Genomic DNA, 115,343 nt, shown 5'->3' with positions numbered 1-115,343 from the left:
CACCGCACCAGCTCGCTGGGATTCAAATCGTGGATCGATATCCCATGCATCCCAGTACGTCGGTTTGTCGTGGAAAAACTGCCACTCATTCGCCCGATCACCAGGCTTCAGCCAGTCACGTCCTACCGTTTTGTCATACCATCGAGTGATCTCTCCCAAGTTATTAAACTCAAGCGTGTAAAATTCAGTTTCCCACGTGGAAGGGAAGGATTTTTCTTCCCTTACTGGAAGGATAACATCCGATGCTTCGCGCAGCCATATGGTTGTATACCCAAAAGCAGGAATCGACGGAACATGCACGAGCAACGTATACTTGTCTTCCTTTTGTTCAAGATCACAGGCCAGACGGTCTCCTTGACGATCAAATGCTGCCATCCTGGCGAGGTGGGCATCCCCTGTAATGGTGATATTTTCTCCACGTTCCCAGCCAAGGCTGTTGAATATAATGTAGGGAAGACCATCAACTTCATCTGTAGCAATGTTCTCCGCAAGGGTATCCAGCGTTTCCCGCAGTGCGGATGTACCCAGTGCAAATACCTTCGTGTACTCCTCGGTGGACGTTACGTAAACTTCTGGAATCGACGTTCCCGGAATAATGTCATGGAATTGGTTGAGCATAATCAACTTCCAGCCTTCATCCAGATCATTCTTCGTGTGCGCGCCGTAAGCCCCGGCAAATTGCCCCCAGATTTCCGCTTCCCGATATAATACCTCTGCCTTACGGTTGCTACGTTTGTTCCTCGCATGAGTTGTATACGTTCCGCGATGCAGTTCCAGATACAAGTCCCCGTGCCATTTCGGCAACGTCGGATTATTTAATGATATGTCTTCAAAAAAAGCCCCTGCTGTGCTGAATTTACTGATTGGCTGCCCCACCATCAAGTGGGATCGCTCCGCAAACTCCACCATCTCATTCGTCACGCCGCCACCACCATCGCCATGTCCGTAAAGCAACATTTGCTCAGGGTGAACATCCTTTTGTTTAAATGATTGCCAATGTTCATCCACATCTTTGGGACGCGTATGCTCATTCACCCCATGGTTCAGATACGCAAGCACCGAAGTACCATCAATGCCCACCCAGTCGAAGAGGTCATACGGAAACGCATTGGTATCATTCCAATTCAGCTTGGTGGTCATAAAATAAGGAATATCCGCAAGCTTCAGCATCTGCGGCAAAGAAGCACAGTAGCCGAAGGTATCCGGTAGCCACTCGATGTTGGAGCGCTTGCCAAATTCCGCCTGGTAGAAGTTCTGTCCATACAGAATCTGCCGAACCAACGATTCTCCACTCGGAATATTCAGATCCGGCTCCACCCACATGCCTCCAACCAATTCCCAGCGTCCTTCGGCAATGCGGGCTTTAACACGCTTGTACAGCTCCGGGTAATTATCCTTCACGAAGGCATACAACTGCGGCTGGCTCTGGGAATACACAAAATCCGGGTACGTGTCCATCAACGTACACATGGTCGAGAACGTGCGACTGGACTTGCGAACCGTCTCACGTACAGGCCACAGCCAGGCAATATCAATGTGGGATTGTCCAACCAGATGCATGAAGCCACTTCGATACTCCTCCGGATCTTCCTGCTGTACCGACTGTACTAATCCATGTTCGAAGTTCTGTATCCAGGCTGTATCACTCCAGCGATTCGGGTCATTGTACATGTCATCCATCACCTGATGAATGGCTTGAACAAGTGCCATCCGCTTGGGTTCCTTCTCGTTATATGCCCGGAGCGACTCGGTGAGTACCGTAACGCTGTACATCAGGCTCTGCAATGGCTGATTAACATAAACCAGTGCTGCCCGAATGCCCTGAATAGGCGGCTGAATAACGGCTTGTCGGTTGAGTGGATCCTGCGGCTCCGGAATCGGATCGTAGAGTTCAATCTCCAACTGCGGCGTATCCCCTACCCGACTTCTTGGCAAGGGTACGAACCCGTGATTCCGGTCCAGTCCGTGATACGGCATGCCATTCACCTTCAGCAGCCCTTCTCCTCCAGCCTCGAAGATCAGCCCAACAGCTTGATCTTGCCATTCCGCCGGAATCTCCACACGATTACTCAGAAAATACGTCGTGCCGTGTACGCTTTTCAGCGGATTCAAGCTTTGCATGGCCTTGTCTGCCTGCTCATCTTTATTTACTTCTGCCTGTTCGTACTCGTATTCCCCTGGCCGAATGTATCTGGCCCTCTGCATCTCCCACGCTGGAAGCTCGATCGTATCCAGCCATTGTCGCTGTTTTAGATCTTCGATGAATCGCTGAATTCGAATCATACCTGCACCTCCACCTTCTGGATGTGCAGACTGCAGGCGGTCCAATCCATAGAATTGCGGCCAACCATGAGCCTGAATTCACCCGGTTCTACGACAGACTGGAGACGAGAGTCGATCAGTGCGAGATGTTCTTTTTGCACAGGGAATGTAACGGTCTGAGTCTGTCCTGGCTCCAGATGGATTTTACGAAAACCCTTAAGTGACATTTCAGCCCGCGTAACCGAAGCCGACACATCCGTGATGTACAACTGCACAACCTCGCTTCCCGATACCGCTCCGGTATTCGTGACTTCAACCATCACCTGTGCTTCATCATCCGGGCCGATCACATCCGGTATAACTCTTACATTCTCGTATTTGAATTCGGTGTAGCTCAGTCCATATCCAAACGGATACTGCGGCGCCAGATCCATCTCCAGATACCGCTTGCCACGAGTGCGTTTGGCATGATAATAGACCGGAAGTTGCCCAACATGCTTGGGAATGGAGACGGTAAGACGACCCGATGGATTCACATCGCCAAACAGAATATCCGCAATCGCGTTACCACCTTCCTGTCCGGGGTACCACGCTTCCACAATGGCATGGACATGCTCATCAATCCAAGGTTCAGCAATGGGGCGGCCGTTAATATACATCACGATAACGGGTTTCCCGAGCTTATGTACTTCCTGCACCAGCTCCAATTGAACACCCATGAGATTCAGGGAAGCCCGGTCAATGCCCTCGCCACACTCCATGTCGTTCCATGGATCATCGGTCACCACTGAAGCACCTGTCCGCAAGTCTATGGTACCTTCACCAAAATCGCGGGCGCTGGACCCGCCCATCACCATCACGATGGCATCTGCCTGTTCCGCACAAGCCAGCGCTTGCGCAAAGCCCTCTCTGGAGTCGCCTTTAATCCGGCAGCCAGGCGCGTACAGCACCTGACCCGAATCCGCGCCAAGCTTGCGCGTAATGCCATCCAGTACGGTGACGATCTGCTCTCTCGGTTGTGGCGAGGTATAGTCCCCAAGTTGGTTATAGATATGGTTTGCGTTCGGACCAATGACGGCCAGCTTCGTGCCTGTTTTGGCAAGCGGAAGAGTATTTCCCTCATTTTTCAGTAAAACAATCCCCTCTTGTGCAACTTCCCTCGCCAGCTGTGTATGGTCTTCACATCCGATGACCTGTTCTGCAAAGTCAGGATCTACGAAAGGTTGTTCAAACAGACCAAGTCTGAATTTCATCTCTAGCACTCGCCACACAGCCAAGTCCAGATCCTTCTCTTCGATCATTCCCTGCTCAAGCGCCTGACCAAGATGTTTGCGGTACATGTACCCGGACATCTCCATGTCTACACCTGCCTGAAGGGACTGTGCCACGGCCTGCTCCCCGTTCTCGGCGGTGTTATGTCCATGAACCAGCATCTGAATGGCACCAAAATCAGTAATCACAAACCCATCAAAACCCCACTGCTCGCGCAGAAGGTCATTCAGCAGATACGTACTGGACGTGCAAGGTACGCCATCAATTTCGTTATATGCGGTCATCACGGAGCAAGCTCCGGCTTCCACTGCCTTTTTGAACGGCAACAGATCTATTTCATGTAATTCACGTAAGCCCATATGAACTGGAGCAGCATTGCGCCCACCCTCCGAGCTGCCATAAGCCGCAAAATGCTTGAGTGTCGCGACAATTGTCTGGTTGGAATCAAGGCGGTCACCCTGTAGTCCCTTCATGGCTTCTACTGCGAATTCACCGATTAGGTATGGATCTTCGGCAAAACATTCCTCCGTCCGTCCCCACCTCGGGTCACGTACGACATCCAGCACCGGGGAATACGTTGCCGCTCCACCCTGGCTCCGGGTCTCCACAGCGATGGCTTCACACATCTTGCGGTACAACTCCATATTCCACGTGCTGCCCACTGTTAACGGTACCGGAAAAACTGTTGCCCCGATCGCCATATGCCCGTGGGAACACTCTTCCCCAAACAAAATGGGTATGCCCAGCCGGGAATGCTCCATGGCATACTGCTGAATGACATTTGTGGCAACGGCCCCCTGCCGTGGGGTAAGCCCCGTTTCCAGCGTCACTTCGGTCCATGGATCGGCCCGAAGCACACCGTACAGAGAACCGACACCACCCTGTTCCATGTACGCTTTGAACTCTTCCGTCACCTGTACTGTACCATCAGCTGCTTTATCATACGTCTTCCATCCCATCGGCTGAATGAGTTGTCCAATCTTCTCTGCCGTTGTCATCCGTCCGATCAGATCCTGAACCCGCTCCTGAATGGGAAGCGAAGCATCTTTATAGTCCATATGCACATTCTCCTTATGCGTTCGGAATTAGTTAGGCGCGTGCACTCACATGGCTTTGCGGTAGTCACTTGGTGCCACACCCACCACGTTTTTGAAAGCCCGGTTGAAGGAATTATAGTTCGTGTAACCCACTTCCTCACTGATCTCCTGAATAGCCTTATCCGTCTCCTGCATGAGCAGCTTAGCTTTTTCGATGCGATGACTAATGAGCAGATCCACAAACTTCTCTCCAATCTCATCCTTGAAAAGCTTGCTCAGATACTTCGGATTAATATCGAATAGATCACTAAGGTAGTTCAGCGACAGATCAGGATTGTTGTAATGCTCTTCGATGTATTTGCGAATCTCCAGAATATGTGATCTGTGTTTTCGGGAACAATGCAGCGTCTGCATCTGCAACGCCAGTTCTCTGAACCCTTCCCAGCACAGCTCACGCAGATCGTCTAACGTCTCCCAGCCCTCAAGCCTTGGAAGAAGCGGGGTGAATATAGCAGCCCATGACTCCTGATACTCCCGTGGAAGTTCGGCGAATTCCCGATTGTAATGTTGAAATAACAATTGGATTGTATTCATAATTTCCTGACGGGACAGAACGGACTCACTGATTTGTTCAAACAGTCTCTCAAAATGCTTTTCCCAAACATCGTCCGACAAGCGCATCGCCTGTACCAGCAGGGAGATGGTCTTCAGGAACTCATACACATCATTGGTCGAATTCGGCACATCACTACACGGAATGATGCGATTTATGCCCAGTACAGCCTTGTACTCCAGCGCGTGCACGGCTTCTTTCAATGAAGCTCTCAACCCCCGAATATCAACAGCAACCCGACCAACACCAATGGTCACGGTGAAGTTCAGATACTGATCGATTCTGTCCAGATAACCAGCAAGCAATCGATGTTCAGTCTCCTCAGCTTGTTCCATTTCCGGAATCCAGAGGATGGCGTACAGACGCTGATCGGAGATCCATTCAGCCCATACTTCCGTCCCTTCATGGCGTGCACTCTCTTGCAGAATACTGGATAACACAAATTTCAGGAGGGATTGGTCCTGATGATGATACTCCGTCACAAATGTATCATACCGATCCATTTCAATTACCATGACGGCCCAACGATGCTCCAGCTCAGGCAGTTTGAACTTCTTCATCTCCGCTGTCAGCTCCGTGCTCGTAAAGTCTCGTGTGCCCTCCAGCAACTCCTGAAAGAACATTTTTTTCTGCAAAATCAGATTCTCTTCGTGCTCCTCCTGATATTGTCTCGTCTGATCAATCATGCGTTCCAGCGTTGTATGGATGAATCGAAACTCATTCTCCTTGCCATAGCCCAGCCCCGATTGCTTCTGCGAAGAGACGGTCTGAATTAACGTGACAATCTGCTGAATCGGCTTGTAATTTCTACGGGTCACGTAGATCACCCACACCACCCCGATCAACACAACCACTACCGCAAAGGCAAACCAGATATTATAAAATTGCAGCGTCCATTTGACGATTTTTCCATTGTTGAGACCTGTCTGCACCTTCCAACCGCTATAACTCGACGTGAATTCGGAGAAGACTTCTCCCGACGTGGTTTTAGTAGAAGCTGCACCCCCTCCTGGCATGCTGCTATCCCACAGATTGCCGCCCGAACGGTTGAAGATGTTCACAAACGTAAATTCCGGATCATACATCTGCATGATGGATTTTCTCAGGGTACTCAGGTCCACGTTTGTGACCACAAGTCCTTTGCCGTTTCCTACACTGCGCACAATCGTAATCACTTGCTCAGTCGCTTGCGATGGAAAAGCCCGGAACGCTCGTGCCCCTGCCCACTTCTGTTCATCCCTTGACCGGCTATCTGCAATAAAGTCTGCATCCGGGAACTCTTCAATCGGAACAGCCTTCCCGTTACTGAAGACCGTGCCATCCCCGTATCGAACGAGATAAATCGAATCAATCAGCGGATACTCTATTTTCAATTCATCAACCACCTGGACCGCCTGAATGCCGGCATACACATCATCGCTGCCAGATACCGAGAAATAATTCTTCAAGTTAGGGTTGGTCAAAATCTCACGCAGTACCTTGAAGTCGATGGAACGCAGGGAGTTGTCCAGATATTGCGTGACCTGAGAGGCCAGAAATTCATTGGCCTTAAGCGCTTCTCTACGGTTCTGTTCATTGAATACTTGAAAGAAAATAAAGAATAGAATGGTCGTCACAATAAAGAAAACAGGCAGATACGATAACAGCAAACGTCTAAACCAATTGTTGTTCATCTCCGAGATCCCCCCACCATTACTGTTCATGCTGAATGACGACAAACATCTGTGCTGATCGCTAATTTTCCATAAATATTCAGTACATTATATCGGATGACGTGGGGTTGTCATAGGAGAAGACCGTCCCGGTCACGGGTGACAGACGGGACAGCCTCTATATTGAATCCTTCAATTATTGATTCTTCTCAATGGCACGCTGGTAGATCTCAAGGTAATTACTCAGTCCGAGACCATCAAAGCCTTTGACATACGAATCCCATTCCTTATCAATGCTCTTGCTGCCAATAATGAACTGTGCCATATTCGTCTGTACATAATCCTTGATGGCCGTAGTCAGTTGTGCGGCTGATTCCGTATCCTCTGGACGAATAAATACGTTCGCAGGGTATACTTCTTTGGGTGCATAAGGTTCATACACATTGGTAGCTTGAGCCAGACGTGTACCATAACCCTCTGCTTCTAAAGGATTCTGTCCTTCCGCAAACAGATTACGGAACGTGTTGGACAAGTCATGTGCTCCGATCTGTGACCAACTCTCGTTCACAACAACGTTTGGATCACGCTCAGGCAGGTTGTAGTAGCTGTATTTGGCCGGCTCGCCATTGATGTTTTTCTCATCGGCATCTGCCTTCTTCCAGCCCTTGCCTTCAGTTGGTCCATACTCCGCGTACAGCGCACCTTCTTCACTGAACATGTAGTCTACGATCTTGATGGCGGCAATCTGCTGTGCTTCTGTCGCTTTGTTCGTGATGGCAAACTCAAACTCACCTACGCTCTGCGTGGCGCCTGTCGTCTGCACTCCATCTGGTCCTTTCAATGGAGGAACGATCTCCCAGTGCTGGTGACGGGTGATATCTTTGTCATAAGTATTCACGAGATAACTGACCAGCGCCGTTGTAATGGAACCGACCACTTCATCGCCTTCCTTGTTCCCCAGCTGTCCAATCGCCTGATCATTCTGTGTAAAGGAAGCCGGATCAATCAGGCCATCTGCATAGAGCTTGTTCATGTACTCCAGCCCTTTCTTCCAGCCTTCCTGATTGGCGGCAAAACTCACCTTGCCATCGTTCACGATCAGATATTTGTCGTTGTCATTGTATATAAAGCTATTCATCAGGTAGGCATCAATGTTGCCATTCCATACATACTTGTTCGGTGCGCCTGTAAGTGGAATCTCGTCCGCTTTCCCGTTACCGTTTGGATCTTGTGTCTTAAACGCCTTCAGAACGGTATACAGTTCATCAGTTGTGGTTGGCATTTTCAGAGCCAGATTATCGAGCCATTCCGTGTTGATCCAGTATTTCTGTGCATACGTACAGTGGTAACATTCATTGAAGATAGGCAGCGCATAGATGTTGCCGTCCGGTGCCGTAATGGCTTCTTTGAAGTATGGTTTCTCTTCCATAATCTTGGTCAGATTCGGACCATACTTCTGAATCAGATCTTGTAGCGGAAGGAACACGCCCTGTTTTCCATAGGTTTGAAGGTCTGAGGTGGTGAACTTGCCGTGAAGAAATACTTCCGGATAATCACCACTAGCCAGCAGCAATTGTCTGCGATCCTGCAAAGCGTCCGTTGGGGCCAGATCCCATTTTAGGGTAACGTCGAACTTGTCTTCGATAAATTGGGTAAATTCATTCTCTTCCATGGACGCTTTGCCTTGCGGAGCAAAGAGGGTCATGGTTACAGGACCGCCGCTCTCCCCGCTACCGTCGCTACTTCCACCCGATTCCTCGGATGAACTGCATGCGGACAACAAAGCCATCGAAGCAAAGACCAGAAACAACATCGAAATCCAAGATTTTCTCAATCTGACTCCTCCTTTTTGTTCATAACGGCAAATTATTGACTTGTACTGCACGTGTATAAAATCGACCCCGGAAGCCGGCGTGTTCCTTCCACCTCCTTTCAAGAGGCAACCGGGCTTAACTCACAAGGATTAACCTTTCAGGGAACCAACCATGACCCCTTTAACAAAATGTTTCTGTACAAATGGATACATGATCAGAATTGGAATGCTCGCGACAACAATCAGTGCATATTTCAACACCTGCTCGAACCCTTGGTCCCGCATCTGTTGGCTGGTATTGGCGAGCATCGCCGGATCAGCCGCGTTCAGGATAAGCAGATTGCGAAGCACGTATTGTAGAGGGAACAATTTCTCGGAACGCAGGTAGATCAATGCATCAAAGTACGCATTCCAGTGACCTACGGCATACATGAGTGTCATGACTGCCAGAATGGGCTTTGATAAGGGAAGAACTACGCTGATCAGATACCGGATATCCCGGCAACCATCCATTTCCGCGGCCTCCCCGAGTTCTTCCGGAATGGAAGATTGGAAGAAAGTTCTTGCCACGATTACCTGGAATACTGCGAGCGCCCCGGGCAGCCACATCGCCCAACGTGTATCGAGCAGGTGCAAATCCTTCATCAAGAGGTAGGTGGGAATCAGACCGCCATCAAAGAACATCGTGATCATCATGAAAATAATGATGGCCCCTCGTCCATAGAACGATTTTCGTGACAAAGGATACGCCAGCATGACGGTCAGCACCACGTTAATGAACGTGCCCACCACGGTGTAAATGATCGTGTTATAGAAACCGAGCATAAGCTGTTGGCTTTTGAAAATGGAGATGTACGCCTTGATGTTAAAGTCTACCGGGAACAGCCACACCTGACCGGATGTCACGGCTCGTGAAGAGCTGAACGAAGAACTGATGATATACAAAAGCGGATAAAACACTGTTAGCAGTATGGCGAACAGAAAGATATAGTTGAATGTCATGAAAATGCGGTCACCGAGCGGGTCCTTGATCCGGTTACGATTAATCAGGTTGAACATGGATAAACTCCTCCTTTACCACAAGCTGTTCTGGGATACTTTGCGCGATATGCCGTTGACGATAACCAGCAGGATCAGGTTGATAATGGAGTTGAAGAACCCAACTGCCGAGGAGAAGCTGAAATTCGCTCCGATCAGACCCACCTTGTACACATACGTGGAGATAACCTCCGAAGCGCTTGTGTTGAGTGGATTCTGCATCAGGTATATTTTCTCAAAGCCCACACCCATAATGCTGCCCAGACTCAGAATCAGCATGATAACGGTGACTGGAACGAGCGATGGGAGGTCGATGTGCCATATTTTCCGAAGCCTTGATGCGCCGTCCATCTTTGCTGCTTCATAGAGAGATGGATCAACACCAGCAAGAGCTGCGATATATATAATTGATGAATATCCCATGCCCTGCCACACACCTGACCAGACATATATCGATTTGAAGTATTCCGGAATGCCCATGAAGTTCGTCATCGGGAAGCCGAGCAGTGTGAACAGCTTGTCTACCACGCCCACATGCGGGGAGAGCATCAGAATGATAATGGATACCATAACAACCGTTGAGATAAAATGCGGAGCGTAAGTGACCATCTGCACGGTCTTCTTGAAGTAACCCGTTCGAATCTCATTCAGCGCCAGCGCCAGAAGGATCGGAATGGGGAAACCGGCAATTAAGGAATAAAAGCTGATGCCTATCGTGTTTTTGATTAACAGCCAGAAGTTTGGAGATTGGAAGAAGGCTTCAAAGTGTTTGAATCCGACCCACGGGCTTCCCCAGATTCCTTTGACCACACTGAAGTCCTTGAAGGCGATTTGGACACCTACCATAGGAATGTACTTGAAGATCAACAGATACAACACCGGGGGCAGCACGAGCAGGTAGAGCTCCCAGTGTTTCTTGAGGCTTTTGATGAATGGATGCTGCCGCTTGGGCTCTACATGTTTCCTCTGATGGAGTTCCATCTTGGCGGGTATGCTTTCCGTAGCTCGACTCATTTGCGTCACTCCTTCTACACCTCAAGTGTAATAATACATTACATTTACATCCCTTAAACATCCTTTTTTCTGTTCTTAGTTCCTTGTTCAACAAATATGATGTAAACATTCATATCAGGTAGCGCTTTCTTGATTTGATAGTACATCGCTCGATAAACTTTTATCAATTTGCAATTTTCTCCGACTTCTCTTTATTCCACAAACCCTTGTGTGACAAGCGATTGCGAGCCGTTTCTATTGGGCATCGTGTCCCTTATGTATGAATAAAAAAATCCCGGAGGTGGTTATATCTCCCCCGGAATTGACATGGCATTCTTACATGCAAGTTCAAAAAGTTAACGATTCAGCACCGAGAAGGCTGCGAGAACCTGAAAGAGGAGGAGCGGAGTGTAGGCAAACCTACATGAGCACCGGACTCCGAAGGTGAACGCAAGATTCGATGTCGAGTTCGCTTCGTGGTTTACTTCGTGATCAATTGGGGACTTTTTGAACAACCTCTATGCGCTTGTGACCAATCTGAACGTATGTGTGATGGGAGCTTCATTGGTTGTAGCGGATTGGGGCAGATCCACAAGAAGTCCGTCTTCTGTCTGCTGATACGAAAGTACGTCATCGCTACCGACGAGTTCGATCCGCTCTACCTTTTCCAGATAAGGAATGATTAACTGTGGTTGTACGGTCTCATTCTCGTTTCGGTATATACGGAAGGCATACACGGTGTTGATCTCTTCTTTCTGTGTGAAAGCCCAATCTTTCGTAAAATATGGCCCGCAGATCCGGGTTCCATAGACGCCTTCCCCATGAGTACCCAACCATTCACCGAGGCCCTTGATGCCTCGAATTGCCCCTTTTGGCAGACGCCCATCGGGTTGTGGACCTACATTCAGCGCCAGGTTACCGCCCTTGGACACAACTTCGAGTAGAATATGTGCCAGCTGTCTTCCCGTTTTATACTGATCATCGAATCCGAAGGCAAAGGAGTTCCCCACGGTAATACAGCTCTCCCATGGAATGTTCATCGGATGTTCCGGTATGGTCTGCTCGGGGGTAACGATATTCTCATACGCCCCACCCACGGTGCGATCTGCGGACAGGAGCCAAGGTTGTGTGGTCTTACGCGCCCGTTCCACGACTTCTCCAAGCCTGATATCCTGACCATGGCGACCTTCGCGCACCCATCCAGCATCCAGCCACAGACATTCGATTCGCCCGTAATTCGTCAGTAGCTCCATGATCTGCTCATGTGTGAACTCCACGAATTTCTCCCACAGCCACGGATACTTATGGGGATCATACGAGGGCCCGCGCCACATATGACGTCCACGCTCCATGCCCGGTGCCCAGTAATACGGGGTATGCCAGTCCGCTTTGGAGAAATACGCTGAGATGCCCAGTCCTTTGGCCCGAAATGCATCAAATAATGCTCGACAGATGTCCGCATACTTATGGGTATGAAAAGGCGTGTCCTTGCCCGTTATCCGGTAATCCGTCGTCTTGGTATCCCACATGCAGAAACCGTCATGGTGCTTGGTGGTGAACAGGAAATATTTGAACCCGTTATCTGCCGCCATTTGTGCCCATTCCTCAGGCTGGAAACGAATCGGATTGAAGGTTTTGTTCAGATCAAAATATTCCCGCTTGAAGTCTTCCATGTCATCCGTCCAGTCGATGTCATCGCGCGACCAATCGCCATCTTCGTCGCTCAGCGCCCAAGATTCCACGAGGCCAAGCTGGGAATACGGCCCCCAGTGCATCATCAACCCCAGCTTCTGATCCTTGAACCACTCCAACCGCTCATTCAGCAGCGGGTCCTCCGGTTTGATCCACTCGTCCTCTTTGCTAAAATTGTGCACGCCGGCTTCGACAAACTGCTCTTCCTGCTCCAGTACGGTTTCTTTGGCTTCGCTCATCCTGTTTCATCTCCTTTGGATTGGATAAAAGATAAACCATGCATGTTACGCCTGGTCACTCCGAGTGCAGTACCATCTTCCGATCGCTGTTATCCCCGGATTTCTTTTATTTCACTTTATAATTGTTGGAAATCCGGTGATAAAGGCGAGCGCTTCGCTTCTTCAGATTGGTTCTGCACTCTCCGTTTTGGCGTAAACGCTAGTTTAACTATTAAGGGGCGTAGTAACTTTGTTATTTCGAGTGCGGTGCCATCTTCAATCACTATGGAACCCCTTATTTCCCTTGTCTCTATAAGGGAAATCCAAGCTGCTGATCCTGGTGAATAAGTAGAATATTTCTTAAGGAACACAGGGCGTCTTATTTAACCTTATGATCCTCTTTTAAAATTGTAAGGAACATCAGACACGTTATTTCCCGAAATTAGCTGATAAAAACGCTGTAAACTGCTGCTTATTCTGATATTGGATGTGTCAGATTCCTTAGATTTCGACTAGCGCTCCGAATCCTTAAATAAGATGTCTGAGATTCGTTAGCATTCGCTCCCTACTCTGCTCCACCGGCGAGCGGGAAGGACGAATCCACACCCGCCCGGAGCGGAGCTTTTCATTGAAAAGGAGCGAAGTGCTCATAACTTTCAATGCACGGGAGTAGTAAAGTATCAACTTGAGCATCTCCGTATTGCAAGGCCCCAATTACAGCGTGATTTCGCGGCCCTGGCGTGCTGATTCGTAGATGGCACAGAGCATCTTCATTACCTCGACGCCGTCTTCGACGGGGCTAAGTGTTTCTTTGCGGCCCTGTGTACTATCGATAAAATGGTTGATTTCATTGCGGAACGATCCCATAAAGTCGAATGATTTGAAATCCACCTGTGGCGTCATGTTCAAAATGGTGTTGAATTTCTCGCTAATGATCGAAATTTCCGGCTCCAGCTCGGCACCGCCTTTATCGCCATATAGCTTTACCGAAGTCTCATCCGCTTTAGCATGGAGCGTGAAGCTGACATCCACGAGTAGGCTCGCACCGTTCTCGAAACGAATCAGTGCATTCGCCATGTCCTCAACGGTGTTCTGCCCCGCGTCATAGTCCGCTGCCTTGTAGAACGACAGATTGTTAATATTCGAGCGGTTTCCCAATCGATTGGACACGTTGGCGGAGACGGATTTCACCTTTGGTCTGCCCATGAGATACCAGCAAATGTCGATTACATGCACCCCGATATCGATCAGCGGACCACCACCAGAACGGTTGATATCCGAGAACCAGCCACCCGGATTGCCCAGACGACGAAGACTGGAGGCTTTGGCATAATAGATCTCGCCCAGCTCACCCTCGTCGATAAACTTCTTCAGAATTTGTGCATTGTCGCTATATCGGCGAACAAAACCGACTTGCAGCAGCTTTCCACTGCGATGAACCGCCTTCTCTACTTCGAGGGCATCCTCCACCGTTTGGCAGAGTGGTTTCTCACACAGCACGTTTTTGCCCGCGTCCAGAGCAGCAATACTAATCTCCGCATGGGAGTCGTTCCATGTACAGATGCTGACGGAATGGATCTCAGGCAGTGCGAGCAATTCTTTGTAATCGGTAAACACATGAGGTGCATTATATTGCTTCGCCACTTCTGTGGCACGTTCTGCATTCAGGTCGCAGATAGCGTATATTTCAACGTCCGGGTTACTGGCGTAGGCTTGCAAATGGCAATCGGATATGGATCCGGCACCGATAACGGCGACTTTCAATTTGGACATAGTGCTGACTCCTCCATAAATAAAATAATTGGCGTCCATTGGGTAGACGTTCCGGTTGCGAATCGTTCTTCCGATCGCTCTTATCCCCAGATTTCTTTAATCCCCTTTCTCAAAAGGGGAAATCCGGTGATAAAGGCGAGTTAATGCTTACGAAGTAGCTTTCTTGCAGAAAGCTTTTAGCTTCGTTTCTTCAGAATCGATTTCGCCCCCTCCACTACTTTTTCTGACTGAACTAACTTTCTGTTTGAGCCATACGTAACAAGTCATATTTCATTTAAAACAAGTACTCAGCTCTATGCCTCTTCCCATAGGCGGCGGACGTTATCCATGGCAATGCGTGAGGCGGTTTTGCAATCCTCCATGCCTTCAAATTCAACCGAGATATATCCGTCATACCCGGATTTTTTCAATACACGGAATACCTCAGGCATGTCGATATCGCCATGGCCCACAATGGCACCGCGCAGGTAATTGCCATGCGAGGTTTGGAACCAGCCTTCACCGGGGTTCCGGTAGGAAGGTCTCCAGTAGAAGTCTTTGGCATGCACGATCGACGCGTACGGAATGTTATTTTTCACGGCACTCACCGGGTCTTCGTCCACACAGAGGAAATTGCCGACATCCAGCGTGGTCTTAAAGTTACTCCGCGCCGTTTCGTGTAACAAACGCTGAATTCGCTCACTCGACTGCACATAGTACCCATGGTTCTCAACGCTTGTTGTGATTCCAAAATCCGCTGCATAATCGGCTATCCGCTGACAGGCTTTCACCAGTACCGTTAGGTCGATCTCGAACTGTGCTACAGTTCCCTCTGGTGCAGGGCGGAAAGCCACGTCATGACGCATCAGCTTCACGCCGAGCGCAGCAGCCACATCCACATGTCGCATCACATTCTGGATCTCTTGCTCCAACGCTTCGGCGTCCTCCTGAACAGCGAAGTTTGCGCCGATGGCGTAATTGGAAATGTCGATCCCGACCTCTTTTGCCACAGCTTTAATCTCATCAATCAACTCCGGATTATCGATCAGACTGAATCCCATCGGTACAATCTCCACATGTTCCCCGCCCTGATCGGCGATCCAACGAATGGCATCTGGTACGGTTAATTCTTTGCGATCCAATGCTTGTTGCAGACTGTAGGTGCTGAGTCCAACTTTCATTTTTCCTCATCCTCTCTTGTAGTCAATGTCCATACCCAACGTATACCTTTTTCCGGCGGACACGACAATTGCCATTAATCGTTTGACTCTACTATTTTCCTTTTTCTAGCCCAAATCCGGTGTATCCACAAACGTTACTGCCAGATCATCCGTCTGATGAAGCTCGAATACGATGATTTCATTCTCACCTTCACGAAGAAGCGGGGCTGGTACATATAACGTTTTTTGCGGTCCTTTATTCCAGTAGCGCCCCAGATTGAATCCGTTTACAAATACAACCCCCTTGGTCCAGCTATCCAGTCGCAGAAAAGTATCTCTTACATCCGTGATATTAAACTCTCCTCGATAAAATGCTGGTCCCTGTACTTCATTAATTGTTTCGCTAATCACATCACTAAATTGTAAACCCGACAGATCAGTTAATGGCAGACAATGAATCGTCCAATCATATAAAAATTGAAAGCCATGTCGCACACCTTCGGTGATGCCCTTCGGATCTCTCAGGTACGGACCATAGTTGATTCGCCCCATATTTTCAACAAGGATCAATAGATCTGCGCCCTCAGGCGGCACTGCAAAGGAAACCGATAATGCCGTATTCCCCCGTTCCAGCACGCCCTGAAATTGCCCATCAACAAACACAAGCGCACGGTCACGAACCTCCTGAACCACCAGTTCCTGTCGCTCCCTTGGCCCGGATATTCGGGTTTGATAACAAATAAAGCCATAATCCTGACCCAGCTTCTCCATCGGTTCCGGATTCGTGCGTTGTACCGGGACTGATATCCGGTCCATCTGCGCCAGTAATGACGCCTGTTGGGTCAACTCCACCCGCCCATAAGCGATGGTCCCCTTTGATTCTGGCAGCACAAGCTCACCCAGATCTTCGCCGCTATATTGAGCAATAAGGTCCCTCACCGCATGGAACTTCGCTGTCGGCTCCCCGGATTCACTGAGCAGTGAATCATAGTCGTAACTTGTAATTGTGGGTTCGTATTGATCCTTCTGCTGACAGTTCGCCCCGTTATAAAATCCAAAGTTCGTTCCACCGTGGAACATGTAAAAGTTAACCGAGGCTCCTGCTCGAAGCATCTCCTCAAACACACCAGCCACATCTGTGGCTTCTCGGGTGTGATGTGACTCACCCCAGTGATCGAACCAGCCGTTCCAATACTCCATGCACATCAAAGGTTCATCCGCCTGATATTCACGCAACTTGGCGAACGCTCCTTCCGTTCCTGATCCAAAATTAACTGTAGCCAGATGCCCCGGGACTGATCCCGCTTGCAGCATGTGGTCTGTCGGTCCGTCCGAGGTAAATAACAACACATCCATACCGCGCTCTACCATGCCATCACGTAAATAATGCAGGTAACTCGCGTCGTTCCCGAAGCTGCCGTACTCATTTTCAATCTGCATTGCAATGATCGGCCCGCCATGGGTGCTCAGAAGAGGTTTCAATTTGGGCAAAAGCACATCATAATAACGATCCACATTCTCCAGAAATTTTGCATCACTACACCGCAGACGAATTTCATCATCGGCAAGCAGCCAGGCAGGTAATCCGCCAAACTCCCACTCGGCACATATATAAGGACTCGGGCGAACAATCACATGCAGACCCACATCTCCCGCAATGCGAATAAAACGTTCCAAATCAGCCATGCCTTCAAACCAATACTGCCCCGGCTGCGGCTCATGAACATTCCACGGCACATACGCTTCCACCGTATTGAAACCGCAGGCTTTCAACTTGAGTAACCGATCCTCCCAATAGTCGGGGACCACTCTGAAATAATGGATTGCACCCGACAAAATCCGAATAGGCTCGCCATCATACATGAAATGTGAACCTTTATACGTCAGCACCGCCATGTTACAGCCCTCCCCGTTCACTTAGATATATGCCCAACCCAGACAACGTAGGGTACCATCTGGATTCATGAATGGTTAATCGCATCCTTCTCGATGTGACCTGTGGGAAACAGCAAATTCGCTTATACCCCACCACCGTCCCCGTGTAGAACGTTTCCCAACCACCATCTGCCGTCTGTAACTCCAGTGTAAAACGCTCAATCCGTTGACCTGTCTGGATATGTTCCATCAGCACCAACCGATCAAACGATCGTTCCTCCCGCAAATCCAGCTCAATCCAAGCCTGCTCTGTTCCTTCGTGAGGACACCAATACGTATCCCGGCGTTCCGTCAGCACTTCCGATACGGCATGTTGTTCATCCATCGTCTCCGATGCTTTTACCAGCGCCTGCAAGGCGAAATTTTCCTGAAAAATGGTACGCAGCGAATCTCCCAATTCCTGTAGTCGCTCCACATCCGTTTCGTGAATGAGACCACGCGTATCCGGTGGCAGATTGAGTAAAAAGGTGGCGTTGCCTCCCACTGCGCCGTAATAAACGGCGAGCAGTTCTTCCAGTGTTTTGACCTGATCATCTTCACTGGCATGATAGAACCATCCTGGGCGAATCGAGGTATTCACCTCGGCAGGGTACCAGATCAGTTGCCCACCTTGGGAACGAATGACCTCTCGGCTTCCCAAATCACTGTCCTGCGTATTGATCCTTGTGGCAAACTCACCATCATCCACCTGTTGTGATTGCTCCTGAATCTTCTCATTATCCTGCATATGCGCTGGCACAACGCTCCATTCCGATTCCCGTGTATGCCCCGCCTCATTGCCGCACCAGCGAACATCCGGGCCACATACTGAGATGACAGCCTCAGGCTGAAGTTCACGAATAAGCGCATAATAGGCGTCCCAGTCATAGACCTGCCTTTTGCCATTCGGACCCTCACCGCATGCACCATCGAACCATACACAGAAGATATCGCCATAATTCGTAAGCAGCTCGCGCAACTGTTGGAGGAAAAACTCGTTATACCTCTCGGAATCTCCATAAGTGGCTTCATGCCGATCCCAAGGAGACAGGTACACGCCAAACTTTAATCCACCCTCACGGCAGGCATCGACGACTTCCTGAACCAAATCCCCCGTACCATTCCTCCACGGACTAGCCGCGACCGTATGCGCTGTAAACTGACTGGGCCACAAACAAAATCCATCATGATGCTTACATGTCAGAATCAGCCCCTTCATCCCCGCAGCCTTGCATGCCTGCACCCATTGCGTTGCGTTCAGTTCAGAAGGATTGAAAATCGCCGGGTCTTCCTCCCCAGTGCCCCATTCCTGATCCGTAAATGTATTTACCGTAAAATGAATAAACGCGTAGAACTCCATCTCCTGCCATCTCAGCTGGCGTTCGGATGGGCTGACCTGTGCTGCGGACTTAATCCATTCGGCTGGTTGCAGTTCATAATTCATGGCGTATCACTCCTTTTATTTAGCGCATCCCCATATCATTGGACCACCCTTGCTTGGACCACTACTCAGTGCACTACTGTCCATGAATGGCTGTGATGCAAGCAATAACTGTTGCTTGGCTTCTTCAACCAAATGTGGATCAATGGGATAATTAAAGTTGCCTTTGTACCTCACGCCTGATCCCATATGGATTTCCGTGATACCCGTCTGCCTCACTAGCGTTTGAATTCCCTCTATGGTGACCCCCGACCCTGCCATGACAGCGATGTTCAAGGTTTGCCCCAATTGCTGAAGCTGTTTCAGTTCCAGTATGGCTTCAGGCGCTGTCTGTTTCCCTCCCGATGTAAGTACACGCTCTACGTTGCCCAATGTGTTAATGGCCTTGAGCGCCTCAGTCAAGCTTGTGCTCACATCAATTGCACGATGAAACGTAACGCCCAAACCCTGAGCTTCGGCCATACATAATTGCATGGGTAAAAGGTCCACTTCACCATCTCCGGTGAGGGCACCGATTACGATGCCAGCGGCTCCAAGTTCCCTCGCCACGCGTACATCCCGGGTCATGGCGTGGATGTCATCTGCGCTATAGCGGAACGAGCGGCTATGGGGACGGATCATGACATACACCGGAATGGATACCTGGGATACCACATGCTCCATGACGCCATAACTGGGGGTAAGTCCTCCTTCAGACATCGCAGACACCAGCTCAATCCGATCAGCCCCTCCCTCCTCAGCTGCCTTGGCATCTTCCACATCCACAGCAATGACTTCCAATACAGGCTGTCTCTTCATAAGGATCGCTCCCTTCACTTCATCGTTGAATATTCTAGAACCGTTAACCCGTATCGATACACATCTCTCGAACTGCACACAGCCTGATCCATGACATAAAGGACCGACTGAACGCTTCATCAGCGCTCCTGCGGTCCTTCTTCATCATTATTTGACGACGGTCAGCTTCCAGATTGCAATCTGCAAAGGCTGGCCGTCCTGAACGATATATGGTTTGTCGGTAATGATCTTCATGATTGGATTCTCCTTTGGGGACCGGAATGGGCTAGCAAATAGAGAGTGCAATGGACATCATATACTTTGTTTAATGATTTTGTTATTTTTGTTATTTATAATGTTATTATCAATTAGCAATAGTCTAAAACGTTAGGATCAGAACGTCAATACAAAAAAAGACACCCAGAGGGTGTCTTCGTGTCTTGGATAACCTTCTGGTTATCCGAGCTTTTTCTATTTTCTACGCCGAGCCTTCGTCATTCGATTAAACATAATCAGTGCAGCAATAATCATGGCTATCATGGCAATATTACTCGCCACTTCTTGTGATAATCCGAAAAGAACTCCCAGGTTAGTCACCAGGCCTCTCACAATCAGCGCCACCACAACCAGCAGGATTGGACTTAAAAAATTATAATTTCTCATTCCTCGCAACACCCCTGACCCCATTGTTCAGAACTACGAATCTCATAACACTATCATAACAGTAGCTATTCTGTGTTACAACAAAGGACACCCGCGTACAGTGTCCTTTGTCATATACCAACGTATTCTGCTTTGGATGACAGAACAACCTTTCGATTGCTCTTATCACCTGATATTTCCGATTATCTTCTACACCTGTTTGAATTCGATCCAGTCAATCTGGAGACCTGGTTTGGTGAAGTCCAGTTTCAATTCATACAGTCCTGCTTCAAGATCTACTTTGACAAGTTTCTGTCTGATCCATTTGCCTTCTGTACCATTCGTTTGGATGGTGGTCACCAACTGATCATTCAGGAGCAGGTTACATGCACTTTGAGCCAGTTCCGGCTCAGGGGACATGATCTGTACGATAATCCGGTAATGGCCTGCCTTGTCCACTTTCATGTAGACCGGTTCAGCTACCGCAGGTTTCACCTGTGCGTTCTCAACCAGATCCTGAGCTTGTGCAGCAGATAGGGATGCATTCGCTTGGAACGAAGCGACGTTCTCCACTATCTCGTGTTTTCTGCCGGACACCGGTGCATTCATGATGAATTTGCAGATATTAATCGCCGAGCGTTGCAGTTCTCCGCGCGTAAGTGTTCCATTTTCCAAGGATTCAATCGTGTTGTCGTCCCAGCCGTTAATCTCTGCGCCGTAGTTCGGTACAACCATGTAGAGATCATTCTGCGCACGGATCATCCAGTTGGTGTATTTGCGATCAGCTTCTCCACCTTCGGTCACATCGTTCATAATCGCCCACCAGTCGGTCATGACGATTCCCTCGAAATTCCATTCGCCACGCAAAATCGTGGTGTTCAGGTCGTAGTTGGATGCCGCCCAGTGTCCGTTAACCGGGTTGTAGGAGGTCATGATGGAGTTTGCTCCGCCTTCTTTTACAGCGATTTCGAACCCTTTCAGGTAAATTTCACGCAGTGCACGTTCGGAGACAACAGCATCTACTTTACTGCGGTGTTTCTCCTGATTGTTGCAGGCAAAGTGTTTCAGTGTGGCATTGGAACCACCCTTCATGATACCTTTCGTACATGCTGCGGCAAATACACCCGAGATCAGCGGATCTTCGGAGAAGTACTCAAAGTTCCGGCCATTGAGCGGGCTCCGGCGGATATTGAGTCCAGGTCCGAGCAGGGTATCCACCTGATTTCTCAGCAATTCCTGTCCTTCCATCACATACAACTCTTCAACAAGATCCTTGTTCCATGTGGCCGCAAGCAACGTACCAATGGATACCTGTGTTGCCTTCTCGCCACTATCCATACGAATACCGGACGGGCCATCTGCCGTACATGCTACCGGAATACCGTAGTTAAACAGGCTGTCGCTGACACCACCAAATGCAGATGCTGTTCCCGAAGTAACGAGCGGACTGCTCATGCCTTCGCCACGGACAATTGCCGCTAGATCCTGATCACTCAGTTGAGCGATGAAGGTTTCCAGACTCACTTTGCCAGCCTTAACGTCACTCAGCTTGTGGCCCTGGTTACCTGTCTGCTCCAGCGTTTGCGGGAGATTCTGCTCAATCCGGTTTGCCATGGATATCTTACGTTTCGGTACTTCTGCATAAGTCAGTTCATAAGATCCATCTTCCTTGCGTGAACCTGGTTTCATCCGTGTAAAATCTTCAGTTGGGGCCATCGCTTCTTGCAGTTGCTCCACCAATTGAAGAGATTCAATACTATAGCCATCCTGGCCATCAATGCTGATATGCTGCACTTGTTTCACACTGGTTCCTACATGCAGTCGGTATGTGCCTTCTTCCAATACGTACGCGGAAGCAAGACCTGTAACGCCTGCATCATCGTAAGATGCCATGGCATGGATCGGGAAGCTGATCGTCAGAAGTTCTGACTCGCCCGGCTGCAACAATCCTGTTTTGCCAAAAGCCACCAAAGCCTTCACCGGTTGTCCCAGTTTGCCTTGTGGTGCTTCATAATAAACTTGCACAACCTCTTTGCCCGCATATGTTGTACCTGAGTTGGTCACATTTACACGAACTTCAATGTAGGTTTCGCCGTCTTTGGACACTGATTTTGCTTCTTCGTGTTGGGCCAAAAACGTCGTATAAGACAGGCCGTAACCGAATTCAAACTGAACGCGCTCAGGTCGAAACGTTTCGAAATAACGATAACCTACATAGATATCTTCCTGATACAGGTTCTTGAACTCATTGCCGTAGTTGCTTGTCGAAGGGTAATCTTCGATGGAATATGCAATCGTATCTGTCAGTTTACCGCTTGGTGTAACGTCCCCCGCCAGCACATCGGCAATCGCATTACCACCCTCCATACCGCCATGCCAGGAGTAAATTACGCCTTGGATCGGATGTAGATACGTTTCGTTTAACCAGCTCATGTCGATGATATTTGAGACATTCAACACAACGATTGTGTGTTCAAACTGCGACGTAACTTGCTTCAACATCGCTTTCTCATCTTCTGTCAGTTGGTAACTTCCTGGCGCATCCGCATTATCCTGGTCTTCTCCTGCTGTACGTCCAATAACGATAATGGCTTTGCTAGACTTGCTTCTGGCCTGTGCAACCAGTTCATCCGTCAAAGGCATTTCTTTCTGATTCCATGGCTCAGCCGCCCATACTTTTCCGCCATCATCAAATGGATTTTCCTCAATCCACTTCTCATAGACAGCTGCCAGCTCTTCATTAACAGTAATATTCTTTTTGCTGCGAAGTCCATCTAACAGATTCGTTGTATAAGCTACATGAACACTACCGCCTGAACCCGTGCCGCTCCGATAATAATTGACTTGAATGCGACCAAAAACTGAAACGTTTTCGTTTTCACGAAGTGGAAGCACTTGGCCTTCATTTCTGAGTAAAACGGCTCCTTCAGCGGCAACCGTACGACTAAACTCTGCAAACCCTTCCAATGGAACTCCGATTTGATGTGTGCTCAATGATTTCCCTCCTGATTGTCATCCCCATATCTACGAATCGCTATATATAAAATGAACTATATAAATTGAACTAAAGAATATTTACACTGGACACTCCGATGACAGAATAACCTTCCGATCGCTGTTATCCCCAGATTTTATGAATCCCCCTTATATGGGGAAAATCCGGGGATAAAGGCGAACGCTTTCGCTTCTTCAGGTTTTTTCTGTCCTCTCCGTTTCGTGTAAATGTTTAGTTCAATTTATATAACAAAACGTACACTCATTTTATAAAAAGATATTCTATGATCTGGTAGATTCACTTGTACCTAGTCTCATATTAACAGATTCTATAGAAGAAATTAAATTAGATTTGTGCTTTATTTATATTATTAAAAAATGTCCAGGATTAGCGGCATAATAAAAAGCCACGGACACCTGTTGTCCGTGGCTTTTCTTCATTTTATAGTACTCATATTAAGTCGTAAGTTTCGCATACACCAGGAAGAATAACATGTCTTCGCCCATGATGACATAACTCGGAACCTGGTAGACCAGATCAACAAGGACAAATGCCACCAGTAATCCCACCATGACTGCCAGATGACGTGGCCGGAGTCGTAGATGTGCGTGTCTGTAACGATGGAACACAAGTGATGTCGACAAGAAATACAGTAACGCTGATCCAAATACAAACCCCAGCATGAACACATAGTTTAACTGATTCTGATATAACAGCTGAATTGAGGCAGCGATCATACTCATAGAGATGTAGATGAACAGATGGCCGTATATGATCGCTTGCCCGGCAGTCTGAATCTCTTTGCTGACTTTTTTCTCCACGTTGTCGAAGTATTGCCACCATATCGCAATGACAAAGATGGACGTAAAGGCGGCAAACAGAATGGATTTCATATCCCAGTGATCGGCTTGCAGCACCGCGATAATGCTTACCACCGATTCACCCAACAGGATGAGTGTAAAGAGCGCGAAACGTTCCAACAAGTGATGGGTCTGAACCGGTACCTTCACCAGATTTTTGCGTCCGATCAGCGGAAGCACAATGTCCACAGCAATCCCCGCATACAAAATCACGTAGCGTAACCAGGAATCGAAGAACAATGAACCTGATGAGATCAATATGCCAATAAGGAAACAGATACCCAAATAACGGGCCGCTCGCTGCTGATGCTCGCCTTTTGACTTGTGAGCCGTCAGATACTGAATCGCCGTAAATGCCCGCGAGCCGATATATCCTATGAAGAAGGACAAGTAGTATTGGTCAAAATGGGTAGAAAGACTCGCCGTCATGACCATAACGGACAGAAGCTGAAGGATGAGGAATATTCGATGGATCAGGATGTCTTGACCATAACGGTTAATAAACAAGGTCTGACCGACCCATGCCCACCAAACAGGGATAAAAATAAGCACAAACTTCATTAAATATTCAAACGAAATTACTCCGTGTTCGGCATGTAACAAGACATGACCCGCTTTGGAGACCGCTGCTACAAAGAGCAGATCGTAAAACAGCTCCAGCCAGGTAACCTTTTTCTCCATCATCCTTCGTTGCTCCTTTAGGTTTTTCATTTACACCTACACTTCGATGACGAATAACCCTCCAATCGCTGTTATCCCCAGATTTTTCAATTCCCTTTTCCTAAGGGAAAATCCGGGGATAGCGTATACTTCCGATGTAGCTTTCTTTCAGAAAGCTTTTAGGCGAACGCTTCGCTTTTTCAGGTTTTTTCTAGAACTCTTATTAGTTCGCAGCTGTAGCAGGTACGAGCGTTCTTACCACAATCGGTTGCAGATTGTCCTCAATTTGAGGGCGGTATTTCTCAAACCATTCAGGCAGCATCAATTTTTGTCCAAGCAAATCAGCAGGTTCATCTTTGGCAAAACCCGGAGGATCTGTAGCAATTTCAAACAGAATGCCGCCAGCTTCTCTGAAGTAGATTGCGTTAAAGTACTGACGATCCCGCACTGGAGTCGGTTGGTACCCGTAATCACGTACAGCTTCGCTCCACTGTGCATGCTCCTCATCGTCTGTAGCGCGCCATGCAATATGGTGCACGGTTCCTGCGCCGCCCATACCCAGAGCCATACGGGTCACTGGAACATCTACGACATTACCGATATCCCCGCTGGACCGGAAACGGGCATACTCTTCATTTTCACTCACTCTGACAAATCCCAAAATTTTCTCAAGAGCATCCATCGTTCTTTGCGGGTTAACACTGAACAGGACAGCACCACCGAAGCCTTTGATTGCTTTATCTGTTGGAATGCCCTCGTGCGCCCAAGTGCTGGTTGCTCCCTCTTCCCGTTCAACAAGCTCAAGCCGCAGGCCTTCGCCATCTTCGAATTGAAGCAGGTCTTCATTGAAGCGACTTGTTTTGGTTACCTCAATGTTATACTGTTCCAGCCGATTCTGCCAGAAGCCAATCGACCCAGGAGGAATGACATAGGAAGTGATGCCGACCTGACCTCCGCCAATTTTGCCCCGTGGTGATCCAGCGGATGGGAAGAAGGTAATGATGGTACCTGGGCTTCCGTGCTCATCGCCAAAATACAGATGATATACATCAGGTGCATCGAAGTTGATTGTTTTTTTCACCAGACGAAGTCCCAGAACTCCGGCATAAAAATCAACGTTGGCCTGTGGATCTCCTGCGAAAGCTGTAATATGGTGAATACCTGCTGTTTGAATAGTCATGATTATTTCCTCCTTGGTTTGGTAAGTGATTTATAGTAAGTTTGTATTATCTTTAAATTAAGATATATGATCTAGCGAATTGTATTCTAGTCGTTATTTTGATTGGCCTGTTCTTGTTTCAATTTATCAGGAGTCACGTCATCGCCGTTTGGATCATAGATGGTTGCATTCAGCAGAATGTCGTTGACCGAACCGCGAAAAGTTTGCAGATATTCCTGGCGAAGACGAACCTGTTCCTCTTTCTCCATCTCCGTCAATCCGCCCTCTTTGGCTTTTCTTGAAAGTTCATTTATTCTGGTCAATGTTGGGATCATCATCTTGATCTCTCCTTGTGTAATGGATTAAAGATATTTGTTTTGATTGCTATTTATGTTTAAATTAAATATCTTAAGTTAAAGATAAATGATTTGTGATCGGTTGTCAACTCTTTTATAAAAATTAAAATACTGCACCCGTTCCTCTGCTCTACTCCATGTTGCTATAAGTATGAATCCAAACAAAAAAGGGCTAGCTCCGCAGCAATTTCACTTACTACGAACCTAGCCCTACATGTATTTATTTAATTAGCTCAGCTTTTGCCCACAATTCGGACAGAAGTTGGCTCCTTCATTTTTGGCTCCACAGTTCGGGCAGAAGTTTGGCTTCTTGTTGCCTTCTGTAGATGAAGATGTATTTGAATCACCGTTGCTATTTCCCGCTGGTTTCTGATCGTTATTCTGATTCTGAGACGAATTGGAATTATTGTTCTGGTTTTGGCCTTGGTTCTGGTTCATGTTTTTCATCATTTCATTGGCCATGTTCATACCCATCATCATGCCCGCCATATCCGAAGCCGCGCCGCCGCCCTGTACTTTACCGGATGAGATGCCGTCTGTCATACTCACCTGCTGATACTTTTGCAGATTACCAATCATCTCATGCGAAGCGGTCTTTGTAATCATATCCTGAATCTCTTTTGGATAGTTGAAGCTCATCACTTGGAAACCGGTAATCCCAATGCCGATATCCATCATTTGCATATCCAGATCTTCCTGAATACCTTTGGCAATATCCGAGGCGTTCGCCTGCAGGTTAAACATATCCTTCCCTTCACGGCTAATCCACTTCATTAGAAGCTGATCCAGCACGGAAGTGATTCGGATTTTGACATCCTCCACCAGATAACTTTGTTTGATCCCTGCAATCTTATCAATCAGGGTGACATAGTCACTTACTTTAAAATTAAATGTACCGTTGGCCCGAATCGGCATCCCGCCCGGCAGTTGTGGTGTTGGAATCAACACCGGACTTTGTGTGCCCCACCGCACGGTGAACTCTTTTGTATTTACAAACAAGACTTCGACCCGCATGCCGCTGTTGAATCCAAATTTGAATCCTTTTAAGGTAGAAAGAAACGGAATGATCTCGGAATCGATATTAAATGATCCTTCGTCCTCGAAAATGCCTTCCACCTTACCGTTATTCAGGAAAATGGCGTCCTGACCGGAACGGATGATCAGTTTACTCCCCTTCTTAATCTCCCGGTTGCTCCACTTCCAAAATATCATGTCATCTCTGAACTCTTCCCATTCCACCACATTCGAAAATTGATTTCTGAAAAATCCCATACTAATTCCCATCCCTTCTATTTAACGTAATCCGATTACTCAGTTACTAAAACGAACCTCTACTTCCACTGTGTGAATGACCGCCTCGGGAGGTACCCCCGCCTCCTCCTCCGCCACCGTTGTTGTTGTTCTTCTCGATTTTGCGCTTGGTTACGGTTGTACGGATATAACGATCCTGACGATCAATTACACTAGAATTGCTTGAATCCTCATAAGTCGCACGATTGACCGTGACACGTCCCCCGGAACGATAGGTCATAATACCAACAACAATACCGCCAAGAACTACAGATACTCCCAACTGAAACCAACCGTTGAACAAAATATTGTTTGGATTCACACCAGGTTCATACCCCATATATTTGTAAGAGAGCTCAATATATTTCTCAAATGCGAGTTTATAATCCCCACTGGACAATTCAGAGGTAACTCGGGTAAGAATAGCATCAAGCCGCTGATCGCTCAGATATTCTTTTGCCTTATAAAACCCAGCCAAATATACTTCACGATTATTCATGTCCATCGTCAATATGACAGCATTACCATGTTCTTTATCGTATCCTAGCCTCTGCTCATCATAAAAATCTTCAGTTAAGAGTATAACATCCTGATTCTCAACATTATTTGTTGTCAAAATAACAAAGTCCGTCTGCCGTTCCGCGCCATACTGATTCGCAAGTGCATTCAATTCACTTTTCTCCTGCTCACTCAGCAGGTTGGCCTCATCGTAGATGAGATTTTTGCCCTCCGCTGCGGATGTCGATGACATGGGAATCAACGGAGCGACAAGGGTGATCATAAGTAAAATGAGCGTAGCCATCACGGCCAGAGGGATTCTTTTTCTCATAAGAATCCACCTCCCATCATCCAGGAAACCAGCTTCAGTGACAACAACGAGACCGCAGAGACTCCTGCGAACCATCCTGCCACTTTGGCTTTGCTGATCGGTGGTTTGCCGACCACTTTACCTGTCTGACCATTCATGGCAAAGGTATACTGTGCCCGATTGTAGTCATAGTTGACCATCCACACTGGGAGCAGCACATAGTCCGCATTTTTGAGCGTAGTATCAATCTGTTTGTCCGTGTAGCTCACGCTGGTATATCCGGATACAGTTGAGGCAATATAAGAATCAATGTACGATCTCGTTTTATCCTTGGCCCGTGGGAAAAGTTCCTCGTCCGTATAACTGTATTTTTCCGCAATGTACCCCGCCAGATACGGGGTCTTGAACAATTTCAGCTGATTATATGGAAAAGGCTCAAGCTTATCCATCAGTTCATCTTTCATTTTCTCCGATGCATCGATGGGCAGGTTCACGTAATTCAGCCGAATCCGGCGGTATATATCGAAATGCTGTGTTTCCGTGTAATGGTAGTCGCCCTGGGTGTAGGATCTGACCTTGGTGCCACGACCATGCACTTCGATTTTGTTATGTAACTCGTACAACCAGAACGGAACGTACATGCCGGTAATGCTCTGAATCCGATCGGCGGACATGAAGCCACTTGGCGTTAAAAGGCCGTTTTTGCACCACTTTTTGAAAGCCTGCTTGGCTTGATCCTTGTTGATCGAAAAGGGAATCACCATCGCAGGGGCCAGATTGCCCGTCAGCCGATCACTGAGTACAACCGCTGCACCGCAGAAACTGCAGGTCGTCGCACTGGTCTCCGGTTCTGTCACAATGTCAGCTCCGCAGCTGTTACAGTGGTATTCCTTGACCTCATTTTCGGTGAATACTTGTCTCTTCAAGGGATCGGGGATCTGCTCTATGTTGTCCTGGCGGCCGCAGCTGGGACAGGATAATGCACCTGACACACTGTCAAAGATCATACCACTGCCGCAGTTTGGACATTTATATTCAATAACCGGCATCTGCTCACCTCAATGTTAACGAAATGGTGTAACGTATTACTTATTCTTCAGCTTTTCCTGAATCGCTGCGAGTTCTTCCTCTGCACTTGGCGACGCACTCTCATTATTACCCGCATCTGCGTTCATGTCCCTCTCCAACTGGGCAATTAATTCGTCCAAATCATCTTCCTGTGCCCCAGCACGAAGTTCTGCCAAAGCCTCTGCTTCGTTCAGCGCCTGGTTCGCCTTGTCTTCCATGGCCTTCAATGTAGCATCAGCTCTGCCCGCAGATGCATTCCGTTCGTTGACCTGTTGCTGCCCCTTTGCATCTGCCATGCGACCTTTCAGTTCTGCATGCCGCGCCTCCAATTTCCCCAGATCTGCAACGAGTTTATCATTCATATGTTTCATCATCTTGGCTTTGGCTGAAGCACGTTCATAGGCAGCCTGTAATTCGTTCAATTTGTCAGCCAACTTCACTTTCTTCTCCAGAAAACCACGTGCCTTGTCTTCGTCTCCCGACTCCGCCGATTTTTCCGCATACCGCTGTAACTTGTTGACCTCGGCGCTGCACTCATCCAATGCTCGCTTCGCCCGGCTCTCATCCGACAGCACCGCTGCCGTTTCAGCCTTCACCTGACCCAGATCACTGCTCAGGCTGCGCATATATTCATTCACACTTTTCTCCGGGTCTTCCGCCCGAGACAACATGTGGTTCACATTGGCCTTCATCACGTCTCTAAACCTCGATAAGATTCCCATTACTTGTTCCTCCTCCGAAAAGTTCATATGTATACTATAATACATGAATACGCCCACATACGTTTCACATTTCACGATGGCAAGTGGAGTTACTACGATCCAAACTCGGGTAATGATGGAGTAATAAAAGAAAAGACGAACACCTATAGTGTCGCCTTATGACCTTGTATAAACACACAAAAACGTAAGTACTAAACCCTTTGCCCGCAATCCACAATTCCCTGCTAATCTATGGCTCAACTGGAAGGCTCTCCACCGCTGTGAAAAACACATCCAACAGCTCAACGTTATACGTTTTATGGACGTATTTTGTGATTAACGCCACATTCTCTTCCCTTTGATACTCCAGACATGGGCGGCCTTCACTCCACAGCACCCTGCACGGGAACTTTCCGACAACATCCTTAATGATGTGATCCGGCTCAGCAACTTTATGAATCTCTCCCATTTAGAATCTCCTCATTTCTCTATACTTAGCGTGTGCAATTATGCATTAATTTTGAAATACATAACGATTCGATTCAGTGCATTTCATCACATTCCACTCGGAGAGTTATGAAGGCATAAACACAGGTATTTTGCAGACACAACAGGGCTGGTTCCCCCATAGGTGCCATTCCTTCGCAAGTTGGCTATAATAAGGGGATCAAAGTTTTCTATAAAGGCAGGAAAATTATGCGTACACGAGTTCACTTTATTGCTCCCTACGAATCGATGATTCCTATTATACAAGAGTGCATTCCTCGCTTTCCCCAGTTAACCATTCAGACGGACGTGGGCGACTTGGCAAACGGTGTGGAATTAGCAACTCAAGCTGAGAAAAACGGTGCAGAGATTATCATCAGCCGCGGCGGAACCGCCCAACTCATTAAAAAAGCAGTGACCATTCCCGTCATTGATGTGCAGTTATCGGGCTATGATATGATTCGTTCACTTACACTAGCAAGCCAGTTTAACGGCCAAACAGCTATTGTTGGCTTCTCCAACATCACCTCTGGTGCACAATCGATTATTGATCTGATGGATCTGCCCCTCAAGGTCTATACCATACATAGCTCGGAAGATGTGGCACGATTACTCTTGGAGTTGAAAGCTTCCGGGTACCGACAGATTGTCGGAGATGTGATCACCGTCAACACCGCGAAGACTTATGGTCTGGAGGGATTGTTGATCCAATCCGGCCAGGAATCCATCCTTAGAGCGATGGAGGATGCGCAGTTGGTCTATCGTTATTTGAGCAAAAATCATGCGATATCGATCATCCTGAATGACCTGGTTACACGGGAACATCCCAATTTAGTTATTTTAAATGAACGGAATGAGGTTGTATTTGAGAACCTGACCGATTTTGAGCAAAATCCGCTGACCGATAATCACATATATCTGACCAATACCAGTCTGGAATTCCATCAATCCCAGATCCAAAATGTGTTTATGGTGGACGATTATCAACTTACGGTTAACGCCTATGAAACGACCTTGGACAACAAGAACTACAAGGTATATATGCTGGAAAAAGGACAACCCTATGCCTTTGCACAATTCGGCATCACAACGTTTACGGACGCATCGATGGAGCCTATCGTTGCCGAATCCCCTGCCATGCAGGCGGTATTACAGAACATTCGGGCACTCTACGAGAATCATGAACCGATCTATCTGCGGGGTGAAGCGGATTCCGGTAAATCTTTTCTGGTCAAACATATTCATCAGATGTACTCCGGTGGCGGACTCTTATTACAGATGGATCTCTCACAAGTTCCGCCCGGTCATTTGCACAAGATACCACTCGCCAAGGTTAGAAATGTAGAGATTAACCACATGGAAACACGTATGGAAGATCCGGAGTTGCTCGCCTTTATCCAGAGTTGCCTTCAAAACCAAATAGGTGTGTTTATACTCGGGGAACAGATATTGAACCCGCAGTGGTCACTTGATCTGGAGCTTAATACAATCATGATGCCAAATCTTGCGGATAGACCGGAGGATCTGGCTCCACTGATGCAGCATTTCCTGACGGATTACTACCACAAATACGGAACTACTGCGGTGAGAATCAAAGAAGATGCTCTACAGCTGATCCAAGATCAGATCACACATATGAATGTCAACCAGCTGAAACATCTGATCAAGCAGGCTGCACTCAACGAACAAGATTATGTAATCACCACGGCTACCTTGTCCCGCTTGCTGGATCAGCAACCTTCTTCAAGCCCAATGAAGTTGAACGGTACGCTGAAGGAGATTGAGAAAGAAGTTATTCAGTTCGTGCTTCAGGAGGAAAATAACAATCAATCAAAGGCCGCAGAGCGTCTGGGGATTAACCGGGCCACATTATGGCGTAAACTTAAAGATTAACTTTAAGTTTGCGTCTTTTTTATCGCTTTTATGTGTTGCATTTTTAAACAGTTAACAGCGTATTTAAAATTTACAATAATTTATTGTTGCTATATTAAACGATATGGGATAATATAATCCCTGCAAGCGCTTCATAAAAACGATTACTTCATAAGGAGCTACTACTATGAACATTAAAGCAACTTTAGATCGCATCCCTGGCGGTATGATGGTCGTTCCCCTGTTACTTGGTGCAACCATTAATACATTCTTCCCGAATGCCCTGCGCATTGGCGGATTCACGGAAGCACTTTTTGTTAACAGTGCCAGTACGTTGATTGCCCTATTCCTGTTCATTGCGGGTACACAGATTACGTTTAAAACAGCAGGTTCCTCTGTCGGCAAAGGTTTGACCTTGCTTACGTTCAAATGGGTGATTGGTGCAGCCCTTGGTTTTATCGCTATTTTGTTCGCGGATTCAAACGGGTTATTTCTCGGTCTGGCCCCGCTTGCCATTATTGCTGCGATGACTAACTCTAATGGCGGTTTGTACATTGCTCTCGCCGGCCAATACGGGAAAGAAGATGACAAAGCAGCCTACCCTTTCCTCGCTCTCAGTGATGGTCCTTTCCTGACCATGGTAGCGCTCTCCATCTTTGGTGCGATGGGTTTTGCAAACGGTATGTTTTCCCCTATGGCCTTTGTTGCGGTATTGCTTCCACTCATCGTTGGTGTCATTATTGGTAATCTGGACCGCAATCTGGCGGAATGGCTGCATAAAGGCAGTGACAAACTTGTTCCGTTCTTTGCATTTGCTCTGGGTATGAACATTAGCTTCTCCTCCATCATTCAAGGTGGTCTTAGCGGAATTTTACTGGGTGTGTTAACCGTGTTATTAACGGGGGGAATCGGTTTCCTGCTCTTTAAAGCCATCGGCTGGAACCCTATCGTTGGTGCTTCCGAAGGTTCAACTGCCGGGAATGCCGTAGGTACACCTGCTGCCATCGTGGCTGCTAATGCTTCATTTGGCCCAATTGCCGAGATTGCTACGGTGCAAATTGCAGCGAGCGTTGTAACAACAGCCATCCTGTTGCCGATCTTCATCGGGTTCCTCTCCAAACGATTAGAGAAATCAGGTGGAGTCGAGAAATACAATCAACGACCAACCACATAAATGGGTATCACCTGATTTAATTTGCTTAATCTGTGCTTAATGGATGATCTGAACGGACTTTTTATTAAATTGTGCTTACAAGGAGGGATGACTGCATGAAATTAGCCATTATTGCAGATGATTTGACCGGTGCCAATGACAGCGGGGTGCAGCTTGCCCGTCACGGCTTGAAGACCAGTGTTCTTTTTAATATGGATGAAGGCCCTCTTACACGTTACGATGCCGTCGTCTTTGATACAGATAGTCGTTCCATATCCTCGCAGGAAGCGTATGACCGTGTATATCGGGCTGCTGAATTGCTGAAGAACAACGGATTTGAGACGATTTTCAAAAAAATGGACTCCACCATGCGCGGTAATATCGGTATCGAGATTGATGCTGTATATGATGTCGTAAAGCCGGACTTTATGATGATTGCCCCAGGTTATCCAAAAAATAACCGGACGATATTGGAAGGAATTCATTACCTGAACGGCGTTCCGCTGGCAGATACTGAAATTGCCCATGATCCGAAGACACCTGTAACGATTTCCTACCTTCCGGACTTGTTGAAACAACAGACCAAGTACGAAGTTGGCGAGATCACCGTCGCCGATCTGGAAGCCGGGCAGAATCATATTCGCACCAAGCTAGAGCAGTTGAAAACAAAGAATATCCCGTATGTAATGGTGGACTCCACCGAAGAAAGACATCTGGAACTGATTCTGCAGATGACTCGCGAGTTGGAGTATACCTTTACTTGGGCAGGTTCGGCGGGCATTGCCAATTACCTCCCCGCACATTACGAGTTGGAATCCAGGGCTTCGTCACTTGATATCCCGGAGAATCCCGGTCCAATCCTAACGGTGGTTGGCAGCGTGAACAAAAACTCCCGAGAGCAGCTGCATCGCTTGATGCGCAAGTCCCGCGTAGCTTCAGTCTCCTTCCATTCTTTCAAAGCGGTATCCGCAACCGCAGACCGCGCGGAAGAGATGGAACGTGTATATAACGAGGTTCGAGACAAAGCGCTGGAAGGACAAGATGTTGTCCTCTACTCCACCGCTGAACAGGTGGATATCGAACTGGCACGAGCAACGGGCGAAATTCGTGGTCTCAATCACACGGAAGTCAGCAACGAGATTGTACTTGCGATGGGTGAGATCTGTGCCAAACTGCTGGAAGAGGGATTGTTCAAAGGGGTATCCATGACCGGTGGCGATACAGCAAAACAAATCTGTCTGAAATGGAATATTAGCGGCTTCGAGTTGCTGGATGAGCTTGAAATCGGCGTGCCGATCTCCAAGTTTATAGGGATTGATGATCTGCATGTGATTACCAAAGCAGGCGGATTCGGTAAACCGGATGTCTTTATCCATGCGATTCAAAAATTAAAAGGGGGTATTCTCGTATGAAACCTACAATTGGAATTACGATGGGCGACGCAGCAGGTATTGGACCGGAGATTATTATGAAAGCACTGGGTCATCAAGAAATGTACGATCAGTGCAATCCACTCGTTATCGGTGATGCAAAGATTCTGGAGCGTGTGTTGCCAGTCATCGGTTCAAGTCTGAACGTTAATGCGATTCAAGAGCCTTCTGAAGCCAAGTATGAATTCGGTACTGTGGATGTGATTGATCTGAACCTCGTTCCTGCGGATCTGGAATACGGTAAAGTATCTGCCGTGGCTGGAGATGCAGCATTCCAGTTTCTCGCCAAAGCCATTGATCTTGCCAAAAAACAGCAGATTCACTCCATCTGCACCGCACCTTTGAATAAAGAAGCTCTCCATCAAGGGGGGCACCTGTATCCGGGGCACACCGAGATTCTGGCTGACCTGACCGATACACAGGACTTCTCGATGATGCTGACCACGCCTAATCTGCGCGTTATTCACCTGACAACACACATGGGTCTGATCGATGCCATTGCAAGTATTAACCCGGAAAGAACCTACACCGTCGTGAAGCTTGCTCATGATACGTTGAAAAAAGCAGGCTTTGAGAATCCGCGCGTTGCCGTATGCGGAATCAATCCTCATGCTGGAGAGAACGGCTTGTTCGGTAATGGAGAAGAAGAAGAGAAGCTTCAGCCCGGTATCGAACGTGCACAGAAGGAAGGCATTAACGTCGTTGGTCCACTCCCGGCGGACACACTCTTCTTCCGCGCTGGTCGCGGTGACTTCGATATCGTCGTAGCCTGCTATCACGACCAAGGCCATGCACCGATCAAGGTAATGGGCATTGAAGAAGGCGTGAACATCACCGTTGGTCTGAAAGGCGGTATCATCCGTACGTCTGTTGACCACGGTACAGCCTTCGATATCGCCGGTAAAAATATCGCCGATGATAAAAGCATGCTGGCTGCCATTCGCTCTGCTATCGAGCTGGCGCCGAAGGATCGAGGATAACATCAAGATTCATTCGGTACATGCGTGAGTCTGATCGTAAGATCAATTGTATTCGTATCGGTATATATTCGTTATTCGATAAATAGAAAGAAAAAGGCAAACCCTCTGTAAGTTCAAGGGTTTGCCTTTTGTATATCGTCCGCCCATTTATCCAGAACAATAGTCTTGGTTGGTATTATGGCCATCAAACATATGCTAAACTGATCATAATAAGCAAGTAAAGTGAAGAACTTCTACAGACCTGCAGTACACATCGATTACGTGAAGTTCACACCGATTTTAAATGATAAAAAGGAAGAGATTTAATGGGACGAAAACAATCTTTTACTGAAACAGAGCTACTGGACACAACTAAAAAATTAGTACTTGAGCATGGCTATGACGGTTTTCATCTCAAGCTGCTCTCACAGCATCTGTCCGGAGCCCGGAGCACGATATATCAATATTACGCGAATAAAGAAGAGATCGTCGCTGCTTGTATGAAGCGATCAATTGCAACCGTATTAGAGAATTCATTAGCCATTGATGAGACTGATCCAATGGATGCTCTTGAGCAACTGCTTCTGATCTACGCAGAAGAATCTACGCTCCATCAACTTCTGGGAGATGCCAGTAAAATTAATACAACTAATTCTGCTGCGGCAGCGAGAGATATTGAATTTATTGAGGAAGCACATAGGACCCTAAAAATTCAATTATCACGCTTGTTTGAACGCGCTCAGCAGAATCAAGCCCTGCGACAAGATATTCCTCTACCTGTACTTATTGGTGTTTTTTTTAACTTAATTAATACGCCTAATATGCTAAATATCCCTACGCCTGATTGGGGAAAGCTGCTGTTCCAAATGTGGATCGGAGGAGCCAAGAGCTAACTTTATTCTTGGCTTTAATTTGACACAAGTGTCATTTATATCGTTTAATAATGAAGACCGCGTGGCCGCGCATCTAAATTGACACTTGTGTCAAAAAAAAGATAGAGAAGGAGTTGAACAGATCATGTTTTTAGCGATGAAGGAGTTAATGCATAGTAAAATGAAGTTTTTGATGATTATCATTATCTTCGTACTAATGGCTTGGTTGGTATTTATTTTATCCGGTCTGGGAAATGGATTGTCTACGCTAGCTGCATCAACATTCAAGACCATGAAGGCTGATTATGTCATCTTTGAAGAAGGAGCTCAGTCTTCCATGAGCAAGTCACTGCTGTCAGATCAACTGGTGGCGAAGGCGGAACAACTTCCTAATGTGGATGCTGCTGCACCCATGGGAAGTACGATGGCAACGGCACTGAAAGAGAATAGCACCAAGAATGAAGATAAGGTGGATATAGCGATTATAGGAATTGACCCAGGAAGCTTTTTGGAACCAGCTATTGTAGAAGGTGAAAGCCTGTCTTCCGAGAACCCTACGGGTGTCGTGGTGAATTCAACCATGAAAGATGAGGGCTATCAACTTGGGGACACGTTTCAACTGGATGGAACGACGGAATCATTGACTATTATCGGATTTGTGGAGAATCAGACGTATAACCACGTTGCATCCGTATTTACCCCAATGGCTGAATGGCGGAAGATTGCCTTCGCGGCTCCAGGTTCAGATAAAGGAATTGCCGGACCGGTTAATGCGATCATGTTACAAGGCGAGAATATTGATCCAGAAGCTATAAATAAAGAGTTATCCAGCACGGATACAGTTACCCGGTCGGAAGCTGTGCAAGGCATGCCAGGGTACAAAGAGGAGAACGGAACTATTCTGATGATGCTTGCATTTCTACTAGCGATCTCTGCATTTGTACTCGGGGTATTCTTCTATGTCATTACGATGCAAAAAACCAACCAGTTTGGCATTATGAAAGCGATAGGCGCTAGTAACCGTTTCTTGGGAAAAGCCATTATCTCGCAAGTGTTTGTACTTTCGCTGACTAGTATTGTTGTTGGAATCTTGCTGACTTATGGGACAGCAGCAATTATGCCAAAAGGAATGCCATTTAAGCTGGAAACCAGTCTTGTCTTCAATTATTCTATTATCTTGCTGGTTATTGCTATGTTAAGTTCACTGGTATCTGTTCGCAAAATTACTAAGATTGATCCGCTTAAGGCGCTCGGGAGGGTTGAATAATGAGTAAGGGACTGCACATGCGGGAAGTCACCATGTATTATGCCGAAGGAAACAATCGGATCACCGCGCTTGATCATGTATCCATATCCGTGGAACCGGGGGAGTTTGTTGCTGTAGTCGGACCTTCTGGTTCTGGTAAAAGTACATTCTTATCTATTGCTGGGGCCATGCTGAAAGCCTCCGAAGGAGATATTCAACTAAACGGAAATCATATTTCGAAGCTTACGGAGAAAGAGCTATCTAATATAAGGCTGCAAGAAGTTGGATTTATTATGCAATCTTCAAATCTAGTTCCCTATCTAAATGTTCTGGATCAACTGCTAGTTGTAAAAAGGATGACCGGGACGATTAAAAAAGAGGATAAGGCATTTGCCTCCAAGCTGCTGGAAGAACTGGGGCTGGGTTTGAAGTTAAAAAGTTTTCCCGAAGAGTTATCCGGTGGTGAGAAACAACGGACAGCCATTGCTCGTTCTTTAATGAATAATCCCAACATCATCTTAGCCGATGAACCAACCGCCAGTTTGGATACCAAACGAGCCCATGAAGTGGTTAGTCTAATCGCGCAAGAAGTGAAATCACGCCAAAAGGCGGCCATTATGGTTACCCATGATGAGCGTATGCTTGAATATTGTGACAGAGTATATCGGATGTATGATGGCGGTTTGTCCCTAGCTGAATCGTAAATATATGGACCAAACAATATACCATTTCTCTTCTCTATTCTTTCTTTTATAAAAAGCTTCTATTCAGAAAAGAGTAACATGTTAAGTAGATTTTAGGTCTGTCCATCACTCTCCTCGTCCCACTCACTCTAGGCTCCCAAGTGGTTCGGGTCTCTCACCCACAAGTATAACTTCACGCTCGCTCTGCGAACGTCTGCTTCGGCGATATGCACTTGGTGACATTCCGTTCTGTTTGTTGAAGATGCGGTTGAACTGGGAAAAGCTTGTGAACCCACACTGTGCAGCAATATCTGTGATTTTCTCACTCGAATTCAGCAACATTTGCTGGGCATTCCGAATACGGGTCATCTGCACGTACTCTGTGAAGGTGAAGCCGGTAACCTTATTGAATTGGCGAGACAAGTGATGGGCACTTACATAAAAGCGCTTGGATACCTCGTCCAAAGATAAATCCTGCTGATAATGGCTGTGAATATAAGAGGCAATGGCATACATGCGCCTGGACATCGTTGATCCAGTCTCTTCACGCACATACCCGTTCTCTGGTGAGTAACGATGAAGAGCACAGAGAAACTCCACGAACTTGCTATGAATCATAACCGATTGAAGGACAGAAGACTGCTGCGATATAGCAAAAATATCATTGATCGGCGCGAGGACTTCCTTGCGTCTTTCTTCTGTAAATCGGAATATCGGGACCGGTTTATTAAAAATCGAAAACAGCTCTGTGTAACCGCTCTCAAGACCAGGTGTATTACGTGGCATGGCAAAGGTGATCATCAATCGTTTCGGCGGGGCACCCTTCGGATATTGCGTTTTATGCAGCAATGAAGGCCGCAGCAGAACGATATCCAGAGGCTGGATCTCATATAAACTGCCTTCAATGATGTGCGCAGCTGTTCGATCCAGAAGAATACAGATTTCATAGAAATCATGGAAATGCTGAAATTCCATATTCAGTTCATGGGAGCGCTCGTCATAATCCAGATGATAAAAAAGTGAATCTCCAGGCTGGTTCACATGGATCGCATATCCTTGCTCGTATGCCAAAACCGATGGTGTCATGGACATGCCCCCTATCCTGATTCTAATGATTTTATTTTAGCATGAAATGCAATAAAAAGACGTTATTTTCAGCATACAATACGTAGTTTCGCCCATTTCTCTTTTGTTATGATAGAGTTGATATGTTAGCGCTTGCAGTATTTTCGCCCCAACAACGACTACAGCCTGTACTTACTACAAACCAAGGTGGGAAACCAACATGAAAATGAATTCCTTATATACTCGAATCCATACCATTGTGAAACACTTGGAACGTGCACGACTAACCTCAAAGACATATATCCCTGAGCTTTATCATAAAGAAAGTGGATACCACTCCTGGGAACTGGTGCATGAGGACCCTTCCTCCTGGAACGTATTCCGTAAGGGTGATGGCTGGGGTGGCAAAGATGTACACAGTTGCTTCAAAACCCGCATTCGAATCCCGGACCATCTGGAAGGAAAAAAGGTCGTATGTACCATCGTTACTGGTGCTGATGACATCTGGAATTACGATAATCCGCAATTCTTAGCATTCCTCAATGGGGAACTGATCTGCGGTCTAGACGTGAACCATACGGAAATTGACCTGACACCCGCTGCGGCAAAAGGTGATGAATTCGAACTGGCATTATATGCGTATTGCAGTACGTCTGCTGCGGATGTTTTTCTAAATGTATATATCGCCGAGCATCATCAGCAAGTCTCCGATTTGTATTACGATCTCAAGGCTGCGCTGGATGCTGCGGATCTGTTGCGTGAGGATGATCTGGAGCGCCTGAAGTTGGTCGAACATCTGAATAAAGCCGTGAATTTGCTGGATTTGCGTCAGGAAAACAGTGCAGAATTCCATGCGTCGGTACTGGAAGCGCGCCGATATCTGCAAGATCATGTCTATGGTGATATCCGCCCTGCCGGTGATCACATCCCTACCGTGCACTGTATCGGACACACGCATATCGATGTGGCATGGCTGTGGACGCTGGATCAGACTCGGGAGAAGGTCATTCGTAGCTTCGCGAGTGTATTGTATCTGATGGACAAGTTCCCGGAGTATACCTTTATGTCCTCTCAGCCCCAGCTGTATGCATACCTGAAAGCAGACTACCCGTCCCTATATGAAAAAATCAAAGAAAAGGTGGCCGAAGGCCGCTGGGAAGCGGAAGGTTCAATGTGGCTGGAAGCCGATTGTAACCTGATCTCGGGTGAATCCATGATTCGTCAGATTATATACGGGAAACGTTTCTTCAAGGAAGAATTCGGTGTGGAGAACCGTGTGCTCTGGTTGCCGGATGTATTTGGTTATAGTGCAGCGATGCCGCAGATTATGCGCAAGAGCGGCATTGATTATTTTATGACAACCAAAATTGCCTGGAATGATACAAACCAAATTCCAAACGATACGATGTACTGGAAAGGAATCGACGGATCAGAGGTCCTGACCCACTTTATCACAGCAACAGACTATGACAAACACCCTGATTTCAGGCAGCGTCGCTTCGAAACGACCTATAATGGACGATTTAATGCTTCGCAAGTGAAAGGTACATGGCAGCGATACCAGAACAAAAACATCAATGCAGATGTGCTTCAATGTTTCGGATTTGGAGATGGCGGCGGCGGACCAACCGAAGAGATGCTGGAGCATGGCAGACGACTCGATGTCGGATTGCCGGGTGTACCTGCGGTTAAACGTACCTTTGTACGCGAGTTTTTCGAGAAGCTGGAGCAAAATCTGGCTGATGTTCCTTCCGTTCCTCGCTGGTCGGGTGAGCTGTATCTGGAGTATCACCGGGGTACCTACACTTCCATGGCGCGCAACAAACGGTATAACCGTCATAGCGAATTTGCGCTGGCCGATGCCGAACTATATGCCATGATTCATCGTCAGGCGAATGCACATGCGGCCTATCCAACCGATGCACTGGAGCATGCGTGGAAGCTCACGATGCTGAACCAGTTCCATGATATTCTCCCGGGCAGCTCCATTGAGCAGGTATATGTGGATTCCAAGGAGCAGTATGAAGAAGTTCTGCGTGTCACGGATGAGCTGAAAGACAGTGCGCTGAACGGCATTGCAAGCCAAATTACATCTGATGGCGAAGCCATTGTAGTATTCAACACGACCGGATTTGTACGGACGGATGTGGTTGAACTGCCTGCTTTTGCGAGAAAAGTAACCGTCTATGATGGAGATCGCCCTGTACCAAGCCAGCGGACTCCCGAAGGCGGACTTGTGTTCCTTGCAGAGAACGTGCCTGCATCCGGGTATAAATCCTTCCGAATCACACCAGATCTGACAGACGAGCTTGTTGCGGGCGTATCGGTTGCACAGTGGGAAGCAGATCGGCGCCACATCCATACACCTTGGTACAATATTCACCTGAATGAAAGTGCCGAGTTCACATCCGTATGGGACAAGCTGGAGGGCCGTGAGCTGCTTCAGTCTGGCAAGCGTGGTAACGTGCTGCAAGTGTTCGAGGATCGACCTGCGGAATACGAGGCATGGAACATTGACGATTATTATGAACAGCATATGTGGGAGATTAATGACCTGCAGTCGCTGGAGTGGGTTGAAAGTGGGCCGGTACGTTCCGTGCTTCAAGTGAAGCGACAGTTCCTGGACTCGGTCATTGAGCAGACAATCATCTTCTACGCGCATACGCGCCGGATTGATTTCCGTACGTTTGTGGACTGGAAGCAGGAGCATTTGCTGCTGAAAGCCGCTTTCCCGCTGGATATCTGGAGTGAAAAGGCCGTCTACGAAATCCAGTATGGCAACGTTGAGCGTGCTACCCACCGTAATACGAGCTGGGATCAAGCCCGGTTTGAAGTATGCGGGCAGAAGTGGGCCGATCTGGCGGAGAACGGGTACGGTGCTGCTCTGCTGAACGACTGCAAATACGGATATGATATTCATAACTCGGTGATGCGACTGTCGCTGATCAAGAGCGCAACGTACCCGAATGAAAATGCCGACAAAGAGCAGCACGTATTCACCTACGCGCTCTATCCGCATCAGGGCGACTTCCGTGAAGGACGTGTCATCCAAGCTGCTTATGATCTCAACCGTCCGCTGGTTGCCCGTGAAGTAAGTCCGCAAACCGGTACGTTGCCGGGAACATGGTCAATTGCATCGGTCGATCAGGATAATGTCGTGCTGGAGGTTATCAAAAAAGCCGAGAACAACGATGATATGATCATCCGAGTCTACGAAGCACATGGCCGCCGCAGCCGTGCTTCCCTGCAATTGCCTGAGGGAGCAGGTGCTACGGCGTACGCGTGTGATTTGCTCGAGAATAACGAAGCGGAATGCGCCGTGGAAAATGGTCGAATTTCTTTTGATATCAAACCGTATGAGATTCTGACCTTCCGTATCCCTGCTGAACAGTAAACAGAAATTACGCAACATGAAAAACTGCAACATTGCTTAATATGCTTCAACAATAAAGCAATAAAGGGCTGCCTCCTGTCATATCTGACATGAGAGCAGCCCTTCATTTGTCGTTCTTTAAAATTCTTCGTACTCGCTTGGGTCCTGATCCCACAAACGTCCATCCGGACGATTAAATGCAGAGATGACCTGCATCTCTTCTGTGCTCAACTCAAAATCGAATATATCGATATTTTCCTGTTGATGCTGCAAGGAGCCGGCTTTCGGAATGGGAATGGAACCCAGTTGAACATGCCAGCGCAGAATGATCTGGGTTGGCGTTTTGCCATGCGTTTCCGCAATCCGAAGAATGTTCTCATCCTTCAGAATATCCTGTACGGCATCATTGCCACGTCCAATCGGACTCCAGGATTCGTTCACGATGCCATGCTTTTTATCCTGTTCCCGCTGATCGGCTTGGTCAAAGAACGGATGCAGCTCAATCTGATTCAGACTCGGCGCTATCCCCGTTTCCTTAATCAGCCGATCATTGTGCTCAGGCAGGAAGTTGCTGACTCCAATGGATCGTATATATCCACGTTTTTTGGCTTCGATCAGTGCTTGCCATGCCTCGACATACATGTCCTTTTTCGGATTGGGCCAGTGAATCAGATACAGGTCGTAATAATCCAGATCCGCTCTGTACAGGGATTCCTGGATCGCCACAAGTGCTTTATCATGAGCGTGATAACGCCCCGGCAGCTTCGAGGAAATGAGCAGTTCTTCTCTGGCGATGGAGCTTTGTTTGATTGCTCTGCCCACCGTTGCCTCATTCTCATAGTTATACGCCGTATCAATTAATCGATAACCCGTATCCATTGCGGACGCGATCGATTCAACGCCTTCTTCACCTTTTAAACTATAGGTACCAAATCCAATTGCAGGCACTTTCAAGCCATCGTTCAATGTATATTCCGGAATTTGATGATTCATCTGAAGACTCTCCTTTGCAAAAGGTATACGAACAATATGGTAAAAATAATGCCCCTCTCCGTTTATCTACCCCTCCATACGCGCTTGAATCAATTGGAAGTCACCACTCCGTTTTAGTCGGGTGACGGCTTCCTCTTCTAGCTCTCATGAAGAACGCTCTCCTTTTCATTCAAACGAAGAGATGGGCGTCGCCGATAACGGCTGATTGCCTATAAAGTTCTTAATAGCCATAGCAGCCTGCTTATACCCGCCAGCATCGCGTAACGTTTTCCCAATAACCTCAGCATGCTCCTTGTAGGAGGCATTACCGAGCACTTCTAATACTGCGTTTCTAAGCACATCGGGTGTAAGGTTATTTTTGTCCACGATGACCCCTGCTCCCAACTCCTGTACCCGGCCTGCTACACGCGGCTGATCCGATGTTAACGGAAGCATGATTAATGGTACATTGTAATACAAAGCTTCGCTGGTACTGTTCATGCCTGCATGGGTCAGAAAAGCATCTACACACTGCAACACTTCCAGTTGAGGGACATAGGGTCTTATGATGAAATTGTCAGGAATGAGATCAGCAATGGGCTCTATATCGGTATCCTTCCCAGAAGATAATATAAACTGCACAGGCAAATTACGAAAGGCCGTAAAGCAAAGCTTATAAAAATCAAGATCTTTATTTAAAATGGTTCCCATCGAAATATAAACGACCTGCTTATAAAGAGCATGCAGAGATTCATTTGCAAAAGCTGGCGCATCCTTGCGTGGGATAATGGATGGGCCGGTGAACACAAAGCTGTCGTCCAGCTTGTCCCCCATGGGTTGAAAATAACGACTTGTATAGATAATCTTCAGTTGTCCTGAATGCCCTGAAAGTTCCGCCAGGGAAGGTACAGCCACATCGAACTGGGAAGCTATTTGCTGGGACATTTCCACGATGCTATTATATAGCTCCTTGACCTCCTCCGTATCATCATTCAGTTGATTGTCTGATCCAAGAGGCTCCACAAAAACAAAGGTGCTGGTTGAGCATACCGTTGGTATACCTAACTTCTCACCTAGAATTTGTCCTCCCCAGCCTATTATGGAGTCAAAAATGATATAATCGTAGGTTTCATGTTCGATCAGATTCAGAACATCTGGTATAAAGCGTTGAATCACTTTATTCAATATCATATATAAAAATTGGTAAGGATGCTTGAGTTCGAATGGCTTCATTCCAGGGTTATTGAGCAGAGTTGCCTCGTTGAAAGAGTATGCTTTAAATTGTGCGCCTATCGCTTCAATCTTCGTCCGGTATTTTTCGGTACAACAGTAGACCACTTCATCACCGTTCTCAACCAGTTCCTTGATTAATCCAAGCGACGGATTGATATGGCCTTCTGCAGGAATCATCACAACTAATGCACGTGCCACGACACTCACCTCCATTAAATTTTCCAATGAACTCAAGTGGGGAAATGATAACCCATTCTTCCAGACCATTGGCTTGAATAAATAAAACTCTACTACCTCATTGAGGCGGTAGAGTTCCTATTCATGAGACGGAAGCATTAAAGTCTACGATACCTAACGTTATTTTACTCTCACGAGCTGGTCACGGCACCCAGACATCCCTTTTATAAAAGGTTACGCTGTAAGCATCGGTATCGCTGTATCTTCCATCTTTGCTTACCACTTTAAAATATACATTATTGTAGTCGACAAGAACCGTATCCGCTCCTGACGTATTCGTAGAAGAAGCAACCAAATTTCCAGCGCTGTCATAGGCGTACAAATCGTAATCATAACCGGAAGGAGAACCCAGCACGACAGATTTGCCATGCCCTCTGAATGTAAAGTAGTCTACATCTGTCGGGGAAGATAGATAAGACCAAGCACTTCCACCCCAGTAAGCCGGACCGTAGGGAGTGGCCACCGTTTGCGTTGGGATTTTATACGCGCTGCTCAAAGTGTCATTCGACTCGTAATTATCCGCCAAGGCCGTACCCACAATCGATCCTGATAAAAGCGTCATCATAATAGCAGAATACAATGTTTTCTTCATTTCATTCTCCCTCCATTTCTTTTGAAAAGTTAGCACGCCAAAGAGACTCCATGCTTTTCCCTCGTTCATAGACACGCCTGATCAGAAAAAGCTCCAAATCACCCCTTTCAAAATATGGAATTAATTAGATTATAATGTAAAGAAATACATATTGTCTACTTGTTTTTACAGTAATTCTGTTTTGCTAACTGTATTTGATCCCGATTCCAGAACTGTGCCGTCAGTCTCATAAATAAAGCACTTGGATCTGTTCCTGTAATTTTAAAATTAGCCAACTTACCAACACTCGACGTGTTCTCACCCATGGCCAATTTGGAGGGGCATCCAAACGTAAAAACGACCACCAATATGGTGGCCGTCACATCTATTTTGATAAATCTTCTTAATACTCTCGTGCATATTGCTTATCCTCTTTCAGTTGCACAATGTCATGTCCGGTTGGATTCTGGAAGGCCCGTAGTCCAAATGTTGACGCCACCGCGAAGATATGGTCAAAGATATCCGCCTGAACGTTCTCATATACACCCCAGTTAATATCATTGCTGAATGCATAGATTTCCAGAGGCAGCCCGCGATCTTCCGGTGCTAATTGTCGCACAATCATCGTCATATCTTTATTGATTTTTGGATGATTCCTCAAATATTGATGGATATATTCCCGGAATACACCGACATTTGTCAGTTGTCTGCCGTTCACGTTGCTTTCGGTATTCACCTCGTGCTCCATATTGTATGCTTGAATTTCCTTTAATTTTTCCGTGACATAATCAGTCAGGTAGTGGATTTTCTCAAATTCAGCCACCATCTCTTCCGTACAAAAACGGATACTGCTGATATCAATATAGATACTCCGCTTAATCCTTCTGCCGCCGGACACCTGCATGCCTCTCCAGTTACGGAACGAATCCGAAATGAGGGCGTAGCTTGGAATCATCGTAATCGTTTTATCAAAATTCATAACCTTTACCGTATTCAAAGTAATGTCGATGACGTCACCGTCCGCATTATACTTTGGCATCTCGATCCAGTCACCAACACGCACCATATCGTTTGACGATAGCTGTACACCGGCCACGAGGCCCAGGATTGAGTCTTTGAATACGAGCATTAATACCGCCGATAACGCCCCAAGTCCACTAAGGATAATGAGCGGGTTCTGTCCAATCAGGCTGGAGATGACGATGATGCCCCCGATAATGAACAGGACAATCTTGGCTACCTGAATGTAACTCTTGATTGGGCGAATCTTCGACACCTCATAGGTACGATAGATATCATCGAAGACATTCAGCAGAGCATTCAGAACCGTAATCATGATAACAATCATATAGGTCATTGCTGATTTTTCAATTATGGCCTGATAGGGCGAGAAAATATAAGCAGAATAATAGATTATAATGGCTGGCACAAGATGCGACAGCTTCTGAAATAAATTTTTCTGAACCACAATATGGCCCCACTTGAAACGGTTGTTACTTACGATACGATGGACCGTCTTCAGTACCACTCGCTTGGCAATCACATTCGCCAATATCGAGATCACTGCTATAAAAATAATCATAATGATGTTTGAAAGATAACCAATGGAGGGTCCACTCATGCCGAGTTCTTCTAGTTGATTTCTGATAAAGTCCATTGTTTCCTCCTGACATAATCTAGTTTAGCCTATTATTATAAAGTAGATCAGGATGGTAAGCAAAAATACGCGTAAAACTTTTTTCAGTTTCTCGACCCCTGCCATGGATATAAAACTTACTCAAGATCGGTCATACCGTTCAATAAATTTATAATTTTCTGTTCCTCGCCACTCTCATTTGTCTTGAACCTTGCCAGAGTGAGTCCGAATTTTCTGAAAATAGCTTCTTTAATTTCATCCCTTTTTATCTGATCGGGTTTATTTTCATGAAATTCAAAGCCGTTCACTTCAATCGCCAATGCAAGTGATCGATCTAGCTTGTGATAAATCACAAAATCAACAGAGGAGCGATGCTTAATAAATTTCCGCTCCTCCTCGTTTAAACGATCAAGATCCATGAAAATGTTCATTAGGTATACCTGACTTGATAATGTAAAATCCTTAAACCGCGGCTCTTCCAGTATTTGAGTAAGAAGTGCTTCCATTAAGTTCTCGCTTTTGTGCCTTGAGTTATTATAATGGCTCGCACGATTTCGAAACTCTCGAAGTTTCTCCGAATATTCCCGATATAACAGATCAAAAATGGATACAATCTCACTCTCCACGACATTGTCATCCAGTGTGCTGTATTCCATATAACGCATAAGGTCTCCCACTTCATTCCCATATTTGTGGAATGCAGAATGATCTGTCACCAGAATAAACTGACGCTGGGCACGTGATACAGCAACGTTAATCAAGTTAGGATTATTAACAAATTTCATTCCCATATTCCCCAACTTGGTCCGATCCAGAACCGTTGACATAATCATAGTATCCTTTTCTCGACCTTGATACCTGTGAATCGTGTCGCTTTCAATATTGACTGTAAAATGCTGAACTGCTTTCTCCAGCTGTTTGCGATACGGTGTTGTGAAGCCGATATTTGAAGGAATGTCAACAACATCCAGCCCTGCCTGAAGGATTTCCTGCTCAATAACTTCAAGTTCCCTTGAATTAAACCTCCCCTTCTTCCCATGTGTCAATTTTCTCATATGGTTTCCCATTGCTGTTCTATAGATCATAAGTGGAGAATCAGACATTTGTGGATCAGTGAACGTAATTAAATCACCATTGTAATATTTCCTGTTACAGAATTCTATAATTGCAGGATGACAGCGATAATGTTCTCGTAGTATTACGCTTGGGAGGGTATCACCATACAAAGCCAATAGGGAAGATAATACATTATGTTCAAAATAATCATATGCACTGCTCATATCAGGATATAAGCTATTTTTGAGTTTCTCTTTAATTTTGAGATCAACAATATGAGGTAACTGCTTCGTATCCCCCACAATGATGGCATGTTTACAACAGGACAACGCAAGCGCTCCTGTTAACAAGTCAACTTGTGATGACTCATCTATAATACAATAATCAAACATATAGTTAGGGGGCACACAGTTTCTCAATGAATGTGTCGTACTAAGCACAACAGGGTAGTTCTCAATAAAATCTTTAAACAAATTTAAATGAATATACGATTTCTCATTTGATTGGATTACGGAGCGATTATGGTATTTCTTATGTAACTCAAGTCTAAAAAGATTTTCGGAACAGTGCTGATGATCATCCAACAGGTCCTGATAATTGTATGATTTCAGTTCCTCCTCAATCTTCAGAATTTGATTTGAAAGCTCTTCTATTTTCAAAACATAGAACTGCCTTTGGTAATTCAGAATGACATCATGCCCTTGCTTTCTCAACCTCTTAAAATCTGTAAAACCATGTTTAAAAAATAATTTGAACGGATAGAACAACTTGTATTTTTTCTTTATTTCTACAGCAAGAAAACTGTCCTTCATAAATTCCAAAATTTTATTTGGAGTTTGTTTGTAGAATGATAATTTTTCAATATGAGAGACATCTTGTCGTGCAAAGTAATGCTCAAAATGCTCCTGCTCAAGCAAATATGCTGAGAGCTTCTGCTTACACTGTGCTTTTTCTCGATCCATTTCCATCAAACGGTGTATCTGCTTGTCAAGATTCTTAATTCGATCTCTACACTCTGACTCCGAGATATCAACATCCCAATCTGACATGTTCACCTTCGGTAAATTTGCAAAAAACTTCTTTTTATTCTCTTGCTTCCCCAAACTGGCCACAAAGAAATGATATCCTTTTCGTTCCAGCTTCTCTTGTACGTTTAGGACAGCTGCATTGTTACTGGAAACAACAGCAACCTTCTTGCCTTGCATTATTGCCAGATTTGCTATGATATTCAAGATGGTTTGGGTTTTACCTGTACCAGGCGGACCTTCAATGATGCTGATGTTGCTAGTCAATGCATGCTCAAGAGCTTTCTTTTGACTCAAGTTAAAACTGAAGGGAAAAACAGGGTCTAATGTTAGCATCTTTTCCTGCTTTATCGGTTTTTTCTGGATAATCTGTCCTAGGACACTATTCGGATCGACATAGTTCAGTTTGGCAAATTCTTTGGAAAGAAACGATTCTTTATCCTTATGTGTTCCCAGTTCCTCTACTTCATCTTTATTTTTTACATATGTTGATATTTCACGCCAGTATTCTAAAATAAATTTGGCCTCCGGCTGACTCAATACATTTTGCTCAAATCGAATGCGATCCTTATCATAGACACGCGTACTTGCATTCCCAAAACATATTCGAATTTTAACACCGAAGTCCCAAACACGCTTAACATTGTTAAACGGTACGTCATCGTGATAAATAGCTATGTTATCTCCTGGTTCTTGAATGTATGGCTCCTGAAAAATAAGCACATCTTGAGTGCGGTAGTTATACTCTATATCTAAATTTCTGTATATAATCTGTACCCCAGAAGGACCCACCTTATAGTAGGAAACCTCCTCTGTCTTTTCTTTACCTTTAATGATAATCATTATTTTATCCAGATCCATAATAGCCTCACTATTTTCATATTGTTATGGTAACTATAGTTAAGCTTCTATAAACTAGCAACATATTCCTTTTTTGTACTTCTCCCAAACAAAAAAGGACCCTATCATTCAAAGAATGATGGGCCCACTTGATTATGTCGTCTTTATATCATGCTCACTAGAAATGTCTAACAACTCACTCACCGTCACCAGACGGTACCCTTCCGCGACCAGTTCATCCACCAGCACACGAACCGCCTCCACCGTCTGGGAACGATCCCCGTACCCGTCATGGAATATGAGCACGCTGCCGGGTTTCACTACAGACCGGGTATGCTCCAGAATGTGCTCAACGCCGGGATTGTCCCAATCCCTTGCATCACCGTTTACCGCACCAATCGTCCGATATCCACGCTCCGCCGCCAGAGACAGTATATCATCGTTTATGCCAAAATACGGCGGGCGGAAGCAGCGGGCAGGTTGCCCCGTAACTTCTTGAACAAGATTTTCTGCGCGTTGCAGCTCCTCCCCGGCTTCCTCCAGCGTCAACTTGGTCAGATCCGGATGCGTGTACGTATGGTTGGCGATCTCATGCCCTTCACGGTGCACCTCCGCGGCAATCTCCGGGTGAGTCTCCATCTCTTGGCCAATCATGAAAAACGTCGCACGCCCACCGGCACGCCGGAAAATCTCAAGCACTTGAGGTGTATACACCGGATGCGGCCCATCATCAAACGTGAACGCCACAACTTTTTTTCGAACTGACTCCTGCTCTACCATCGCGATATTGACCATAAATAATGACCCCTCTCTGCAACTGCCTGCTACATACCCCCTTATTATTCCATGACCACAGGCTCCGGTCTAGTCCAGAGATCACACCTTGCGAAATCCCAAATCAAGCCGATATCCACCAGAAAGAGAGTACAGCGCACGAGCAGCAAGCCCTTCTACCGCCACGCCCTCCAGTCCAGCCTCCAGCTAACCTTTGATTGCACCTGCGATCATACTCTTCTGCACCTGTTTGTTCAGCAGCAGATAGATGACCACCGTTGGCACTGTCGTAATCATCAGTCCAGCACCAATGATACCCCATTGCGTAATGTACGTTCCCACCATCGACATCATACCCACCGTCAACGTCTGGTAAGCCGTGTTATTGATAAACGTAACTGCAAACATCAGCTCATTCCAGCATGACAGAAATGTGAAGATGGCTACCGTTGATATAGCCGGGGTTACCAGAGGCAGGATAATGGAGAAAAACGTCCGGTATATGCCGCAGCCGTCGATAACCGCCGACTCCTCCATCTCTCTTGGGATACCTTTGAAAAAACTGCCCAGAATGAATACAGCCATCGGAATGCCAAATGCCACATAGGGAATGATCAGAGACCAGTAACTGTTGAGCAGGCTCAGATTCTTCAAAATAATAAACAATGGCAGCAGCGCCGCATGAATCGGCACCATCATGCCCAGCAAAATAATCGTCATCGTCAACCCGCTGAGCTTCCAGTTCATTCTTGTGATTGCGTATCCCGTCATGGAGGACAGGATCAGTACCAAGACAATGGAGGCCGCAGTAACCAGCACACTATTCATAAAATAGGTCAGCACATGGCCATCGGACATTGCTTTGGTGTAGTTGCTCCACAGAAACGCTTTGGGCAACCCGGCCACATCACCGCTGAAAATCTCACTGTTATCCTTCAGGGAAAACAGCGCCAGCCAGATGAGCGGGTAGATCTGCACAATCGCAACGAGGATCAGAAACGCTTGCAGGAACACTTTCCCGATCGGTCCGGAGATGGACCTCGGCTTGGGCTTTTTTTGCAACATGACTTCTACGCTACTCATGCCTTATGCCTCCCTCTACTCCGTTTTGAACAATGAATTAATGAGGATCGTACACACCAGACACTCCACAATGATAAAGACCGAGATCGCACTGCCATATCCGTACCGGAACGTATCAAAAATGGTAGCGTACATCAGCGTGCTTGGCACTTCAGTGGTGTAAAATGGCCCGCCACCTGTCAGCACATAGATCAGGTCAAACACCTTGAATGCACCGATGACCGAAAAAACAAGGCTTACCTTCAGAATTGGCTTCATCAGCGGGATCATAATGGACCACGCCGTCCGAATACGGGAAGCACCATCCATTCGAGCCGCTTCGAGCACATCCTGAGACACGGACTTCGCACCTGCATACATCAGCAGCATGTGATACCCCACGTACTGCCACAAGGTTGGAATAAAAGATGCCGCCAGCGCGGTGTCCTTCTGCCCCAGCCAGTCCTGCGCCAGGTTGGATAAACCGATACTTTGCAGCAGCACGTTCAGCAGGCCGTAATCGGCATTGTAGATTTTTGACCACAACTGGGCAATAACCACCGTTGAGATCAACACCGGGATGAAATACACGGTCCGGTAGAAGCCTTCCCCCTTGACGTTGGACGCAAGAATCAGTGCGAGCACCAGCGAGATCGGCAGTTGAATGAACACCGAAGCACCCGCGAATAACAGGGAGTTCTTGATCGAATTCAGCACACGGGTATCCTTAAACATCTCTACATAGTTGTCCAGGCCGATAAATGTACCCCTGCCTACGCCGTTCCAGTCCAGCAGACTGTAATAACTGGAGACAAAGATCGGAATGAGCACAATGCCGCAGAAGAGAATCAGTGTGGGCAGTACAAAGACGGCTATCGTACCTTTATTGGAAAATACAGAGTTCATTGTTGTTCTCCTCTCAAAGGCGTGACCGGGATATTCCGGACCACGCCTTGTTTGGGTTCATCTTCATTGTTAGCAGGCTTCAGCTTGGCAAGCTCACAAGCGTACACATGTAAGGATTACAGTTGCGCACATATTAACCTGCGCGACCTACAGGCTCAGCTCTGTTGGTTTGAGCTGTGCCATCTGTTTGCAGAACTCCTCCGGTGTTACATCGCCGGCAAGCAGCTGGGCAATCAAGTTTTTGTGCGCTTCGGCAGACTCCGCTGGCAGAATGTTATCCCACCACGCGATGAATGAGGTCGCCGTTTTCATAATATCTGCCGCAGACAGATCAAGGGAGGACAGGCTGGATGTGTCGAGTGCATCTGTTTTCCAGCTTGGCAGACCGGCTCCAGCCAGGAAACCTTGTGTACCAAGCTGCTCGCTCAGATACATGAGGAATTCCACGGCTTCCTTCGAATGCTTGGTATTCTGGTTGATGTAGAAACCATCGACGGCTCCGCCGAAGATTTCGGTATTTGTGCCTTTGCCATCCTCAAACACTGGGAACGGAATCACTTTCACTTTGCCTTTGACTGCGGAGGACGGGTCCTCAATTCCTGCATTCACCCAGTTGGCCTGGAACATCATCGCCCCGTTGCCTGCATTAAATGCCCCAAGCATCTCGTCATAGCTCATGCTGAACATGCTGCTGTTGAACGCTCCTGCTTGCGCGAGCTGCTGCATCTTAGTCGCAGCGGCTACAAAGTCGGGCGAATCCCACTTTGACGGATCTTTGAAGGCTTCCATCACGGCAGCATTGCCTGCCTGACGCATCGCAATAATGTCGTACCAGTACATGCCCGGCCAGCGGTCCTTCTCTCCAATCACAGCCGGTGTGATTCCTGCCGCTTTCAGCTTGGAGACTGCATCCAGTAGTTCGTTATAGGTGGTCGGAATCTTGGCACCCGCCTGCTCGAACAGTTCTGTATTCACGTAAAGATTGGCGATATGTGTGTACACGGGCAATGTGTAGATTTTGCCGTCCATATTAATGGCCTCAGCCATTCCCGGGCCCATTCGTTCTTTGATATCGTCCGTCAGGTAACTTGAAATTTCCAGCACATTGCCGGATTTGATGTACGGCTGCATGAAGCTGCCGCCACCCATGCCATAGAACAGGTCTGGCGCCTCACCAGCCGCAATCGATGTTTTGACTTTGGTTTTATACTGTTCTCCTGTCGTGCCCGTACGTTCAACCTGGATGTCCGGATGCTCGCTGTTCCATTTCTCAACAATCTCGGGCAACAGCTTGGCCGAAGGATCGGTATTGCCAACCGATTGATCCCATAGCGTCAGCTTGATCTTGCCATTACTTTCCCCCTGTGTACCACCGGACGAACCGGATGAACATGCCGCCAGACTGCTTACAATTCCCAGAGTCAGAATTAGACTTGCTGATTTTTTTAATAGCGCTTTCATCTCTATGGACCTCCCTATGTGTTTTAGTTCGTTCTAGCCCATATTTTAGGCGAACTGTGCGTTGTTCTCCATTTAGAAAACAGGCATCGATTTGTAATATTCGAACATATGTGGAATTGGAACTGGTAATGTGGGGGTTTACATTCTCGTTGTTCAGGTTTTTACATTCCGATATTCGTTCATGGACCGACCGATATGTTTTTTGAACAAGACGCTGAAATAATGCGGGTCCGGGATGCCTACCTGCTGCCCGATCTCATACCCCTTTAAATCGGTCTGCTTCAGCAACGTTTCGGCCTTTCTCATACGAAGCTGCGTCATATATTCCACAAATGTCTGCCCGGTTTCTTTTTTCATCAGCCGCCCCAGATGGCCCGAACTTACGTAAAAAGCAGCCGCAGTGCTGGAAAGCCCCACTTCCGCATTGCCCATGTTCTCTTCAAGATAAGCCATCACCCGGTCAATCAGATTGCCTTCCTTGGCCTGTCGTTTGGCTTGTATGACATCTGATACCGTGCGGACATGCTGCTCCAGCATGCTTTTTAGTTCAGGCAGATGACCTGCTGTAAAAATGGCCGCAACGGCCTCTTTGTTCAATGCGTACTCTCCCTCAAGCTGTTGCTCTATGGCGGCACGCTGGCACTCCGTAACCACATCCATGGCTGCCATCCGAAACTGTGAAACGTCCGAGAACGGCACAGACAGCATCCGCTCCAGCAACAATACGGCTTCTTCCCCCGCACCAACACTGACGTAAAATTGCAGTTGTTGGAGCAACTGAGCATCCGAGTGGTAGGGCCTCTTTCCGCCTTCGATGACCAGATCCTCGAAGCAAATGACCTGATTTTTCCCCACAAACGCCTGATAATCGAGTGCGCGACAAGCTTCCCGGTATCCCACACAGGCCCTTCCCCATCTTGATTTCCATTGCCCAATCCCTACGGTCACATCAACTTCACACCCTTCGAGCTTAAGTGTATGTTGAAGTTCTTCCTGAAGCTGCTGTACCTGATCGGCAAATTCCGTATCCGCACCAAGCGAGAGTACAACTATCCGGTTATGTGGGTCCATGACGATAATGGTTTGCGAATCCTGCGGATAAAATGCCTGCACCTGCTTCATGCCTACCATGCGCAGCAAAATATGTATTTCCTCAGCGGGTTGTCGATGGGCCTCAGTCTGATGCTGGCTTAATTGGGGCTGACCATGTTGTTGTTGGGGTCCTCGATGTGCTTCATGTGTTTGGAGTGTTTCGGGTGTTTGGTGATATGGTTCGGACAGATGTGGATATACCTCTGGTGCAGATATCTTCGCTTGCGGTACAGCAACCTCCACCTCCATTACTGCGATGCGTAATCCTGGTTCGCCAGACGAGATAGGAATGCCGAAGAAACGCCCCTTCTCTTGTAGTTCATCCTCAGGTATCACATCACTTAACCATTGATTTACAAACCTCTCCCTGAGATAAGGCAAACTCTGCTTCATCTCCTCCCGCAGCTTCATCAGCTCGTACTCACGCCCCATCTCCTGCTCGATTGCCACTCGCAGCTTCGTCGTAACCTGTAATAACTCAGAAGCACGGATGGGTTTCAAAATAAAATCGGATATGCCCAGCTTCACACTCTGACGAGCATATTCAAATTCATCATGTCCCGTCACAACCACGATTTTTATGTTCGGGTAACGCTCCATGAGGATGCCACTTAGTTCAATGCCGTCCATCTTTGGCATGTATATATCCGTGAACACGATGTCCGGACGCAACAGTTCAACCTGATCCAAAGCCTCTGCAGCGTCGGAGGCCTCGCCAATGATAGTCATGCCTTGCTGCTCCCAATCGATACGCATGCGCAGCAGATTTCGGATGAGGTACTCGTCATCCACAATCAATACCTTTAATGGTTCCACAGTTAGTTCCATGATTCATCGGCTCCCTTCGGGATCGTTATGATAATGGTTGTTCCTTTTCCAACCTCGCTCTGCAGCTTGAGTCCATCTTCTCTGTCATAAAAAATGCGAAGCCGCTCCATCGTCCCCCATAAGCCAAAGCTTGGATTGTGTTTAGCGTTATAGGTAGGGCTAGAAATATTAGATGAGTTTGAGCGATTAGATGAGTTAGAACGGTTAAACCTGTTCATTTCTGTGCGTTGAATCTGCTGTACGTCTTCCCCGGACATACCGACTCCGTCGTCAGTGATCGTTAGAAGTACCCCCTCCTTGGATCGACGAGCTTGAATGCGTATCGTGCCTGGGCTGCCTTTGGGACGGATACCATGATAAAGAGAATTTTCCACCAGCGGCTGGAGCACAAGCTTGGGAATCATCACCCGTTCACAGCCCGAATCGATATCGTACTGCACCTCAAATACACCGGGATATCGCACCTGCTGGATCGTCAGATAATTGCGTACAATCTCAACCTCCTCGTGCACCGTGATCAGTTCATGGCCTTTGCTGACACTCAGCCGATAATAACTTCCGAGCGCTTCTAACAGCTCACATACCTTATCATTCATACCCGACATCGCCAGGGAAGTGATAGAATCAAGTGTGTTATATAGAAAATGTGGCTTGATCTGCGCCTGAAGTGTATTCAGCTCTGCTCGGCGGATCGTCTGCTGCTCCTGAATGATGCGTTTCAGCATCTGGTCAATCTGCTCAATCATTTGGTTGTATCCTCCATATAGCTGTGCGAATTCGTAACTGTTCAGCTCAACCGTCACTTTGCGGAAGTTGCCACTTGGCGCTTTCTGCATGGAGCGAAGCAGCTTGTGAATCGGCTTAATGACGCTGCGCGAGATGATGAATGAACTGACAAAAAAGACAGTCCCGTTTACCGCCAGTAGGATCAGCGCAAGCAGCACCATGGATTTATTGCGGGTATCGGTAGCCTGGTATGGGCTCATGCTGATGAATTTCCACTGATCATCACCAGACGAACGATAGGTAACCGCATATTCCTGACCACCCGATTGCAAGGTGATGAAGCCGGAGGATTGCTCTTGAAATGTTTGTTTTAACTTGGCCTGATTGGCCTCTAACATCTCGTACATCCCTTCCTGTCCAGAAGCCGCAGATATGGATTCGCCGGATACAGCAGGCACGGACTTCTTTCCATCGGTAGCGTTGGTTGCAATCACCCGCTGATGCTCATCCAGGATGGCCACCTGAAATGAATCCGGTGCAGACAGGTTGGCATAGGCCTGAGCGATTGATTTGCCTTTGATGTTCATGACCAGAAATCCAAGCGGAGACGTATCATCCAAATCCCGAATGAGGCGAATAAACGACACCACCTCTTGCCCATCATTCTCCCCCATTGCCGAAACTCCGCTGTCGTTGTTGCCACTATTCAACCTGAGCAGATATCGTCCGTTGTGCTTCAGTGCCTGTTCGTACCACGGCGCTTCCTTCACATTCGCTTCCATAAACGTGGGCCATTCCTGTGTACCAACCGAGAATCGGTGCCCCGAATTATCGTAAATATATACTGAATCGATAATTGGAACCGCTTGCATAAGATTGGTTAAATACGCGCTGACCTTGGACTGTGTCTGTAAATTGGAGTACACATTGCCCTGCCGCAGCAGGTTCTGCAAGTTGGGATCGGAGAAAATCATTTTCGAATAATTGTTCACGTTCTCGATCATCAGATTAACGTTGGTCTCAATGGATGTAATCGTCTGTAGTGATGCTTCATTGATCTTTCGCTGCGCATCATTTTCCGAGATTCGATTCAAAACCAACGCACTAAACGCCACCGTTAGCAGAATAATGACAAAGTAGGCAAACGGAATTTTAAAAGCCAGCGTCTTGGGCTTGCGTTGGATAAACTCTTTGAAACGGGGCGTCCAATTGTTCTTCATTGCACTGGTGTTCGCTTTTGCATTTGCGTTTGCTTCTGCATCGCTCTCAATATCTGATTGGGCTGTTGCTTTCACTTCTATTTTTCATCCCCTTCTGTTACTTCTCTTGCTCCTTCATCTGTTGTTGCATCTTTGGCTCTTTGATTCACTGTGACCCTCCTTTGGTTCCGATGTGTGATGGGTTTATCGGTTGTGATCGGATGACCTGTTGTGATATCCACCACTCTCTCGGATTTTATACAATTGTATATTATAGGACTGTGCATGGAGGAGGCTCAACTCTTTTTATCGCTTGGATATAGCTTGACTGAGTGAAGTGAAATGAGGCTTTGGGGATCTGATCGTGGTGAATGCTGCGGGTAGGGGCCCCTAATTGGAGCCGCAAGAAGTACTGCTTTATAAAATGTTGGAGGTACAGATAATAAGTTGTGGTTTGTGCCGGGTGGAGAGAGAAGCGGGGGAGAGACGGAGGATCTGAGTACACAAAAGAAGATGGTAAACGTCTACCTTGATATGGCATACTTTTGAGCAAGATTACAATATCTACGGGCATAATCTTACTACTTACAGAGTGTTGATCGAGTGGTTAAGGCTGGGGAGTCCAATTATGGTCTTCTCGTATGATGAATTTAAGTGGGGAAAATGTTGGGGGCAAACTGCCCTCGGGCAGGACAAGTACAGAGTTCGTTATGGTAAGAAACAGCGAATCGTGATCAAAGCGAGAATTCGGTAACGCCTTTTTTGGAGGCATATTTCAGCGTGTAGCTTCCTTCTGTGCCATATGGCATCGTAGCGATTTGGATGCGGGTATAATCCAACCGACTCTCTCTCAGCACTTTTTTAACTAGCGCTATGCTCCGATCTTCATCCGTTACCACACAGAAAATGTTCATTACATATTCCTTCGGATCAGCCATACGGCTGCCCAGGTCACATCCATCCACCTCTCCCAACTCAGCTTGGGTCAGAACGGTTTCCAGATATTCCATCACCTTCTCCTTCAACCAATGATCTCGTTTGCTGCCCTGCGCGCTCTTCAGCGGATATTGCACCACAAGCCAGTATTTTTCATTCATTCAGCTTCACCAACCAATCTTTATATGATAGGGCAATACGTTATGTGGAGGGCACTTGGACGATAAAAACGCATATGTCAGCCTTACATTTCTCCAGTTCAAAATGGCTAGATCATTGACCTTACTGCTTTTTGGAATTGTACTGCCCTTCCATTTGCAGGATGGGGAACATGGTGATGTTTAATGAGATGGGAGCTTAACGTGTCTGCTGACTTTCTGCCAATAGCCACGATGTGAGCATCAGGATTCAGTTGCATAAGCTGTCTGGCAAACGGCAAACCATCCTCCAACTCTGCCAAAGTCGGCGTACGATTCGTCATCCTGTTTTCGGCAGATTGATATGGATGAAAGGGATAGATGTTCCAAAATATAAAGTCCGTTGGTTTCCACCTTGAACTGGATAACACTTCACCCCATATAATGGATGCTGTCGGTTCTGCGAAACCATACAGTGCCTGACTTCGGTTAGATTTGACGATATTGGGCAGGCTTGTTCGAACACCCGGCTCACCTGCAAAAATCATCTGGTGATTCACCAGCGAGTGATTCCCGGTAACCATTCGCTCGGACGTCAAAGGTACGCCGGAGAACCTCGCCCCTTGATAGCCCACGGCTTCAGCAATAAAAATGTACCGAGCCTTGGATATTCTTGGTTCCAAATACCTGACCAAATGTTCAGAACGAATCTCCACCGCTTCGGGGCCGATATCATAGCCCGTCACATAATCTCCAAGGATTAATCACATTTACTGGCGAGACATATGCTTGCACCCCTGCAACAAACTCGCGGATCTGCTGCTGCGTTTGGCTCATGCTTCTTTGCCTCCTTTGGGAGATACAGAGTATATCGGGCTAGCATCAACTTATGTTACAAAGATTATAGCATAAACAGAAAAACCACCAACCAGACCGCTGGTTGATGGTGGATAGAAACTGTAGAAAACTATTGCGGTATAACTTCTTCCCACTGACCATTGGTGGTTTCTTTGTAGGTAAGAAGGTTTCCATCATACTTTCCCTGAATAAAGTTAGAACCCGCTTCTTTCCATTCCTTAGTAACAGATATCACAACTTTAGAATCCTGTAAATTTATTGAAACATACTTTCCTCTTGATAAATTTATCTCAAAGGCTACTGGATAAAAATCGTACCAGAATAGTTTGTCTGATTTCTCTCCCAGTATACCCGCATCACCACCTTTAGAGAAATGAGGACTGATGACTCGAAACCTGAACTCTAACCACTTTCTGGGATCTAAAGGAAATTCATAATGACTATCGGGCTCCACTATAATATATGACTTTTCAGGAACTGGGTGTTGAACTTGAACTTTGTGCTCGATTATTTCTTTGGATATTATTCGAAAAACTAAATATACCAATATGAATAGTATCGAAGTAATTACAGGTAATTTAGGCTTGTTCCTCAAAAAAACACTCAATCCAAGACCAATAATTAACGGAAACCATATCCATGGATCTCCCAATGTAATGGCTTCCATAATATATGATTTATCGCTAAAGGGATAGAATGCTGGTAAATCATGTCCCATATAGTCTAAAAATAAGTGTCCAAACAAGACAGACAAAATAGAAGATCCCCAGATTAATTTGAAACTTGTCTTTTTATAGAACAGTTTTGTCAAATATGCTATTCCTAAAGCTAAAAGGGGTGTAAACAATATAGAATGGGACCACGGAGCTACACTTCTATCCCCAAAAATATCAGGAATTATTCCACACAGAGCACCCGAACATAGACATATCATAAGATTTTTCCATGTATCCCTTGGCAAAAAGCAATATGCAATTACCGCCCCAAGAAGAGCATGTGATAGAACATGAAAAAACAAATATAAATACGGATCCAAAATAACTACTCCTTTACTCTATTATTATAAATATTGTATTTAATGTTAAACATTATATATTATTTTTTCATATAAAAGACCTGAGAGTCGAACCTCTTCCAAAGGTCTGCGGGGAGTAGTCTCTGTATGGATGTTACCTAATAATTTCTTAATACTAAATTCGAGCACAAATCAACGTAGGCTCCACAAAATAGAATCAACAAGCTATTAAAAATCCTCATAACAATGGATGGCCCGTATGTATTTTCTATTATCATAATTTGGTCTAGGTAAAGCAGGCTATAGATACCTATGTACGTTTCAGAACCTAAATGTACCTAATAAACTTTCTGAGAGCTGCTTTCGACCTATATATACCTCGATTTCCTCCATTTATATAATTTAGGTTATTATATCATAAAATAAAAATCCACCAACCAGAACAATGGTTGGTGGATTTTGCTTACTCTAATGGAGGTGAGGGGGTATCGAACCCATGTCCGAAGATAACGGCACAAAAGCTTCTACGGGTATAGTCACTGCTGTGATGTCCCGTGTATCAGTAACCCACAAGAACAGGATTAGCCCAAGCAGGTATGGACTCAACACAATAGATCAATTTACTCTGTATGATTTCTGCAACAATTAAAGGCTCGTATGTATTATCAATGATGATAACCTGATCTGCGATGGCTAGAGCCGGTTTAAGGTTCTTCAATGACTGGTCATATCGATAACGAATGTCTTCTTCTGCAATCCAATGTCCACCTTGTTCAACACGAGAGGCTACACGATCTATATGCATTTGAACATCCTCAAGACCGATATAATAAACGACAATTTCATAATTGTTTTCTTTTGCTATTTCCATATGTTTTAAAACAAATGATCCGGACAATGTCGTTTCAATAGCGAAGTTTACACCACTTTAATGAGAGATCGGATTCTTTTCACAGCTTCCCTGCCAGCAGACAGGTCAGCACTGCGCGGATTCTCTGGCTTCAACTCTCTTGCAATTTGATCCGGATCAACCAGTTCACCAAGCCACTCTCTCATTTGCATACTGAGTGTACTTTTCCCTGCTCCATTTGTACCCGCAAACACAGTCATGACTGGTCTGATTTCACTCATGATATTTAAACTCCTGCCGTTTTCCAGTAGCATCAAATGTAATTTCGAATTTATTACCCGCAGCATCCTCACGAACGCGTTTGTTATTCTTTATATAATAAATAGAGGCGCCTGATTCTTTAGCTTGTTTCCGTGCATGTTGACTTGCTTTGTTTAAAATTTCTTGGAGTTGTTTTCGATTTGTAAACATCCTGAGTCCCCCAATCTAAATTTCTGTTTATTATATCATAAACTAAAAAACCACCAACCAGATTTACTGGTTGATGGTTTTTGACTCTAATGGAGGCGAGGGGAGTCGAACCCCTGTCCGAAGATAACGACACATAAGCTTCTACGGGTGTAGTCACAGTTTTGATGTCACCCGAGTATCGCCCCGTAACCGGCTATACGTTGGGTCAGCCTGATTGTCTTCTTCAGCACACCCCAGGCGGAGATGTGACAGCGTATCCCACTACTAGTTAGCCCCTATCCCTGTCACATGGGCGATGCAGGGTAGAAGCACGCACACAGTTTCTTAGGCTGCGAAAGCGTAGTTTGTTTGTTGTTTGCCGTTTAATAGGCTTTAGCGTTGATAAAGCGGACGCGTCCCCACTACCCGCTACCCATGCTCGAACTATCCCCGTCGAATCCATAAACGCCCCCTCAATGAAGAAGGGCTCCAGGATTAATCCGTGAATACGGAGCAAAGGTGCTGCACATCTTTTTCCTCCAAGGTAAAAAGATGCTTCTTTCAAACTCGGCATTCCAGTCTGCTACATGAGTAATCATAACACAGGACACATCACCGAAATAGTACAGATTGCTGGAAGACATTCCAGCAGGCTGAGCATGTGTACAAGGTTATCCAATACAACAGGCTCAATCGTCTACATATTATACCGCGTCGCCAATCGGAAGTAAAGTTTACCCAGATCGGCTCACGAACAACTGTACCTTAGTATTTTACCCACGCGCCTGATAAACTACGCAACAGCTGATAATTTAAATTCATCACCGCACTCTCCATGCTCCTGGCAATTTTCTTAGTCACACACAACAAAAATCAGCCAACTGCACACTTCGGCTATTCACATCAAATCACCTTCCCCAAACACAAATAAAAAAAGCCTCAATCTTGCCCATTGCAGGACAAACCTTGAGACTCCTTAACTCATACATCAATCTTCCTAGCTTCATCATAAAAAAACTATCTTATACACTTAAAAGTAAAGCATTTACGCCCAGCGCTCCACTTAACGCGCAACCTTCTGCTTGTCGCGCAGTACCCGTTGGATATCACGTTGAGCATCGCGCTTCGCGGCAGTTTCACGTTTGTCGTATTGCTTCTTACCTTTACCCAGTCCAAGCAAAAGCTTTGCATAACCATTGCGGATATAGATTTTCAGCGGAACAATGCTGTACCCATCCTGTTTCGACAGCCCGAGCAGCTTGTGAATCTGCACTTTATGCATCAACAACTTGCGCGTACGTGTTGGATCGAGCGGATTATTTCGGTTCCCTTGTTCAAAAGGACTAATATGCATATTGTGAATATGAATCTCACCGTTTCGAATCGTGGCAAATGCATCACCAATATTCGCACGGCCGTTACGAAGAGATTTGATCTCCGTTCCGGTAAGCACCATGCCCGCTTCATACGTATCTTCAATGAAGTAGTCATGGGAAGCCTTTTTATTCTGTGCGAGCACTTTACTCTGTCCATCATTCTTGCCCATGTCCTCACTCCTTCTCCGTAAAATAAGCCGGTACCATGCTCTATAGCAGCGCACCCAATGTTGCACCAAGGTACCACGTGCCAGACCTTAATTGTAGCAAGTACGGCTGTTAAAATCAAGAAAGAGGCGACCTCTGCCGCCCCTCCTCATTACACCACTTCCAGACTGTGCGAAACAACACACCGGCTGAAGTGGGTATTTTCTCCAACGATTAACCTGAAGGAACGAATTGTAATCCATCTCTCCAAGTTACGTTAGCTTTATTTTTTCTTTTTCCGTACAAAAGCTGCCGTGCCGTTACCAGCTGCACTTTTGCTCTTCTTCCGCTTGCGTCGTGGTGCTCCGCTTTCCTGAGCGCCACCAGGAGTTGCATTCTCTCCAATAAATACGCCGCTTGGCGAAGTGTTTTTGCGCCCACTTCCGCCTTTGCCACCTTTACCGCCGCCCTTGCCGGACTTAAAGCTTCCTTCACCGCGACCGCTGCCGCTGTTCAGGCCACTTCCTTGTCCATCGGTTGAACTACTATCCGATCCACCCGATGTAGAGCTATATCCGCCTTTACCTGAGCCAAAACCAAAGCTCACCGCGCCTTTGCCCCGACCAGTTGATCCACCAGCATCACCAGCACGACGCTCACTTTTAGGTTTGCCGCCGCCTTTACCTGCGTAGCCACCAGATGAGCCTGCGCCCGCGCCTGCACTTGCTGCTCCACCGCGACCGCCACGTCCACCTTTGCTGCTTTCTTCCGTTGATCTGCCACCACGGCTGGCTCCAGCACCTGCCGAACTGCCTTTGCCGCCACGTGAACCGCCGAAACCACCCGGTCCACCCTTGGCACCGCCGCGACCGCCACCACTTGCTGGGCGTCCACCTTTACCGCCACGTCCGCCACCGAAGCCGCCAGGACGTTCACCGCGAGGTTTCATATCTACCATTTCAAAATCAATCGTATACTCTTCCATGCTTACACGTGCCACACGGATCTTCACTTCATCACCGATGCGGAAGACTTTCGAGGTACGTTCACCAATCAGAGCCATATGCTGATCGTCAAAATGGTAATAGTCGTCCGTGAGTGCGCTCAGGCGAATCAAGCCTTCAACCGTGTTTTCCAACTCAATGAACATACCAAAGCTGGTCACACTGCTGATCATGCCTTCGAACTCTTCGCCTACTTTGTCGAGCATGTACTCGGCTTTCTTCATTTTCTCCGTATCCCGCTCAGCTTCTACCGCCACACGTTCACGTTCCGAAGACTGCTGCGCAATATCGGACATACGTGCTGCCAAATACTCCTGACGGTTCTCCGGCAATGCACCATTATTTTCAATGACTTCGCGAATCACCCGGTGAATGACAAGATCGGGATAACGACGAATTGGAGACGTAAAGTGACTATAGAATTCTGCCGCGAGGCCAAAGTGACCCGACATTTCAGAGTCATACTTCGCCTGTTTCATGGAACGCAGCATCATCGTACTAATCACGGTTTGTTCTTTCGTTTCTTTGATATCCTCAAGCAACGATTGAAGCGCCCGTGGATGAATCGCATTGCCACGTCCTTTGACCTGGTGTCCAAAATTCGCCGCAAAGGCGAGGAAATTTTGCAGTTTTTCCTGATCCGGGTCTTCGTGCACACGATAAATGAAAGGAACCTTCAACCAGTGGAAATGCTCTGCCACTGTTTCGTTCGCTGCCAACATGAATTCCTCAATGATTTGCTCTGCAATCGAACGCTCCCGTTTTACGATATCTACCGGTTTGCATTCTGCGTCCACAATGATTTTGGATTCTTCAAAATCAAAGTCAACCGCACCACGGCGCATACGCATAGCACGCAGCTTCAAGGCAATCTCTTTCATCAGATGGAAATCATCTACCAGATCCTTATAACGTTCGAGCAATTCCGGCTCTTCACCTTCAAGGATTTTACGGACGTTGGAATACGTCATCCGCTCTTTGGTTTTGATTACACTCGTGAAAATATCATGTTTAACAACCTTCATCTGGTCGTTAAACTCCATCTCACAAGACAGGGTCAGGCGGTCTACCTGGGGGTTCAAACTACAGATTCCGTTGGACAGACGTTGTGGCAGCATAGGAATAACCCGGTCTACCAGATACACACTGCATCCACGGTTGTAGGCTTCCTGATCCAGCTTGGAATTCTCCTGCACATAATAGCCAACGTCGGCAATATGAACACCCAGACGGTAGTTCCCGTTAGGCAGTTTCTCTACATTTACAGCATCATCCAGATCCTTGGCATCTTCGCCATCAATCGTGACAATGTTAAGTCCGCGCAGATCACGGCGACCCTGTTGTACAATCTCTTCATCCGTGATGGAGTCGGGTGCTTTTTCCGCCTCTTCTACCACTTCATCAGGGAAAGCTTCAGGCAACTGATGCTTGCGAATGACGGACAAAATATCAATACCCGGCTCATCCTTATGACCGAGAATCTCGATCACTTCACCTTCGGCAGCCGCACGGCCCTCCGGATAGCTGACGATCTTGGCTACGACCTTCTGTCCATCAACCGCCCCAGCAAAGTTGGTACGTGGGATGAAAATATCGCGATTAATCCGTTTATCATCCGGAATGACAAATCCGTACACCTCATGGCTCTGGAACACACCAACGACTTGTGTCACAGCACGAGTAACAATACGGACGATCTCACCCTCCAAACGACCACCTGAAGGTCCTTGAGATGTGACTTTAACCAATACCGTATCACCATTCATCGCACTTTTCATATCATTGGCGTGAATGTACACATCCGGGTGCTCCCGATCCTCAGGGATAAGGAAAGCGAAACCTTTGGCGTGAGCCTGTAAACGTCCACGTACCAAATCCATACGCTCTGGCATGCCATAGCGATTGTTACGGGTCAGCAAAACTTTACCGGATTCCTCCAGCGTATTAAGCATAATCAAAAAGGCTTTGAAATCAGCTGCATCTTCAATAGCGAAGTGCTGTTCCAACTCCTGATAAGTCATAGGTTTATAAGCGGTTTCCCGCATGAAGTCGAGCAATTGTTGTTCTGTTATCATTAATATATTCACCTCGGGAAACATAAAAGTGTAAGCAAGTCTCATCTCTTTATGTATCGGAATTATTACCATTTTCATGCAATGCAATTTCACTGTTGTGAAGAGCGTAGTAGTGCAACCATACTATCTCATACCCTAGTATACACGAATTCAATCCGACCCATCCGTACCTCGCAAAAAAACCACAGTTCCCGGACGCTCCTCTAAAATCACGCTTTCACGTATCTATACAGACATTTTATGCGATACACGTGCTGTGCGCATCTGGCAAAGAACTACATCCGAAAATTTTCGTACACATGACATTCATTATAGGGAGTGATTTCGCGTAACGAATAAGCGAGGGACATACCATACATGATAGGGGTGTGTTGCATGTTAAGGAAGGAAAACCAAACAGAAGTGAGAAGAAGACCGAAAATCATGGAGTCTATAGATTAAATTGTTGGAAAAGTTTGGACGCGTAAGAATTTATTAAAAAACCCCCGTTTCTTCACGAAACGAAGGTTCATCAATTAAGCCATTAGCTTAAGCTATTCATTGAACAGCAGTTCCAATTCTTACTTGGAAACCACCGTAACAACGATAGACAAAATCATAAATCCTGCACCCAGTACCACCGTTGCACGTTGCAGGAAGAGATCCAATCCGCGCGCTTTCGTTTTACCGAAAAGATGTTCCGCACCACCGGAGATGGCACCCGCCAAACCAGCGCTTTTCCCGTGCTGCAGCAATACTACAGTGATTAGACCGATCGAGAAAACAACGAGCAGCAATTTCAAAGCAATATCCATTCTTTCCACCTCCTACCCATGTGGGCATACATCTCACCATAAAAACAGTTACTTTAATTGTAACATAGCTATGGTTGTACTACAAGTAGTACAGTTTATACAATGCCCTAAATTTCACCATCGCGTGATGCTTACTTTATACCATTACTTCGTTGCAATAAAAAAGACAAGCCGGTTACCCGGCTTGCCTGTAAAAGCTGAATATCCAGCTTATTTTTTAAGGTTGTAGAATCCTTTAAGACCATTGTATTGAGCCAGTTCACCCAGTTGATCCTCAATGCGAAGCAATTGGTTGTACTTCGCGATACGGTCTGTACGGGAAGGAGCACCCGTTTTGATTTGACCAGCGTTAGTTGCAACAGCGATGTCAGCGATTGTGCTGTCTTCGGACTCACCGGAACGGTGGGAGATTACAGCTGTGTATCCTGCGCGTTTAGCCATTTCGATTGCATCGAATGTTTCAGTCAATGTACCGATTTGGTTAACTTTGATCAGGATGGAGTTACCGATACCTTCGTTGATACCTCTGCCCAGACGCTCAGTGTTTGTTACGAACAGGTCATCACCAACGAGTTGTACTTTGTCTCCCAATTTCTCAGTGAGCAATTTCCAACCATCCCAGTCATCTTCGGACATACCGTCTTCGATTGTGATGATTGGGTATTTCTCAACCCATGAAGCCAGAAGGTCAACATACTCAGCGGAAGTGTAAGATTTACCTTCGCCAGCAAGTGTGTACTTACCATCTTTGTAGAACTCAGTGGAAGCAACGTCCATACCCAAGAATACGTCAACGCCTGGTTTGTAACCAGCTTTTTCAATTGCTTCGATGATTGTAGTGATTGCTTCTTCGTTCGAACCAAGGTTCGGTGCGAAACCACCTTCGTCACCTACAGCTGTGTTCAAGCCTTTGGAGCTTAATACTGATTTCAAGTTGTGGAAGATCTCTGCACCTACGCGAAGAGCTTCTTTGAAGCTTGGTGCTCCAACTGGAAGAACCATGAACTCTTGAACGTCGATGTTGTTGTCAGCATGCTCACCACCGTTGATGATGTTCATCATTGGAACTGGCAATGCTTTAGCGTTGAATCCGCCCAGGTATACGTACAATGGCAGGTCCAGAGCGTCAGCAGCTGCGCGAGCTACTGCCATGGATACAGCCAGGATTGCGTTAGCACCCAGTTTACCTTTGTTTGGCGTACCATCCAAAGTGATCATCAATTTGTCGATACCCAGTTGATCCAATGCATCCATACCGATAACTTCTGGAGCGATTGTTTCGTTTACGTTTTTAACAGCTTGCAGAACGCCTTTACCGAGGTAACGGGATTTGTCACCATCGCGAAGCTCAACGGCTTCGTGGGCACCAGTGGATGCACCAGATGGAACGATTGCGCGTCCGATTGCGCCGGACTCCAGGTATACTTCAACTTCTACTGTAGGGTTACCGCGGGAGTCGAGGACTTCGCGAGCGTACACGTCAGAAATAATAGTCATTTGTGATAATCTCCTTTATAGTTGGGATTTAATTTTTGGACCAACTTGTGTTTGCCCTTATTTTACTACATCAGCAGAATCGTCTTCCAATCGCTGTTATCCCCTGATTTCTTTGAACTTATTTTCATAAGTTGAAATCATGTGATAAAGGCGAACGCTTCGCTTCTTCAGACTATTTCTGCTGCCTTCGTTCAATGCGCAAACACCAAACCGCCCAATTATATATGTTGTTGTGTAACTTATTTGCGGGTAGCGATGACAGATGTACCTGTCATTTCAGCCGGTTTAGGCAATTGCATCAGGTCAAGGATCGTTGGCGCGATATCTGCCAGGATTCCGCCTTCACGCAGGGTTACATTTGCATCGGTAACGATGAATGGAACCGGGTTCGTTGTATGAGCTGTGAACGGACGTCCCTTCTCATCGAACACCATATCCGCGTTACCATGATCCGCAGTGATTAGTACAACGCCGCCTTTGGCAAGTACTGCATCCACAACACGGCCCATGCACTCATCTGTTACTTCAACCGCTTTGATGGTAGGCTCCAGCATGCCGGAGTGTCCAACCATGTCAGGGTTAGCAAAGTTCAGAATGATGGCGTCATGTTTGTCTGCTTCGATCTCGCGAACACATGCATCAGCTACTTCATACGCACTCATCTCTGGTTGCAGGTCATACGTTGCAACTTTTGGTGAGTTGATCAGTACACGAGTTTCGCCCGGAAGCTCCACATCACGACCGCCGCTGAAGAAGAAGGTAACGTGCGGGTATTTCTCAGTTTCTGCAATACGCAGTTGTTTTTTATTGTTCTGTACCAGAACTTCACCCAGGGTGTTGTCGAGGTTCTTCGGCGAATAAGCCACATAACCTTCAACCGTCTCGCTGAACAAAGTCAAGCATACAAAGTGCAAGCCCACAGGGAACTTCGGACCACGATCAAAACCGCGGAAATCCTGGTTCGTGAATACTTGCGACAACTGGATCGCACGGTCAGGACGGAAGTTGAGGAAGATAACGGAATCGCCGCTCTCAACCAAACCTACCGGCTCACCATCCGCTTTAACGATAACCGTTGGTTCAACGAATTCATCAAATACGGATTTCTCATACGATTCTTCAACCGCTTTGAGTGGGTCAGTGTATTTTGGTCCATCTCCATAAACGATGGCACGGTATGATTTCTCAACCCGTTCCCAACGTTTGTCACGGTCCATCGCGTAATAGCGACCTTGAACCGTAGCGATTTTACCTACACCGACTTCTTCAATCTTAGCGATCAGTTTCTGCATGAAGTCTTTACCACTGTCTGGCATAACATCACGGCCATCCATGAAAGCATGAATATATACATCATTCATTCCTTCTTTTTTGGCCAGATCTAGCATAGCAAACAGGTGGTCGATGTGACTATGTACGCCGCCATCAGACAACAAGCCGTAGAGATGAAGTTTTTTGCCGCTTTGTTTCGCTTCACGAACGGCTTTGACAAGTGTTTCATTGTCGTAGAACTCGCCGTCACGAATGGATTTGGAGATACGGGTCAAATCCTGGTATACGATCCGGCCGGCACCAATGTTCAGGTGACCTACCTCGGAATTTCCCATTTGCCCTTCTGGCAAACCTACAGCTTCACCGCATGCAGTGAGCGTTGTATGTGGGAATTGGCTCATGAAACGGTCATAGTTCGGTTTCTTGGCTTGCGCTACCGCATTGCCTTCCACCGTGTTACGCAGACCAAAGCCATCCATGATGATCAGTGCTACAGGTTTTGGAGCTGTCATCTTACTTCGCCCCCTCAACAAGCGCGATGAACGAAGCCGGCTGCAAGCTGGCACCGCCAACAAGTGCGCCGTCGATGTCGCTTTGTCCGAGGTATTCTGTTACGTTCTCTGGTTTAACACTGCCGCCGTATTGAATACGAACTGCATTCGCAACCGTCTCGTTGTACAGATCCTTCACCAGCGTACGGATGTAAGCAATAACTTCATTCGCATCTTGGGAAGTGGAGGATTTGCCTGTACCAATCGCCCAGATTGGCTCATAAGCGATAACAACTTGTGCCGCTTGCTCTGCAGACAGACCTGCAAAAGCAGCTACTGTTTGCACTTTGCATACGTCTTTTGTTTGGTTCGCTTCACGCTCTTCAAGCGTCTCACCAAGGCAGAAGATTGGAGTCAATCCGTGACGGAATGCTGCATGCAACTTTTTATTGACAGTCTCATCGGTTTCCGCAAAATATTGACGGCGCTCCGAGTGACCAATAATGACATAATCCACACCCAGGTCTTTCAGCATCACGCCGCTGATTTCACCTGTGAATGCACCGTTATCTTCAAAATGAAGATTTTGTGCACCAATTTTGATGTTTGTGCCTTTAACAGCTTCTACCAGGGATGGCAGATTTGTAAACGGTGCGCAGATTACAGTTTCCACGCCTTCAACTTCCGCTTTTCCTTTAACTTCCTGAATGAAGTCATTGGATTCGGAAACCGTTTTGAACATTTTCCAGTTACCTGCGATAATCGGTGTTCTCATGGGTTTCAACTCCTTCATGCTATAGGCTACTAAAACTTACTTGTCGTTCAATGCCACTACGCCTGGAAGTACTTTACCTTCCATGAACTCGAGCGATGCACCGCCACCTGTAGAGATGTGGTTCATCTTGTCAGCCAATTTGAACTTCTCAGCTGCTGCTGCGGAGTCACCGCCACCAATTACAGTGTAAGCTTCTGTCTCAGCGCAAGCTTCCGCTACTGCACGAGTACCGTGGGAGAATGGCTCGATTTCAAATACGCCCATTGGTCCGTTCCACACAACCAATTTGGAGTTTTTGATTACATCAGCATAGATCTCACGTGTTTTAGGACCGATGTCGATACCCTCCCAATCTGCTGGGATACCATCGATGTCAACGATTTGTGTGTTTGCTTTCGCACTGAAATCGTCAGACACTACGATATCTACCGGCAGGTAGAAGTTTTTGCCCAATTTTTTCGCTTTTTCGATAAAACCAAGAGCAACATCAAGTTTGGAGTCATCCAGCAAGGATTGTCCAATTTCATGTCCTTGTGCTTTGAAGAACGTGTAAGTCAGACCGCCACCGATGATTACGTTGTCTGCAATGTTCAGCAGGTTGTCGATTACATCGATTTTGTCCTTAACTTTGGATCCACCAATAATAGCTGTGAAAGGACGCTCAGGGTTGGAGATTGCTTTACCCAACACTTCAAGTTCTTTCTCCATCAACAAACCGGACACTGCTGGAAGCAAGTGAGCGATTCCTTCAGTCGAAGCGTGTGCTCTGTGAGCCGCGCCAAACGCATCGTTAACGAAAACGTCAGCCAGTTCAGCAAATTGTTTTGCCAGTTCCGGATCGTTTTTCTCTTCGCCTGCGTGGAAACGAACGTTTTCAAGCAACAATACGTCGCCGTTGTTCAGTTCAGCGATTTGAGCTTTAACAGCGTCACCAACAGAACCGTCAGCTTTAACAACTGTTTTACCAAGCAATTCAGACAAACGCTCAGCTGCTGGAGTCAAACGCAAGGATTCAACCACTTCGCCGTTAGGACGACCCATGTGGCTTGCCAAAATGACTTTAGCGCCTTTTTCAATCAAGAAGTTGATTGTAGGAAGCGTTGCACGAATACGTTTGTCATCTGTAATTTTACCATCTTCGAGCGGCACATTGAAATCTACACGGACAAAAGCCCGTTTTCCTGTCAATTCGATATCGCGTACACTTTTTTTGTTCATCTGTATTTCCTCCGCACCCATGTATTTGGTGGACCAATCAAGAGCTAAAATCCCTCGTAAATCCTGGTGTTTTTGAGAAATTTGCAAAATGTAGATATATAAAGAGCGGAAACAATATAGCATCTGTTTCCGCTCTATGTTATTACAGATATTACTTAATCATTTTTGCAAAGTGCTCCAAAGTGCGAACCAATTGTGCAGTGTAGGACATTTCATTGTCATACCAAGCTACAGTTTTAACCAATTGTTGGTCGCCAACAGTCAGAACTTTAGTTTGAGTTGCATCAAACAGGGAACCGAAAGTGATTCCTTGGATATCGGAAGATACGATTTCGTCTTCTGTGTATCCGAAAGTTTCTGGATCGGAAGCTTCTTGCATAGCTGCGTTAACTTCTTCAGCAGTTACTTTTTTGTTCAGAACAGTTACGAGCTCAGTCAGGGAACCAGTAGCTACTGGTACACGTTGAGCTGCACCATCAAGGATGCCTTGCAGTTCTGGGATTACCAGACCGATTGCTTTAGCAGCACCAGTTGTGTTAGGGATGATGTTTTCAGCTGCTGCGCGAGCACGACGGAAGTCACCTTTAGGGTGTGGAGCATCCAACGTGTTTTGGTCGCCAGTGTAAGCGTGAATTGTAGTCATCAAACCTTGAACGATTCCGAATTTGTCTTGCAGTGTTTTTGCCATAGGTGCCAGGCAGTTTGTTGTGCAAGATGCGCCGGAGATTACAGTTTCAGTACCGTCGAGGATTTCATGGTTTACGTTGTAAACGATGGTTTTCATGTCGCCAGTAGCTGGTGCGGAGATAACAACTTTCTTAGCTCCACCTTTCAAGTGTTTCTCAGCTGCTTCTTTAGTTGTGAAGAAACCAGTACATTCCAGAACGATATCTACGCCCAGGTCGCCCCAAGGAAGTTCTTCTGGGTTACGGTTAGCCAATACTTTAACTTCTTTGCCGTTCACTTTGAAGAAGCCATCGTGTACTTCAACATCGCCATCGAAGCGACCTTGAGTTGTATCATATTTGAGCAAATGAGCGAGCATTTTAGCGTCAGTCAAGTCGTTGATTGCTACTACCTCGATGCCTGCTACATTTTGAATACGGCGGAATGCCAAGCGTCCAATACGTCCAAAACCGTTAATACCTACTTTAATCATGAGTAAGTTCCTCCCAAGTTTTGATTAATTTTTTATGAAACTTATATATTCAAGACAGACGGTGAAGTCCGTCAAGACAACAATAGTTGTGATACAAAGTAAAACCTTATTCCATTTCAGCAACGATGACTTCGGCAGCAGCCTCATCAATAATCAGAATATCTTCCTGACCAAATCGTAACACGGAATGTATAGCAGCAGCTTTGCTTTTGCCACCTGCAATTCCAATCACAACATCGGTTCGTTCAATATCCTGAAGTCGCATACCCAGTGTAAGCATGGTATGTACCACCTTACCCTGATCATTAAAGTAATAACCGAAAGATTCAGATACGGCCCCTTGCTCCTGAAGTTCATCTATAATCTCCGTCGCAAGTTTGCGTCTTTTGGCCATCTCTACGGCATCACCAATTCCATGAATAACAATCCGTGATTGCCTGATCAGCTGCAGAATCTCCTGAACACTAGGGTCCTGGATTAATGATTCATAGGCATGATCACTGAGCAAATCCGGTACATGCAGGAGTTTGTATTGCGCCCCTACCCGTTTTGCCATTGTGGATGCGATCGTATTAGCCTGAATTTCAAGGCTTTCTCCAAGTCCACCGCGTGCTGGTACGAACCAGACACCTTTGAGCGATGTTGGCGGATTTAGTTGTTCTGCGACTTCGGCCGTTGTTGAACCACCAGTAACGGCGACAACGTCGTTGTCACTCATGATATTGCCGAGAGCCTTCGCTCCGGCTCTGCCCAGTTCCCTTTTGGCAAATGGAGAAACGTCCGAATCGCCAGGAACCACAACTACCTTTTGCAGACCGTAGGCTTGCTTGATGCGCTCTTCCAGCTCGGATAATCCGAACAACTCTTTGGCTACGGGCTCTAACTGCTGCAGCAAATCATACCCTGCCTCGCTGATCTTCATTCCTGCACTGTCAATTTCAATAAGTCCCTGAGCCTTTAACAGATCGGTCTCAGCCCTCAGAACCCGCTCGGTCATCTGCATGGAATTAGCTAACGTTCTCCGTCCGATCACATCCGATAACATGATCTGTTGTAGAATCGTATACCTCTTTTTCAAGATATCCATGAGATCAGGCAGAAGCTGCTTTTGTACTTCTAAAATCGTTCGCATGCTTTCCACTCCCGCAAGTTCTCGTTCTAAGCTCTCTTTCATGGCCCTAAAACGTCCCGGGTTAACTTTTTAAGTCCCACGTCTATTCTACCTAAAACTGACGTGACATGCAAGTGTTTCAACGTGTTATTTCGACACGCATTCAGCGTTTGTACGCGCCTATTTTCACAATCCTAGACTTCCATGATCAAGGACTAGCTCACGCATACCATATATAGAAGAAACAAATGAATTCAATCTACATATCGCTCAGAATCACATTTCATACGGCATGTCCAAAACCTCTAATAGCATTTACTTAAATGCACTCTTTATCCACTCTTCTTCATCATGATCATTTTTAGCTCAATCCAAACCAACATACATAACGAACTGCTTGCAATTAAATATTCCATGAGCTATAATCATTATTGCTGTCACATAATGTGCGCCCGTGGTCCAATGGATATGACGTAGGCCTCCGAAGCCTGAGATCCAAGTTCGATTCTTGGCGGGCGCGCCATTTTTATTTAACAGCTCATAACCCATTTAACCAATGAAACCGGAAAGGTTTCTTTTTTTTGCAAGTTAGTTTGACTTTCTTTGACTTTTTGTTTGGAATTGTTTATTATGTGGGTAATACGGTAACAGTTTAAGTATAAACACCAATAACATTTACATTCCAAGGAGGTTTTTCACGTGAGTTTTATTCCAATGGTCGTTGAACAGAGCAACCGGGGTGAGCGCGCCTACGACATCTACTCCAGATTGCTGAAGGATCGTATTATTTTCCTTGGTAGCGATGTTAATGACGTAGTGGCTAATGCCATTATGGCACAGATGTTGTTCCTGGCTGCGGAAGATCCGGAGAAAGACATTCACTTATACATCAACAGCCCAGGCGGATCGATTACAGCCGGTATGGCCATTTACGATACAATGCAATTCATCAAACCGGATGTATCTACCATCTGTGTAGGTATGGCGGCTTCCATGGGTGCATTCTTGCTGAATGCCGGTGCAAAAGGTAAACGTTTTGCATTACCAAACAGTGAAATTATGATTCACCAACCACTTGGTGGTGCACAAGGTCAGGCTTCTGACATCGAAATCCGTGCTCGTCGCATCCTGAAAATGCGTGATACGTTGAACCGCATCATCTCTGAGCGTTCAGGTCAACCGCTGGAGCGGATTGAGAAAGATACAGATCGTGACTACTTCATGAGTGCTGCTGAAGCCGCCGATTACGGTATCATTGATAAAGTCATCGAAAACGTAGGATCACAAGGCATCTAAGTGTGACGTAGACCACGGTCTATGCGTTAACATAATCAACACCTAACGTAATCAGCAACATATAATTGTGTTGTCTATACGAGAAGAAGCCCTCATCATAATTATGATGGGGGCTTCTTTTTTCATTTTATAAGGAAGAAAACTTAAGAGTGCATAATAATGATTCTTTATTTGGTTCCATTTACATTATTGAAAGGTTCCGTGCCTTTAGGGAGAAGCTCTTTGTACGTAAATGGCATTTCAGGGAATCCCTCTGCGTACGCCGTATACTCATACAACTGGAAGAACACAACTACACCCGTTGGTGTCACATAGAAATCTTGATCTTTATTTAACCCTTTATAACCGTCGAGGTATCCACCGCGGGCTTTCAGTTGTTCACCCACTTTTTTACTCAACGTCTCGCGCATGGTTTTGTTATTTTGCAGCACATCATCTAACGTAAGCTCCTTACCTGTGTCCAGTGCAAAGGTGTGGCCCGTACGGTACGTCATACCATGAGCGCCAGCATAATCTTCGTATCGTTGTGTAATGAGTCCCAGCACGCCTTTTTCGTTGTACGTCACTACATAGGAGCTCTCAAATGCATATGGACGGTTGGCTGTTGCACCGCCGAATTCAGATGTCTGTTTCTTGAAGTCAGCTACATACGCATCCACTTCGTCTTTCAACACTTTGTTGATCGCCGCTTCAGCTTCTTTGCTGGCAAGTCCACTCACTTGCGGATATTGAACATCTACTTCAGCATTTTTTACAGTAACATTAACTGTTGCCGCTTTAATTTTAACGTTATTTTGTTTCACTTTGCTGAGTGTCAACGTTTTGGTTTTGCTATCCCAATTCCCCTGTACACCCAGATAATCTCTCATTGCCGAGAATGGGATATATAATCTGCCGTTGATCAGCTTTGCGTCCACTTGAGGATAATAGTTGTTAATTCGAACACTCGGCTCGCCATCCAATAGGCTGATCGTCATTGTGTTATTGGCTGCTGTCAAAGCGTACTCTTTGGTTTTCGCATCATATTTCAGCGTTCCACCTGCCACATCTTTAACTGCCGTAAGAGATACCCAAGTTGAACCACCTTGAAGAAGTCCTTTTTGAGTCAGTGTTTTTCCACCCGACTTCAGGGTCACCTCAGCTGTGGTTGTCACTTTCGAGGATACCGATGCCGCCTGAACCGAACTGTCCTGCCACACCGAACCGCTACCTACAATAATTCCTGCTGCGAGCAATGCACTTGTCCATTTTTTCCATGATGTCATATATAAAACTCCTCTCCGAATTCACAATTAGGGATCATTGCGTATGTAATCCTGACCTGATCGCATATCTCATACGCTCACCTCTCTATTATAATTAACCCGATTTCGGAAAGGTTTACAGCTCGAGTTACAATGTTGATGAATATCAGTAGGAAAATATATGGGGATATGACCTTTTTGTCACGAACAACTATACAAAAAAGATACCAATATACAACATTTCATGTTGCTTCGAATAAAGTTCCCTCCTATCTAACTTCATCAAAGTTTGCTTTTCCAACAAAAAAAGACTCTGTCCACAGGACAAAGTCTTTGTCATTATTTCGTTGTACCCTTCAAATGACACTTATAAAGGTTACTTGAGCTTACAATCCTTAGTTCACTCTTGTTTATTTCATTTCATACGTGATATTCAGGATTGTGCTTACTTTAACCTGGCCTGTTTCAATCTCAGTGCCACCTGCTGTATCTTGTGCTTTGGACATCAACGCCTCGCTTGCATAGAATACAGGCACATTGGCATCACCTTGGCTCACGGAAAGAACAGCACCCAGTTGACGTTTAACTGCTTTTGCAATGGCGCCCGCTTTCACATCTGCATTGGCAACAGCTTTTTCAATCACTTGGGACTCATAACTTTCCGGATTTTCTACAGTAAAGCGCACGTTTTCAATATTGTTGGCACCCGCACCCGAAGCAGCATCGAGCAACTCGCCAATCTTATCCATCTGACGATATGTGACTGTCAGCGTATGATGCGCTGTATATCCTTTAATTTGTTGTCCGTCTTTTTCGCTATACGTATAGTTGGGTTGTACAGAGAACTGACTCGTTTGAATGTCGTCTGCACTGATCTTCCACGTATTCTTCAGCAAGTTGGATACCTTTTGAACTTTGGCAGCATTCGCTTTTTGAGCAGATGCAGCTGTCTCTGCAGTACTGTTCACACCAATGGACAGATAAGCGATATCAGGCTTCACCTGAATCTCACCTTTACCCACAACATTAATCACATTCTGTTGTACACCCTGAACCTCTGCAGCGTAAGCATAGTTACCTGGTGCAACCCATGCTGTTCCTCCAATAAGCAACGTACTTGCCACCAGCACCGCACCAAACGGTTTCATCCATTGTTTACCCATCACGATAGCCTCCTTATGTGTTAACATCTCAAACTTTAAACGATTTGATACCTTAACAGACGGGACAAATTCCATAATGTTGCACTTGACGATAGCATAAACGTGAAAAACACAAAAAAGCCCCTTTCGGGACTTCTTCATTAGATTGATCATATCTTATTGGTTTTCGAGCTCTTCCTTGCTTACCAGACTAACTAAAGCGTTTACAGCCTGTTCGGCATCCGCGCCTTCTGCACTAATCTGGATTTCCGTACCTGTGCTAATTGCAAGGCTCATGATCCCCATGATACTTTTTGCATTAACTTTTTTGTCGTCCTTCTCGACGAACACTTCAGACGAGTACTTATTCGCTTCTTGAACGAACAGTGCCGCAGGTCTGGCATGGAGACCCGTTTTCAAACGGACAACTACCGGGTGCTTTGTCATGGAAACTTACCCCCTATTATGAAATCTGGACATTAAATACACAATTATATTTATACAACATTATACCATTAACCCGTGCAGGACACTAGAAGAAAAAACTCAGGGTGCTTTGGAGGACATTATCTTGCCCTAATTTCATCTTTTGCACAGCGCATCCAATGACCTAAGTGAGTCTCCCAGATCCTTAACGGCTGACTTTCCCGACCTTGTTACTTTACCCTACTCCGTCTTAACCATAACGTTCTGTGCGTACTTTCTCAGCCAGCTCATCAATTTTACGAAGCCGATGGTTCACTCCCGACTTGCTGACTGTACCTTTAAGGAGCTCGCCAACTTCCTTCAAGTTGATATCCGGATGAGCGAGTCGAACTTCCGCCACTTCGCGAAGCTTCTCAGGCAAAGATTCCAGACCAACTTCCTTTTGTAACAACCGGATATTATCGATTTGCCTCACCGCCGCTCCGATGGTCTTATTCAGGTTGGCGGTCTCACAATTGACAATCCGATTAACGGAGTTACGCATGTCGCGCATAATCCGTACGTCTTCAAACTTGAACAAGGCCTGATGAGCACCAATGATGCTGAGCAGCTCAATGATTTTCTCGCCTTCCTTAATGTATAGGATGAATCCTTTTTTCCGTTCTATACACCGGGCATTCAGATGAAATTCATTGGCCAGGTCAACCAGTGCCTGACAGTGCTCTTCATACATGGACGCAATCTCCAGATGGTACGAGGAACCTTCCGGATTATTAACCGATCCACCGGCCAGAAATGCACCGCGAAGATAGGCCCGTTTACAACAGTTTTGTTGAAACAATTCCGTACTGATCCCTGGGGTAAAGAGAAAGCCCTCAGATACAATATGAAGACTATTGAGAATCTCCTGTACCATGGTTGGAATACGAACAATATATACATTGTTCTTTTTCAGCCGCATTTTTTTGCGGACCAGTAATTCCGTATGCACTTGAAAATGCTTTTTAAGCAGAGAGTATGCCCGTCTTGCAATCGCGGCATTCTCCGTCGAAATATCCAAGATCACTTTTTTATTCGATAACTGCACTGCACCAAGCATACGGATGAGGGCTGAAAGTTCCGCCTTTTCGCAGCACGGTTCGCTCTCGATCATGGTTAATTCTTTTTTGGTCTGTGCTGCAAACGACATGGGACTTCACCTCTTCCGTAACATCCAATTTTGTACCAGTTGGTAGATGTGATGACTTAACTTGTCAGCATCATGACGCAGATAGGTTTTGAACAGAACAAGGGTATCTGCAACCACCTGATAACCGGCACTTTCGAGTACATTCATATCCAGTACAACCGGTTTTGCTCCTTTTTCCGCATACTTATTTTGCACTTGCAGCGGAATATCACCATTATTTACGATAACATAGTCGAAGAGCTGATGACCTATATGCTCGTGTACCGCCTTAAGGTGGTCACTTACCGTATAGTTATCTGTTTCTCCCGGCTGTGTCATCACATTACAGATAAACATCTTCACCGCATCAGCCTCTACCACAGCTTCTGCAAGCTTAGGTACGAGTAAATTGGGAAGGATGCTTGTATAGAGGCTGCCTGGCCCGATCAGAATAGCATCAGCTTGACGAATGGCCTCTACTGCCTCTGGCAACGGCTCCACGTGATCCGGTTCAAGGAAAACACGTTTGATGCGTCCACCCGCCTCAGGGATTTTGGACTCACCTGTAATAATTGTCCCATCTTCCATCTCGGCATGCAACACAACGGCCTGGCCTGCGGCTGGCAATACCTCACCTCGAACGGCAAACACGCGGCTAAGCTCCCGCACTGCGGTCACAAAGTCGCCCGAAATATCCGTCATTGCAGCCAAAATCAAATTTCCCAAGCTGTGGCCTGCAAGCCCCGCGCCTGTATTGAAACGGTACTTCAACATATCTGAAAGCAATGGTTCTACATCAGCCAGTGCCGTAAGCACGTTGCGAATGTCGCCCGGAGGCGGCATCTGTAGCTCATTGCGCAGGATGCCTGAACTTCCACCGTCATCTGCAACTGTGACGATGGCCGTGATATCCAGCGGCTTCTCTTTCAAACCGCGCAGCATCACGGATAATCCGGTTCCGCCGCCCATTACAACTATTCTCGGACGTTCTCTTCGTGGTCCGGCCTCTTTCATCCCTTCACCCTCTTCAATGACGGTCCCGGTCAGCGTCGCGATGGCTCACGGTAACAGCTTCTGTCTCGCTGCTTCCCAACATCTTGCCCAAATATTCCGATATTGCTACCGAACGATGCTTGCCTCCGGTACAGCCGATTCCAATAATAACCTGGCTTTTGCCTTCCTTCCGGTATTGCGGAATCAGGAAATGCAGCATATCCAGCAGCTTGGTCAGAAACGCCTGTGTCTCTGGCCACTTCATAACATATTCGTACACATCACTATTCTGTCCCGTATTCGGTCGCAAATGATCAATATAATGTGGATTCGGTAAAAAACGTACATCAAACACCAGATCAGCATCAATCGGAATCCCATACTTGAATCCAAACGATGTAATATTCACCGACAGCATTTGGCTCTCGAGATGAGAAAAACGGGATATGATACGTTCTTTCAGTTGAGCAGGCTTCATTGTACTTGTATTCAGTACCTGAGTCGCAGAGTTTTTGAGTTCCTCCAACATCTTGCGTTCCAGTCGGATGCCATCCAGCGGCATGCCCTCAGGAGCCAGAGGATGTCTGCGCCTGCTTTCTTTGTAACGCTGAACAAGTACAGAATCTGTAGCATCCAGGAATAAAATCTCGCAATGAATGGTAAAATGATCTTTAATATAGTTCAAAGACTCGGACAGAGCCGTAAAGAATTCACGCCCGCGCAGATCGATAACCAATGCAACCTTACCAATCTTGCCGTTTGACTGTTCAATTAGTTCCGCAAATTTTGGAATCAATACCGGCGGCAGATTATCCACACAGAAGAAACCCAGATCCTCCAGGCTTTGTACTGCAATGGTTTTACCTGCTCCGGACATGCCCGTAATGATAATGAGCGTGGCGCCTGTGCCTGGTGATCCTTCACCTTCAAGCATAAATGTCCCCTCCTTATCATATTGCTGTCTTCATATATTGTTACGAGGATACTAGGAACGCAAGAGAAGACCTGCTGCACCCACAATACCTGCATTATTACCAAGTGTAGCTTCCAGAATCTGAACCCCATCTTGCAACGGTTCTGGCGTCAGCTTAGCAAACACAGTACGGATTTCATCAAACAAGAAATTGCCCGCTTTGGATACGCCGCCACCGATGATGAACATCTCCGGGTTAATGACAGCTGCTACAGTAGCCATGGACTTGCCCAGGTAAAAGGCCGCACGATTCACAATGCGCTGTGCCACTTCATCGCCTGCCTTGGCAGCATCAAATACTTCTTTGGCTGCAATCTTGTCGACGAGTGCCAGTGACGTATGATCCCCGCGCTCTACGGCATCCTTTGCCATACGGATAATACCCGTTGCAGACGATACTGTTTCTACACATCCCATTTTACCACAACCGCATTTGATGGCTTCCAGATCAGGTACAACACTGATATGACCCAGTTCTCCCGCCATACCGGAGAAACCCTGATAAATGTTACCATTCAGGATCAAGCCTCCGCCAACACCCGTACCGAGTGTATAACATACGCAGTTGTCTACGCCTTTACCCGCACCTGCCCAGACTTCACCCAGTGCAGCCACGTTTGCATCGTTATCTATTTTGATTGGCTTGCCCAGACGTTCTTCCAGAATCGAACGAATGGCCACATTCCGAAATCCGATGTTAGGGGCATGAACGATAATTCCCTCGCGTACATTCGTGAAACCGGCCACTCCAGCACCTACACCCTCAAGCTGTTCCCAACTGTACGGTGATTCGGCTACGATATGTCGGACATACTTCTCGATGTTGGCGATGACCGTGTCTACGCCCTTATCCACTTCAGTCGGTCCTTCATACGTATGCATTAGCTGACCTTGTTCATCGCATATACCGACCTTGATTGCTGTTCCGCCGAGATCGACCCCAACGTAGATTTTCTCAGACATGCTGCAAGCCACCTTTATCTATCTAAAATAGTTTAAGTCCTACGTACCAACTATAATTGAAGGATACGCCTGGGTCAAGACGAGAAGACCTCTAGTACCTCCTGCTCCGCCGGGGTTGTGAACCACATCACGCACCGTTTTTGAATACGTATACATCCTCATTACCTTCATTTATAAACGCACGCTTTATTCCTTCCTCCCCATAACAGAGGAAGCCTCAACTCATGATATTGCATCTTCACTCGTTCCATTCATAAAAGATCAACATCGTCCCCTCATATAGGTGACTCATCTTATGCACCCCGCCACCTGTCATTTTTACGCAGAAAGCTATCTAATGACGGTATTGCCAACAAAAAAAGAGCCTTCCATCCACAGGAAGGCTCCCTTACTTTTATGAAAATCTAAAATTGTAGAAATTGGGCTGACTCAGTTGATTTTTCTACGTTATAACTTCGTTTCCACACGTACCGGCTCTTCCGTCTTCTCCATCTTGTTCACATCCAGAATATCGAGCAGGAAGACAAAGATCGGAATACCAATGATCAGTCCCCAGATCCCCAGAAAGTGTTGCGACAGAATTAGTACGATAAAGGTGTAGAACATTGGCAATTTGGTCTTGTGTGCCATCAGTTTTGGATTCAGGAAGTACGTCTCCAAAGCATGAATAACAATAATCATGATGATCACAATAATGCTTAATTTCAGTCCACCCATCTGATACCCAATCAGACAGAGCGGTACAAGTGAGATGATAACCCCCGCAACGGGAACCAGACTGAGCATGAACACCAGAATGGTCAGAGCGAACAGATACGGGAAACCCAGAATCCATAAGCCCAGTATCGTCAGTACCGTATTAAACACCGCAATAAGAAGCTGTGCCTCAATGACTTTACCAAAAGAAGATACGAACTTGTCTCCCAGATAAGCAACTTCATTGTAGAACCATCCAATTTTACTTGTTTTGAACTTGGACGTGAACTTGGATATCTCCTGCTTCTGCAACAAGAAGAACAGACTCAGAATGATGACGAGCAGAATAAACTCCAGCCATTTGCTCAAAGCGAAAATATATTTCAATGCATCATTGGTGTAATTTTTAATATCGAAGGATTGAAGATAACCCGCAATTTTGGACGCAAAATTATCACCGTCTGCACTATCCAGAAATTTCATAATCTCGTTTGTCAACTGGACGACCTGATCCACGATCCGTGGTGAATATCTGGAAATGCCAAGCACAATGACTGCAATCACAATCATATAGAGTAGGATGACTACAACTTTATAATTGATTGGAAACAACCGATTTAAACCACCTGTAATGAAATGCTGTAACCTGTTCATGACATACGTCACCAGGAACAACAGCAGAATCATGTGCAGCATACTCCCCATACTGAACAAAATTAAACAGAACAAGAGCAGGATTAAAAATCGTCTCACTGTCGCATTCTGTAACCAATCTTTTATCATTTCCCCCAAAATCTTCACCTCACAGCTAATATGCCCTATATGTATACGATCTCATGCCCACTGTAGTTTCAAAAAAAGAGAAGCCTTCCGGCTTCTCTCATTTCATGAGACTTCCCGTTGTCTCTTATTCCCAGCATATGCCTAACCTCACGCATGTAATGCTTATTTATCCAACGTTTCGCTCCAATCATGGACAATGCTTCCTTCAAGGAACTTCTCACAATCCATTGCCGCCATACATCCTGATCCTGCAGCCGTAATAGCTTGACGATACTTCGTATCTTGAACATCGCCACAGGCAAATACACCTGGAATATTGGTCTCCGTTGTTCCGGGTTTAACGACAACATAGCCATGTTCGTCCAGTGCAATCGCATTACCCAGGAATCCGGTATTCGGTGTGTGACCAATGGCAACGAATACGCCATCTGCTTCAAGCAACTCTTCCTGCCCCGTCTCGTTGTTGCGCACTTTCAGCCCTTTGACACCCAAAGCTTCTGGTACGACCTCGAGTGGAGTACGGTTCAGCGCCCACTTCACCTTTTCATTGCTGCGAGCCCGATCCTGCATAATCTTGGATGCACGTAATTCATCCCGGCGGTGAACCAATGTCACGTCTGTTGCAAAACGAGTCAGGAAACTCGCTTCCTCCATCGCGGAGTCTCCACCGCCCACGACCACGATTTTTTTGCCACGGAAGAAGAAACCGTCACATGTCGCGCATGTACTTACACCACGTCCCACATTTTCCTGCTCGCCCGGAATACCGAGATAACGAGCGGAAGCACCTGTGGAGATAATGATCGATTCAGCTTCCAGTTCACCGATTCCTCCAACTTTGACCTTGAAGGGCGGTTTGCTGAAATCAACCTCTTCCACCCAACCGTTTTTGAATTCCGCTCCAAAACGTTCAGCTTGCTTACGCATGTTGTCCATCAGTTCCGGACCCATGATACCTTGCGGGAAACCGGAGAAATTCTCAACTTCCGTTGTCGTCGTCAATTGACCACCCGGCTGAAGACCTTCGATAACCAGTGGTTTCAGATTAGCACGAGCCAGATATATCGCTGCTGTCAGACCCGCAGGTCCCGTTCCGATCACAATCGTTCTGTATTTAGACATATAGATACAGCCTCCTTAATTAAGGTGAGAATGTGTTGTACTAGCGATGAACTTGCCAAGATGATATCCTACAGGCGTTTACGAAGCCCATTCGTTAAGTTTACCCGTTTTCCCGGTTGTTGTATCCTTCACCTGATGATGTCTTTCTGAAAACGAGTTGAAGCGAACTTTCTATACTAGTGGTGGCTTGCTGTTACAAACCGAATGAATCTGTTTAGCATACTTGCTAACCGTTGATGCCGATATCCCATACCGCTCAGCAATGCTTTGATAGGTAACGGGCCGACTGTGATTCTTCGCTGCCAAATATTCAAGTCCTGCAGCCCAACCCTCAATCTGCTTCGTACCCGGAACTTCCGGATGTACCCGGGATACATAATCCGTCCAGAGCCGTTCCATCTCGTGCTGCAACTCAGCCTTTGCTTCGGACATCTGTAACGCACGATCAACAACAGCCTGCCAATGGGAAGTTGATCCAGTGTCCGATTGCTCTGATGTGGATGGAACCTTCCCAATAGACTTCAAGGCTATAGGAGAAAAGGGGCGAACCACCTGAGAATTCCGATCCTCATGTTCAGCCGATTTCAATCCGTTCAGTACAGTTTGTGCTGCCTCAAGCAGATCCTTTTCTTCTCCAGGCTCTTCAATAAAGGATTGCAGAGCCTGTTGCACCTCATAGTCACCGATCATCCCAAGCGCATGAATAACCTGTAGCTTGGTTGCCCGATCACCATGACGCAATGCCCAGAAGAAGGATGAGCGAATCAGTGGATCATTCTTCATTTCTTCAGGTATGCCACTACCGTAGTTCTCCCACTGTCTGAATTGCTCATCAAATGGCAGATGATAGTGATAGCTCAGCTTCTCTGGCTCTTGCTCGCCTTGTTTTACAGCCTCAAGACCTGACAGATAATACCGGGATACTTCGGAACCCGGATCAAGCTTGGACACATGATGCCATAAACGCTCAGCAGCATCATAACGTTCTGTATTATAAGCCGCCACTGCTGCATAGTGAGCAAGTGCCGGATCAGCAGCTGTCTCTTCGTCCTTGAGCAAACGCCGGAAGTGAACATAAGCCGTATCGTGTTGGCCCAGAATTCCCATCGTTGTCGCCAGTTTGTAGACTTGTTCGTGCTGGAATGGCACGATGACCCGCAATTTTTTGATCAAAAGCAGTACTTGATCAGCCCGGTTCTCATTTTGATGGAAAATGGCCAGATTACAGAGTGCATGCAGATTCCCTGGTTCCTGTTCAAGCACTTCGGCAATAGTCTCTTTTGCTTTGGGAAACAGACCCATATAATAGTAGGCGAGTGCCAGATTGTTACGGGCAGCCAAGTAATCAGGATAATCAGAAGACATGCCTTCGAGCAATTCAGCAGCCTGTGCAAATTTTCCTTCTTCCAGCAGTTCCCGTGCCTGATCGTGCTCCACTACACCTTTGCGTGATTTGATTCGATTCAGTTTAGTCGGACGATCCAGCTCATAATACAGAAGCTCCATCATCTCTTCGGCTTCCGTCATGAACTGACCTTGAGTGTCCTCCTCCAGATAGGTAACAAGTGCTTGCTCGGCTTCCTCAAACCGATCCATATTTGCATAATTGTTCGCCATATAAAAATAACATTCCGTCATCGATGGATCTACCACTTCCAGCACGTTAGCCAGAATGGCATTGGAGGCTTCGTAATCCCCCTTCTCCGATAATATACCCGCCATATTACAATGATTTACCGGATTTTCCGGTTCGTATTCAACAGCTTTGCGAAAATATTTTAATGCCTTGTCGACATGATTACGGTCCAGCGAGCGGACAGCTCTTTCAAAGAAGAAAGAAGCATCCAAGTGAATCGGTATAATATTGGCAAGGTGTCCCTCAGCCCGCACTAGCTTGCCCTTCATCTTCCAAGGCACCTCCTCTTTGCATTTCATTCATACTCTTCAGTATACCACATCTTAAGGCCCACTTCTCAATATGTAGTTTCATGTCGTTTATGAAAAAAATGCAAAAGAAGATGATATTCCATTTTGCGGAAACCTATCACCTTGGAGCGTTGTTTATTCAAAGGAAAACCATGTTTACCTAGAGACTCCTACACTCACTTACCATAGGCTCTCTTTGCAGTATTGCATTAGTCTATTCTTGTCGGTTACGCGGCATTTAACTGGATTCGGTCCGGTTATAATAATACGAGTGTAGTCTATGGTATTATTATCCTCATTGTCCTTTTTAGTGGTTTATCTCCATTAAAAATTAAACAACGTATATTAGCTCTGTCCGTCAGCCTCTTTTTCGCGTATGTAATAAAAAATAAAGACACATCATTATTATTTTAAGGGGATGTTATATTGAGGATCTCAAAGATAAAACCACTTATATTCATCTTAATATGCTTGTTTGCTTTGAATGGATGTTCAAAAGATATAGAAAACATAGAAAATAAGTTCACATTAGAGGATGTACTGAGCGCGCTCGAGTCTCAAGAACTGGATTTAGTGTCCTTTGGTATAACCGGGTATCCTTTGAAATTAGATGATGTTGTACCTGAGGTGTACTCCGTTGAAGTGCCCGTGGAAGAAGAACCATATAGCCCTGAATTTATACATTTTTATATTTTCAATTCAGAAAAGGGTCGCATCAACGGGACAAAAGAATTCAATAAACACATGGAAAGCGCCCAATTCACAACATTCCCTTTTCTATATGAGAAAGGAAATGTTCTTATCGTTTACTGGAGCAAAACCAAAGATGATCCTCTGTTCACTAAACCAATCGAAACTGCGTTAGAGCAACTTAAATGATCATAGTTCATACATTACTGGACTGAGCTGGACAGTGGGAATATCATTTTAGAACGTTAATTGCAGTCATTCGTCGTTCGTAAAAAAAGAAGACCGAGCATTTGGGCTCGGTCTTCTAACTATTATGGCTTAAATATCTAATAAATCTAGATTTTCGACGCCATCGAAGGAGAAAGTGAAATATGAAGGGTTTTATCAAACGGCGTCATGAAATTGACCAGCACAACCTTACACTTGTCCGGCAGTTTTGCCTCACGTACCGTTGCCGCCAGATGACCCAGTTCGCCCCCGGTGATCTCCAGCCAGTCTTCTCCGCAGGTATAGCGTAATGTACCGCCTTTCCACAAATAGTGACCCTCACTCGTTTCAATCGCGTCCTCACAGGTCAGCTCACCTTCGCTTCCGAATACAAAGGATAACTGCATCATAATGTCCTCCGGTTCCTGTCCAGATAGATGCATGTTCCATCCGTTTTCCGTTGGCTGTAATTCTGCTCCTACACGGAATGTCTGCTCATGAGTAAGCTGACGACTCTGATGAGGTAACAAATACCATGGACTTATATCTGATGCAGCCGATTCTGGCAGCAGGTTCGCAGGGATTGGGCCGTAATAACCTTTTTTCTGCTCACCAGTTAGTCGATAGCCTTCGGACAGCCTCGTCATTTGCTGCATAGGTACATACCCTGGATTAAAGTAAGAGGCCAGTTGCACAGCCAGCAGGCGCACCTTGCCATGACGAAGAGCGAAGAAAGAAGGAACTTCTGTCATCACAGTCACACTTGTAGCGCCATCCCGAATTCGGGCTACTGGAGCACCAAAATCCGTATGCATCCGACTGTGAGAGATCCGTCCGTGATGCCCTACTGAGTCCATCTGCTCCAGATATTCTCCCCGTACAAAATGTTCATTCAGCATGACCTCATACTGTTCCGGTAATGCATCACGTGTATCATTCGTCTGCTGAAGCTCCGGCTCAAGCATTAATCGAATGAGCGTATTCACCGAACATACTCCCGGATCTGTCAATGTATCTCCAGCCCAGGCTGCCATACCGGCTAAGAGTGGATCACCGTCCAGCCGAGCCAAAATGGCATAAGGCAGATAATAAGGTGACAGATCATGAACACTGCCCAGATCCTGTCGCCCTGAATAATCCGTAACAATTTCACCCGTTGGATGGACCAGATACACCATCATGCGGAGATTAAGCCTCACTGGTTCCAGCAATTCAGGACGATTGAGCAGGCGCGCAGCATGAATTAACATGATGTCGCTAACTGCGCTGTATATCCCATTGCTCCGTTCTGTCCACTCCCCATCGGGTGTAATATCCATGCCTTCATCCATCCACTGCTCTGCGCGCTGCACAGCTTCCTCCAGATCAAATATTTCATGCAGGAAACCAAGCGCCGCGCATAGCACCCAGCGATGATTGGGCGTATGACAACCTCCCGTAAGCATGGTTGGGATTGTCCGTTCCAGAAACAGCCTCATATTGTTCAATACAGGTTGAAGCGGCTCCCATTCTTGCTGCTGAAGAAGCTGATACAACTGTGAATACCCCACAACGACAAATGCAGTATCTGGAGGGGAATGGTAATTGGTCCAGCCAGGCGATATTGAACCGTCTTCATGCTGGAAGCGGAGTACAAATTCCGTAGCTAACAGCAGTCGATTTAACAACGATTCATCCCGGTAATAGATAGAGTCCGGATTGGAGAGCGCAGCTCCCCAGTAACACATATCCGTGGGCGTTCCAGTCGTATGGTTGACCCAGGCAACACCTGTGAAGGGATCAATTGTCCCTCCATAGTAACGGCTTTCCGGGTCAAGCATCTGCCGGGATATGCCTCTTTCTACCGCTCTGTCATTACTGTCCACCAGTTGTTTGTACATGTGCAGTCCCCTCCATACCAATGCATTCTCCCGATGTGCGGAGTATGTTGCTTCAGTGCCTTCAATTCAGACCGGAAGCCTACTCATACCGCCCGTAGGTGAGTTCATTTTTCTCGTCAGTATATATCATATTTCTACAAAAGTCGCCAGAAAATCTGTGCTTGTTTTACTAAATACTCATGTGTCTCCGTCACTGAGGAAACAGTCGTTGAACACAGGCTGTGAACATGCAAACTGTTCCCCACTTCACCGCGCCTACTCTGTCACTCCAAGCTTCTTCATTAGCAAGTCATGACTCTCATGAATCTCTTCTGCCTTACAGGCAGACTTCAACTCATACACCTTCACCTGTGCGCGACGAATCATCGGCAGATAGGCATCATAGAAGTTCATATCCTTACTGTGTACATACGGGCACCAGTGATCCGAGAGACCAAGTGTCTCATGGATATGGACCCCTACGATATCATCCATCAGGCCTTGCATTTCTCCCACACTGTCATAAAGGCCCATTCGGTCCATCATGATGGCATGACCGGTATCGTACCAGATACCAACCGGAGCCCCTTTGAGAGCTGTGATGATGGTCTTGGCTTCGGAAAGGGTAGGAATCTGTTGTGGTCGGGATCTCGTCTCGATACCAAAACGAACATCCAGACCTTTAGCTGCCGCCCGATTGCATACCTCATCGAGACTGGCGATAATTTTCTCTACATACCCTGAACTGAGAGCTTCCCGCCGCTCCATCAATTCAGCCCATTTGCTGTGATACTTCGGTGAATCCGGACCTTCCTCGTTATAGATCTTTCCAAGGTCTTTGCTGATATCCTCAGGAAAAGGTACCTCTCCCGGGTGTACAACAACAGCTTCTCCCCCATAACGTTGGGCATATTCAGCCGACTCTACCAGCAGTTCGATCGCCCGCTTGCGTTTCACTTCATCTTCGAAGCCGAGCAAGATGGAATCCGTACCGTAGTCTGGATCAGGGTCATGTGGAAAGGTGTTGTGGACACTAGAAATTCCGATCTCTCCACGCTCAATCATGGGCTCAATCGTCGTGAGCATCTCCTTCGTCACATTATAATTGAGCTCCACCCGACGAAAGCCGAGATCCGCAATCTCCCGAATCATATCTTCCCCTATGGGATGTTTCCTGATGTTCCAACATGTTGAGAATGAGTATTCGCCCTTGTCTATGTGCTGCATCTGTTTTCCTTCTCCTCCCTCTGGCTAAACTTTTTACATCAGCCTTAACTCAACCTTTTACCGCGCCAAGCATCGCACCACTGACAAAATACTTTTGCAGCCACGGATAAACGAGTAGAATCGGAACGGTTGCGAAAATAACGGTTGCGGCCTTGAGACTCTCGGGAGTCAATGGCGTACGGTTAGCACCCTCCATCTGGGTAAGCTCGCTGACCATATTGTTCTGTACCATTTGGAATAACTTCAGTTGAAGCGGGTACAGCTTCGGATCATTAATATACATCAGGGAATCCTGGAATCCATTCCAGCGTCCAACCGCATAGAATAGCGCTAGTGTAGCCAGTACTGGCATGGATAGTGGCAATATAATTTTGAAGAGCGTGTGTACATGGGAACTGCCGTCAATCTCAGCGGATTCTTCCAGACTTTCAGGAATACCTCTGAAGAAGGAAATCAGGATAATCAGGTTAAACGGACTGACCAGTCCTGGCAGAATCAGTGCCCACACGGAATTAAGCAAGTTCAAGTCACGAATGAGCAAGTACTCGGGAATGATCCCGCCACTGAAGAACATCGTAATGATGATGACATACATGAAGAGCTTGCGCCCTTTCAATTTTTTCTTAGTTAACGGGTATGCAGCTGCCAGTGTGAACACCATGCACAGCACAGTAGTAGCAATTGTCAGAACTGTCGTGTAACCCAGTGAATAGATCATCGACTGATCAGAGAACACCTGGATATACGCATCCCAATTGAATTCTTTCGGGAATATGGTCACTTCGCCTGACGTAATCGCACGGTTAGAACTGAATGAGATCGCGATCGTGTGCAGAAATGGAGCCAGGCAGAATATAACAAACAAGGTGATAAAGGAGATATTAACGATATCAAAAATCCGGTTTGAGGTGCGTTCACTCATATGCGCACAGCTCCTTTACTGATGGTCTATACAAACAAGCCGATTGGCGTCTCTTCCGTTCATCCACAACCTACAAAATACCTTCACCGGTTGCTTTCTTCGAAATATAGTTAGATCCTAGCACGAATATGAGTCCCACCACTGCCTGGAACAGTCCGACGACAGTTGCCAGCGTGTATTGTCCTGATTCAAGACCAACTCTGTATACAAAGGTACTGAGTACATCGGAATATTCACGCACGGCCGTATTACCAATGATATAAGGCCGATCAAAACCGATGCTGACCATATGTCCAAGATTGAGAATAAGCAAGGTCACGATGGTTGGTTTAATACTTGGCAATGTAATATGCCAGATTCTCTTCAGCCGCGATGCTCCATCGATCTCAGCTGCTTCAAACAATTCCTTGTTGACGCCGGTTAATGCGGCCAGATATAGAATGGTTCCCCATCCTGCACTTTGCCAGACACCTGTGAAGAGATACGTCACAAGCCATGGATTTTTTTCTGTCAAAAATGGTATTGAATTTAAGCCCATGCTTTCCAGTACACCGTTAACCATACCGGATTGATTACCGAACAATTGGTACACAATTCCCCCGATGATTACCCATGAGATAAAGTGAGGAATGTACAATATCGTTTGTGAGATTTTTTTGAACCATTTGAATCGAACTTCATAAAGCATGATCGCCAGAATAATAGGAGCTGGAAATGAAACGACCAGATCAAGAAAATTCAGCATAAAGGTGTTGCGCAATGTCGTGTAGAAGTCCCGCATTCCAAATACTTCGCGAAAAGCATCAAAACCGATCCACTCACTGCCGCTGATTCCCTGAAACAGGTTAAAGTCCTTAAAGGCGATCTGTACACCGTACATCGGTCCATAACGAAAGATTAAAAAGTAGATAATGGGCAGTGAAATCAGAGCGTATAATTGCCAATACCTCTTCAAGTATGTGGTGGTCAAGTCGGTTTCCTCCTATCAACAAGGAAACGGCTGTGCCGCCAGTCCGGCGGCACACGTTCCTTTCTAGTTAAGCAGTAGTATGGGTATCTGTCTTGGAGATTGAAATGTGGAGCTACTTAATTTGCAGGAAGTGCCTGAACTGCTTCTTCAAGTTCTTTTTTCAGTTCAGTACCACCCAGAGACATGAAATCAGCCATTTCTTTTTCATATACCGCATCGAATTCTGCTGGCTTAGCCATCGCTGTTTTTACGATAATGACATTTAATTTGTCTTTGAGAGCTGTGCTGTACTTCATCTCTGCTTCAATCGGTTTGTCGAAAATGATTGGTCCTACCGTATCGGTGTTAGCAATATCAATGGATTGTTTCAGCATCTCCTGATTATTTTGCGGGAAGCCCATAATCCATGCCTTTTCATTCGTCGCTTGATCACCAATGTTTTTACCGTTCGAGATAATGGCTGTATCCCCTGCGTTAAACAGACGATCCTGCGCTTCCTGGGATGCATCCTCTTTCACTACTGGAATGCCGTCTACCAAATCATAGTTCTCGCCTTCCACACCACTGTAGATATCAATCAGATTGTTGTCAGATGCCATCCAGTCGAGATATTTGATCGCTTCGACAGAACGTTTGCTGCTCTTCGGAATCATAATGTACATACCATTTGTTCCGTAGCGTGACTTGATGTGTTTGTTGTCTGCATTTGGATTGGTGTACACATCAACCGGCAACACTTCACTGCCACTCACATTTTTATGCAAATTATCCAGTGTGCCATCTCCGTAGAACATGGCATCCACATCTTCAGACCAGTAACCTACGTTACCGTTTTGAATGTCTTTCCCTAACTGCGTTTTGTCTTCATCCAAACTGAAGTCTTTGCTGATCAGACCTTCGTTGTACAGTTTGTTCAGGAACTGCATCGATTCTTTGAATCCTTCATGCAGTGGCAATTCATACCGTTGACCATAGGTCAGGTCGCCACTAACTGGCTTGATGAATGAGTAGATGAGCGTTTCGAATTGAGCTGGTGCAAGAGCCATACCCATTGGGATGTTTTTGCTTCCGAGACCACCAGGATCGTTATCCTTGAACGCTTTCAAAGTTGTATATAATTCATCCGTGGTCTTCGGCGCTGGCAATCCCAGCTTATCGAGCCAATCCTGACGGATGTAAGAACTGTATCGGCCTGTGATAGCACGTTTACCCGGAACAGCAAACTGTTGTCCTTCCACTTGCCCAAACTTCAAAGTATCTTCACCCAGGAACTTCTTCAGGTTCGGACCGTGCTGATCAATCAACTCTCCAACATCAGTCAAACCACCCTGCTGGGCATACCGATAAAACACGCTTGAGTCATAAACAAAGACAATATCAGGGACATCCGTATTGCTAGCCATCAGGACGTTCAGCTTGGTAACTTCCTCAGAACGCTGAACGGGTACAAACTGTACGTCAATATTGTTGGGATCACCGAACTTCTCCTGAATCATTTTAGATAGATAGTTGTTCGTAATTGTGTACGGTGAAGGACTGTTACCACGGTCAAAAATCTCCACCTTTAAGGTAACGCGCTCGCCATTGCCTGATGTTCCGCCTTCAGCTGATTCTTCTGATGCTGATGAGCATCCCGCAAGTAAAGAAACGCCCATTACCATCGTAAGCGCCAAACCCATCCATTTCTTTAGACTCCCTTTGGTTGCTTTGCTTCTCATTTTGTCATCCCCTTTGGCTTTGCGTGAATGTTTAAAGCTTGCCCAGAGTATTTCACATTTTTCCGTCATCCTGCAATAAACCTCTTTCGGAAGCGCTTACAAACGGATTATGGTTTATATGTTAAGCCTATTTTCGCAGACTGATTCTTTTCCCAAAGCTGCGCTGCTCTAGGCTTTGACGGCACTCTTCGCCTCAAGGATCAGAACTGCCTGTCCCAAGTCGGATAAACCATTTTCACACACTGCCTATATTCGTAAACGGGAAAAAAACAGGAATATTAGCTTGTTATCCTGCGAAAACAGTTGCATCCGATTTAGTATAAGAGTATTGTTCAACGAAAACAGGGCGAACCTCTGCAAGCCTCTCTCCTAAGTGGAAAGTGACTACATGAAATTCACCCTGTGTTATCCTGATGTACAGATCTCAGAATAGGATCACTTTTGCTTTACTCTTCGGGTTCTCGATGTTCACGTTTCAAACGACGATAATCTCCTGGTGTAATACCCGTTACCCGCTTAAATACACGTCCCAACGTAATTCCATTTGCATACCCCACCTTCAGGGCAATATCCTGCAAAGAGTAATCGGTATTGAGCAGAAGCTGCTCCGTCTCCTTCATGCGAAGCTCTGTAACAAAATCAACAAACTTCATGTTGAATTCTGTCTTGAACAAATAACTCGCATGTTTGCCCGTAATCTGGAATCGATCGCTCAGATGTTTCAATGAAAGATCAGGATTCGCAAACTGTTCTTCGATATAATTTTTCATTTCGTTGACCATGGCTTTGTAGCTCTTGGTTTCCGTTACCGCTACATACGTTCTGAACAAGTCCGTCAGACCATCAAACAAAAGACTTTTCACATCCGCAAGCGTCTCTGCCTCTTCTACAGCACTCAACCATCTGTTGATGTTTTCTTCGGACAGCTCTTCCTGGAGTCCTTCCGACATCATGGCCACCTCTCGGCTGAGCATCTGTAACATGGCCTGAATCAGAGAACGAATCTCATCATCCGGCAGTTTGTTCTGTTCAAACGCTGTAAAGATCTCCTCCAACTGTTCCCGCCACTGTCCACTCGACATCCGGAACCGCTTAACAAAGTCCGCAATCATCTGCAGATAGGTATAGGTATCCAGCAAAGGATGCTGCGTTTCACCGCAGTCGGCTTGGCCGACATCTCCAGTCATCAACAGTTTACGTTGCATTACCGCTTCTGCGGCCGCATAGGAATCTCGTATTGTACCGATTCCCTGAGCGATAGGTCCAATGCCAAAGCTTAAGGAAATGCGTAGATTTTGTTCTACCCAAGATTTGCATTCCTCAGCTACAACACGAATCTGCCCAGACATATCCAAGTTGTTATCATTCTGTTCTTTGAACACAAAAAGGATTGCAATTCGATCCACACTAATCCATTCCGTCCAGCATTGGACTCCCGTATTACGTGACAGCTCTTGCAAAACGTTCATCAAGGCAAATTTCAGCGTATTTTGTTCACCTCTCGTGTACCTCTCCTGAAATCCCTTCTCATAACGGTTAATCTCTCCAACAACAACGACAAAACGCGACGAGTCATGCACGTCATTCAATGGAGAAAGCTCTTTTAATTGCTCTGCTGCATTTTCCATGTGTTCACCATGCAACAGGGCATTGAACAACTTGCTGCGCTGCATAAGTACATTTTCCCTGCTTTTCTTGTCATAATCCATCATATGATTAATCAGATTCTCAAGCACACCGTCAATCATCTTCATCTCATCCGTGCGAGCACCTGAGTGTTCGAACGCCCGAATCTGATGAGACTCAATCCGGTTCATGATGATCTGAATGGGTTTATAGTTACGGCGAGTAATATACACGATATATACAATCGCACAGATGACAGTCACAATAGCAATGATCACCCATACATAAGATATGACCGATACCCAGCCAAACAAGTTGCCAGCCTTAATTCCACTGGATATTGTCCAGCCCAGTCTTTCTAGCGCTAGCCTATTCAGTTCCTGACCGTCTATCGAGCCCTCTTGGTCCGAATGTGCGTTATACACAACCTTACCGTCCCGATCCGTAATCGTCAGGAATGAGAGCTGACCATTAACCATACTATCTACACTCTGTTCAATGCTGCTCATCTTGATATTAATGACCAATGTGCCCTGAGAGCCAAAAGGCAAAGGCATGTCCTTGTTCACGGTTAATACGCGAATAGGGGTACGTTGAACAGAGTCCGCATCGAATTCCCGGACCGGCTGCCAGCCTGAACCGATCGACCCGGTACCCATCTGATCAATCCATGCCTTATCCGAGAAACCTTCCACTTCTCTGGAACCACTTACGGTCAGAACATGTTTATTTCGCTTGTCATATAGATAGATGGACTGAATCCATGAGGACGAATTGGATAGCTCACGTAAATTCTGCGCAATTGCATACACCGTGTCCGAGCTGGTCAGGTTTGTGTTATTAAAATAGAGTTTGTATGCCTGCTGACTCTGTACCGTTTCCAGGATGGATAGTTCAATATCCCTGATTGTGCGATCCACCGTGTCTATCATATAACTGGAGGAAATCCGGTCTGCTTTTTTTGTTTCCTCTTTAGAGATGTCATTGATGAAAACAAACGCGATGAAAATGAGTATGGTCACCGTAAGAAAAAAAATTGGGAAGTACGAGAACAATAACCGATAGTACCAATTACGAGACAATAGACCCCACTCCTCACTCCACGATGCCAATGTTCTCAGCCGTGGTTCTACTGTTCAGCATCCATCTCACCTTAGGGGCTGAATACTATATGATAACGCTATCATAACTGATTTTATGTTATTATAGCACAAGCCTCTGAGCAGCAAAGCAAGAATTGAATTCAAAGAGCCAAAACAAAAAAAACCGTGCTGAGCAGATAACAACTCAGACACGGAACAATTCATCTGGCAGCACACCGTTATATCTTCGATGCTCTAAATGCCAGAATCCTTAAACAATGTGGCCATGGAGCCACCATCCACAATAATGCGTACAGCGCGGGCCAGCATTGGCGCAACAGGTAACACTTTGAAGCATTCAGGGTGATCATCTGGCAGTGCGATCGAGTCCGTAACTACCACCTCTTCAATCGACGGGTGATTCAATTTACTTACTGCACCATCCGAGAACAATCCGTGTGTTGCACATACATATACATTTTTGGAGCCACGTTCCTTCAACCCTTCCACGACATTCAGAATGGTTGTTCCAGTGTCGATCAGATCCTCAATAATAATAGGTGTCCGTCCTTCTACATCACCAATGACATGGGTAATCACCGATTCATTATGGCTTGGACGTTTCTTGATCATAATGGCAAATGGAGAATCCAGACGGTTCGCCAGCTTCTCTGCCATCGATGCTCGTCCCGCATCCGGGGAGACGACAACAGGGTTCTCGATTCCTTTGCTTAACAGATAATCACTAATCAGATCCAGTGATGTCATATGGTCAACCGGAATGTTGAAAAATCCCTGAATGGCCGCTGCGTGCAGGTCAATCGTTACCACTCGATTGGCGCCAGCCGTAGTTAATACATCTGCTACCATCTTGGCCGAGATCGGTTCCCGTGGTGCGGATTTGCGCTCTTGACGAGCATAACCGTAATACGGAACAATGATGTTAACAGTGCGCGCTGAAGCCCTCTTTGCAGCATCAATCATCACAAGCAACTCGACAAACAGCTCGTTGATCGGATGAGACAACGACTGTACCAGAAACACATCACAATTACGAATCGTTTCTTCATAATGAACGTATATTTCTCCGCTCTTGAACCTGGACAGCTTGATCTTGCCCAGTTGTACACCCAGCTTGTCACATACCTGTTCTGCCAGCTTAGGGTTCGATGAACCGGAAAAAATACGTAACGAATGCTGCATAATGCCCTCCCGAGGGTTGAAGTCCCTATATAATCCCTTATCTAAAAGCGAGTGTTCAAAAAGACCGGTTTTCAGTACCGAGAAGATGGGATAAAGCTAGAAATGGAGTAGCGGAGCGTAGGCAAAACTACGTGAGCAACGGACATTTCGGCTGAATTCCAGCTTCGATGCTGAAGATGCCATTAGGCATCCTTCGTAATCAAAGGCGGAATTTTTGAACTACCTCTAAAAGGTTATTTCCTACCCTCATTATACTCCAATGGCTTATACATTTAAAGGAATGAACGAGCGATGACGGCCTTCAAAAACAGCGACTTCCGTACAGCCCAACTCATGTAAAAGTGCTTCAGCTTCAGGCAAATAATCGCCCAGCTTCATTGGGTCATGTGCATCAGAGCCCATGGTTAATGGAATACCCAAGCGAATGGCTTCTGTCAGCATTCTGCGACTAGGGAACATCTCGGCACAAGGCTTCGATATCCCGGAAGCATTCAGCTCCATGGCGCAACCACTTTTGGCAATAGCCTGCAGCGCTGCGTTCTCCAGTGAGATACGTTCTTCTGTCTGCTCCGTTGAAGGAACATAGCCAAACCGTTTAATGACATCCGTATGGCCCATAATATCGTACATGCCCGTGGCGGCTGCCTTGCTTACGGCATCGTAGTACTGACGATATACTTCAAGGATGTCTTTGCCCTCCCAGTGATGGGTCTGGCGGAAATCCGTAATGTCCCATTCCCCAAGAAAATGCACAGAGCCAATCACATAATCCCATGGATAACGCTCAATGATTGCACGGATCTCTGTTTCCCAGCCTTCGATATAGTCACCTTCCAGACCAACACGTACGTCAATCTGCCCACGGTAACGTTCTTTCAGGGAGAAACACTCCTCTACGTAACGCGGCAGTTCATCCATAGGCATCGCCATTTCCGGATAATATTGAGCCGGATCGACATGCAACAAGGGCATGTGATCGGACAATCCAATCTGGGATAGTCCGATCTCCACACCACGCTGCACGTACTCTTCCAGTTTGCCCACGGCATGTCCACACCGCTCATGGTGTGTATGATAGTCTATACGCACGAAACTCGCCTCCTTAATCGCGGCGAGGCCGTTCATGACGGCGGCTCAGCTCTGACATAATGTCGTCCAGCGGTAGCTTGCGCTCTTGTAACAGGACGAGCAGGTGATACATCAGGTCACTGACTTCCAGACGAAGCTCGTCATTATCTTTATTTTTGGCGGCGATGATCGTCTCGGACGCTTCTTCACCGATTTTTTTCAGTATTTTGTCTACACCTTTATCAAACAGATACGTTGTATATGCACCCTCAGGACGCTCACGTTCACGCTCTGCAATAACGGATTCCAGTTCAGCCAATACCTCAAAGCGACTTTCGGAACCGGAACTTGCAGAAGCAGATGCCGCACCCGCTTCATCCGAAGCCTTGTCTGCCGATTTCTCTGGCAAACCAATGATTTCATTATGGAAACAAGTTACCGCCCCTGTATGGCAAGCCGGACCGTTCGGTTTCACCTCAACCAACAAGGTATCGCCGTCACAATCATATTTTAGGGAAGTAATCGTCTGCACGTTGCCAGATGTTGCTCCTTTATGCCACAACTCCTGACGCGAGCGTGACCAGAACCAGGTCTCACCGGATTCCAGCGACAACTTCAGAGATTCGCGATTCATATAAGCCATCATTAAAACTTCACGGGTATCTACATCCTGCACAATGGCAGGAACCAAACCTTCACTCCAACGAATGTGTTCCACAACCTGTTCCAAGGATAACTGTTCCTTGATTTCATCGCTCACTTTAGTCACGGATCTCCACCCCTTGTTCTCTCAAATGTTGTTTTAACGCCGGTACGGCGATTTCTTTGTAATGGAAAATCGTTGCGGCCAGCCCTGCGTCCGCTTTGCCTGTGGTAAATACATCATAGAAATGAGATTCCTTGCCCGCACCGCCCGATGCGATGACTGGAATACGCACAGATTCGGATACCGCTGCCGTCAGCTTCAGATCAAAGCCGTCTTTTGTTCCGTCCGCGTCCATACTTGTGAGCAGAATCTCCCCCGCGCCCAAGCTCTCAGCCTGTTTAACCCATTCCAGCGCCTTGATCCCGGAGGGTTTCCGTCCACCATGGGTATAGACTTCCCACTCGCCCCAAGCTTCGTTATACTTGGCATCGATCGCTACCACGATACACTGCGAGCCAAAGCGACGTGCACCATCTGCAATCAACTGCGGATTAAGTACCGCGGCTGTATTCACTGCAATTTTATCCGCTCCTGCACGGAGAATCCGCTTCATGTCCTCTACCTTGGAGATGCCACCACCTACCGTAAAGGGAATAGCGATCTCGCCCGCCGTCTGCCGCACGACTTCTTCCATCGTTTCGCGACCTTCTACCGAAGCGGAGATATCGAGAAAGACCAATTCGTCCGCGCCCTCGCGGTCATATAGTGCCGCCAGCTCTACCGGATCACCCGCATCGCGGAGATTAACGAAGTTGACGCCTTTGACGACCCGGCCGTCTTTCACGTCCAGACAGGGGATGATTCTTTTTGCCAGCATGCTACCTCTTCCTCTCTATCCGAATATCCCTTACTTATTGACCGCACGTACTGCTTCAGACAGATCGATGCTTCCCGTATACAGTGCTTTACCCACAATTGCTCCACCAACACCATCATCCGCGTGGCGACTCAGACGAAGCAGATCATCCATTACACTCACACCGCCTGAAGCAATAACCGTCCGTCCGCTTGCCTTAGCTAGAGACACAATCGCTTCCACATTAGGACCCTGCATCATGCCATCACGGGAAATATCCGTAAAGATAAATGTTTCTGCTCCATATGCCGCCAGTTCCTTCGCGAGCACCTCTGCTTGCACTTCCGATGTTTCAAGCCAACCGCGAGTTGCCACGTAACCGTTACGAGCGTCGATGCCAATTGCCACTTTGTCGCCATAACGTCCCAGTACTTCCTCTGTAAATGCACGATCCTCAATCGCTGCTGTTCCAATGATCAGCCGGCTAACACCCAGACCCAGCAAACGTTCTACATCAGCTACCGTACGAAGTCCGCCACCTACCTGAACAGGTACGTTCACAGCCGAGGCAATCCGCCCGATCAGCTCATCGTTAACAGGATAACCCGCTTTCGCACCATCCAGATCCACCAGATGGACATATGTACCGCCTTGTTTCTCCCAGGATAAAGCCACTTGAACCGGGTCATCGTTATACACGGTCTCCTGATTATAATCTCCCTGCACCAGTCTTACACATTTGCCGTCCCGGATATCAATCGCCGGATATAGGATAAAAGATGACATACAAGGCCTCCTGAATATGAATTAGATTTGTACGCTTTCTATAGTTAAGAAGAGATGATGTTTTACCTTTGTACAGGTGCTCCTGTCAGAGCCAAAAAGTTGCCAAGCAGCTTCATACCGAGCTCTCCACTTTTCTCTGGGTGGAATTGCATGCCGAAGTTGGATCCTCTGCCTACAATGGCTGTCACCGGATGTCCGTAATCCGTTACCGCCAGCAGATCGTCCCTGTTTTCAGTAAGCGCATGATAGGAATGGACAAAATAGACGTGACCTGCTTCAAGCCCCGTAAATAGAGGATTTTCCGCGTGCAGAAATTCCAAACGGTTCCATCCCATATGAGGAACTTTCAGCTCTCCTGGTGCGAATCGCACCACTTTACCTGGAAAAATATCCAGTCCCTCATGCTCACCATGCTCTTCACTTGAGCTGAATAACAATTGCATGCCCAAACAGATACCGAGCAGTGGTTTGGTCCCGGCAGCGGCTTCCTTCACCACCTTATCCAGTCCACTCTCCCGCAGATGAACCATCGCATCACCAAAAGCACCTACGCCTGGTAAAATGACACCATCTGCGCCAAGAATCTCTTCCCGGTCACCCGTGACCAGCGCTTCGTAGCCAAGACGTTCGACCGCTTTGCCGACGCTGTGCAGGTTACCCATACCGTAATCGACAATTGCAATCGCCATCGTCTACAGCACTCCCTTCGTGGAAGGCACACCCGTTACACGTGGATCAATCATCGTTGCTTCATCCAGTGCACGTCCCAGCGCCTTAAAGATCGCTTCAATCATGTGGTGGGTGTTCTGACCATAGTGCACAATGACATGTAACGTAATCCGAGCTTCCAGCGCTAATTTCCACAGGAATTCATGTACCAGCTCCGTGGAGAAACTGCCTACTTGTTGGGAAGAGTATTCTGCACGGTATTCAAAGTGAGGTCGGTTACTCACATCAATAATGACCTGAGCGAGTGCCTCGTCCATTGGTACAAAAACACTGGCGTAACGCTTAATTCCACGTTTGTCACCCAACGCTTCTCGCAACGTCTGTCCGAGACAGATTCCGATGTCTTCAACCGTGTGATGATCGTCGATATCAATATCTCCGCGGGCCTGCACGTTCAGGTCGAATTGTCCGTGCTTTGTGAACAGATCCAGCATATGATTCAGGAAAGGTACATCCGTTTCAATCGTGGATTGTCCTGTTCCATCTACATTAAAGGCCAACTGAATATTGGTCTCGTTTGTTTTGCGGTCAACCTCTGCTTGGCGCACCGCACCTTTGTTTTCAAGTTCCACACCATTATTTTGCTTATCCATTGTCCGATTCCGCCTTTCCTTCCTGTTCTAACCTTACAGCGATTGCACGGGCATGCCCTTCAAGACCCTCATGGCGGGCCAACTCTATAATAGCCGCTCCGTTCTTCAGCAGCGCTTCTTTACTATAATAGATCAGACTCGATTTCTTGATAAAATCATCCACGTCCACTGGTGAACTGAATCGCGCAGTTCCATTGGTCGGAATAATGTGATTGGGTCCTGCAAAATAATCCCCCACCGGCTCCGAGCTGTATGGGCCGAGGAAGATCGCGCCGGCATTTTCGATCCGGCCAGCGTAAGCCATCGGCTCCTGCACCATGATCTCCAGATGCTCCGGTGCGAGCCGGTTCACCACGTCAATTCCCTCATCGATGGAATCGACCACAATAATCGCGCCATACTGCTCCACGGAAGCAGCAGCGATATCCCGCCGCGGCAGCACTTCAAGCTGCCGCTGCACTTCGCCCTGCACGGCTTCCGCCAGCGTGGCCGAATTCGTGACGAGAATGGCCGATGCCATCTCGTCATGTTCCGCCTGCGACAACAGGTCGGCGGCGACGTACACCGAATTCGCCGTATCATCGGCGAGCACCACAATCTCACTCGGCCCGGCGATACTATCGATATCGACCGCACCGTACACCTCGCGCTTCGCGAGCGCCACGTAAATATTGCCCGGTCCACAGATCTTGTCGACCGGTGCAATACTCTCCGTGCCGTAAGCCAGGGCGGCGATAGCTTGAGCGCCGCCAACCCGGTACATCTCGCTCACGCCTGCTTCCGCAGCAGCAACGAGGATGTACGGGTTAATACCTTCGCCACCATTCGTAGACGGCGGCGTCACGAGAACAATCTCCGGCACGCCTGCCACCTGTGCCGGAATCACATTCATCAGCACAGACGATGGATACGCTGCTTTGCCGCCAGGTACATAAACGCCGACCCGCTTCAGCGGTCGGATGACCTGGCCCAGCAGGCTGCCGTCCGGCTGCCAATCCATCCACGAGTTGCGTTTCTGTTTCTCATGAAACGCACGAATGTTGGCGGCGGCTTGCCGGATCGCCGTCACAAAGGATGGCTCCACGGCTGCATAAGCCGCCTGCAGCTCTTCCTGCGGCACGCGCAACTCCGCGGCAGTCAGCTTTGTGCGGTCCAGCTGCTCCGTGTAACGCAGCAGTGCCGTATCACCCTCACGGCGAATGTCGCTGACAATACGCCGTACCGTTTCATTTTGCTCCGGCGTGCCATACTCCACTTCCCGCTTCAGATCAAACTCCCGTGCAGGTACAATTTTCATACGTACAACCTCCTCATCCTCTGTAATGCCTGCCTTTTTGTGGCCGATTCGTTTCCTTTTTGTGTCTCTTACTCTTGCTTTTGCTTCTGCTTCTGCTTTACATGTTTCTCATCTATATTTCTGACGCAGTAGTTTATCCCCGAAAGCTTCCCGCCGATATCTCATTCGATGCCGGTATGACCTGCTGAAGTGCATCACATAAAGCCTGGATTCGTGCATTTTTCATCCGATAACTTACCCGATTGGCGATAAGACGGCTGGTGATGTCCAGAATGCTTGTCATCTCCACCAATCCGTTCTCGCGCAGTGTCTGACCTGTCTCCACCAGATCGACAATCCGGTCTGCCAGACCAATCAGGGGCGCTAGCTCAATGGAACCATTCAGCTTGATCACCTCGACCTGCTGCCCCTGCTCCCGGAAATACTGTGAAGCAATCCTTGGATACTTCGTTGCAACACGTTGCTGGATGCCTGGCTTCCAGTCTGGAAGTCCGATCACAGACATACGGCACTGAGCGATTCCCAGATTCAACAGTTCGTACACATCCCGATCTTCCTCCAGCAGCACGTCTTTACCAACAATTCCGATATCGGCAACACCGTACTCCACATATGTTGGAACATCTACTGGCTTAGCCATAATGAATTCCATTCCCGCTTCCGGTACTTCGATGACCAATCTGCGTGTATCGTCCACGTCTTCTGGAATATCCAGCCCCGCTTCACGAAACAATTTGGAGGCTTTTTTATAGATTCGGCCCTTCGGCATGGCCACCTTCAGAATATCCGACATCTCAGCGTCCTCCTTCTTCAGATCCGTAAGTAATAACCTGCTCAGCGTGAGCGGTTCTTGCTTCAACCGATACGGCACTTGCCCCAGCCCCATCTTCAGGAAGAAGGAGTGTCACTACATTTTGTCCCATACTGCGTAATCTTGCCGCTTCTGTTAGTGCCTCGGCCCGACGCTTCGGGGTATATTGGATAAGTACCGGTTTTTTCTCTTCAATGGTAATGCCATGAACACCATCAATAATACGGTTCGTTTTCAGTGCAAATCCTGTAGCTGGCAATGAACGACCAAACTGTTGTAACAGATTATCATACCGTCCGCCGCTACATACCGGAGATCCCAGTTCGGCTGCATACCCTTCAAAGGTCATGCCCGTATAATAGGAGAAATCACCGATCATCGTCAGATCAATCAGCACATGCTCGGATACACCGTACGCTTCCAACACTTCGAATACGGCACACAGATGTGCAATCGACTGTGCTGCTTCAGCACTTGAACTTAGCTCTACCGCATGTGTGCATACTTCCTTGCCACCACGCAGACGAAGGATCGCTTCAAGCTGTTCTTTCAACTTAGGCTCCAGATTCAATGCTTCAATCGACTGGCGATAGCCGACATAATCACGTCCGAGCAACCCTTCCTTCAATTGCTCCTGCTCAGCGGTCTGGCCTGGAATCACTTCCTCCAGTAATCCGTTCAGGAATCCCATATGACCCATCGCTATTTTAAAAGAAGACACACCCGCTGCCTGCAAAGAGGCAATCGCAAGCGCAACAACTTCTGCATCCGCTTCAGGCGAGTCGTCTCCAACCAACTCCACGCCCGTCTGGAAAAATTCAGCTTCACGCCCAGCTTCCTCTTCAATAGAACGGAATACGTTCGCATGATAGGACAGACGCAGCGGCAACTGCTCATCTTTGAGCATGGATGAAACGACGCGTGCAATAGGAGCCGTTAGATCCGATCTGAGTACCAGTGTGGTTCCCCGGCTGTTTAGCAATTTAAATAATTTACGATCTGATGTAGAGCTTGCCACACCTACCGTATCGTAATATTCAATGGTTGGTGTGATGATCTGACGGTAACCCCAGCGTTCCATACATTCCAGTACATTGCGTTCAATCGTCCGCAGCTTGGATACTACATGTGGTGTATAGTCGCGGAATCCGGTCGGTTTTTCAAAACCTTTTGGTTTGGACATTGGTAATATTCACCCCGAGTCAGTAATTTAAGAGTTGCACTCGTTCTATTTCAACAGGATTTATGTAGTGTAAATCCCCATTCTATCTTATAAACCTGAATCACAGTATTATCGCATAAGCCTTCAACTATTGGTTTAGTCCAATCCTTATCATGCTTCATTTCTCCAAGAATACTTTCACATGGTAAAGTGCTAACAAACTAAAGGATATGGGATATGATAACACGAAATCCGCACTACCGTCAACAATACCAAAGCTTGATTGCCCTTGGATCGACATATCGTTTTATATGCACACCATTACGCTCGCCAATCGGTATTTATATACGAAAAAAGCTGCCATAAGCAGCTTTTAACTTCAACCCATCTTCATTCATTACTTTATTGACTCAATGCACACTACCCTGAGAAGAATCATCCGTGTTAAAGACAGTTTCTTCTGTAGAAGCTGCCGCGCGGGATAAATCACGAAGTGGATTACCTCCAACAAAAGCTCCTGGTGCAACATCCTTATGTACGACAGCTCCAGCAGCCACAACAGCTCCATCTCCTATAGTTACCCCGGGCAGAATCGTTGTATTGGCACCTATCAGTACATTTTCCCCGATAATCACCTCACCGAGTCTGTACTCCTTAATGAGATACTCATGAGCGAGAATCGTTGTGTTGTAACCGATGACCGAGTTTTCGCCGACCGTTATTTTCTCCGGAAAAAATACATCCACCATCACCATCAGGCCAAAGGCTGTGTGTTTTCCCACCTTCATACCGAGCATTCGGCGGTAAATCCAATTCTTCACCGATAGGATCGGACAGTAACGTGACAACTGGATCCAGATAAAATTACGAACGCCCTTCCACGGACTCACTGTCTTGTAGATATGCCAAAGTGCATTCTGGTCCTCTACCGGATAGCGGGTTACTTTTCTCATGAACGTCCCGTTTCAATACGGATGAGTTTCAATAAATCTCTCATGTCATGCAACATATGATCGGGTCCATATCCGTTCAGGATTGTTTCCCCTTTAAGGGACCATGCAACCCCCGCCGAGAGTGCGCCCGCATTTTGAGCCGATTGGATATCCACTGGACTGTCACCCACCATTAACGTTTTGGCAGGATCTGCACCCAGTTCCGTCATCGCTTTCAGTACCGGTTCAGCGTGCGGCTTCGGATTCGTTACGTCAGTTACTGTTACAATCGTCTTCATATACTTCAATAGGTCAAAACGTTCTAGCACCTTTAATGTAGATGGACGAATTTTGGTTGTGACCACACCCATCACAATGCCAGCCTGATGCAGCGCCTCTACTACCTCAATAACATGTGGAAAAGGTCTAACCATCGCTTCATGATGGATATCATTATAAGCACGGTAACCTTTCACGTACTCGGAGACTTCCTCCTGGCCAGAGAAGGTACGCATTTGCTGCTCCAGTGTGCCGCCCATATGTGGAATAATCTGTTCCCGTGTCCATGGAGCTGAATGCTCCCATCCCCCCATGACATGCTGGAATGAGCTGATAATCAGCTCATTGGTATCAATAATCGTGCCATCCAGATCAAACAATACCGTGTCAATCATGTTGCATTACTCCTTTTTATCATCAACTTGCTTGGATTCATCTTTGGCTGGAGGTGTTAACTTATTCTCTTTGCCAGCAACTGTTCCCGTATGCTCCATATCATCTGAGGTAACTTTGGACGATACAATCGGATCACTGTAACGAACATCTGCTTTACCTGTCACTCTTCTCACCACAATGAATACAACAGCAACAATAATGATGCCAATAGCGAGCAGTTGCGAGATTCTTACGTTACCGTAAGCAGGATCAAGATATCCTTGTTCAAAGCCCATTGCAGTCATTGGAGACCATAGCCCGTTTACTAATGAAGCGACCCATTGCGGAGCCTGGAAGCCAAGACTGTCCGTACGTAGAGCTTCAATGAAGAAACGACCGATAGAGTACCAGATGAAATAAGACATGAACAGTTCACCTGAACGCAGAAACTTCTGACGACGCAGAACCAGCAGCAAGACCAGACCAACGAGACTCCACATCGATTCATACAAAAACGCAGGATGGTGGAATACGCCTTCTACGTTCATTTGATTCACAATAAAGTCTGGCAGATGAAGCTTGTCTCTCAAAAATGATTCTTCTACAGGACCGCCGTAGGCTTCCTGATTCACAAAGTTCCCCCAGCGTCCGATCAACTGTCCAACGAGCAGTCCAGGCGCACAGATATCGGCCATACGCCAGAAGTTATATCCTTTACGACGGAAGAAAATAACTGCACAGATGATTGCACCAATAAGGGCACCATAGATGGCGATACCGCCATTCCATATTTTAAAGACATCCCAGAAATTATCTTTATAATCTTCCCATTTAAATGCGACGTAGTAGATGCGGGCACCAATGATGGCAGAAGGCACGCCCAGCAAGACCATGTCCATGAACACTTCCTGTGGAATATTGTATCGTTTGCCCTCCCGGATCACGAGCAGGAGTCCTATAAGTGCCGCGGCACCAAGAATAAGCCCGTACCAGTGAACCTTTAACGCTCCAATAGAGAACGCAATCGGGTTCAACAGTAATAATGTATCCATTCATTCACACTCCTATTTATTCAATCAATCGCACGCATGACGAATGGTTGGCATACACTGCGCCTTAAGAGAAGCAGTACATGTCAACCATTTATCTTCATTTCCTTGTATAAAATATTTCTTAATCCATGTCTTCCATATCTTCCGAGATGGTTGCTGTCAGCTTGTTCGTGAATTGCAGCGCAGCATTCAGACCCATCTGTTTCAGGCGATAGTTCATACCTGCCACTTCAATAATAACCGCCAAGTTCCGTCCCGGACGAACAGGAATCGTAACAAGAGGTACATCCGTATCAATGATACGTGTAGTCTCTTCATCCAGACCCAACCGATCATATTGTTTATCCTGCTGCCATGCTTCCAGACGTACAACCAAAGTAATCCGTTTGTTATTCCGAACCGCACCAGCCCCGAACAATGTCATGACGTTGATAATACCGACACCTCGAATTTCGAGTAAATGGCGGATCAATTCAGGTGCAGTACCGTGCAGCTGAAAATCTGACGTTTGGCGGATCTCTACCGCATCATCGGCAATCAGTCGGTGTCCACGTTTCACCAGTTCAAGCGCTGTTTCACTCTTACCAATACCGCTGCTACCTGTGATCAGCATACCTACGCCATAGACATCACAAAGTACACCGTGAATGGTTGCTGTTGGTGCCAATTTCTTTTCCAGGAATCCCGTGATCCGGCTGGATAGAATCGTTGTAGCCATGTTGCTGCGAAGTACAGCCAGATTCTGTTCTTCACTAATATCAATCAGCTCTTGTGGAACTTCCAGTCCACGCGTGACAACGATACAAGGTGTCTCTTCCGTACAAAGACGTTGCATACGATCGCGCCGCTCTTGCTCAGGTAACATTGCAAAGAAAGCTAATTCCGTTCTTCCAAGCAGCTGTACCCGTTCTTGTGGATGGTATTCAAAATAACCGGCCATTTCCAGACCAGGACGATTCAGGTCATCTACCGTAATGACTCTTTTCAATCCGTGAGATCCAGAAACAACCTCCAACTGAAATTGCTGCACCAGTTCAGATACTTTCACTTTTTTCGCCATTTGTCTCTTCCTTTCAGCATTAGCTGTCCCTCTATGTACATCAGATCGTGTATCAGTTATTTCCATTATTAGCGCATTCACAACATGAGGTACAGAATGCATACCCTTCCAACAGTCAATTCTCTCAAATAAATGAAGACAGACCTTCAAATAATCTTAAATGAATTCCGGGATGAATGCAATCGCAGCCTCCGACAACCATTAGTAAGAAAAGTCTTCTGATCGAAGCACCTTCTAGGATACTACATTCGTAGTTTAAGGGGTGTTTTTCTTGCGATTATTAATCCTTCCACTCTGCCGAAACTTATAAATTCATTAATCTTAAAAAAGCCCCTTCCAGCAATAACGGAAGGGGCTCTCATTACAATGTATAATTGCGTTAACTGTCAGGTTCCATCGTCACCGAGGAATCCCAGTATTATTTGTCTTGAAGAAGTACGTTCACTTCAGTCTCTTTGTCAAAGATATGAACTTTGTTCATGTCGATGGCCATTTTAACTGTGGAACCATCACGAGTGTTAGAACGTCCGTCTACACGTGCGATCGTTGTATCATTACCAACACCGCTCAAGTAGAGGAGCATTTCGTGACCCAGGTTCTCTGTAACATCTACGTGTGTAGAGAATACAGAGTTCGGGGATGCTTCCAGGAATACTGGCTCTTCGTGAATGTCTTCTGGACGAACACCCAGAATCACTTCTTTACCAATGTATCCTCTAGATTTCAACACTTGTGCTTTACCTTGCGGGATTTCAACATCCACACCAGGAGCTATGAAATGCATGCTAGTACCTTGCTCAGCGAGTTTACCCGAGATAAAGTTCATTGTCGGGGAACCGATGAAACCAGCTACGAACAGGTTAGCCGGCAGGTTGTACAACTCTTCCGGAGAAGCTGCTTGTTGGATGATACCATCCTTCATAACAACGATCCGATCACCCATCGTCATAGCTTCGATCTGGTCATGCGTTACGTAGATAACAGTTGTTTCCAAACGTTTCGCAAGTTTAGTGATCTCAGCACGCATTTGACCACGCAGTTTGGCATCCAAGTTGGAGAGAGGCTCATCCATCAAGAACACTTGTGGATCACGGACAATCGCACGTCCCAAAGCGACACGTTGACGTTGACCACCGGACAATGCCTTAGGTTTACGCTCAAGCAAATGTTCGATATCCAGGATTTTAGCTGCTTCACGTACACGTTTGTCGATCTCATCTTTTTTAACCTTACGCAATTTCAAACCAAACGCCATGTTTTGATATACGCTCATATGCGGATACAAGGCATAGGATTGGAATACCATCGCGATATCGCGGTCTTTAGGTGCAACATCATTAACGACACGGTCACCGATATAGAGTTTACCTTCAGAAATTTCCTCAAGGCCTGCGATCATACGAAGTGTTGTTGATTTACCACAACCGGACGGACCTACCAGTACCAGAAATTCTTTATCTTTAATGTCCAGGTTAATGTCAACTACAGTTGCTTTATCAGAACCCGGGTATTTTTTGAAAATATGCTCTAAACGTACTCCAGCCATGATTGTTGCCTCCTCAGAGATCATTTTGAAATCGAATACAATTTGTATTTTTATAATACCCTATCTACGTGAGGTTTGACTATTCGCAAACTGCACAAAAATATCAATGCTTTTTCGTCACTTTGTACATTAGTAGTAAAAACTGCACTAGAACAGCACTTTCGAAGTGCCTCACATCGTAACTAATCTCCTGTTTTATCTTGTCCAGACGATAAACCAACGTATTACGATGAATGAAAAGTCGTTTCGCTGTCTCGCTGACATTACAGTCCAGGCTAAAAAAGGTCTCCAGCGTAGCAAGTGTCTCACTGTCATTGAAGATTACCGTGTCTTTACCAGTTTCCTTTATAAAACGTATACGTTGATCATCTGGAATGCTCGCTACCAACCGCTCCAGGTGAAGATCCCATGGGAGATGAATATGCTGCGTAACATGGAATGCTCTCCCTAAGTGAACACTTTCTTTAAGAAGAACTGTGACCGATACAAGTTGTTGCGCAGGAATGCATGGCAGAGATGCAGACAGATGGAACACCCCAGCCCACTCACTGGCAACCAATTCATGTAACCCCAGACAAAAAGCGTTCAGTGAATCCTTTTTGGCTTCCGTTGTATCTTCTTCGGCTTCTTCAGTAACAATTTCTTTATCACCCATGAAAATCCACTCTTGCTCCCCCAAAGGAATCAAGACTATCTCCTCGCCAAAGTAACTCTCAAGCAACTTGTTGAGTTCCTTGGATCGTAAACGATGTGCATCCGGTGTATCCCCTTGCAGCAAGAAGAGAATCTTCTCAGCATTTAAGCCTGCGGGCACCACAAAGCGATCAGGAACCGCTTCAGATTCCTGCTTGGTTGGTTCTTCGATCTGCTCTTTAAGCCAGAGACCCAATTCAGTCAAATACTGCTCCCTATCATTCTCATATACAACAGGTTGTACCTCATCGGGTAGAGCCGTGTTAGTACGGATCAAAAGCTCAATCAATTGTCGTGTCTCCACGGTAATAGATTTTGCAGGGCATCCCCAACACACGACAGTCTCTTCTTGCTCATTCATCCGAACCTTAAAAAATATACGCTTTCCCGTATTCAAACTGATCACATCGGATGAAATTGGAGATGCAGATTGATCAGATAACTCCTGACGCTCACCTTCATCACCAAAGGTCTCTGAATTTTCATGATTACCAACTAGATTGGCAACAGATTGCATCCATTCTTCTATTGTAATTTCATATTCGTCCAAATTTGTGCCTATAATGACTTCAATTTGCTGTTTTAGATCAGGTATGAGCTTCATATAATGAACGTCACCACTCTGCATGTTTTCTATTAGTTTATCATATCTTGCCCAGCATTAATAAATATCCATATTGAGATAAAATTACACAACAAAAAAAGAGCAACTAATCAAATTAATGATTAATCACTCTTTTCTTAAAGATGAGTCATGAAGGGCTCGAACCTTCGACACCCTGATTAAAAGTCAGGTGCTCTACCAACTGAGCTAATGACTCATAAAACTGGTGGAGGATGATGGATTCGAACCACCGAACCCGTACGGGAGCAGATTTACAGTCTGATGCGTTTGGCCACTTCGCTAATCCTCCAGGGATTAAAGGTGGCTCGGGACGGAATCGAACCGCCGACACGAGGATTTTCAGTCCTCTGCTCTACCGACTGAGCTACCGAGCCATATTTAATTTTTAGGATTAATGGCGGAACCGACGGGATTCGAACCCGCGATCTCCTGCGTGACAGGCAGGCATGTTAGGCCAACTACACCACGGTTCCAGGCATTAATGGTGCCGGCGAGAGGACTT

Annotated in this window: 92 protein-coding genes, 5 tRNA genes and 1 other RNA gene (1 of these 98 running past the window's edge); 12 read left to right on the top strand and 86 right to left on the bottom strand. The window is 46.5% G+C overall.

Going from position 1 to position 115,343, the window contains the following annotated elements; genetic code table 11:
- The 22 genes from C170_RS27155 to C170_RS27050 all read right to left on the bottom strand — a co-directional run.
- On the bottom strand, positions 1 to 2,283 hold the 5' portion of the coding sequence (locus C170_RS27155) for an alpha-mannosidase (protein ID WP_036616341.1). It extends 864 nt beyond the left edge of the window; only the first 2,283 of its 3,147 coding nucleotides appear in the window; its start codon is at positions 2,281 to 2,283; its stop codon lies beyond the left edge, outside the window.
- Positions 2,280 to 4,592: a glycoside hydrolase family 3 N-terminal domain-containing protein gene (locus C170_RS27150; protein ID WP_036616339.1), complete on the bottom strand. Its 2,313-nt coding sequence runs from the start codon at positions 4,590 to 4,592 to the stop codon at positions 2,280 to 2,282. Before C170_RS27150 ends, C170_RS27155 begins: the two co-directional genes overlap by 4 nt.
- Positions 4,593 to 4,637: 45 nt before the next feature.
- The gene (locus tag C170_RS27145; RefSeq protein WP_036616337.1) at positions 4,638 to 6,857 is read right to left on the bottom strand and encodes a helix-turn-helix domain-containing protein; all 2,220 of its coding nucleotides are present in this window, start codon (positions 6,855 to 6,857) and stop codon (positions 4,638 to 4,640) included.
- A gap of 175 nt (positions 6,858 to 7,032) precedes the next feature.
- Positions 7,033 to 8,670, bottom strand: a complete 1,638-nt coding sequence (locus C170_RS27140) for an ABC transporter substrate-binding protein (RefSeq protein ID WP_051447422.1) — start codon at positions 8,668 to 8,670, stop codon at positions 7,033 to 7,035.
- 129 nt (positions 8,671 to 8,799) lie between these two features.
- Complete coding sequence (locus tag C170_RS27135) at positions 8,800 to 9,708, bottom strand: carbohydrate ABC transporter permease (protein WP_017691189.1); 909 nt, start codon at positions 9,706 to 9,708, stop codon at positions 8,800 to 8,802.
- Between the two features lie 15 nt (positions 9,709 to 9,723).
- Positions 9,724 to 10,701, bottom strand: coding sequence for an ABC transporter permease (locus C170_RS27130; protein ID WP_036616334.1), 978 nt, complete (start codon positions 10,699 to 10,701; stop codon positions 9,724 to 9,726).
- A gap of 497 nt (positions 10,702 to 11,198) precedes the next feature.
- On the bottom strand, positions 11,199 to 12,611 hold the full coding sequence (locus tag C170_RS27125) for an alpha-L-fucosidase (protein WP_036616331.1): 1,413 nt from the start codon (positions 12,609 to 12,611) through the stop codon (positions 11,199 to 11,201).
- A 693-nt stretch (positions 12,612 to 13,304) separates the two neighbouring features.
- Complete coding sequence (locus C170_RS27120; protein WP_036616328.1) at positions 13,305 to 14,363, bottom strand: Gfo/Idh/MocA family protein; 1,059 nt, start codon at positions 14,361 to 14,363, stop codon at positions 13,305 to 13,307.
- Between the two features lie 293 nt (positions 14,364 to 14,656).
- Positions 14,657 to 15,523, bottom strand: coding sequence for a sugar phosphate isomerase/epimerase family protein (locus C170_RS27115; protein ID WP_036616325.1), 867 nt, complete (start codon positions 15,521 to 15,523; stop codon positions 14,657 to 14,659).
- A 105-nt stretch (positions 15,524 to 15,628) separates the two neighbouring features.
- On the bottom strand, positions 15,629 to 17,398 hold the full coding sequence (locus C170_RS27110) for a glycoside hydrolase family 35 protein (RefSeq protein WP_036616322.1): 1,770 nt from the start codon (positions 17,396 to 17,398) through the stop codon (positions 15,629 to 15,631).
- A gap of 1 nt (position 17,399) precedes the next feature.
- Positions 17,400 to 18,860, bottom strand: a complete 1,461-nt coding sequence (locus C170_RS27105) for an alpha-L-fucosidase (RefSeq protein WP_036616319.1) — start codon at positions 18,858 to 18,860, stop codon at positions 17,400 to 17,402.
- Between the two features lie 15 nt (positions 18,861 to 18,875).
- The gene (locus C170_RS27100) at positions 18,876 to 19,655 is read right to left on the bottom strand and encodes a copper homeostasis protein CutC (protein ID WP_051447421.1); all 780 of its coding nucleotides are present in this window, start codon (positions 19,653 to 19,655) and stop codon (positions 18,876 to 18,878) included.
- A gap of 450 nt (positions 19,656 to 20,105) precedes the next feature.
- A complete protein-coding gene (locus C170_RS27095; RefSeq protein WP_017691199.1) occupies positions 20,106 to 20,297 on the bottom strand; it encodes a hypothetical protein in 192 nt (63 codons plus the stop codon).
- 189 nt (positions 20,298 to 20,486) lie between these two features.
- Complete coding sequence (locus tag C170_RS27090; protein ID WP_036616315.1) at positions 20,487 to 23,270, bottom strand: glycoside hydrolase family 3 C-terminal domain-containing protein; 2,784 nt, start codon at positions 23,268 to 23,270, stop codon at positions 20,487 to 20,489.
- Between the two features lie 456 nt (positions 23,271 to 23,726).
- Positions 23,727 to 24,815 carry a low temperature requirement protein A gene (locus C170_RS27085; RefSeq protein ID WP_036616312.1) on the bottom strand — a complete coding sequence of 363 codons (1,089 nt, stop codon included), beginning with the start codon at positions 24,813 to 24,815 and terminating at the stop codon, positions 23,727 to 23,729.
- A 199-nt stretch (positions 24,816 to 25,014) separates the two neighbouring features.
- Positions 25,015 to 25,971 carry a ring-cleaving dioxygenase gene (locus C170_RS27080; RefSeq protein ID WP_036616309.1) on the bottom strand — a complete coding sequence of 319 codons (957 nt, stop codon included), beginning with the start codon at positions 25,969 to 25,971 and terminating at the stop codon, positions 25,015 to 25,017.
- Between the two features lie 86 nt (positions 25,972 to 26,057).
- Complete coding sequence (locus C170_RS27075) at positions 26,058 to 26,285, bottom strand: DUF896 domain-containing protein (protein ID WP_036616421.1); 228 nt, start codon at positions 26,283 to 26,285, stop codon at positions 26,058 to 26,060.
- A gap of 249 nt (positions 26,286 to 26,534) precedes the next feature.
- Positions 26,535 to 27,578, bottom strand: a complete 1,044-nt coding sequence (locus C170_RS27070; RefSeq protein ID WP_036616306.1) for an SPFH domain-containing protein — start codon at positions 27,576 to 27,578, stop codon at positions 26,535 to 26,537.
- Between the two features lie 46 nt (positions 27,579 to 27,624).
- The gene (locus C170_RS27065; protein WP_036616303.1) at positions 27,625 to 28,425 is read right to left on the bottom strand and encodes a TPM domain-containing protein; all 801 of its coding nucleotides are present in this window, start codon (positions 28,423 to 28,425) and stop codon (positions 27,625 to 27,627) included.
- Entirely contained in the window at positions 28,422 to 29,453 is a 1,032-nt protein-coding gene (locus C170_RS27060) for a hypothetical protein (RefSeq protein WP_036616300.1), read from the bottom strand. The genes C170_RS27065 and C170_RS27060 overlap by 4 nt, the downstream gene beginning before the upstream one ends.
- Positions 29,454 to 29,489: 36 nt before the next feature.
- A complete protein-coding gene (locus tag C170_RS27055) occupies positions 29,490 to 30,194 on the bottom strand; it encodes a PspA/IM30 family protein (RefSeq protein ID WP_036616298.1) in 705 nt (234 codons plus the stop codon).
- 229 nt (positions 30,195 to 30,423) lie between these two features.
- Positions 30,424 to 30,642 carry a hypothetical protein gene (locus tag C170_RS27050; protein ID WP_036616296.1) on the bottom strand — a complete coding sequence of 73 codons (219 nt, stop codon included), beginning with the start codon at positions 30,640 to 30,642 and terminating at the stop codon, positions 30,424 to 30,426.
- A 227-nt stretch (positions 30,643 to 30,869) separates the two neighbouring features.
- On the opposite strand from C170_RS27050, the gene C170_RS27045 reads away from it, so the two are divergent.
- From C170_RS27045 to C170_RS27015, 7 genes are all read left to right on the top strand, one after another.
- Positions 30,870 to 32,552, top strand: a complete 1,683-nt coding sequence (locus C170_RS27045) for a sigma-54-dependent transcriptional regulator (protein WP_036616294.1) — start codon at positions 30,870 to 30,872, stop codon at positions 32,550 to 32,552.
- A 166-nt stretch (positions 32,553 to 32,718) separates the two neighbouring features.
- Positions 32,719 to 33,705 (top strand): 2-keto-3-deoxygluconate permease, encoded by a 987-nt coding sequence (locus C170_RS27040; protein ID WP_036616292.1) that lies wholly within the window; start codon positions 32,719 to 32,721, stop codon positions 33,703 to 33,705.
- Between the two features lie 95 nt (positions 33,706 to 33,800).
- Positions 33,801 to 35,096, top strand: coding sequence for a four-carbon acid sugar kinase family protein (locus C170_RS27035; protein WP_036616289.1), 1,296 nt, complete (start codon positions 33,801 to 33,803; stop codon positions 35,094 to 35,096).
- Positions 35,093 to 36,094 (top strand): 4-hydroxythreonine-4-phosphate dehydrogenase PdxA, encoded by a 1,002-nt coding sequence (pdxA, locus tag C170_RS27030; protein WP_036616286.1) that lies wholly within the window; start codon positions 35,093 to 35,095, stop codon positions 36,092 to 36,094. The genes C170_RS27035 and pdxA overlap by 4 nt, the downstream gene beginning before the upstream one ends.
- Positions 36,095 to 36,399: 305 nt before the next feature.
- A complete protein-coding gene (locus C170_RS27025; protein WP_036616284.1) occupies positions 36,400 to 36,966 on the top strand; it encodes a TetR/AcrR family transcriptional regulator in 567 nt (188 codons plus the stop codon).
- Between the two features lie 124 nt (positions 36,967 to 37,090).
- Positions 37,091 to 38,212, top strand: a complete 1,122-nt coding sequence (locus C170_RS27020) for an ABC transporter permease (protein WP_036616281.1) — start codon at positions 37,091 to 37,093, stop codon at positions 38,210 to 38,212.
- Complete coding sequence (locus C170_RS27015) at positions 38,212 to 38,895, top strand: ABC transporter ATP-binding protein (protein ID WP_036616278.1); 684 nt, start codon at positions 38,212 to 38,214, stop codon at positions 38,893 to 38,895. Before C170_RS27020 ends, C170_RS27015 begins: the two co-directional genes overlap by 1 nt.
- A 123-nt stretch (positions 38,896 to 39,018) precedes the next feature.
- On the opposite strand, the gene C170_RS27010 is transcribed toward C170_RS27015, so the two are convergent.
- Positions 39,019 to 39,960 (bottom strand): AraC family transcriptional regulator, encoded by a 942-nt coding sequence (locus C170_RS27010; RefSeq protein ID WP_036616275.1) that lies wholly within the window; start codon positions 39,958 to 39,960, stop codon positions 39,019 to 39,021.
- Between the two features lie 199 nt (positions 39,961 to 40,159).
- Between C170_RS27010 and C170_RS27005 the strand changes: the two genes are divergently transcribed.
- Positions 40,160 to 43,333 carry an alpha-mannosidase gene (locus tag C170_RS27005; RefSeq protein WP_051447420.1) on the top strand — a complete coding sequence of 1,058 codons (3,174 nt, stop codon included), beginning with the start codon at positions 40,160 to 40,162 and terminating at the stop codon, positions 43,331 to 43,333.
- A 117-nt stretch (positions 43,334 to 43,450) separates the two neighbouring features.
- On the opposite strand, the gene C170_RS27000 is transcribed toward C170_RS27005, so the two are convergent.
- From C170_RS27000 to smpB, 19 genes are all read right to left on the bottom strand, one after another.
- Positions 43,451 to 44,305 carry an aldo/keto reductase gene (locus tag C170_RS27000; protein ID WP_036616272.1) on the bottom strand — a complete coding sequence of 285 codons (855 nt, stop codon included), beginning with the start codon at positions 44,303 to 44,305 and terminating at the stop codon, positions 43,451 to 43,453.
- A gap of 165 nt (positions 44,306 to 44,470) precedes the next feature.
- A complete protein-coding gene (locus C170_RS26995; RefSeq protein WP_036616269.1) occupies positions 44,471 to 45,715 on the bottom strand; it encodes a macrolide family glycosyltransferase in 1,245 nt (414 codons plus the stop codon).
- 181 nt (positions 45,716 to 45,896) lie between these two features.
- Positions 45,897 to 46,346 (bottom strand): hypothetical protein, encoded by a 450-nt coding sequence (locus C170_RS26990; protein WP_036616266.1) that lies wholly within the window; start codon positions 46,344 to 46,346, stop codon positions 45,897 to 45,899.
- A gap of 382 nt (positions 46,347 to 46,728) precedes the next feature.
- Positions 46,729 to 47,982 (bottom strand): mechanosensitive ion channel family protein, encoded by a 1,254-nt coding sequence (locus tag C170_RS26985; RefSeq protein ID WP_036616263.1) that lies wholly within the window; start codon positions 47,980 to 47,982, stop codon positions 46,729 to 46,731.
- A gap of 116 nt (positions 47,983 to 48,098) precedes the next feature.
- On the bottom strand, positions 48,099 to 50,903 hold the full coding sequence (locus C170_RS26980; protein WP_036616261.1) for an AAA domain-containing protein: 2,805 nt from the start codon (positions 50,901 to 50,903) through the stop codon (positions 48,099 to 48,101).
- A gap of 132 nt (positions 50,904 to 51,035) precedes the next feature.
- On the bottom strand, positions 51,036 to 51,677 hold the full coding sequence (locus tag C170_RS26975) for a polysaccharide deacetylase family protein (RefSeq protein WP_036616259.1): 642 nt from the start codon (positions 51,675 to 51,677) through the stop codon (positions 51,036 to 51,038).
- 186 nt (positions 51,678 to 51,863) lie between these two features.
- On the bottom strand, positions 51,864 to 52,739 hold the full coding sequence (locus C170_RS26970; protein ID WP_081746063.1) for a carbohydrate ABC transporter permease: 876 nt from the start codon (positions 52,737 to 52,739) through the stop codon (positions 51,864 to 51,866).
- 15 nt (positions 52,740 to 52,754) lie between these two features.
- Complete coding sequence (locus C170_RS26965) at positions 52,755 to 53,624, bottom strand: carbohydrate ABC transporter permease (protein ID WP_036616257.1); 870 nt, start codon at positions 53,622 to 53,624, stop codon at positions 52,755 to 52,757.
- 147 nt (positions 53,625 to 53,771) lie between these two features.
- A complete protein-coding gene (locus C170_RS26960) occupies positions 53,772 to 55,085 on the bottom strand; it encodes an extracellular solute-binding protein (protein ID WP_036616255.1) in 1,314 nt (437 codons plus the stop codon).
- Positions 55,086 to 55,238: 153 nt separating this feature from the next.
- A complete protein-coding gene (locus tag C170_RS26955) occupies positions 55,239 to 57,005 on the bottom strand; it encodes a response regulator transcription factor (RefSeq protein WP_036616252.1) in 1,767 nt (588 codons plus the stop codon).
- Positions 56,996 to 59,026, bottom strand: a complete 2,031-nt coding sequence (locus C170_RS26950) for a cache domain-containing sensor histidine kinase (protein ID WP_036616249.1) — start codon at positions 59,024 to 59,026, stop codon at positions 56,996 to 56,998. Before C170_RS26950 ends, C170_RS26955 begins: the two co-directional genes overlap by 10 nt.
- A gap of 638 nt (positions 59,027 to 59,664) precedes the next feature.
- Complete coding sequence (locus C170_RS26940) at positions 59,665 to 60,027, bottom strand: hypothetical protein (RefSeq protein ID WP_036616245.1); 363 nt, start codon at positions 60,025 to 60,027, stop codon at positions 59,665 to 59,667.
- Between the two features lie 107 nt (positions 60,028 to 60,134).
- Positions 60,135 to 60,749: a uracil-DNA glycosylase gene (locus C170_RS26935; protein WP_051447419.1), complete on the bottom strand. Its 615-nt coding sequence runs from the start codon at positions 60,747 to 60,749 to the stop codon at positions 60,135 to 60,137.
- A 221-nt stretch (positions 60,750 to 60,970) separates the two neighbouring features.
- Complete coding sequence (locus C170_RS26930) at positions 60,971 to 61,897, bottom strand: metal-dependent hydrolase (RefSeq protein WP_036616243.1); 927 nt, start codon at positions 61,895 to 61,897, stop codon at positions 60,971 to 60,973.
- A gap of 538 nt (positions 61,898 to 62,435) precedes the next feature.
- Positions 62,436 to 62,681, bottom strand: coding sequence for a hypothetical protein (locus C170_RS31440; protein ID WP_235200846.1), 246 nt, complete (start codon positions 62,679 to 62,681; stop codon positions 62,436 to 62,438).
- Between the two features lie 113 nt (positions 62,682 to 62,794).
- Complete coding sequence (locus tag C170_RS31435; protein WP_235200845.1) at positions 62,795 to 63,007, bottom strand: dephospho-CoA kinase; 213 nt, start codon at positions 63,005 to 63,007, stop codon at positions 62,795 to 62,797.
- Entirely contained in the window at positions 63,000 to 63,197 is a 198-nt protein-coding gene (locus C170_RS26920; protein ID WP_036616240.1) for a hypothetical protein, read from the bottom strand. The genes C170_RS31435 and C170_RS26920 overlap by 8 nt, the downstream gene beginning before the upstream one ends.
- Positions 63,198 to 63,284: 87 nt before the next feature.
- Positions 63,285 to 63,649: a transfer-messenger RNA gene (gene ssrA, locus C170_RS30585) on the bottom strand.
- Between the two features lie 590 nt (positions 63,650 to 64,239).
- Entirely contained in the window at positions 64,240 to 64,722 is a 483-nt protein-coding gene (gene smpB / locus C170_RS26915; protein WP_036616237.1) for an SsrA-binding protein SmpB, read from the bottom strand.
- Between the two features lie 57 nt (positions 64,723 to 64,779).
- On the opposite strand from smpB, the gene C170_RS30960 reads away from it, so the two are divergent.
- Complete coding sequence (locus tag C170_RS30960; RefSeq protein WP_143781149.1) at positions 64,780 to 64,980, top strand: hypothetical protein; 201 nt, start codon at positions 64,780 to 64,782, stop codon at positions 64,978 to 64,980.
- 2 nt (positions 64,981 to 64,982) lie between these two features.
- Here the strand turns inward: C170_RS30960 and rnr are convergent, their stop codons facing one another.
- From rnr to C170_RS26875, 8 genes are all read right to left on the bottom strand, one after another.
- Positions 64,983 to 67,778 (bottom strand): ribonuclease R, encoded by a 2,796-nt coding sequence (gene rnr, locus C170_RS26910; RefSeq protein ID WP_036616234.1) that lies wholly within the window; start codon positions 67,776 to 67,778, stop codon positions 64,983 to 64,985.
- A 560-nt stretch (positions 67,779 to 68,338) separates the two neighbouring features.
- A complete protein-coding gene (gene secG / locus C170_RS26905) occupies positions 68,339 to 68,572 on the bottom strand; it encodes a preprotein translocase subunit SecG (protein WP_036616231.1) in 234 nt (77 codons plus the stop codon).
- A gap of 210 nt (positions 68,573 to 68,782) precedes the next feature.
- Positions 68,783 to 70,069: a phosphopyruvate hydratase gene (gene eno / locus C170_RS26900; RefSeq protein ID WP_036616228.1), complete on the bottom strand. Its 1,287-nt coding sequence runs from the start codon at positions 70,067 to 70,069 to the stop codon at positions 68,783 to 68,785.
- Positions 70,070 to 70,308: 239 nt separating this feature from the next.
- The gene (gene gpmI, locus C170_RS26895) at positions 70,309 to 71,853 is read right to left on the bottom strand and encodes a 2,3-bisphosphoglycerate-independent phosphoglycerate mutase (RefSeq protein ID WP_036616224.1); all 1,545 of its coding nucleotides are present in this window, start codon (positions 71,851 to 71,853) and stop codon (positions 70,309 to 70,311) included.
- A gap of 1 nt (position 71,854) precedes the next feature.
- Complete coding sequence (gene tpiA, locus C170_RS26890) at positions 71,855 to 72,607, bottom strand: triose-phosphate isomerase (RefSeq protein ID WP_036616221.1); 753 nt, start codon at positions 72,605 to 72,607, stop codon at positions 71,855 to 71,857.
- 36 nt (positions 72,608 to 72,643) lie between these two features.
- On the bottom strand, positions 72,644 to 73,825 hold the full coding sequence (locus tag C170_RS26885; protein WP_036616219.1) for a phosphoglycerate kinase: 1,182 nt from the start codon (positions 73,823 to 73,825) through the stop codon (positions 72,644 to 72,646).
- Positions 73,826 to 73,976: 151 nt separating this feature from the next.
- A complete protein-coding gene (gene gap, locus C170_RS26880; RefSeq protein ID WP_017691243.1) occupies positions 73,977 to 74,984 on the bottom strand; it encodes a type I glyceraldehyde-3-phosphate dehydrogenase in 1,008 nt (335 codons plus the stop codon).
- A gap of 106 nt (positions 74,985 to 75,090) precedes the next feature.
- A complete protein-coding gene (locus tag C170_RS26875) occupies positions 75,091 to 76,116 on the bottom strand; it encodes a sugar-binding transcriptional regulator (protein ID WP_036616216.1) in 1,026 nt (341 codons plus the stop codon).
- 427 nt (positions 76,117 to 76,543) lie between these two features.
- Between C170_RS26875 and C170_RS26870 the strand changes: the two genes are divergently transcribed.
- Positions 76,544 to 76,618, top strand: a tRNA-Arg gene (locus C170_RS26870).
- 176 nt (positions 76,619 to 76,794) lie between these two features.
- Positions 76,795 to 77,391 carry an ATP-dependent Clp endopeptidase proteolytic subunit ClpP gene (gene clpP, locus C170_RS26865; protein ID WP_017691245.1) on the top strand — a complete coding sequence of 199 codons (597 nt, stop codon included), beginning with the start codon at positions 76,795 to 76,797 and terminating at the stop codon, positions 77,389 to 77,391.
- Positions 77,392 to 77,558: 167 nt separating this feature from the next.
- On the opposite strand, the gene C170_RS26860 is transcribed toward clpP, so the two are convergent.
- The 10 genes from C170_RS26860 to C170_RS26815 all read right to left on the bottom strand — a co-directional run bounded on the left by C170_RS26860 (position 77,559) and on the right by C170_RS26815 (position 88,806).
- On the bottom strand, positions 77,559 to 78,656 hold the full coding sequence (locus tag C170_RS26860) for a stalk domain-containing protein (protein WP_036616213.1): 1,098 nt from the start codon (positions 78,654 to 78,656) through the stop codon (positions 77,559 to 77,561).
- 389 nt (positions 78,657 to 79,045) lie between these two features.
- Positions 79,046 to 79,798 (bottom strand): SIMPL domain-containing protein, encoded by a 753-nt coding sequence (locus C170_RS26855; RefSeq protein WP_051447418.1) that lies wholly within the window; start codon positions 79,796 to 79,798, stop codon positions 79,046 to 79,048.
- A gap of 156 nt (positions 79,799 to 79,954) precedes the next feature.
- On the bottom strand, positions 79,955 to 80,224 hold the full coding sequence (locus tag C170_RS26850; RefSeq protein ID WP_017691248.1) for an HPr family phosphocarrier protein: 270 nt from the start codon (positions 80,222 to 80,224) through the stop codon (positions 79,955 to 79,957).
- Positions 80,225 to 80,453: 229 nt separating this feature from the next.
- Positions 80,454 to 81,392, bottom strand: coding sequence for a DNA-binding protein WhiA (gene whiA / locus C170_RS26845; RefSeq protein ID WP_036616210.1), 939 nt, complete (start codon positions 81,390 to 81,392; stop codon positions 80,454 to 80,456).
- 6 nt (positions 81,393 to 81,398) lie between these two features.
- Entirely contained in the window at positions 81,399 to 82,385 is a 987-nt protein-coding gene (locus C170_RS26840) for a gluconeogenesis factor YvcK family protein (RefSeq protein ID WP_017691250.1), read from the bottom strand.
- A 13-nt stretch (positions 82,386 to 82,398) separates the two neighbouring features.
- Complete coding sequence (rapZ, locus tag C170_RS26835; RefSeq protein ID WP_017691251.1) at positions 82,399 to 83,298, bottom strand: RNase adapter RapZ; 900 nt, start codon at positions 83,296 to 83,298, stop codon at positions 82,399 to 82,401.
- A 51-nt stretch (positions 83,299 to 83,349) separates the two neighbouring features.
- Complete coding sequence (locus C170_RS26830) at positions 83,350 to 84,300, bottom strand: ROK family glucokinase (RefSeq protein WP_017691252.1); 951 nt, start codon at positions 84,298 to 84,300, stop codon at positions 83,350 to 83,352.
- Positions 84,301 to 84,747: 447 nt separating this feature from the next.
- Entirely contained in the window at positions 84,748 to 85,779 is a 1,032-nt protein-coding gene (locus C170_RS26825) for an AI-2E family transporter (RefSeq protein ID WP_036616412.1), read from the bottom strand.
- Positions 85,780 to 85,941: 162 nt separating this feature from the next.
- Positions 85,942 to 86,901: a thioredoxin-disulfide reductase gene (gene trxB, locus C170_RS26820; RefSeq protein WP_036616207.1), complete on the bottom strand. Its 960-nt coding sequence runs from the start codon at positions 86,899 to 86,901 to the stop codon at positions 85,942 to 85,944.
- A 171-nt stretch (positions 86,902 to 87,072) separates the two neighbouring features.
- On the bottom strand, positions 87,073 to 88,806 hold the full coding sequence (locus C170_RS26815) for a tetratricopeptide repeat protein (RefSeq protein ID WP_036616205.1): 1,734 nt from the start codon (positions 88,804 to 88,806) through the stop codon (positions 87,073 to 87,075).
- A gap of 447 nt (positions 88,807 to 89,253) precedes the next feature.
- Here C170_RS26815 and C170_RS31085 point away from each other — a divergent pair, with 447 nt between their 5' ends.
- Complete coding sequence (locus C170_RS31085; protein WP_036616202.1) at positions 89,254 to 89,706, top strand: hypothetical protein; 453 nt, start codon at positions 89,254 to 89,256, stop codon at positions 89,704 to 89,706.
- A 146-nt stretch (positions 89,707 to 89,852) separates the two neighbouring features.
- On the opposite strand, the gene C170_RS26805 is transcribed toward C170_RS31085, so the two are convergent.
- The 26 genes from C170_RS26805 to C170_RS26680 all read right to left on the bottom strand — a co-directional run bounded on the left by C170_RS26805 (position 89,853) and on the right by C170_RS26680 (position 115,314).
- A complete protein-coding gene (locus C170_RS26805) occupies positions 89,853 to 91,604 on the bottom strand; it encodes a hypothetical protein (RefSeq protein WP_036616200.1) in 1,752 nt (583 codons plus the stop codon).
- 255 nt (positions 91,605 to 91,859) lie between these two features.
- Entirely contained in the window at positions 91,860 to 92,810 is a 951-nt protein-coding gene (locus C170_RS26800) for a sugar phosphate isomerase/epimerase family protein (protein ID WP_036616197.1), read from the bottom strand.
- Between the two features lie 49 nt (positions 92,811 to 92,859).
- Positions 92,860 to 93,732 (bottom strand): carbohydrate ABC transporter permease, encoded by an 873-nt coding sequence (locus C170_RS26795; RefSeq protein WP_036616194.1) that lies wholly within the window; start codon positions 93,730 to 93,732, stop codon positions 92,860 to 92,862.
- Between the two features lie 70 nt (positions 93,733 to 93,802).
- Positions 93,803 to 94,702, bottom strand: a complete 900-nt coding sequence (locus C170_RS26790) for an ABC transporter permease (protein WP_036616191.1) — start codon at positions 94,700 to 94,702, stop codon at positions 93,803 to 93,805.
- 116 nt (positions 94,703 to 94,818) lie between these two features.
- Entirely contained in the window at positions 94,819 to 96,420 is a 1,602-nt protein-coding gene (locus C170_RS26785; protein WP_036616409.1) for an extracellular solute-binding protein, read from the bottom strand.
- A gap of 446 nt (positions 96,421 to 96,866) precedes the next feature.
- Positions 96,867 to 99,128 carry a helix-turn-helix domain-containing protein gene (locus C170_RS26780; RefSeq protein WP_036616187.1) on the bottom strand — a complete coding sequence of 754 codons (2,262 nt, stop codon included), beginning with the start codon at positions 99,126 to 99,128 and terminating at the stop codon, positions 96,867 to 96,869.
- 255 nt (positions 99,129 to 99,383) lie between these two features.
- Complete coding sequence (locus C170_RS26775; RefSeq protein ID WP_036616184.1) at positions 99,384 to 100,331, bottom strand: ribose-phosphate diphosphokinase; 948 nt, start codon at positions 100,329 to 100,331, stop codon at positions 99,384 to 99,386.
- Positions 100,332 to 100,595: 264 nt separating this feature from the next.
- Positions 100,596 to 101,420, bottom strand: a complete 825-nt coding sequence (gene hisJ / locus C170_RS26770) for a histidinol-phosphatase HisJ (protein WP_036616181.1) — start codon at positions 101,418 to 101,420, stop codon at positions 100,596 to 100,598.
- Positions 101,421 to 101,433: 13 nt separating this feature from the next.
- Positions 101,434 to 102,168 (bottom strand): bifunctional phosphoribosyl-AMP cyclohydrolase/phosphoribosyl-ATP diphosphatase HisIE, encoded by a 735-nt coding sequence (gene hisIE / locus C170_RS26765; RefSeq protein ID WP_370739117.1) that lies wholly within the window; start codon positions 102,166 to 102,168, stop codon positions 101,434 to 101,436.
- Positions 102,161 to 102,922 carry an imidazole glycerol phosphate synthase subunit HisF gene (hisF, locus tag C170_RS26760; protein WP_017691268.1) on the bottom strand — a complete coding sequence of 254 codons (762 nt, stop codon included), beginning with the start codon at positions 102,920 to 102,922 and terminating at the stop codon, positions 102,161 to 102,163. The genes hisIE and hisF overlap by 8 nt, the downstream gene beginning before the upstream one ends.
- A gap of 30 nt (positions 102,923 to 102,952) precedes the next feature.
- Complete coding sequence (gene hisA, locus C170_RS26755; RefSeq protein ID WP_036616178.1) at positions 102,953 to 103,687, bottom strand: 1-(5-phosphoribosyl)-5-[(5-phosphoribosylamino)methylideneamino]imidazole-4-carboxamide isomerase; 735 nt, start codon at positions 103,685 to 103,687, stop codon at positions 102,953 to 102,955.
- A gap of 62 nt (positions 103,688 to 103,749) precedes the next feature.
- On the bottom strand, positions 103,750 to 104,376 hold the full coding sequence (gene hisH, locus C170_RS26750) for an imidazole glycerol phosphate synthase subunit HisH (RefSeq protein ID WP_036616175.1): 627 nt from the start codon (positions 104,374 to 104,376) through the stop codon (positions 103,750 to 103,752).
- Between the two features lie 3 nt (positions 104,377 to 104,379).
- Positions 104,380 to 105,009 (bottom strand): imidazoleglycerol-phosphate dehydratase HisB, encoded by a 630-nt coding sequence (gene hisB, locus C170_RS26745; RefSeq protein WP_036616172.1) that lies wholly within the window; start codon positions 105,007 to 105,009, stop codon positions 104,380 to 104,382.
- Positions 105,002 to 106,306, bottom strand: coding sequence for a histidinol dehydrogenase (gene hisD / locus C170_RS26740; protein ID WP_036616169.1), 1,305 nt, complete (start codon positions 106,304 to 106,306; stop codon positions 105,002 to 105,004). The genes hisB and hisD overlap by 8 nt, the downstream gene beginning before the upstream one ends.
- A 133-nt stretch (positions 106,307 to 106,439) precedes the next feature.
- Positions 106,440 to 107,099: an ATP phosphoribosyltransferase gene (hisG, locus tag C170_RS26735; protein WP_036616167.1), complete on the bottom strand. Its 660-nt coding sequence runs from the start codon at positions 107,097 to 107,099 to the stop codon at positions 106,440 to 106,442.
- A 1-nt stretch (position 107,100) separates the two neighbouring features.
- The gene (locus tag C170_RS26730) at positions 107,101 to 108,300 is read right to left on the bottom strand and encodes an ATP phosphoribosyltransferase regulatory subunit (protein WP_036616165.1); all 1,200 of its coding nucleotides are present in this window, start codon (positions 108,298 to 108,300) and stop codon (positions 107,101 to 107,103) included.
- Positions 108,301 to 108,689: 389 nt separating this feature from the next.
- Complete coding sequence (locus C170_RS26725; RefSeq protein ID WP_036616162.1) at positions 108,690 to 109,232, bottom strand: acyltransferase; 543 nt, start codon at positions 109,230 to 109,232, stop codon at positions 108,690 to 108,692.
- Positions 109,229 to 109,885 carry a pyrophosphatase PpaX gene (gene ppaX, locus C170_RS26720; protein ID WP_017691276.1) on the bottom strand — a complete coding sequence of 219 codons (657 nt, stop codon included), beginning with the start codon at positions 109,883 to 109,885 and terminating at the stop codon, positions 109,229 to 109,231. The genes C170_RS26725 and ppaX overlap by 4 nt, the downstream gene beginning before the upstream one ends.
- 6 nt (positions 109,886 to 109,891) lie before the next feature.
- Positions 109,892 to 110,917 carry a prolipoprotein diacylglyceryl transferase gene (gene lgt / locus C170_RS26715; protein ID WP_036616160.1) on the bottom strand — a complete coding sequence of 342 codons (1,026 nt, stop codon included), beginning with the start codon at positions 110,915 to 110,917 and terminating at the stop codon, positions 109,892 to 109,894.
- A gap of 121 nt (positions 110,918 to 111,038) precedes the next feature.
- Positions 111,039 to 111,977 carry an HPr(Ser) kinase/phosphatase gene (hprK, locus tag C170_RS26710; RefSeq protein WP_017691278.1) on the bottom strand — a complete coding sequence of 313 codons (939 nt, stop codon included), beginning with the start codon at positions 111,975 to 111,977 and terminating at the stop codon, positions 111,039 to 111,041.
- 418 nt (positions 111,978 to 112,395) lie between these two features.
- Positions 112,396 to 113,523: an ABC transporter ATP-binding protein gene (locus tag C170_RS26705; RefSeq protein ID WP_017691279.1), complete on the bottom strand. Its 1,128-nt coding sequence runs from the start codon at positions 113,521 to 113,523 to the stop codon at positions 112,396 to 112,398.
- A gap of 103 nt (positions 113,524 to 113,626) precedes the next feature.
- The gene (locus tag C170_RS26700) at positions 113,627 to 114,820 is read right to left on the bottom strand and encodes a PucR family transcriptional regulator (protein WP_051447417.1); all 1,194 of its coding nucleotides are present in this window, start codon (positions 114,818 to 114,820) and stop codon (positions 113,627 to 113,629) included.
- 144 nt (positions 114,821 to 114,964) lie between these two features.
- Positions 114,965 to 115,037: transfer RNA gene (locus tag C170_RS26695), tRNA-Lys, on the bottom strand.
- A 7-nt stretch (positions 115,038 to 115,044) separates the two neighbouring features.
- A tRNA-Tyr gene (locus C170_RS26690) sits at positions 115,045 to 115,130 on the bottom strand.
- Between the two features lie 12 nt (positions 115,131 to 115,142).
- A tRNA-Phe gene (locus C170_RS26685) sits at positions 115,143 to 115,215 on the bottom strand.
- Positions 115,216 to 115,236: 21 nt separating this feature from the next.
- Positions 115,237 to 115,314, bottom strand: a tRNA-Asp gene (locus tag C170_RS26680).
- Positions 115,315 to 115,343 lie beyond the last annotated feature (29 nt).

The sequence above is a fragment of the Paenibacillus sp. FSL H7-689 genome (genome assembly GCF_000517905.1).
Taxonomy (GTDB): Bacteria; Bacillota; Bacilli; order Paenibacillales; family Paenibacillaceae; genus Paenibacillus; species Paenibacillus amylolyticus.
The sequence above is the reverse complement of the archived record's forward strand: the minus strand, read 5'-3'. Positions and strand labels throughout refer to the sequence as shown.

What these genes read in the sequence shown, in the direction of transcription:
- C170_RS27150 (WP_036616339.1), bottom strand. Translation starts at nt 4,592, where the DNA reads ATGGACTATAAAGATGCTTCGCTTCCCATTCAGGAGCGGGTTCAGGAT.
- C170_RS27145 (WP_036616337.1), bottom strand. Translation starts at nt 6,857, where the DNA reads ATGAACAACAATTGGTTTAGACGTTTGCTGTTATCGTATCTGCCTGTT.
- C170_RS27135 (WP_017691189.1), bottom strand. Translation starts at nt 9,708, where the DNA reads ATGTTCAACCTGATTAATCGTAACCGGATCAAGGACCCGCTCGGTGAC.
- C170_RS27130 (WP_036616334.1), bottom strand. Translation starts at nt 10,701, where the DNA reads ATGAGTCGAGCTACGGAAAGCATACCCGCCAAGATGGAACTCCATCAG.
- C170_RS27125 (WP_036616331.1), bottom strand. Translation starts at nt 12,611, where the DNA reads ATGAGCGAAGCCAAAGAAACCGTACTGGAGCAGGAAGAGCAGTTTGTC.
- C170_RS27120 (WP_036616328.1), bottom strand. Translation starts at nt 14,363, where the DNA reads ATGTCCAAATTGAAAGTCGCCGTTATCGGTGCCGGATCCATATCCGAT.
- C170_RS27115 (WP_036616325.1), bottom strand. Translation starts at nt 15,523, where the DNA reads ATGAAAGTTGGACTCAGCACCTACAGTCTGCAACAAGCATTGGATCGC.
- C170_RS27110 (WP_036616322.1), bottom strand. Translation starts at nt 17,398, where the DNA reads ATGGCGGTGCTGACGTATAAAGGTTCACATTTCATGTATGATGGCGAG.
- C170_RS27105 (WP_036616319.1), bottom strand. Translation starts at nt 18,860, where the DNA reads ATGAATTATGAACTGCAACCAGCCGAATGGATTAAGTCCGCAGCACAG.
- C170_RS27100 (WP_051447421.1), bottom strand. Translation starts at nt 19,655, where the DNA reads ATGAAGAGACAGCCTGTATTGGAAGTCATTGCTGTGGATGTGGAAGAT.
- C170_RS27095 (WP_017691199.1), bottom strand. Translation starts at nt 20,297, where the DNA reads ATGAGAAATTATAATTTTTTAAGTCCAATCCTGCTGGTTGTGGTGGCG.
- C170_RS27085 (WP_036616312.1), bottom strand. Translation starts at nt 24,815, where the DNA reads ATGATGGAGAAAAAGGTTACCTGGCTGGAGCTGTTTTACGATCTGCTC.
- C170_RS27080 (WP_036616309.1), bottom strand. Translation starts at nt 25,971, where the DNA reads ATGACTATTCAAACAGCAGGTATTCACCATATTACAGCTTTCGCAGGA.
- C170_RS27075 (WP_036616421.1), bottom strand. Translation starts at nt 26,285, where the DNA reads ATGATCCCAACATTGACCAGAATAAATGAACTTTCAAGAAAAGCCAAA.
- C170_RS27070 (WP_036616306.1), bottom strand. Translation starts at nt 27,578, where the DNA reads ATGGGATTTTTCAGAAATCAATTTTCGAATGTGGTGGAATGGGAAGAG.
- C170_RS27065 (WP_036616303.1), bottom strand. Translation starts at nt 28,425, where the DNA reads ATGAGAAAAAGAATCCCTCTGGCCGTGATGGCTACGCTCATTTTACTT.
- C170_RS27060 (WP_036616300.1), bottom strand. Translation starts at nt 29,453, where the DNA reads ATGCCGGTTATTGAATATAAATGTCCAAACTGCGGCAGTGGTATGATC.
- C170_RS27055 (WP_036616298.1), bottom strand. Translation starts at nt 30,194, where the DNA reads ATGGGAATCTTATCGAGGTTTAGAGACGTGATGAAGGCCAATGTGAAC.
- C170_RS27050 (WP_036616296.1), bottom strand. Translation starts at nt 30,642, where the DNA reads ATGGGAGAGATTCATAAAGTTGCTGAGCCGGATCACATCATTAAGGAT.
- C170_RS27045 (WP_036616294.1), top strand. Translation starts at nt 30,870, where the DNA reads ATGCGTACACGAGTTCACTTTATTGCTCCCTACGAATCGATGATTCCT.
- C170_RS27040 (WP_036616292.1), top strand. Translation starts at nt 32,719, where the DNA reads ATGAACATTAAAGCAACTTTAGATCGCATCCCTGGCGGTATGATGGTC.
- C170_RS27035 (WP_036616289.1), top strand. Translation starts at nt 33,801, where the DNA reads ATGAAATTAGCCATTATTGCAGATGATTTGACCGGTGCCAATGACAGC.
- pdxA (WP_036616286.1), top strand. Translation starts at nt 35,093, where the DNA reads ATGAAACCTACAATTGGAATTACGATGGGCGACGCAGCAGGTATTGGA.
- C170_RS27025 (WP_036616284.1), top strand. Translation starts at nt 36,400, where the DNA reads ATGGGACGAAAACAATCTTTTACTGAAACAGAGCTACTGGACACAACT.
- C170_RS27020 (WP_036616281.1), top strand. Translation starts at nt 37,091, where the DNA reads ATGTTTTTAGCGATGAAGGAGTTAATGCATAGTAAAATGAAGTTTTTG.
- C170_RS27015 (WP_036616278.1), top strand. Translation starts at nt 38,212, where the DNA reads ATGAGTAAGGGACTGCACATGCGGGAAGTCACCATGTATTATGCCGAA.
- C170_RS27010 (WP_036616275.1), bottom strand. Translation starts at nt 39,960, where the DNA reads ATGACACCATCGGTTTTGGCATACGAGCAAGGATATGCGATCCATGTG.
- C170_RS27005 (WP_051447420.1), top strand. Translation starts at nt 40,160, where the DNA reads ATGAAAATGAATTCCTTATATACTCGAATCCATACCATTGTGAAACAC.
- C170_RS27000 (WP_036616272.1), bottom strand. Translation starts at nt 44,305, where the DNA reads ATGAATCATCAAATTCCGGAATATACATTGAACGATGGCTTGAAAGTG.
- C170_RS26990 (WP_036616266.1), bottom strand. Translation starts at nt 46,346, where the DNA reads ATGAAGAAAACATTGTATTCTGCTATTATGATGACGCTTTTATCAGGA.
- C170_RS26985 (WP_036616263.1), bottom strand. Translation starts at nt 47,982, where the DNA reads ATGGACTTTATCAGAAATCAACTAGAAGAACTCGGCATGAGTGGACCC.
- C170_RS26980 (WP_036616261.1), bottom strand. Translation starts at nt 50,903, where the DNA reads ATGGATCTGGATAAAATAATGATTATCATTAAAGGTAAAGAAAAGACA.
- C170_RS26975 (WP_036616259.1), bottom strand. Translation starts at nt 51,677, where the DNA reads ATGGTCAATATCGCGATGGTAGAGCAGGAGTCAGTTCGAAAAAAAGTT.
- C170_RS26970 (WP_081746063.1), bottom strand. Translation starts at nt 52,739, where the DNA reads ATGAGTAGCGTAGAAGTCATGTTGCAAAAAAAGCCCAAGCCGAGGTCC.
- C170_RS26965 (WP_036616257.1), bottom strand. Translation starts at nt 53,624, where the DNA reads ATGAACTCTGTATTTTCCAATAAAGGTACGATAGCCGTCTTTGTACTG.
- C170_RS26960 (WP_036616255.1), bottom strand. Translation starts at nt 55,085, where the DNA reads ATGAAAGCGCTATTAAAAAAATCAGCAAGTCTAATTCTGACTCTGGGA.
- C170_RS26955 (WP_036616252.1), bottom strand. Translation starts at nt 57,005, where the DNA reads ATGGAACTAACTGTGGAACCATTAAAGGTATTGATTGTGGATGACGAG.
- C170_RS26940 (WP_036616245.1), bottom strand. Translation starts at nt 60,027, where the DNA reads ATGAATGAAAAATACTGGCTTGTGGTGCAATATCCGCTGAAGAGCGCG.
- C170_RS31440 (WP_235200846.1), bottom strand. Translation starts at nt 62,681, where the DNA reads ATGCATATAGATCGTGTAGCCTCTCGTGTTGAACAAGGTGGACATTGG.
- C170_RS31435 (WP_235200845.1), bottom strand. Translation starts at nt 63,007, where the DNA reads ATGAGTGAAATCAGACCAGTCATGACTGTGTTTGCGGGTACAAATGGA.
- C170_RS26920 (WP_036616240.1), bottom strand. Translation starts at nt 63,197, where the DNA reads ATGTTTACAAATCGAAAACAACTCCAAGAAATTTTAAACAAAGCAAGT.
- smpB (WP_036616237.1), bottom strand. Translation starts at nt 64,722, where the DNA reads ATGGGCAAGAATGATGGACAGAGTAAAGTGCTCGCACAGAATAAAAAG.
- C170_RS30960 (WP_143781149.1), top strand. Translation starts at nt 64,780, where the DNA reads ATGTTGCACCAAGGTACCACGTGCCAGACCTTAATTGTAGCAAGTACG.
- rnr (WP_036616234.1), bottom strand. Translation starts at nt 67,778, where the DNA reads ATGATAACAGAACAACAATTGCTCGACTTCATGCGGGAAACCGCTTAT.
- secG (WP_036616231.1), bottom strand. Translation starts at nt 68,572, where the DNA reads ATGGATATTGCTTTGAAATTGCTGCTCGTTGTTTTCTCGATCGGTCTA.
- eno (WP_036616228.1), bottom strand. Translation starts at nt 70,069, where the DNA reads ATGACTATTATTTCTGACGTGTACGCTCGCGAAGTCCTCGACTCCCGC.
- gpmI (WP_036616224.1), bottom strand. Translation starts at nt 71,853, where the DNA reads ATGACAGCTCCAAAACCTGTAGCACTGATCATCATGGATGGCTTTGGT.
- tpiA (WP_036616221.1), bottom strand. Translation starts at nt 72,607, where the DNA reads ATGAGAACACCGATTATCGCAGGTAACTGGAAAATGTTCAAAACGGTT.
- C170_RS26885 (WP_036616219.1), bottom strand. Translation starts at nt 73,825, where the DNA reads ATGAACAAAAAAAGTGTACGCGATATCGAATTGACAGGAAAACGGGCT.
- gap (WP_017691243.1), bottom strand. Translation starts at nt 74,984, where the DNA reads ATGATTAAAGTAGGTATTAACGGTTTTGGACGTATTGGACGCTTGGCA.
- C170_RS26875 (WP_036616216.1), bottom strand. Translation starts at nt 76,116, where the DNA reads ATGCGAACGATTTTAGAAGTACAAAAGCAGCTTCTGCCTGATCTCATG.
- C170_RS26860 (WP_036616213.1), bottom strand. Translation starts at nt 78,656, where the DNA reads ATGACATCATGGAAAAAATGGACAAGTGCATTGCTCGCAGCAGGAATT.
- C170_RS26855 (WP_051447418.1), bottom strand. Translation starts at nt 79,798, where the DNA reads ATGGGTAAACAATGGATGAAACCGTTTGGTGCGGTGCTGGTGGCAAGT.
- C170_RS26850 (WP_017691248.1), bottom strand. Translation starts at nt 80,224, where the DNA reads ATGACAAAGCACCCGGTAGTTGTCCGTTTGAAAACGGGTCTCCATGCC.
- whiA (WP_036616210.1), bottom strand. Translation starts at nt 81,392, where the DNA reads ATGTCGTTTGCAGCACAGACCAAAAAAGAATTAACCATGATCGAGAGC.
- C170_RS26840 (WP_017691250.1), bottom strand. Translation starts at nt 82,385, where the DNA reads ATGAAAGAGGCCGGACCACGAAGAGAACGTCCGAGAATAGTTGTAATG.
- rapZ (WP_017691251.1), bottom strand. Translation starts at nt 83,298, where the DNA reads ATGCTTGAAGGTGAAGGATCACCAGGCACAGGCGCCACGCTCATTATC.
- C170_RS26830 (WP_017691252.1), bottom strand. Translation starts at nt 84,300, where the DNA reads ATGTCTGAGAAAATCTACGTTGGGGTCGATCTCGGCGGAACAGCAATC.
- C170_RS26825 (WP_036616412.1), bottom strand. Translation starts at nt 85,779, where the DNA reads ATGATAAAAGATTGGTTACAGAATGCGACAGTGAGACGATTTTTAATC.
- trxB (WP_036616207.1), bottom strand. Translation starts at nt 86,901, where the DNA reads ATGTCTAAATACAGAACGATTGTGATCGGAACGGGACCTGCGGGTCTG.
- C170_RS26815 (WP_036616205.1), bottom strand. Translation starts at nt 88,806, where the DNA reads ATGAAGGGCAAGCTAGTGCGGGCTGAGGGACACCTTGCCAATATTATA.
- C170_RS26805 (WP_036616200.1), bottom strand. Translation starts at nt 91,604, where the DNA reads ATGTACAAACAACTGGTGGACAGTAATGACAGAGCGGTAGAAAGAGGC.
- C170_RS26800 (WP_036616197.1), bottom strand. Translation starts at nt 92,810, where the DNA reads ATGCAGCACATAGACAAGGGCGAATACTCATTCTCAACATGTTGGAAC.
- C170_RS26795 (WP_036616194.1), bottom strand. Translation starts at nt 93,732, where the DNA reads ATGAGTGAACGCACCTCAAACCGGATTTTTGATATCGTTAATATCTCC.
- C170_RS26785 (WP_036616409.1), bottom strand. Translation starts at nt 96,420, where the DNA reads ATGAGAAGCAAAGCAACCAAAGGGAGTCTAAAGAAATGGATGGGTTTG.
- C170_RS26775 (WP_036616184.1), bottom strand. Translation starts at nt 100,331, where the DNA reads ATGCAGCATTCGTTACGTATTTTTTCCGGTTCATCGAACCCTAAGCTG.
- hisF (WP_017691268.1), bottom strand. Translation starts at nt 102,922, where the DNA reads ATGCTGGCAAAAAGAATCATCCCCTGTCTGGACGTGAAAGACGGCCGG.
- hisA (WP_036616178.1), bottom strand. Translation starts at nt 103,687, where the DNA reads ATGTCATCTTTTATCCTATATCCGGCGATTGATATCCGGGACGGCAAA.
- hisH (WP_036616175.1), bottom strand. Translation starts at nt 104,376, where the DNA reads ATGGCGATTGCAATTGTCGATTACGGTATGGGTAACCTGCACAGCGTC.
- hisB (WP_036616172.1), bottom strand. Translation starts at nt 105,009, where the DNA reads ATGGATAAGCAAAATAATGGTGTGGAACTTGAAAACAAAGGTGCGGTG.
- hisD (WP_036616169.1), bottom strand. Translation starts at nt 106,306, where the DNA reads ATGAAAATTGTACCTGCACGGGAGTTTGATCTGAAGCGGGAAGTGGAG.
- hisG (WP_036616167.1), bottom strand. Translation starts at nt 107,099, where the DNA reads ATGTCGGATATTCTGAAGGTGGCCATGCCGAAGGGCCGAATCTATAAA.
- C170_RS26730 (WP_036616165.1), bottom strand. Translation starts at nt 108,300, where the DNA reads ATGTCCAAACCAAAAGGTTTTGAAAAACCGACCGGATTCCGCGACTAT.
- C170_RS26725 (WP_036616162.1), bottom strand. Translation starts at nt 109,232, where the DNA reads ATGAGAAAAGTAACCCGCTATCCGGTAGAGGACCAGAATGCACTTTGG.
- ppaX (WP_017691276.1), bottom strand. Translation starts at nt 109,885, where the DNA reads ATGATTGACACGGTATTGTTTGATCTGGATGGCACGATTATTGATACC.
- lgt (WP_036616160.1), bottom strand. Translation starts at nt 110,917, where the DNA reads ATGGATACATTATTACTGTTGAACCCGATTGCGTTCTCTATTGGAGCG.
- hprK (WP_017691278.1), bottom strand. Translation starts at nt 111,977, where the DNA reads ATGGCGAAAAAAGTGAAAGTATCTGAACTGGTGCAGCAATTTCAGTTG.
- C170_RS26705 (WP_017691279.1), bottom strand. Translation starts at nt 113,523, where the DNA reads ATGGCTGGAGTACGTTTAGAGCATATTTTCAAAAAATACCCGGGTTCT.
- C170_RS26700 (WP_051447417.1), bottom strand. Translation starts at nt 114,820, where the DNA reads ATGAAGCTCATACCTGATCTAAAACAGCAAATTGAAGTCATTATAGGC.